Raw genomic sequence first — 109,697 nt, 5'->3', positions numbered from 1 at the left:
GTACAAATGCCCGGCTAACTTCTTCAAGTTGCAGAGGGGTGTCTTTAGTGAATTGCTTTACCCATTCAGTGGCTTTTTCGCCACCTTCGATACTGCCCATTAAGGCATTAAACTGGACGGTTAATTTTTCTCTATCGCTGCCGGTATTAAAAATGTCTCTAATAGCGCTGGTGATCTTGTTCAGGCCCAGGTAAGTACCGGCCAGTGCAACAAAGCGTGAGGTTAAATCTTTTGCGCCTTCTGATAGCGAGCGCTGCTGACCATTGGCGCGCAGGTAATCGTTACCCAGCTTTCTAACGTCGTTTGATGCGCGTTTAAACTCGGTTTGAACACGGCGTTTTTCGTTAGATAATTTGCTGGTGTCTAAGCCGGTTTCTTTTAACTCGCGCTGCAGGCGGTCATGGTTCGCAGCCTGGTTGCCCAGCTCTTTGCGCATTTCCTCCAGTTGCTGTTCGGCAACGTCGATGTTTTTTGCCAACTCAACAAAGGGTTTGCCGCTGTCTTTGGCCTCTTCGCGCAGCTTGTCCAGCTGCACGGCAGTAGCATAGGCCGCCATGGTGTTGGCATCTAATGCCTGGCTGGCTTGCTCAAATTCTTTAATTAATTTGCTTTGGTTACTCAGCTTGTCCAGCTCTTTGGCCAACGCTTCGGTTTTTGGATCTGCCTCGGCTGCACTGTCGCCAACATCGCGCACAGAGTCCGCCATCCGTAAGACGTCTTTGTCTCCGGTTACTGATGCGGCTATGCGTAACGCTAGTTCTAGGTTCTTGCTCATGCTGGTACCGGCTCCGGGGCTTGGAAAAAGTGAGGCCGGGCGGCCTCACTTGTGTGGTCGCGCTTTACTTACAGTTCGTGGTATTCAAACGGGGCGTCTTTGCCATCCAGCAGTTTGATTTTGCCGGCCAGCGTGGTGGTAACAAACTCAGATGCCATAAAGTCGACTGCGTTTGTTGGTGCCAGTGACGCTTCGGGGATATCGAGCTTGGCATTTTTACCCGTTGCCAGGTTCTTCATGTCGCCCAGGATACGGGCACGGATCTGCGGGCGCAGGCCGCCTTTGACTGAAATGCCGCTGATAGCGTTGTACTGGTACGTTAAGGTAATAGCGCCGCCAGCTTCCATCGCTCCGCCTTTTTTAGCGCGCACTAAACCGGCTGCGTAGTTAATTTCTAAATCTACGGCAATATCAAGCGGGCCAGCCGGCGTAACAATGGCACCGGTAATGCCTACTTCAGCCAGATTACTGTGGGCCAGTTTTGCCCAGCGCCCGTTAGCGGGCAGAATTACGGCTTCATCAGTAGCGGTACCGCTGCCCTGGTTAATTTCCGCAGTGTCACCCAGCAGCGCCATTGCTAACAGCTCTGCTGGCTGGTCGTCAAAAGCAATAGTTACTTCGGTAGGTTGTGCCGTTTTAACCACGTCCAGCGCCTGGCCATGGCTGGCTTTTCTCTTGCTGAGACGCACGGCTTCGTTGCTGGGCGTATTAATAGCCAGCTGTGTTACGTTGATCGGCCCGATTAAACCAGTGCTGGCACCAGTGTCGGTTAAACGATCAATAAAGATGTTGCCTGATAACATTAAACCGCTCATGGGCGATCTCCTTTTTATTTAACTCGGAATTTGACTTCAAAAGCCAGGGGGTAGTAACCAAAGCCGCCTTTTAATATCGGCCTGGCTGCTGCGTTTACTCTGTTTAGGGGGCCTATGCCTGGCACATAACTGCTGCTTTGCACGGCGCGTAGGGTGCGCGCCAATAGCTGGCCAGCTTCCTTGCTGCTGTCGCGGCTTAGCCTTACAGCAAGCACGACCATCCATGTTTGTGTTACGTGGGTTAAGCTGCCGGCTGCGACGCTCTCTGGCACCTTGTCGCCCAGGTAAATAACGTGGGCGCAAGGTGTAGCCTGGGTTTTGTCGGTTACTTCGGCCATGTCAGCGCTGCAGTACACCTTTTTTAAACCGGTCACACTGTCCAGCACGTTGTCCAGGTGCTGCTCTGTTGCCAGGTAGTCTTCTGCGATATCCAGCATTAAATAAACCCTTTGCTGTTTTTGCGGTTAAATACCTGGCCATCAGCCTGGATAAGGGCAATTGTGTCACTAGGTTCGGTTGGGCTGCCTTGCGACAAGCCCAAACTCAGATCGCCTTTGCCAACTTTCACCAGGTAGCTGATCACACTGTCGTAACGCTTTTGCACTGTTTCCGGTGTCCGGTCACCGCTCATCAGGTACCGGGCGATGTCGCAGCAATGCCGCACTAGCACATCCGGTACCTGGCTAAGGGGCAGCTCGTAACGCCCGCCGATATAACCGTTTATTTCAGCGGTGGCGTCGGCAATGGCTTGCTCGATAACCGTTTGGTTTATCTCGCCATCGGGAGCGCCTTCCCGCCAGCTCAGCAGGATCATGTCCTGCTGGCCGTAGCGGCTTATCATGTCGGCAACAGTGCAGTAAGGCATTACTCAGCGCCTTGCTGGTTGTCAGCGCTTTGCTGTGCAGCAAAAACTTTCCAGGCTTCGTCGCGCTCAGGCGCTTTTACCGGGCGGCCCAGCAACCGGCTTAGCGCATCCAGTTGCGGCACACCACCACCGGTAAAGTGGTTTTTATTGCTGGGGTCTAACAGGGCGAATGCCTGATCCAGCGTCTGTGCTGGCGGCGCGTCGTCTTCACCTTTTTTCGCCTGGCCTTTTTCATCCGCTTTACCTGTCGCTGCAATTGCCAGCAGTCGGGTGTCAACTGTTTCGGGCAGGTCGGCTTCGTCGATTTCACGCACAGACAAGCGCTTTTCTGCATGGATGGCGTCAAGCTGCTGTTTTGTGAAATGGTCTTGCGGGAAAGCGGTACCCTCAGTGGTAAAGGCGGTACCGGCCCGGCGAAACGTGCCGGCCAGAGCTGCCACCGCATAAATAACTAATACTTTTGACATGGGTTTCTCCTGCTCGCCCTGACTAACTGCTCCAGGGCGGCAAAGTTAGGGTTGAGCCGGCTTACAGGAAGTCAGCTACAAGGACATCGAACTTATTGCGCAGCTCGTTGCTCACCGTGGTGGTACCGTCGCTGATCTGCTCGCGTTCTTTTAGCTGCAGGGCCAGTTGTTCCATACTGGATGGCACTACAAGCAGAAGCTTGCCTTTACCCAAACCGAGTGGTCGACCACCATCAGCTTTAAAGCCTTTCATCATGCCGATAGCATCCCAAACGGTTTGGTAACCCAGCGTTTTCTTAACGCCTACCGCCATTTGCCAGAAGCCGTAACCGACGTTGCAGCGCATGTCAGTGCCATAACGAAATTGTTTGCGCATGAACACAGCTTCATCGTCCGGGTTATCCATAACGTTAAACTTTGCCTTAGTGCGCTCCTGGAAAATGATCGGCTTCAATGAGCGGCTGACATCCAGCAGGAACCACGGCTCGCCAACGTAGGCACCATCAATGATGACATTCGCTACTGAAGCATCGACACCACTACCATCGACTTCGGCATTAACCGGGTGGTCAGTGTCGAAGAAGTTCTGGCCGTCATAACATAGGTTGGTAAAACCGGCTTTTAACAACGGGAATGCCAGTTCATCAGGGAATACGGCAGCGGCGTAACCCATTTCATCCATCATGGGAGCGTATACACCGATGTTGTCATCTTCGATGTCGTCACGATCCACAGCCACCGTGCTTTCAAAACTCTTATTGGTAACCGAGTAGGCATGTTCTTTCATGGATTTCAGCACACGGTCGCCGATCCATTCGCGGAATTTAGGGAACTGGCCTAACCAGCCATAGGTGTTACTGGCTGAAGAGCTTTGTACCACGGTTGCAATGGCGGTTAGTTGAGGCTGAGCACGGGCTACACCCTCCTGGAACTTTTTGCTAAAAGACACCCGCAGGGCGTTTAGCGTTGCACTGTTGACAATGGCCATTAGCGTTTAACTCCTAAGTCTTTCGCCATATCTTCGTAGCTGATACCCAGCTGGTCGGCGACGATTTTCTGGTCGGCAGTTAGCGCTGCCACGTTGGTATTAGCCGCTTCTTCGGGGGCTTTTCCGTTTGTCTGTTTCCCCGTTAAGGCGGCTACGACAGGGCGCGCATCGACAGCGGCTTTTAGTGCCGCCAAACTTTGCTTGCCTAAGCTTTTCAGGTAGTCCAGTTCGGCAGGAATAATAAGCTTGCCTTCGGCCTGGGCCTGTTCGATTACCTGGTCAACCGTAAGCACATCGTTATTGGCTTTTAGTGCGGCCAGCTCAACATGCAGCGCCTGATAGGTTGCAACAGGCACATACTTGGTTAAGTCGATATTGCCGGTGTCGGCTTTTAAGGCGGCAATTTCTGCGGTTAATGCAGCAACCTTTTCTTTGCCGGTATCCATTGCGGTTAGCGCCGCTATGGCGTCATTAATGTTCTGCTCAGTGGGTTCGGCACCGTCTGCAATGACAATACCCAGCCGACTAAGCAGCTTTTTAAGCAGCTCACTCATGGCTTTCTCTCTTGGGTTGGGGTTGGTGGAGTCGTTACCAGGCACGGTAAAATTCGCCGCCAGACTGGCCAGCGCCTCCATACCGTCAACACCTGGGTAATTGGTTAGCGCAGCCATGTTTATAGCAAGCGGCTCGCCGGTGGCTTTGTCGTAGGGAAATACCGCAGACAGGTAGCGGTATTCGCGGTTGATAATGCGCTCTTTTGCAGCAGCTACCCAGGTAGGTTTTACAAACAAACCTTTACCAGGGCGGTACTGCATTTCTTTAAACCAGCCTGCAGCAGGTGCGGCCTTGCCATTTTCGGCGGCGCGTAAGGTCTGGTGTTCGTAGTCAATGGGCAATTCATTGGCACGCAGCTGCACCTGGCTGATTAAACGCTCAGCTATTTCGGCGTTCATTTTCCACTTGCCACCAGGTACATCATGCGGGCGACCATCAACGCTGCTGAACTCGCCATCTGGTAACAGCTGCACCCAGTCGTCCGTGTTGTTGATCTGCTCGCTCAATACGGCAATACCCAAAGCCTGGCCGGCCTGAGCTATGGCAGTAAGTACAGCAAGTGAGGTGGTGGAAGTTTTAAACATGTCAGCCCAGGTAAGTAATTAGCCTGGGCTGATTGTGGGGGATTAGATTGCGGGTTGTAGATTAAAGCGTTTTGCTAAACTATGTCTGGCATGGTTTTAATCTCGTACAGCTCATTTTTGTAACGGTCAATGTCATCTTTAACTTGTTGCAAGTTCCCTTCATTTAACCTTATCTGGTGATTTAAACCATGCTTTTTAATGAGGTATATAATTGCCAATAAAGCCCTAATGTAAAGCAGTAACATAGCTCTAATGTTTACATGCTCAATTGCAGGCCTCTTTTCCTTTCTAGCTGATAGAAAATAATCTAAGTTGATGTTGTAGTAATCAATGTTATACAGCACGTTTCTCAGGTTTATTCTCTCGTTCTTGGTGATGACGTGGCTTATTTCCTTAAAGTACTCGTTGGTTATTGGCAATGCGAGATTGGCTGGACGTTTTACCAGAGCGGCGTATTCGTTCCTGGCGTACATCTCAAACTCTTGAACAACAGCATTATCTGCGTTTTGTAGTGCATCATATAAATCTTCTAACTCAAGCAGTATGGATGCTTTCTTCGCGTCGAACTTGTACTTATTCCTAATCCACTCGGTTAAAGATGTTAGGCCCCAACCGATAACTACACCTGACAGCGTACCTACCACACCTACTATTGCAACGAATTCGTTTTCGGACAAAGCCACTGTTAAATTCCTTTTCAAATTACTTTAAACACCCTTTAAATCGCTTCAAAATCGTTTAACGGGTTTACCTGTGAATGCTGGTAGCTTAAAACCCCTTTGGATACCTTACAAGCGATTACAGCGCGTTTTAGCGATTTGGCAGATCCTGACTAAAGTAGTCGTACAAAATATCCATTATTGCCTCTTCATCATTCCAGGGGCCGGTGGTCAGGCCCAGCCATTCGCGAGCCGGTATGCCATCGTCTTCGCGGCCAAACTGATGCGTAGCCGCGTATTCCATGTTAGAGCCTACCAGCAACTGATCGTCACTGGCATCGTACAGGATGGTGTCATACAGCGTACTACTCTGGCGTAGTATGCGCGTGTCGCCGTTTTTACGCCGTATTGTCTGCGGTGCCAGTGGCTCCCACAACGAGCCATCTGGTGCCAACTCTAACTGAAAGCGCTCCTGTGTTGCCTCTACCATGTATTCGCCGATTTGAGATAGCGCGGGTTTAAGGTTCTGGCTTTGCTGTACCATTTTGTTGATAACATCGGCAATGGCAATAGCACCACTGGCATCAATGCTGATATTGCTGCCGGCCATTACAGCAGCCCCTCGTCATATGCCTGGCGTAATACCTCTTCACTGGCGGCAGCATAGATACCTTCAAACAGTTCAGCGATATAATCCTGCTCTTGGCCGCTGGCCTCGTTATTCAGCTTGTCCAGCTGGCGGATAGTATCCAGCGTTATTTCACCGGCCAGTAACGTCTGGGCTTTTTGCAGTAACATCATCGGGTTTTACTCCTTGCCTTAGTAGCCTTTTCTATTTGCTGTTCCAGGTAGTTATAAAGCTCAGGTTGCCATTGCTTTAAGGCGTCTGGTGCCAGCATCCAGGCGGTGAAGGCCTCGGCAAAGCTCTCGTACTTATTGGTGGCGGCATAGTAAGTTACCCAGCTGGCGTTAGCTGGGTAGTCTGGCGCACCGGCATAGTAATGTACCTGGTGGCCAAGTTCATGCAACCACACTGAGATAAATCTAGCATTGTCACCTAACCTCTGCTCGATCAATGAGCCCACTGTCCAATGCCGCTTGTAGGGGTTGTCAGCTAAGCCAAAGATATGCGGCCCTTTGTTTGCTGCCGCATCCTGGATAACTTCACTGGCCACTTGCTTGACCTTCGCCATGTCTACACTGCTTAGCTTATCGTTAGCTTTGGCTTTAACCACGATATGCTCCCAGCTCATCGCGGTAAAGCCGCCGACGCGGGCAGGGGATCGGCTGGTAAATTTCAGCTGCGCATAGTATTCGTCGACGGCAAGGTACTCAGCTATGGGCTTAGCCAGTGCAGCAGACTTCTTGCCACGGCTCATTTCGGTTTGTTTAACCACTATGGTTTTGGTGGCTTTGGCCTGCATAAAGCCGTTTAGCGCTTCCAGCTGTGGCGCTTCAAGCTTGGTTAGTAGCGCATCTATGCTGTCTGCAGAAACGCCCTTAACCGTACTGAAAGCGCTGGGTACGATACGCTCTGGTAAGCGCTCTGCCAGTTTAGGCTTGGCGGCTACCTGGGCTTTTACCCGCACTACCGGCGAGCTGGTACCCGGTGCATAGTCAAAGCCTGGATCAATGCCTACTGGTACCTGCTGCACTTCACCGGTTTTTTTGTCTACCCAGTCGCGGTATTTAACTTCTGGCTCAGCGCTTACGGTTAAGCCCTTCCGCTTAACACTGGCAGAGGTTTCGCCGAACACTTTGCACTTACAGCCCCAGCCATTTTGCGGGAACCACACTTGCCAGAACGGGCTGCTTTTGGGCAGCACCAGGCCGTCATGCTTTAAGTGGTCTAGCCGTGGGTAAAGACTGTCGCCATGCTTGTAGCGCCAGAACTCAAACTGCTGCAGCTGCTGGTACCGGCCAGCATTGTATGCCTGGCGCATATTGGTACCGTAAATAACATTGGCACGCCAGGCAGCGTCGCCGGTGTGCTCCCAGCCATAGCGTTTTACAATGTCTTTAAACTGGCTTTTAAACCAGGTTAAGCTTTTGCCATTGGCTATTGCCGCATCCACAGCAGATCGCATGTCAGCCAGTAGGTCGGCTTTCATTGCGCCGGCTACCGTAAAGGCGACATCGTTTTGCTGGCGCCAGATGTCTGTCCAGCGCTCACTGGGCAGGTTTATCTTTTTGCGAAAGTACGCAATAGCCGCATCAAAGGGCAAAGAACCATACTCAGCTGTGGCCATTAGTCGCCTTGCTCCACGTCAAAGCGGCCCGCAAGCTCTGCAGCTGCAAAGGCTTGCTGCATGACTTTTGCTAACTCCGTTTCGTCCAGAGAACTTTCCAACGTTAACAGCTCGTCCAGCAACTCTTGCAAGCTGCCGGCCTTGTCTACCATGTCCTGTATGGGCTTTATCAATTTATCAACTGCCGGTTTGGCTTTGCTTTGTAGCTGTTCTAGCAGCTTGTCTGCAGTGTCTGGCTTGTCTTCCGTTACCGCTTTTAGTGCGGCAAAGCCGGTAAGCTGTGCCTGTGGCTGCGGCACGTTCTCCAGCAATTGCAGCACGGGCTCGCCTTCTTTTGGCTGCGGGATCTTGGTTTTTTCATGCAGCCAGCTGGTACCAATTTTCATACCCATGCCAACAAAAGCGCGCAGTGGGTAAGCCAGATCGCGCAGGTCTTCCGGCTCGGTAGTATCAAACACCAGGCGCGGTTTGCGCTTCACGTCACCCGTGTAGCTTTTGCCATTTAGCAGGTACATCGGCAGGATAAGATCACGGTTTAAGGTGCCGGCCAACTGCCGTAAGTCGTGGTCGCGGATTTCCTGGCGAATGCCATCATGCACCTTACCCAGTGCCTGGCTGCCGCTGTTGCCTACTTCTGCGCTGAGTGTCTGCCCTAAAATAACCTTGCTTTGGATACGCTCGCACCAGGCGATCATGGTCATAAAGGGCTCGCCGCCACCTTTGGCCGCTTCGTGAAAATCCAGCTCCATGCCTTTGGGCATTATGCCAGCCCCGTTATGGCCAACGCTGAGCACAGCATTCATCAGGCTGTTTTTCTCTGGACCTGTTGCACCGCTGGGGTATTTACCTACCCGGATAGGAATGCCGTATATCTCCAGAAATTCGGCCAGATCTCGTACTGAATAATTCTTGAAGATAAACGGCCAGGCTAACTGCCGAACCAAGCCCATACGGGCGACATAGCCCGACTTTGCCGGGTGGCGGTGCTGCAGCCAGTTAAGCGGGCGCAGCTCTTCGCCCAGGGCTCCATCGCGCAGTAGCAGCTTGTTCTGGTCGTGTTGATCCAGCGTGAACCAGGACGCCGGCCGATGCTCAAAGCCCATTGGTACCTGATAGCCAGCGTGGCGCTGCCACTCAAATTCAATATTGCTAAAACCTTTATGCACGCCATCAGCCAGGCTAAAAATCACGTCTTCCCAGTCTTCAATATCGCGCAGCATGTCGGCAATATTTGCCGCGTCGGCTTTCTCGGCGGCGCTGGCGTTACGTGGCGGCTCAATGCTGTACGGTACAGTGCTCATTGCCATTTTGCGCTTAAACAGCTCAGCCGCGATATGGCCGTCTTTCTCTTCAATATCTTCGGCCAACCAGCACTGATGCAGCAGGTTGCCTTGTTCGGCTTCGCGCAGGATATTTGCTAGCTTTGCCGGGGTTAAACCACTGCTGGGGTGGTCGGCAAATTCACGCCGCAGCTGCGCTGCATAGGCGTTTTCGTCCTTGGTTTGTTTGGTATTTAGCTGCTTTTCGCGGATACGAAAGCGAACGCCGTTATGCTCGTAAATCATCAGAAACAGCCTCTGTCAAAGGTGGGGTTGTCGTTATCCTGGTAGCGTTCGTCGAACTGGCTAACGGGGATAACCGGGGTAAATGATATTTCGCTGCCATCCATCCAGCTGGCACGAATAGCCATTGCCAACGCAACAGCAAAGTCGCCGTGGCGCTGCTGGCCGTCGCTGCCTTTGCCGCTGCCTTTCTCAATTTGGGGTATGCCGTTGCGGATCTGGATTTTGGTTAAGTCGTCCAGGATATCCATGTGCCTAGGGATTTCGATGTTGCCATCGTCAAACTCGGCTTTTAGCTTTGGCATCCACTCTCGGTACCAGGCGGCGCTTAGCATGACGGTATCAACCATCTGGCTGCCATAGCGTAGCTGTGCAGCCTCGGCCAGGTAACCACCGTTACCCGTAGCGTCAAACGCTGCAGCGGTAAAGCGTGGCAGGCCAGACAGCAGGTAAAACAGGATTTGGCGCTGGGCGTCGTAAGTCGCGTTTACCAGCTCCAGCACAAAGGGCGTGCGCTTGCTTAAGTCGGGCTTTATTTCCAGCGGCACAAAAACCGACAGGTCACCTTTACGGGCAAAGTCTTCGCCAAATACATGGCGGTGCTGCGGGTTTAAACCGACTAAAAGCGGTTTTAAAACGTCGTTACACCATTCATCAACCTGGCGTTTACGGGCATATTCTGGAAGTAACTCAAAGTCTTTTGGGCTGGTAAAACGCACAACCGGAATGCTTTTGTCAGCGACCATAGCGCGCTCTATAAGCACGCGCTTAAGGTAAACACCACTGCCAGCCTTGGGCACACAGAAGTATTCTTCCAGGGCATCTTCTTCTGTGGCGGTGGCTTTGAGTAGGTTTTCCTTCCATTCGTCTTCGGCTTGCTGGCTCCAATCCACTTTACGGATTTGGCAAATGCGGCGGTACAAGCCTTCGCGGCAGGCATCGTCCAGAGTAATAGTGTGAACACTGTATTGTTTTTTACCGGCGCGGCTGTCCTGTATCAACTGATAAAAAAGATTATCAATACCGTTGTGAGTGCTGATTAAGCGCAACTTGCCGCCCCACATGGTTAGAGCATTTGCTGACTTTAGAACTTCCGCCAGACGTTCATGGAAGGCCGCCTCGTCTATGGTAACGTTACCCTGCATACCGCGCAGGTTAGCCGGGTTAGAACTTAGCGCCTGTATCTTAAAGCCACTGGCAAAGTGAATAACAAAGGTCAGGATCTCTTTGCCGTCTTTGCCATCGTCGACAAAGATTTCTTCCTGAATTTCTGAACCGGCTTTATTGAATACCCGCGCCCACATAGCAGCAGCTTCGATAAACTCGCGGGCCATTTCCTTGTTGCTGCCAACATAGAAGTGGTTACAGCCGCCATTGTCACGGCGCAGGCTGGCGCACAGAACCGCGTCGGCAGCCTCTGCCCAGGTTAAGCCGGTACGGCGTGATTTTTCGGCAATCTTAAGCGGGCGATCATCTGCTACCCAGCGCTTTTGGTAGCCCAGTAGCACCTCGACGGGATTAAACTGGGTAACCTGAGCCACATAGGCATCAACGTTATGGCCAACAGCCTGGGCGATAGCGGTTTGCTTCATCAGGCAATACCCAGTATTTCGCGTTTAAGCGCGGCAACGCCTTCAATTGTAAGGCCCTGTTGAGTAGCAACCTTTTCGGCGGCTTCTGCGGCTTCTTCAGCAAACAGTTGGCGGATCTCTTTTTCCCGCTTGTGGCTGTGCATAGCGGCGGCTTCCAGGCGCTGGGCGGCGAGCATGGCGTCTTTGATCATGCCTATGTCCATTTCCTCCGCGCTGGATTGCTGCATCATGGCTTTAAACAGCTGGGTGCGGCCTATCTCCAGAATCATCCGGCTTACGTCACCGGTTGGCTTGTCGCCCAGCTGCGCCACCAAAGCGTTAGAAACCTCGCGTAATTCGCGCAGGTCTTTACCTATGGTTTCCATTTGGGTGCTGTAGCGGTTAAGGCCGGAGCGGCTGATTTTAAGCTGTTCTTTGTCTTGCTCCGGCAGCTGGCTTTGCTCGATCAGGTCGTTAATGTAATCGAGCACTTCTTGCTGGGTTAAGCGGCCATCGCGCAGTTTGGCATCCAGCTCGCGCCGGATCTCTTCTGGCAAGAGGTCTATTTTGCTGCGGCGGCCACGGGTAATTTTATCGTTCATAGCGGGGCTGGCTCCTAAAGTGAAGGGCGTTTGATACCCGGCACCTTTGCGCGGCCATTGGCTACGTCCAGCCCGCGTTCTGTTAGTTTGGCAATACGAATTGAGCCAACCATAGACAGCTTGATAAGGCCTTGTTCCTCCAGCCATGCCAGCTGAGTGCGCAGGCTGTCGCGGCTAATATCCAGCCCAACCATGTTTATGCCGTCGTGTAAAATCGACTCGTTCAGGTCGTAGCCTGCATCCTCTGACAGCAGCCGCAGGACAACCAGGCGCTGGTGTTCTTTCTGTAAATCATCGAGCATGGTTACCCCTTAGTTCATTCTCTATCAGCAGATCTAACTTGTTCTCTATTGCCTTCATGCGCCCGACTGAGCTGTTCAGCGTTGATGACAACCCGCTTAACTCTTTTCCCATCTGGTGCAGTTCCTCCTTGGTAGGCAGGTACTCCAGCCGTACTTGCAGTTTTTCCTGCTCGGCCTCGCTTTTTTTCAGCCTTGCTTCAAGTTCGGCTATGGCCAGTTTGTTTTCACGCGGTGCGCGGCTGATATATACCCACAGGGCTAAACCGCAGGTAAACAGCAGCTGCAGCAGGTCAAACCAAAACCGCAATCCGGTGTAGTTCCAATCAGCCATGTATTTGCTTTTCCTTATGCTCGGTTAGTGTTTGGCAATCAATGCAACGCACGGCGTAGGGCACTTTAGCCAGACGCAGGGCTGGAATTTGGATACTGCAGTCGACGCAATACCTGCCTTGCCCGTCTTGGCACGGCTTTTCTGTCGGGCGTTTAAGCGCTGCTTTAATCGCCTGATCGCGTTGGCGCTGCTCTAACTCGGCAGCTCTGTCTAAAATGTCAGGCATGTACTACTTCCGTTTAATGATTGCGGATAGCGCCCCGGCGGTTTTATCGCCGGACGCTTTGGAATAGGGAGCAAAGCCGTCGATTGTGCGCACGCCCATGTAAGTCAGTGCCGGTGCAAACAACCACAGCAGCACATCAAAGCTGGCACCGTTGCCTGTGCCAACGGCGGCTAAGGCTTCAAAGCCAAAGGCATACAAAACGCTGGCGTACATAGACAGCCTGGCTAGTAAGGGGCGGGTTTGCCTGACGTATTGGTCTTTGGCGTTGTCACCGTTTTGGATGGTGTCTTGCGTTGCCTGGTGGCGTTTGCTGGCTTCTTGCTCCAGTACGGTTCGCATTTCCAGCAGTTCGTCTAGTTCACTAGGGTTAAGCTGGCGCAGGCTTTGCTCCAGCGCGGCCTGTTTGGCTTCGGGGTTTATGTAGTTGTTGCCCACAACGCTAACCACGTCGGCTGCTAAGTCGGCCACTTTGCTTTTGCCAAATTTGTTGCCGATAAACTTAATGGCGTCAGGCCCCAGGGTTAGCAGCGCGCTGGCTAATAGCGATAAGCTCATGGGTTAATCCTTAGTAAGTCGCGTAGGCGTTTGTTGTCACGCAATGCCTGACCAATGTTTTGTGGTGGGTTAATAGCGCGTTGAATATCAACTGCAGTAACGCTGTGCCAGCCGTCAACAAACCTGGCTTGCATCGTAGGGTCGTTGCTGTGCAATGGCGGTGGGCTGCACTGCGTGCCAGCTTTATCGGCCAGTACTTCTGCTTCAAGCCGGCGCTGTTTGCCCTGGTTAAATGACCAATCCCAGTTGCTGCCCATCAGGCGGCTCCCGCGCCGGCGTAGCCAATTTGCCAGCAGGCGTTGGTAAGGTCGCGCAGACGATTAAACCAGCCTTCAATAAACACGCCTTGCCCTGGATTTTTAGCCTGAATGCGTGCATACAGCCTGGCCCGGCGCAAAACGTAACGGGCAACAAGCCATTCTGTGTCGGCTTGTCTGGCGGCCATAAGCGTTTTAGGGCCGACAACTCCGTCTGCAACAAGGCCAAGTATTTCCTGCAGTAACCTGGCTGCGGTGGCGGGGCCGTGCTGCACAGCGCTATCGAACACGGCAACCCCGATACTTCCGGGTAATTCGTGGCAACGGGTAGGCCGCCAATAGTCGCGGTGGTAAAGGAAAGCAGCGCGCTGCTCAGTAAGGTTAAGAATATCTTCACGCGGGTAAGCCCTCTTCGATATACCGAAATTGGTTTCACCGCCCGGATCATCGACGTGGCAAACGTAGCCGCCTTCCTTCGCCAGGACAAAGGCAACAGCATGCTGAAAATCTATGGTGTAAGTGTTAAGTGCGGGTGTTTGCATGGGCGCGATACAGACAGCTAAGGTGTGCTGTCAGTATCGCGTGGGGTATGGGGTTGGCTGGATTAAAGCGTTTTGCTAATTCATTGGATAGTCGACTACTCGCAGTTCGTTAACCAAGTGGGCGTTGTTAATCTCAATTTGTTGAGATAGCGCCGACGCTTTTGCTGGCACCTGTTGCAACCAGATATACTGCTCTTCGTGCCCGATCACTTTTCGGCTGCCTTTGGAAAACATTATAACGTCTGTAAAGCGGCCCTGGCTAAACTCAAAGCCGCCGTTTTTGTCAGTATACAGCATAGCCACGGGCCGGAACGCCGGGTTGCTCCATATCAGAGAATCGAAGCTGCAGGCGTTGTAAATGGTATCCATTTCTTTCCACTGCGGCACCTTATCTGGGCCTTCGCGCATTCTACGTAAATCGAGCTGTGATTTTTCGAGTTCTGTCGGTCCCTGATTACAGTTGCTGTTTAAGCGATTAACGCTTTGCTCATCCCAGGCTTTTAAAAACTGTTTTTTGTCGTACACGCGTACTTCTGTCAAAGGCATGTTTACGGTTTCTTTGCCATTGGTTACCACATAAACCGAGCCGGTAACGGCTACCGGAAGAAATAGCGCGGCTGAAATAGCAGCAATGGCAAGCATGATTATCCATTTCATAGAAGATCCTTTTTATTGAACAAACACAAAGGGTACTGCTATTCGGTAAAAATAAAAAGCCCCGAATTAACGGGGCTTACAACAGCTACAAGTGCTACAACCGGCTTAATGCGTGGGGCTTGTAACGCTGGTAGCAATTGGATCTGGCAGCAGGTGGTAAGTGTAAACGCCTTTAGTTTTGCTGCTTTGCCAGTGTTTTCCTTCGCCGGCATCCAGCTTATTGCGGGCGGTTTTGTCGTCTTGCTCATAACCCAGCACTTCCAGCAAGGCTTTTTTATTGATGCCTGGTTGTTCGGCTATAGCGGCTTTAGCCTGGCTGATAAAATCCAGTTCGTCGGCGCTCATGCGGGCAGCTTCTACGTCTATGCCTTGCAGGGTTAAATCGGCGGTACGTACGCTAAAGGCGCATTCGTTAATGGCGGCGCGCTCTTTGGTTGGGCTAAGTACAAAGGCGATATCGCCAGGGGCTGCGTCTACTTTTTTCAGCCGGTACATATTGTCTACTGAGTTACGAATGTTGTTGCTGCCCTGATAGTTTTTGCCGTCTTTATTGGCATGCGACAAAATCAGGATAGTGGCGCCGGCTTCGCGTAGGTTCATAAACTTATCCATGATGGCCATGGCGCGGGCGTCGTGCATTACATCGCCCATGTTGCGCAGGCTGTCTACCAGGATAAGGGTGTCGGCGTATGCATTGCCGATGGCTTTCTCGTTTAAAGCGTCTAGCATTTCAGCGCCTGACATAGTGGTTTTACTGCGCTGCACGTAGTAAATATTGCGCAGGCCGATCAGCTTTTCTTGTACGCCACGGTCTTTCAATACGTTTAACGGGTTGTCAAAATCGAGGTAGATCACCTTTTGCAAGCTGCTGCATGCCTTGGCCACAGCAAAGGCCAGCCAGCTTTTACCCATACCGCCATCGGCGTATACCAGGGTAATCATATTTTTAGCCAAAAACCCCGGAATAAGAAATTCCGTTTGTTGCTCAAAATCGCTGTGCCGCAGGGTTTGGCTTAGTAAAAAATCGAACATGGTTTGTCCTTAAAATAAGTTGAATTGGCGGCGGGCGCGCTCGGCCTGCGTTTGTTCTTTGATGATGGCGTAAATTTGCACGTCAGTTAGGCGGTGTTCTACCCGCAGCTTTTCGATGGACGCGCCACGGTTATGGGCGTTGTAAATGGCAATATTGCGCAGCATGGTTTTAAGCTTATCGTTGCGCGGTATGTAGGTTTGTATACCGCCCAAGTAATTGGCCAGCTCTACCACCAGGCGCTGCGCGTGCTGCTCAGGGTGTTTTACTGCGCCTTTTAACTCGGCTTCAAACAGGGCCACCAGGCTTTGCAGCATGGCCGGTAAGCGATTAAACACATCTGCCCGTAGCTCTGGCGGCAGATTGTCTATGTCGGTTAATAGCTGCTGCAGGTCTTCGCTATCAGCAAAGGCGTCTAATTGCTGTTCAATCATTTGGTACCTCGTACACTTTGCCACCCAACTTGCGCATGCGTTCTTGAAACAGGCGGCGGTCTTCATCGGCGTTGGTTGCCGTTTGCGCTTTGTATTCAATGGTGCTGCCTGCCGGTGTTTCAGCGGCTATTTGGCCCAGGCGGGCAGTAAGTACTTTGCGCAGGTAGTTGTGGTTGGTTAACTGTTTGCCGGTGCCGTTAATGCGGCTTTGCTGCAGGCTGGCAACAGTTTGCTCCAGCGCGTCTGCAAGGGCGTTGTGGTTATTGGTTAATGCCAGTGTTTCCTGCACCAGGGTCAGCGCTTTAGTGTTGCTTAAGTCTTGCTTAGCTGGCCGAAACAACGCCAGATACGCCACCATATTGCCGCCCAGTTTGTAATTCATACGGGCAAACTGGCCCAGCAACTGGCGGCCAGCATCGTCGGCCACCAGTTGATCCAGATGGATATTTGCATGGCAAACAGGGCAACGGCTTAACTTCATAGCATCGCCCCGTTGATGCGCTCCCAGCGTTCCAGCAACTGTTTGTAACTGTCTTTGGGTTCTGGTTGGTAACCGCGCTTTTTCAGGTCTTCAAACAGACAACGTCGCGCCCAGCGCTTAAGGCTATTAAGCGTTTTGGCGGCGTCTTCGCCCTGCAGCCATTGCACTTCGGCAATACCGGCACCGCCGTTAGCTTGGGCTGTCATGCGCTGCACCCAGCTGTTAAGGGCGGTTTCGCTGCCATCCTTAATAAACTCAGCGCGGTGCATAAAAATCCACAGCGCGCGTATAGCGCTGCGCTCGTCCTTCGGGCCTTTGGCAGTGCTAGGGCTTAAACGGCCTTTAACTGCTTTTTTAACCGGTTTAAAACCGAGTTTTACAAAGGCTTCCAGTACGGTTTCCAGCTCCGGTACCGACATATCGCTGCAGCTTTTTTTGCCGTTGCCGTAGTGCGCCAGATTAGCGCGGTAGCTGTCTTCGTCCATACCCAGCTGAGTGCGGGCGATGTGGATCATTGGCACCAGCTGGCGGCGCGGGTTGTGTTTAGTTGCTGTCATTTGGCACCTGCCTGCAGCCTAACGTCTGCAAACACACGCTGTACCCGAGCGACTAATTGCGCTTGGAATTGCTCTTGTGTTGTAGGTTCGCCCGGTTGGCATAAGCTTGCTGTAAAGTCGCCAACTTCACTGATAATCAAGCGTTCGGTAAGGTCTAATGTGCCCTGAATATTTTTGATGTATGTCTTAATTGCTGGCACTACGGAATCACCAATCCCGCCAATACCCTGTTGCTGGCAAAATTCGTTAAGCTCTACGGTTAGAGCAGTGTTACGTTTATGGGCGTCAGCTGAATTTAGGTTTTTAGCTGCAAGTTCATATTGCTCCTTAAAGCAAACAAACTCACTTACCTTGGGATAATCGCTTTGGGCAAAGTAGTAACCCTCGGTTTTATTCCAGTACAGCGCGTCAAACACGCTGCCCCATGCAGGGCCGCGCTCTGCAATTGCTTCTCGTATTGTTTTCATTGTGTCTCCGGCTGCTCATCAGTACCGGTGAACCACCACCGGCAGACGTAACCGCTTGCGCGGTACGTTTCGCTTAGGTGGTTAATTCCTTTAGCTCTACGGCGTCGTAGTCTGCTACTTCAACTGATGCAGCAATAACTCTGATACCAGTGTTTTCCGGCCATCCTTCCTCCTTGAATAAATCTCTTGTCCAAATCTTTCCCGAATCTTCGTTTGATTCGTGAAACGTGGCCCCATAACTATTGAGCATTAAGTTAATAAACATGGTTCCAGCAAAACGGATAACCGCCTTTACGTGAGAGCCATTTTCTTGATCCGCTCTATCTTCCGAACCACTCCAGAAGGTGTTTATCTCGTTTGCTAACTCTGGTGTCAGCACATCGTGGTCAACCTCAAGTGTTACCTCCCAGTCGTACCATTCACCTGCTACTTTGTACTTTTTGATATTGCTCATAATTTTTCCTTATTAGCTGCTCATCAGTGCCTGGCCACCGCGCCAGGCAGACGCCCCAAACTGCTGGGCGTTTCGCTATGGGTTTAAGGCGTCTTTAAGTTGTTGCGATGGTTTAAACACCGGCTTAACGCAGGCTGGTTGGTGCGTTGGCTGGCCGCTTACCGGATGCTTGCCGGTGCGCGCGGCTGCCTGGCGTGCGCTAAAGGTGCCAAAGCCCTGAATGGCCACGCTGTTGTTAACCTGCAGCTGCAGGGTGATGATGTTCAGCAGGCTGTTTACGGCGCGTTCTGCGCCGGCTTTGGTTAAGCCGGCCTCAATGGCCAGCTGCTGGATCAGTTGTGATTTGTTCATCGCTTAGTCCTCGTCCATGGTGTGGTTTGGGTGCTGGGTAACTATCAGCTGCACCTGGGTTTTAGGGCGTTCTGATACAAAGCTGCCCAGCCAGGTCGGTAGGTGGTTGTCTTCGCTGGAATCCAAGTAATGCAATGACGAACGCACCAGGTTGGCGAAGGTTGGCGATTCACGGCAGATTTGCATTAGCAAATCGTTTTCGTATTCGTCGTCCACCAGTGGTACTTCGCGCCAGTGGTCGTAAACCTTTTCGGCTTTAACTTTGCCGGCTACCCATTGCTGTAAAACGTTCTCGTCTTGTGTGTTCAAATCCATCTGATTGTCCTCAACTGTTTGCGGCTCTGGCCCGCCAAGCGCCCACATAAGCGCATCGGCTACGCCGTCTTCATAAGTTTTGCCAGGCTGGTTAGTGCCGTACTGTTCGATGATGCTGAGCGCTACAGCAATTTCCTGCTGCATGCGCTCCTGTGTTGGGAATACCCGCTGGGCTTGTGGCTGTGGCTGGCTCATAACGACACCGCCGCTAAATCTAAAGGGATTTGCTGATACTGGTCGGTATCGCCAACACGCTTGTACACGCGCACATAGGCTTTACTGCCCACCACTTGAATGGCTTCGCCGATGGCTGTCATGGCTTTTAGCCAGCGTGCGTCGGTGATGTCTAAACGGCGAAGGCCCAGCACGCGGGTGGTGCTGATATTGCCTTGCTTATCGGCATCAAAAGCGCCGTTAACAATGGCTTTTAGCTCTGAGCTTGCGTTGGTTGTCCAGTCTTTTAAACACTCGTCAATTAAGGCTTTGGCAGCCTGCAGGCGCTCGTCAAAGCTGATGGTTTCGTTAATGGCGCGCACTATCTTGTACTGGCCGTCGAAGCTGTACAGCGTAACGTTGCCTTTTTTGCCGCCGATGTTTGCGTCGTACTGCTCTGCCGATAGCTGCACAAAGGCGGCGATATCAGCAAAAGCGGTTTGTTTAAATGCCCCCAGTGCGGTGCTAAGTGCTTCTGACTTAGCCACCAATTCTTTCACCAATGCGTCACGCGCCTGGTCAACGGGCTTTACTTTATCTTCCGGAATTAATGAGCCTTTGGCGTCTTTCCAGTAACCGGCTGGGATAGTGTTTTGTTGGTTCATGGTGGTTTCCTTAATTTGCCTGGTGCCAGTGAACAAGGCACTCGCCAACACGGGCGGAATAGCCGAAGTAACGCTGGCCGTTTTTGTTTTGAATGAGTTGGATTGCGGTGCGCTGCAGCAGCGGGCAAGCCACGTCGATGGTTATGATCGGGCGCTTCTTCGCCTGGTGTACGTCAAGCACCTTGCAGCCCTGTTGCGCCAACCAGTGGCGGGCACGCTCTACCTGAAAACTGATAAGTTCGCTCATGGTTTATTAGCCTTGTTTAATGGGCAGGTTTGGCAGGCTTTCCACAGCTTTACCCGCTGTGGATTAGTTGCCGCGAAGGGTTTGCTTTGCTCAGTGGCGCAGCGCTGTACTGTGATGCTGCCAAGCACGGGGCACAGCACTTTGTCGCTGCTGTAAGCCTCGGTAACTTTGGTGGCAATGTTGCCTAGGTTGCCGGGGTACTTCTCATTAAGTACCTGGCTGAGCGTGGTTTTGCTGATGCCTAAATCCGCTTCCACTCTGCGGCGGCCCAGCTCTTCACATTTCTGCTGTAGCAGTTCAAACCATTGCATGGTTCAGATCCTTCTGTGGTTTTGCGGTGCGTTTTTCGGGCATTGGCACCAACTTTTTCAGGTTTTGGTCGTACAGGCCCGTGGGGCGTATAACCGGATATTTGTGACCGGTGTTCTTAAGTAACCGGTACCGCACTGCAAAGCCTTTGCGCTGCGACATACTGGCTTTGCGGCGTTGTGGGCGGGTGATAAACACGTATTCGTAGCGCACTAAATCTGACAGAAAGCGCTCTACACTTGACCGGCTGCACTCGGCATTGGCCTGTAAATCTGCAACGGTGAAGTCGGTTAAAAAACGCATGGCTTGCCACAGCTTTTGCCGGATGCTTTTAGGGCGCTCTGCCGTTTGGTTTTTGCCTGGCAAGTGTGGTGCTGCATCTTTTACCGCCTGGTACACCACGGGCTTTACGCCTGTGCTGATTGTTGTAATTGCTTTTAAATCCTGCAGATGGCTGATAACCATCTGCGCTGATTTCAAACTCACATCCATGTGCTCAGCCAGTTCGGCGCTGCCGAAGTCTGGCTGTTGTTTTATCCACTCCCAGCTACGCTGGCTGAGTGTTTTATTATTCATTGCGCACGGTTCCGCTATTAGTTCACGCTTGGGAAAAACGGCTGGTTGCCCCACTGGCTGGCGTTAATGCTTTCCAGGCCATTTGAGCGGGCAAAGGCTTCAATGGTGTTTAAGCCAGTGTGGATGCGGCGAAAATTGCCTTTTGATTCCTGCAGAAGTTCAGCCAGTAAGCAGGGCGCAATGCTGGTATCAGTTACCAGTTCGCTGGCCATAGTGGTGATGTCGTCCATATCGGCTGGCTGAAACTCGATATGCTGGGAAATGCGGCTGTACAGCTGCTCTAAACGCTTTACCTTTTTAGGCAGTTGGTTGTAGCCGATTAGGATGATTGGCACGTTAGCCAGGTCATAAATATCACGGATGGTTTCAAGCACATCCTGGCGATCGGCGATGTAGTCGCACTCGTCAATGAATAGCGGCTTACCGGTTATTGCCAGCTCATGCACGATAAAATTGAGCATGTCGGCTTTACGTTGGCGTTTTTCCAGCCCCAGCTCCTGTGCCAGGCGCTCCAGAAATGTGCTCAGGGAGTCAGATTTTAAACACCGCACCAGGATGCCATCTGCCTGAACAAACAGATAACTACCCGCTGTGGTTTTACCTAAGCCCGCCTGGCCGGTAAACATGGCAATTGATGGCGTGTTGTGAAGCGCAGCCTCGATAAGATGCTGGTACGCATCGAATGCGGCCAGTACGTTTTTGGTTTTTGCTACTGCTGTTTTCATTGGTGTATCTCCGTTACTTAATGGCTTTTTTGCTGGTTAATATTTCGTCGAGAACGCGAGCGGCCACTTTGCTGCGGCTGCGGTAGGCGTGTAGCCAGGCTTTTTCGACGGCGGGTAATTCGGTGTTTATGCTGAGTTCTGTCAGATAACGAGCTTTGTGAGAATCGCTGGTAAATACCGGCGCATTGTCTTTGCGTTCCAACGCTTCCAGTTCCTGGCGGCGTTGTTCAAAAACGTTTAACTGTTGTTCTGAATAGCCGGTTGCCGGTGCTTTGCTGGCGTCAATGGCAGCTTGCGCGGCTTGGGTAAGGTTGGTTGATACCTGTTCGCTGCGCTTTGGCATGGCTGCCAGATTGCCGTTTTGTTCGGTTTTAGCGTTCAGGATGCGCTGCGCAATATCGCCAACCTGATGCTGTTTAATGGCCTTTTTAAACTCGGCGCGGCGTTCACGCTGTTGCTGGCGCTGGATGGCGCGGGCCTGCAGGGCTATGTCTTGCAGTTCAAGGCCATTGCCTGCTATTTCAGGGTTAACCGCTTCACATATAAAGTGGTGTTTAAGGGCGTGGAATACATAAATTTTGCCGATGTCTTTCGGGTTCCAGCGGCAGTAAACACGCTCGCCAATGTACGCGCCCAGCTCGGGATGCACATAGCTGCCCCCTTCAACACTAATGCCATCAGATTTGGTAACTGTGCGGTAGCCTTTGTTGCCTGGCACCGGAGCCAGCAGAATGTCCAGAATGTGTTTATCGTCCAGCCGCTTAACCTGTTGCTGGTGGCTTACAAACTGCTCAAACGGACTGCAGCCTAAAGTGCTGTGCTTGGCGTGGTGGTAATGGTCGTTTACCCACTGATTAATAAAGGCTTCAAATTGCTCAGCAGTTAGGTCCACATTCAAGGCAATTTTGTCTTCGCCTTTTTTGCGGCGCTCTAGCAGCCTTTGCTCAAAGGTTAAGCGGGCATTTATCTTTTGCCTGTCGGCAACGCAGTGGCCAACATAGCCTTGGCATAACTCAGCTATGCCGTGGCTGAAAGTGCGGAAAAAACGTTCTATAAACGGCTTCTCCCAGCCGCTATAAGGGTTTGTTATGTCGTGCTCAATGCCAAGAGCATCCCAAACGCTGCTGATGTGATTACTGGTGTAGTCTGAACCGTTGTCGGTGCGGGCTATTTCTGGCAGGCCCCAGTCCAGAATGGTTTCGCGGATCAGTAATGATATAGCTGCTGCGTTTGATGTTGGGCGCAAGATGCACTTAACGCGGCGGGTAAATACGTCGATAACGCCAACGATACTGTAGCGGCCATCTTTTAGCATGACGTCTGCCGGCGTGCTGTCGAATTCCCACAATTGGTTGATGCGTGACACGGCAAAGGCTTTATTGCCAAAGGCCACCATGCGTTTGTTTTGCCAGCCGCTGGGGTCAACCAGTGACATAAACAATTCTTGGTTTTCATCTTTCCAACGTTTTAACCAAACGCGGCAGGTAGCGGCTGCCGGCACGGTGTACTCGCCGCCGAACTCGGTTTGCAGAGCTTCGTGCAGAGCTTCGCCTTTGATGTGCGGGTATTCGTGGATCAGCGCCAGGCAGAAAGTTTTAATTTCCGGCGTGGAATCTATCAGGCCGGTTCCTTTGTTCTGGCCGTAGTTACCAGCCAGTGCTGTTAAGCCGTTCTTTTCGTAGTCAGCTTCCCAACGGGTTAGGGTGCTAAAACCAATGCTGGGCTTTAACGCATAAACGTGCGCCGGTACCGGCGTTAAACCGTTGTTGTATTGGGTGCAAAACAGTCGCCAGGCTTTAACCTTGGCTAAGCCCGTTTCTTTCTGGAACAGTCGCGCAGCAGTCAGGATGGCAAACGCTGCCTCGGCCCGCTCTTTAGCCGCGCCGGTAAGGCCGGCAATGTTTCTCAGGGCTGTTTGCTTGCGTTCCTGATTAACTGATTGGGTAAGCTCGCTGCGGTTAATGATGTTAGCTGCGGCTGCTTTGGCTTTATGTTCAGCTGTAACAGTGTTGGTAACTGCAGCGGCTGGCTTAGCAATAAGCGCTACACGTACATCATCAGGCAAACCGTTCATCAGATAGTGCGGGATTTGGCCGCCACGGCCTGAACGCAATTCGTGGGCCCATTGTTCTTTGTTTGCCCGAATACGAATTGTTCTGTCAGCGACACCCAGGGCCGCTGCAATTTGCTTTGCAGTGTAAGCCTGAGTCATTTTTTGCCGCCTGTGTATTCTATTGCTATATCAATAGGATGTTTTTTTGTTATGCTTCGTTTGCCTTTACGACGCGAGCTTTTACCTTCGCTGTTGTATCGTGATGGCCAGATAACTTGAGGATCAACACCAATAGCTGCAGCGATAATGCGCTCAGCATTGGGGTAGGGACGTTGTAAAGCTTGCCCCAGAGTGTTTGGAGATAGATTGTGCTCTTCGGATAATTGCCGAAGCGATTTGTTAGCACGTATCTTTAGCTCTGCGATAATTTTTGCATTGTGCCAGTCCATATCGGCCATTTTTTTGTCCTTTAAAATGTCGTCATGCATACATTTTAAAGACAAAAAATTGTCTCATGCAAGGTGTGCAGGACAAATAATTGTCCTGTTTTTAATATGGTATTGATAATAAAGGACAAATAATTGTCCTGTTTTGGTGTTCACATGGATGCAATTGAGTTTGGCAACTACATAAAGCTAATCAGAGACAATGTTTTGTCCCGTCCTGCAATGGCGAAAAAGTCGGGCTTGCATGTGAACACGATCAAAGGCTATGAAATGGAAGGGCGGCTGGCAGACATTGATTACCTGGCCGCGCTGGCGGTTGAAACAGGCCATTGCTTTGCTGACTTAATCAACAAGCGTTTAATGGCTGGCAAGTTAGGTGGTGTTGCTGAAGAACAGCATTTATTAGTGAGCGACATTCGTGCTGACTATAAGGTGACTAAGAAATCACAGACCCTTGCCATCCCTGTTTATGGCTCAAACTCAAAGTTACATATAGACAATAGATTGCTGCCCAATGGCATTGAACACGCGGCCTTGGCGTTATTTGATGCTAGGCAGTTGGTAGAGTTTAATTCTCAGGTATTAATGTTTAATACAGCAGAAAAAACCATTCAAGATGGCCAGCTTTATATTGTTGATATTGGAAACGGTGCTGTTGTGAGGCAAGTGCAGAATGGCCTGGGCGGCGCGATTATACTGTCCAGTGATAAATCAGGTATTACTCCGCTTACTGTTCCCAGGGAACAAATCGACCACATTACTGTGCTGGGCAGAGTTGTTTGTTTGCTCAGCTATACGTAATTCACACCACACCAATGGAAAGCCATTAAACAGCGGTACTGATACCGTATCGTTCTTACTCCGGTAATAACCAAGCGCCACAGCATTATGGCCAACGTATTGCACATCAAAGTGGCCGTCAGTTTGGCTAAAGCCGTAAACACTATTTATTTTAACCTTTTGCACTCCGGCATAAATCGACCATACCAGCGATTCTGATCCCTGAACAAAGCCACCAAACCTCGCATAGTGCTGCTCGTTATTCTTCCTTGCTATTGGTACCTTTTCGATAAGCTGTTCGCTAATAAGCCTGGTGCCATAGGCATGCCTGATTAAAAGTGTTGGCATACTTACCACTGATTTAATATACAGTAGTTAATTGTAGAAAGTCGGATCACGATAGGCAAGTTTATGATCCGGCTTTCAAGTTGGGGTTGAGCAGTAAATTTTACTCGTATGCCGTTATTTCACTGAGATGTATCGAAGTCGGATCGGATTTGGCGAAAGCCGGATCAGTGATCCGACTTAGCAGCCGGAAGTCGGATCACCATAAGGATAGTTACGGGCGGTATTACACTGTTTAAGCATTGCTGCAAACGGCATTTAAACAGGCTTTGAGGGGGATTTAGTTATAGTGATGGGTGTAGCTCAGTTTGTTCTCGTGGGAATGCTGCTGGCGCTGCTAACTAGCGGTAGTTTCTCAAACTAGCTGATTTTTGCTATTTTTTGACTTTTTCCTTCTAACCCTTATTATTACTGGCGTTCCCGTTTATTCCCGCCAAATTTTGGTTATTCCCGGTTTCTCACTCTAGTAGATCACTTACATTTATTTTCTCTAATTCAGCTACTGCTCAGCTTTAAGCTCATATGCTTAGCCTGTATTTGCGGTTGTCGCACTGTCAGTAAGTGCCCCGCTGCCATTTTTACTGCAGGAGAGTGTTATGAGTGCCGTTAAGCAAAGCCATGTACAACAGCAACGTTTTTTCTTTCAACAACAAAAAACTGCCGACCTAAGCCAGCAAGAGCGGCAGGCACTGAGTTTTGTTTGGGCAGAAAGCAGTGCCAACCGGCAAAGTTCAACCAACCGTGATGCAGATACAGCGCATTGTGCGGTGCTGGGTTACAACTAAGCTTATTCTGCGAACAGCTGTGACTGTATAAACGGGATCATTGCCAGGATAATCGCTTGCTGATAAACGCCGGAGCGTGTCAGCAGATGATTGGTTAGCATGGCAATGGCACCGCCTTGTTGCTTTACGTTGTGCTGCGCAAACATGCGGTCCATCACATCGCCCAGTTCTTCACCGTGTTCAATGGCCCGTAATGCGGCTGGCGGCAGTGGTAAACTGGCAGAGCGGGTTTTACTGATCCGGCCCTGATGTGAAATGGTAACCCAGGCGAAGCTGCAATCGCCGTCCAGGCCGGCTTCCAGCGCAACATAATAATCTGCCCCGGCTACGTTGGCTGCAATTGCCTGCAGCCGGTTAAGTGCGCCTTGTAAGGTTTCTTGACTGCTCATCGGCTGCGCTGATACCCCGGACTCGGTGCTTTGGCCACTGCACGTCAGGGTTTGGCCGGTAAATACTTGTGTTAATGCATCCTGCACGGCGCGGATCTTAGCCGGGTTAGCCGAGGCGACAACAACTTTCATCTGTAATCTCTTGTTTTATTTGCTGCTGCCAAGCTTAACCTGAATTGACCATTGGCTAAAGCGAGCACTTGCCCCAATGCGGTTAGCTGATTAGAATCTGCGCCACTAAGTGTAGGTTTTATCAATATGGGGCTGGCATGAATAAAAATGTTGTGACTAATGGCGTTGCGGCCACGATTACGCTGGCAGGCTGGTATTTACAGCAGCCGCTGTTATTAAGTGTCGGTTTGTTTGCCTTGTCTGGCGCCTTAACCAATTGGCTGGCAGTGCATATGCTGTTTGAAAAAGTGCCCTTGCTGTATGGCTCTGGTGTAATACCGGCGCGGTTTGAACAGTTTAAAAGCGGCATTTACCAGTTGGTGATGACGCAGTTTTTCAGCAGTGACAATATCGACCGCTTCTTAACCAATAAACAGCAACACCATAGCCAAACTTTTGATTTTGCTCCTGTGATTGAACAAAGCGATTTGTCGCCAGCGTTTGACTCGCTGGTAAAAGTGGTAGAGCAATCGTCTTTTGGTGGCATGCTGGGCATGTTTGGTGGCACAGCTGCACTGACGCCGTTAAAAGAGCCGTTTATAGCCAAGTTGAAGCAAGCGCTGACAGAGGTTTCGGAAACAGAGGAATTTAACCAATTAGTGTTGGCGCAATTGGATAAACCTGAACAGCTGGAGGGGATCCGCACCCAGGTTGATACTATAGTGCAGCAGCGTTTAAATGAACTGACACCTGAACTGGTAAAAGACATTATTCAGCAGATGATCCGCCAGCATTTAGGCTGGCTGGTAGTGTGGGGTGGTGTATTTGGTGGCCTTATTGGCCTGCTGGCCGCCTTTGTTCAGTAAACTGCCAATATGTAAAGCGCGGCTTGCGCCGCGCTGTTATTGCGTTAGCTTTTATTACCCTGCAGCATGTTGCGCCGCGTATTGCTCTACTTCACGCCAGACACGTAGTAAGTTACCGGACAGGATTTTTACGATATCGGCCTCGCTGTAGCCTCGCTGCAACAAGCCTTCAATTAAATTCGGATAGCTGGCAACGTCCTTTAAGCCTACCGGCAGTGAATCACCCACGCCGTCGTAGTCTGAGCCGATACCTACGTAGTCAATACCCACCAGTTTTACCACATGATCAATATGGTCCAGTACGGTGTCTAAGGTTGCAAAGGGGTAGGGGTTTTTCTTGCGAAACTCCAGTTCAAATGCGGCGTCATCCGCTACGCCAGCTTGTTTTGCTGCGGCTTTACGCAGGGCGCCGTATTGGTTGGCCATCATGGTAACAAAAGATGAACCAAAGTTAATTTGCACCACACCGCCGTTTTTCGCCAGCGCTTTAATCATGTCGTCATCCATATTGCGCTCAAAACCGGGGGTGTAGCTGCGCAGTGATGAATGTGAGGCAATAACCGGTACCTTACTCAGCGCAACCGTTTGATAAAAAGCGGCATCTGACACATGTGAGATATCAATCATCATGCCGATATTGTTCATCGCCACCACCAGCTCTTTGCCGAATGGGCTTAAGCCATTCCAGCGCCGACGCAAGTCGTAGCTTGAGTCTGCAATATGGTTGCTTTCAGAGTGCGACAAGGTAATGTAGCGGATACCGCGCTGGTAAAAGTGTTGCAGATTTTCCAGTTTACCCTCTATTGGTGTGCCGTTTTCCATGCCCAGCGCCAGTGACACTTTGCCGCTGCCAAACTGGTCGAGCACATCTTGGGTGCTGTAGGCCATGGCAAATTTATCCGTTGCCCGGCCAACCAGAGCTTCCATACTATCAATTAGCTGATTTGCTAACTGGTAACCACCGCCGGTACGCTCGTGCGATGCCGGAATATAAATAGACATAAAAGGCGCATTTAAGCCGCCGCTTTGGGCACGTGGATAATCAAATTCGCCACGCTTGGTCGCCACTGTTACGTCTTCCCAGTCTTTATGTAGCCGGTATGGCACATCTATATGGGTATCGATAATAACGTGTTGTTGCGCCAGTTGTTGTGCCTGCTGTGCGCTGCTAAGTGGTGTCGTATTGCTGCTGCAGGCGCTTAAAGTAGCGGCGCAAAGCAGGCTAAGTGCAAGCGCGGATTGTTTATGCATGTTAGCTTCTCTTGTCAGGTCAGGACCTTATATAACCAGCTTCAGCTGTTTACAGCAAGAGCTGTCAGACCAGTTGGTTAATATATGCGCTTGGTTGAGGCAACGGCTACACTTAGTCCGGCAGGCAGCCGCCTGTCAGGTAGCCGCCTGTCAGGTAGCCGGGCTGTAATGTTGAGCAAACGGTACCGGCTGTAGCGTGTTACTTAGAGGCGAGGAGTAATCGCATGAGCTACAAATACTACGAAGGCAACTGGGGCGAAATGCGCGCCAGAGCCAAACTGCAGTGGGATAAAATTAGCTACGACGAGCTGGAGCAAACCCGGGGTAACTTTGATGAGTTAGCCGATATTATTCAGGAACGTTATGGCCTGGACCGGGAAGACGCTATGTCGCAGGTAGAGGATTTTTTCAGCCGCTACTGACAGCTGCGACGATTGGATATTATTTTGCCGGCCGGGCAGCTCTTTGCTGCCTGCCTGGCAATTTTCCGCTACACTGCCCGCCTTATTTTTGCAGAGTTGTTTATATGCGTAATTTTGTTTTAAGCCTGTGCTTATTTTGCACTGTGGCGGTTAATGCTGCGGTAGATCTGGAACAAACCATGAAGAATATGGGGTTTCAGTTTAAACAAGCGATTGAAATGTCGAACAGTAGCCAGTTATTACCCGTGCTGGACGAGCTGATAATACTGACGCTGCAAGCGCAACAGGGGCCGTTTGCGGACGATAAAGCTGAGCAGTTTCGCCAGGGCTTGGTGAAAGTTCACACTGAATTGGTCGCGGCTAAAGCGGCAGCGCAGCGAGATGATGTGGCGACAGCGCAACAGCATTTACGCCAGGTAGAGGCACTGCGTAAAGAGTACCATAAACAACGCAAAGTGAGCTTCTGGCAGTTGTTATTTGGTTAACAGACTAATAAAAAAGCCATCCGGCGGATGGCTTTTAGCAGCTAATTGAGAGCAGAGCTTAGCCGGCTAAACCAACGTAAACGTTTTGTACGTCGTCGTCGGCATCAATGGCATCTAAAAAAGCTTCTACTTCAGCGCGTTGCGTTTCGTCCAGTGCTACCGGGTTATTCGCTCGGTACACCAGCTTAGCGGTTAGTACTTTATAACCAAACTCCGGCAGCGCTTTGGCAACCAGGTCTAAATCGGTTGCTTCAGTTAAAAACACCACTTCGTTATCGTCACCGGCTTCGAAATCCTGCGCGCCGGCTTCAATTGCTGCCAGTTCCATATCGGCGTCTGCACTTTCCGGTTCTGCTTCAATCTGGCCCAGATGTTTAAAATCCCAGGAAACGGCGCCAGATGTTGCCAGCTGGCCTTTACGAAACAGCTGGCGGATACTCATGGCGCTACGGTTTTTATTGTCGGTTAAGCATTCCACTATTACCGGCACCTGGTGTGGTGCAAAGCCTTCGTATACTACGGTTTCGTAGTTGGCCGGGCCGTCCAGTAAACCGGCGCCTTTTTTAATAGCGCGTTCCAGCGTGTCTTTTGGCATAGAGGCTTTTTTAGCTGCATCAATTGCCGAGCGTAATTTAGCGTTCATATCCGGGTCTGCGCCATTGCGGGCGGCGACGGCTATCTCTTTTGCCAGCTTGGTGAAAATACGACCTTTGGCGTTGGCCGCATCCATTTTATGTTTGGCTTTCCATTGTGCGCCCATAGTTGCGCTCCTGTATTTTTGGCTATCAAAACGAACAGGGCGGTAGTCTAGCCAATTGCAGGCTTTTAACGCAACTAAAGCCGGTAGAAATTAGCGTTGAATAGGCAGATGAACTGGCTTCTGCTGGTATGCACTTGCAGCAATAAACCGTCAGTTTTCCAGCGCTAATTCTGTAATATGTTGGCACAGATCTGGATACAGCTGCAAAAAGCCTTGTTCCAGCACAGTATAATGCAGCTGTATTTCACCTAGTATGCCACTGAACTGATTGGTAAAACGGATACGGCTGGCAATTCGATCTAACGCCATGCCTAATTGTGGCAAGTGTTGATAGCGACCAAACCAATCATCGCTGCGCACACTAAGCATTGTGGCTGCCATGGGCGCTGGCATCAGATGCTGCGCTTCAGCCAGTTGCTGGTAAAGCTGTTTTTTGTAGTCAGCAAACGGCTGCTGATAAAACTGCGGCCAATGGGCAATTAAAAAGTGATCAAACAATACATCTAAAGCAATACCGGCAAAACGGCGGCGCTGGTCTGAAAACAGTTGCTTAGCGCAGCGCACTGCAGGGTGTTGATCAGTAAAACGGTCAACCGCGCGATGATTCATTAAACCGGCATGTATTTTGGGGTGCAAAGTGTCAACGGCAATACCGTTACAAAAGTCGCCGAGTAAATTTCCGGTAACAGAGTGCAGATTAGGTTGTGCCAAAGCGGCATGGGCTAAATAGTTCACGCTGTCCTTTTTACTGCGGGTTCAGGGTGTCAGGTTGCTGGTTTGCAAAAAATATCAAATATTTGTCAGCTTATTTAGGGCTGATACACTGGAATTTGCCAGGTAGTCTGCCTAGTATGAAACAAGATTAAAACCAAGCACAAGAGGTAGATGATGTCTGTAGGTACTATAAACAATAATACTGCTCAGCTGTATACTCAGGAAAGGCCGGTTACAGCATCATTGAAACAGCAAAATAATCAAGCAGCAACGGCACCTGTGCCGGCAGGTGATTCTGTACAGATCAGTGAGCGTGCGCGAGCGTTATTGCAACAAGAGAATCTAAGCGAAGCTGACGCTACTTCTTTGAGCAGTACACAGGCAGAAACGCCTGGCAACGGAGCTGGCATTGAGCCTCCAAAATAGTTGCAAAGAGAGCCGCTTATGAATTGGTCGGAAATTGATGCTGTATTATTCTCATTAGATAAAATAATATTTATCGCGTACTTTGTTTTGCTGGTTTTGGTAATGTTGTTTCAGCGAAAAGTGTCGTCTTTTGTGATAACATTGGTCGTTCTTAGTGTCGCCAATGGGACTATGACATCCCTATCTCCAATGCTATATCAACTTTCAAGTCAGCCGGGCATAGTTTCTAAGTTCACATGGTATGCAAGTTTTGCGCTTATCGATATGGTTGCAGTGTTTTTGCTCTATAAATTTCATTATTTACTTAAACAGAATGTAAGCTTTGTCGCTAATTTGACAGGTATGTTTTTTCTGACATTTGCTACCTTACAGACTGCAAGATTTATTGACCGTTTTATTTTCGATACTGAAGTCTTTCTACAAATATACCGTTACGGTATTCCATCACTTAATATCGCTCAAGTTTGTGTAGTAGTAATTGGCTTGATATATCAGATTAAGCTCAGTCAACGCTATGTAAACGCAAGTTCTGCTTTATGAGTATTATTCTATTATTTACAATAGTTCTGATTAATTTTCTTGCTTTTATAGCCTACAGGAAGCTCAGTATTTTAAGGTCTATCAGCCAGATCCAGGCTGAAGTTGAATTGGAAATGCACAGCCGCGCGCATCAGTTGTTGGTACGCCGCGACCAACTGGAAGTTGGCTTGGTTAAAGATGCATCTGAGCAGGCTGACGAACAATGGAAAGGTGACCTGGCAGAATATATGGAAGAGTTTGAGCAGGAAGCCTTGTTAAGGGCTAAGCGCCGTTTAACACGGGTTTAATATTGCAGTTTAAACAGCAGCTCTGCCAGGTTTGGCTGCCAAAGTGCCGCATTGTCCACTCTGTTTTTCTTCAGTACTACGCCTTCTGCCAGTAATAATTGCCGTTGCTGCAACGCCACAGTGCTGCCAGCCGGAAACGCCAGGCTGCGGTCACTGCGCAGCACTCTGTGCCATGGCACGGCCAACTCTGCTGGCGCGTATCCCAGCGCTTTGCCGACTAACCTTGCTCTGCCCGGCAAGCCGGCTAAATCGGCAATCTGGCCGTAACTGGCTACTTTGCCACTGGGGATAAGTAGCACAGTTTGCCATATACGTTGGTAATTATCTGCAGCCAAAACGAACTCCGGGTTTAGTGATTATAGTGTGTCAGCTTAAATAGCATGGCGACCAACAACCGTTTTACCAACCGGCGCCAGGCTGAGTAATGCCAGTTTAAGATGTTGTATGCCAAACGGAATGCCGATAATACTGATAAAACACACTATTGCATGGCCCAGATGTCCCAGTGCCAGCCAAATACCGAACAGTAAAAACCAAACAATATTACCAAGGGTACCTAAAGTGCCGGTACCGATATCATCATAACGGTTAATGTAACGCCGGTTTACTGCATCCTGACCGAAGGGCCAAAACGCCATTTCACCAATAACAAAACAACTGCGGCCAAACGGAATACCCACAATGCTAATAAAGCATAACAGGCCAACCAGCCACCAAAGTAAACCCATGACAAAACCACCCAGAACAAACCACAGTATATTAAATATTAATCTGAACACACTCATTTTTAGTCCTCATTTTCAATGCTAGCCGTTACCAAGCAGGAATTAAGCCATATAAATGGTGTTTAAAATCAATTGGTTAAGATTGTGGTGTGGTTGGCTAATGATTATAACGCTAATTTATGGCAAAAATGACTAACAAATACAGGAGTTTTACCTTGCAGCTACAACATATTAAGGCCGTAATATTTGATATGGACGGCACTCTGGTCGATTCAGCTCTGGATTTTACGGCGATCTGCCGCGACATAGGCTGGCCGGCCGGTACGCCGTTGTTAGAGCAGTTGGCGCTACTGGATGACCCACTGCAGTTTAGCAGGGCTGACAATATTATCCGCCAACACGAGTTAAATGGCGCAGCGAAAGCAACCTGGATGCCAGGGGCAGAGCAGTGTTTGCAAACTCTGCGCGCCGCTGATATGCCGCTGGCATTGCTAACCCGCAATATGCGTGAAGCCACCAGCCTGACTATGCAACGATTAAATATGCCGATAGAGCATGTGCTAACCAGAGAAGACTGTGCGGCCAAGCCAGACCCTGCCGGCTTGCTGTTATTGGCGGATAAATTGCAATTACCGGTAGAACAGATGATTTATGTCGGTGACTATATCTATGATATTGAAACGGCTGCAAATGCCGGCATGGTGTCTTGCTTATATCTTAATGAGCATAACCGGCATTTTGCGCCGCAGGCTGACTGGGTATTCAACCATTTTGATGAATTGGCAGAAGCTTTGCGGCGATAAAAAACAGTTGTCGTGTCCATTAGTTATTCAATAAGCTTGCCTCTGTAGTTCTTGTTGTGGTGCTGTAGCGGGCTAAACATCTGGGCCGCAATAAAGTGGTTGCCGGTTAGTTGCAACCGGCGGATGAGTGCTCAATATACGGCAGTAATATAGGCGCCATGCTGTTTAGTACCTGTAACGGTAGTGCAGAGGTAAAGCTGAATTGGTCTGCTGTGTCATCTGCCACATAGGCTGTTAGTACGCCAAAATGAGCCGCACCCAAATAAAACACATAGGTAGCAGTGCGGTTAAGTGCTTTAGAGCTTACTTGCTGACCGCGGGCATTGAGTTGTACCAGCCTGTTATCGCCGGTGCCTGTTTTACCCCCTTGCGCCATGGTGTAGCTAAAGCCTTGCTGTAAACGGCGTGCTGTGCCATCGTTTACCACTTGCTGTAGAAGTTGTCGTACTGTCTTTGCCACCTCAGTGTCTATGCGCTGTACTGCCCGGGCTTGCGGTCTGGTAAAGCGGCTTTCATAGGGGGTATCAACAGCAAAATCTAAGCCTTCAACACGCATGGTTGGCTGCTGCTTACCGTTATTCAGAATAATGCCCACCAGTTCAGCCAACGCCGCAGGTCTGTCACCTGAACTACCAAGTGCTGTTGCCAAAGACGGCACCAGATACTCAAATGGATAGCCGAGGCGTTGCCAACGCTGATGCAGATCCCAAAAAGCTTCTATTTCCAGCATGGTACGAATGCGGTTATCCCGCGCACTACGAAAGCGGGTTTTAAACAGCCATTGATAAATTTCCTGCCGTTGTTGCGCACTAGCTGCTATAGCATCGGCCAATGTGGCTTCAGGTTGCTGTTGTAAGTAGGCCAGCAACCATAGCTCGAGCGGATGACTGCGTGATAAATAGGCGAGGTCCGGCAAGTTGAACGCGTCCGGCTGGTACTTACTATACAAGTTCTGCCAGTCGTTATTACTGCCAAACTGTTCCTGCATAAAGTCACCAAATTGTGGCAAAGTACTGTCGGGGTGAATATACAGGTATGCTGCAGCTAGTCGGTCTGGCGTTTGACGGCTACTTTGGATAAAAATATCCAGTTGCTGCTGTGCTGTTTTTGTCTGATATTTTTGCCAAAAACGGCGTAAATAGGTGGTGCCTTCGCGGTCAGCAAAGCGACGTAAATATTGCTCCCGTTGCGGGTTATCATCATCTTTCAGTAATTGATAACTGCTGTTTTCGCCGTGATAAATACTGTAATTCACCATATCCTGCAACAGGCGTACAAATGGCAGATTAATGGAAAGCTGCAGCGCTTCTGCTATGGTCGGATTCAGCTTGTCTTCGTCTTTATTAAAATTACTGAAGGTGTGTAAACCACCGCCGGTAAAAAAACTTTCTTTCGGGTTGGCACTGTAACGTCGTTGCACTGCGGCCAGTAGCATAGCACTCAGATCACTGCCGGGCTGGTCCGTCAAATATTGCACCGCCCAGGCTGTCAAATGGTCTTGCGGTGCTATGTCCAGAAACTGCAGGCTATCAGCAGGTTCTGCGGCATACAGGCGATGCAGCTCAGCAATAATTTCCAGGTAGCTTACCAATACGCGCAATTTGGCGGTGGAGCCTAGCTCTAGTTTACTGGCGTCATTGAAGTCAAACGGCAAGTCGGAGTTGTCAGTTTGTAACCGCACTTTATTGCCCAGCACAGTGCTCTGGTACAAAGTAAAGCTGTAACGCACCTGGTCTTGTTGGCCGGGTTTAAGTAAACGTTCAGCAAACAAGCCGGCAGCGGCGGCTGTGTCATAGTCAGCAAGCTGTTGCAAGTGTTGGCTGACAGCGCGCTGTAACTTTGAATCAATAGTGGTGTGAGCGGTTAAATCCAGCCGGTCTAGTTGATATAAGCTTTGTTGCAACAGGGCTGCAAGCCGGCTGCGTGCCATGGTACTGGCTTTAAAATCATAGTCAGTGACATTGGTGATAACGGCTTGGGTGTTAAATTGCAGCTGTTGCTGCAGTGCCAACGTTGCCAGTTGTTTATCAAGAATGCCTTGTTGTTGCATCAAAGCCAGATAAGACGAGGTTAACTGTTCCAGCTCCCGTCTCCCTTGCACTAAATAATAGGACGGCCGGCGCTGGGCTATAATCAGCGCGATCACCTGACGCAGCGCTAATGCTTGCTGGTTGGTATATGGCGGCCCTTGCCATAACAGACTATTAACTACGCTGGGGTCGGCACCAAACCAAGCCTGCAGGCCATCTCCCAACCCATGTACCTCGCCATGGCCTGCAGTCGCCGCCAGTGGCACCGAATTCAGGTAATCGAGCACTATACGCTGTCTGCTTGCTAAGGTGTTTGTCGACTCAGCATAAGTACGAACACTGGCGGATACCAGTTGATGGAACTTATCTCTGGTATCGAAGGTAAAGCCATGCGAAGTATGGCGGTATTTTTCCAGCTGAGTTGCCAAAGTACTGCCACCTGCTGCGGCTGCAGGAATGCCTGCTGCACGCTGCAGCTGTGACCATACCGCAGCTCCTAATCTGGGCAGGTTTAATACCGGGTTGGCGTTTGGGTGCACTGGCGTAAGCAGGCTGCGATCTTCTACAAAAAGTAATGCAGCAACAATAGCTGGCGCCACCTGTTGTGTCGCGGCAAATTGATATCCGGGAAAGCGTGCATGATATAGTGTGTCTTGTTGGCAGCCCAGCACGGTTAAACCCGGTTGATTTTTTTCCTGATAAGGTGGATAGAAACCGTAACGGCTATAGCGCTGTAGCTCGGAAGAAAAGCGGCTCTGTGCACTTAGCACAAAGCCTTGTTGTTGCAGATTGTTGCCCCATTGCGGCAATGAGCTGTAACCAAAACGCTTGTCAAACGGGCCTTCGCCCGGAAAGGTGATCTCAGTCGAGGCACCTGGTTTTACCGAATAAGTGAGTTTGCCGGCATACCAATGCCAAAATGCCGACTGATAAAAGTGGTTGCGGCTTTCCTGATAAAGAGCAACAGCCAGCAGTATTGCCAGCAATAACAATAACCAGCGCAGATATCGCACCGGGGGCTGTGACGGTGCAACATAGGGAGCTTCGCGCACATTATCAAACCGCATCCTTTGCAGTAGTGGTTTGGCATTTAATGTCGGCTCAGTTCTGTGGGTGCTGCCGCGCTCTGCATTCATACAAACGCATTAGTCTCCGTATTTTGCGCTGTTAAGTTCGTCGGCGCGCTGTCCGCGCAGGCTATCTTTAGCAACAGACCAGCCGTGTAAGTTATCTTTAATCAGTTGACACAGAGCATCGATATGTTGCGGTTCGGCATTTAATGCGCTGATGTATTCATAGCGTTTGCCACCCGCGTGCAAAAAGTACTCTTTGTTTTCTTCGCCAATTTCTTCAATGGTTTCCAGGCAATCCGCAGAAAAACCCGGGCAGAAAATTTGCACACTGCTAACACCCTGCTTTGGCAGTGCTTTTAATGTTTCGTCTGTGTAAGGCTTTAACCATTCTTCGCGGCCAAAACGGGATTGAAAGGTGGTCATATACTGGTCTTTATTCAGCCCCAACTGCTCAGCGATTAAACGCGAGGTTTTATAACACTCGCAGTGATAAGGGTCGCCGTTAAGTAAATAACGTTTGGGAATACCGTGATAGGACAAAATCAGTTTGTCGGCCTGACCATGCTGTTGCCAGTGACTGCGGATTTTGTCGGCGGCAGCGCTAATAAAGGGGGCGTAATCGGGATAATGCGACACAAAGCGCAAATCCGGCAACCAGCGCCGGCGCATAAAGTTACGTGCCAGCTCATCAAAAGTTGATGCAGACGTTGACGCGGAATACTGCGGGTACAGCGGTAATACCACCAATTTGCGTACGCCCTGGGCAAACATTTTATCCAGTACGCTATCAAAGCTGGGGTTGCCGTAGCGCATAGCAAACTCAACCACCACATCGTTCAGGCCATCTTGCTGCAATTTTGCCGCAACGGCATCACGTTGCGCTTGTGTGTGAAATAATAACGGTGAACCCTGTTCAGTAAACACCGTGGCATAAGCCTTAGCAGAGCGACGTGGCCGAAACTGCAAAATAACGCCGTTTAAGATAAGCCACCATAGCAAACGCGGCACTTCTACCACCCTGGGATCGGATAAAAACTGCTTTAAATAACGCTTCAGCGCCTTGGGGGTGGGTTCATCCGGTGTGCCAAGATTGGTTAACAGGATGCCGATTTTGTCGCTTTGCTGATGGTCGAAGTTGGAGGTATTGATATAACGCATAACGGAATGGCTGCTCTTCTTGCTGGAGGAAATGACATTACGCTTTTGCAGCGTAGTCAGTTTACCTGATTTAAAGCCTGAGCCGATCTTAGCAGTTTCTGCAGCGTATAAGTTAGCCGGCAGCAAAATTAATCTTGTTGTACCTGTCTGCAGGCGTTAGCCTGATGCCAGGATTGAAAGGAGTAACACAATGGCAGTGACATTCAGCAACCGGTTGTCGGCGTTGTTGCCGGCGCTGGTATTAACAACGGTGCTGGCGTGCATCACACAAAGCGCGTTTAATCTCTCAGCAATTGCGCCACTTAGTGGTGGCATTAGCCCCAGCGCTATATTGGCAACAATCTGGTTTGATTTACGCCATTTTAGTTTGACCTATGCCCCAATAGCGCTGATTAATCTGTCAGCAGTGGCGCTGGTATTGTATGTATTGCCGGTAATGCAGCGCTACTGGCTATCAGCAATGATTGGCGCTGCGTTGCTATACCTGATGTTGCAGCTGATAAATGCTATAGCCCCGATGCCAACCTTAATTGCAGCCACCCGCAGCACTGCTGGCCTTATCAGTATGTTACTGTGCAGCAGTGCCGGCGCGTTATGTTATGTCGTGTTAGTTCAAAGGAGAGACATGCATGGTTAAGCAAATGTTGTTGCTGTTGGTCGTGTTAAGCCTGCCATCTGAGGTGCTGGCAGATAAAGCGCAACCCTATCAGTTCACTGTACTGCACAATCAACTGCAATACCCCTGGGCACTGGTGTTTTTACCTGATGGCGATATGCTGCTGACCGAGCGCGGCGGCAGCTTAAGGCGTCTGTCAGGTGATGGCGGTGAGCGTTTCAATATCAAACCTGCATTGCCGGGATTAATGCAGGCGTCGCAAGCGGGCTTACAGGATATTGCGTTGATGCCGGATTTTGCGCAAAACGCCGGTGTGGTGCTTAGTTATGCTTGCGGTACGCTGGCGGCCAACAACACCTGTCTTGCCAGCGCCGTGCTTACTGACATTGGCCTGAGTGATATAAAGCGTATCTTTCAGGCGAAGCCTTTGAAAAGCGGTGCAGCACACTTTGGTGGCCGTATTGCGTTTTTACCGGACAACAGCCTGGTATTAACCCTGGGTGATGGTTTTGACTACCGTGAGCAGGCACAAAACCCAGCCAATCATTTGGGCAAAATTGTGCGTTTAAATGCCGATGGTTCAGCACCGCAGGACAATCCCTTTGTCGGCAAAGCCGGCTACGCCGCTGAAATATTCAGCCTGGGCCATCGCAACGTGCAGGGTATTTTTTATGATGCGCCAAGCCAAACGCTGTATAGCCACGAGCATGGCCCGCGCGGTGGCGATGAGTTAAATATTATTACTGCGGGAAACAATTATGGTTGGCCGGTAGCAACTTACGGCATTGATTATACCGGTGCACGTATTTCTCCTTTTACCACTTTTAGTAACATGCAGGATGCGGTTTGGGGTTGGACGCCATCTATCGCTCCGGCCGGCATGACGCTATACCGCGGTCAGCTGTTTCCGGATTGGCAAGGCAATATGTTTGTTGCGGCACTGGCTGCGAAAAGTGTGCGCCGGCTGCAAATAGAAAACCATAAGGTAGTAAGTGAACAGGTGCTGTTTAGTGAGCTGGAGCAACGTATTCGTGATGTGCGTAGCGGGCCGGACGGCGCTTTATATTTGCTTACCGACAGTGATAATGGCCAGTTGATTAAGGTGACGCCGGCAAACTAAGCGACAAGCTTGGCCCGCAAGCTTAGTTGCCAAAGCGTCGCAGGGTAGCTTAGTGGTGGTGACCGCCTTCACCGTGGGCGTGGCCATGGGCAATTTCTTCGCCGGTAGCTTCACGTACTGACACTATTTCAACGGCGAATTTCAGCGTTTTACCTGCCAGCGGGTGGTTGGTATCCACGTCGGCTTTAAACATGCCTACCTTAACAATAGTCACCTGGCGCTGGCCGTGTTCGGTTTGTACTACGGCTGTCATACCAGGTTGCCATTTCTTTGCACCCATCAGGTGTTTTACCTGCATGCTTTGAATAGCGTTTTCATCACGCTCGCCATACGCCTCGGTTGGTGTCAGCGTTACTTCCAGCTTATCGCCGGCCGCTTTGCCGCTTAATGCTTGCTCCAACGCCGGCAGCATTTGCTCATGGCCGTGCAGATACAGCAACGGATGACTGCCGTTTGAGCTTTCAAGTTCAACGCTGGCGCCGTTGCTAACGTCGGTTAGGGTGTAATGAAACTGTACTACGCTGTTGTCGCTAATTTGCATAAAAATGGGTCCGTTAGGCGTAAAAGCGTTATTATCCTGCGCCGCGACAGAAAAATCGACTGATTTGGTAAAAAACTACGCCACAGGCTGCTGTGGCGTAGTTTTTGTCATAGATATGGAAGTATCAGGTAGCGGCTTTCATACTGCTGACAAACTGCTTAAGCTGCGCCAGCAAGGTTGTCGGCTCGTGTTGGTGTTGCTCAATCAATTTAACAATTGCTGAGCCGGATATAGCGCCGGCCGCACCACTTTGAATGGCATCTTTGACATGTGCCGGCGTCGAGATACCAAAACCCAGCAGCGGTGGCGCCGGGTTGTAGCTACGAATACGGGCTATCAGTTCGCTGGTTGGCATAGCGGCGACCGTTTCGGTACCGGTAACCCCGGCGCGGCTTAACAGATAAGTGTAACCGCGGCCATAAGAAGCAATTTCGCGCAGGTCATCATCATCAACATTAGGCGGCACGACAAAAATCGGTGCGATATCATGTTTTATCGCACTTTGGCGAAACAGCTTGCTCTCGTGCAGCGGCACATCGGCAATTAGCACCGAATCGACCCCGGCGACTGCCGCTTTAGCGTAAAAGTCGTCAATACCGCGCGCCATCACCAGGTTGGAGTACAACAATAAGCCAATAGGGATAGTGGGGTGGTAAGCGCGGATTTTACTGATCACATCAAAGCTGATGGCTGGCGTTACGCCGGCCGCTAAGGCGCGGATGTTAGCGCCCTGGATCGTCGGGCCATCGGCTATCGGATCTGAAAAGGCAATACCCAGCTCCAGCGCATCGGCACCGGCGTCAATCAGGGTTTTAATAATCTCAAATGACAACTCTGCTGTTGGGTCGCCAATGGTGACAAAGGGCACAAAAGCGCCGCGGCTTTCGCGGTTTAGGCGGTCAAACATCTGCTGGTAACGCTTCATAATTGGCCTCCTGCTAATACGCTGTGCACATGGGCTAAGTCTTTATCGCCACGGCCGGATAAATTCACCAGTAACACGGTTGGCTCTGTTGCTTTCGCGGCCAGTTTTAAGGCATAAGCCAGTGCATGCGAGCTTTCCAGTGCCGGAATAATGCCTTCGCTTTTTGCCAATTGCTGAAAGGCGGCTAAGGCTTCATCGTCGTTTATCGCCACATATTCGGCGCGGCCGGTTTGCTGCAAATGGGTATGCTGCGGGCCTACAGCCGGGTAGTCGAGGCCAGCTGAAATAGAGTACGATTCTTCAATCTGGCCATCGCCAGTTTGCATAATAGCGGTGTAAGCACCGTGCAAAATACCGTAGCTGCCAGTAGAAAGCGCTGCACCATGCTGATGGGTATTTATGCCCATACCACCAGGCTCAACACCAATCAATTTTACACCCTCTTCAGCGATAAAATCGGCAAACATGCCAATCGCATTTGAGCCGCCGCCGACACAGGCAATTACGGCGTCCGGCAGTTTACCTTCCGCTTTTAAGATCTGTTGTTTGGCTTCTTCGCCAATCATCTTTTGAAAATCACGTACTATGGTGGGGAAAGGGTGCGGGCCGGCCGCAGTGCCCAGCATATAATGCGTCGTGTCATAAGTGGCTGACCAGTCGCGCATGGCTTCGTTTACCGCATCTTTTAAAGTACCGCTGCCACTGGTCACCGGAATAACGGTAGCGCCCATCAGCTTCATGCGAAACACGTTTGGCTGCTGGCGCTCAATATCTTTGGCGCCCATATAAATGCGGCACTTTAGCCCCAGCAACGCACAGGCTAACGCGGTTGCCACGCCATGCTGGCCGGCACCGGTTTCGGCAATCACTTCTTTTTTGCCCATGCGTTTGGTTAGCAGCGCCTGGCCCAGTACCTGGTTGGTTTTGTGCGCGCCGCCGTGCAGTAAGTCTTCACGTTTTAAGTAAATTTTAACCAGCGGGTTGGGTGAAATATTACGACACAGCGTTAACGGTGTTGGCCGGCCGGCATATTCGGTTAACAGCTGTTGAAACTCGGCATGAAAGGCCGGGTCTTCTAACGCATCGACATAGGCTTGCTCCAGCTGTTTTAAGGCCGGTACCAGCAGCTGCGGCACAAACATGCCGCCATACTGGCCAAAATAAGGGTTAAGTTTTAGCTCACTCATGGTGAAACTCCCGCAATAGTGTAAAAGCTGACCGGATCTTCGCTGCATCTTTGATGCCAGGCGCAGTTTCCAGCCCTGAATTGAAATCGAGCCCGGCAACGGGCAGTTTAGCTGCTGCTAAGCAGTTATCCGGTGTTAAGCCACCGGCCAGCATAATTGGCTGGCTACTGTTGTGTTGTGTCAGCAAGGCCCAGTTAAAGCTGGTGCCGCTGCCGCCATGCTGCTGTGGATGATAGGCGTCCAGCAAGATGCGGTCGGCAAGCGCGCTAAACTCAGGTAGTACATCTTTTACCCGATAGGCTTTCCAGATCTGGCACTGTGGCGGTAATAGCGGCTTGAGCGTACTGATATAGCCATCATCTTCTTCGCCGTGCAGCTGCACTGCACTTAACGCTAAGCTTTTCGCCAACTGTGCGACTTCGGCCTGGTCAGCATTAACAAACACACCTACATAGTGCAGTGGTGCGTCTTGCTGCACCTGCTTTGCCTGTTCCGGGGTAACGAAACGAGGCGATGGCGGATAAAAAATCAGCCCGCCGTAATACGCGCCGGCAGCATAAGCGGCAGCGGCATCTTCCGGCCGGGTTAGGCCGCATACTTTGTGCCCGCCCAGCACTAATTTACGGGTGGCTGCAGCTAAGTCGGTTTGTGCCATTAACGAGCTGCCGACTAAAAACGCATCGGCAACCTGTGCTAAATGGCGCACTTGTTGGTTAGTGTAAATACCGGACTCTGATACTACCGTTCTGCCCTCGGGGATCAGTTTAGCCAGTGCAAAACTGGTAGCTAAATTGGTGCTTAAATCGCGCAGGTCACGGTTATTAATGCCGATAAGCTGCGCATTCAGTGCCACTGCGCGCAGCGTTTCTGCCTCATTGCTGACTTCGGTCAGCACTGTCATATTCAGCTCGTTGGCGGTGGCGGCAAGGCTTTGGTACTCGTCATCACTCAGTACCGACAACATCAGTAAAACAGCGTCAGCACCGCAGTGGCGGCCTAAATAAATCTGGTAACTGTCGATAATAAAATCTTTATGCAGTAGCGGTTTATCGACTAATTCACGCATGGTGCGCAAGTATTCATACTTGCCCTGAAAGAAGGTTTCATCGGTTAGTACCGAAATACAATCAGCGTATTGGCCGTACACCTGTGCTAACTCGGCAAGATTAAAATCACTGCGGATCAGCCCTTTTGAAGGCGAGGCTTTTTTACATTCCAGAATAAAACGCGGGCCCGGTTGTTTTAGCGCCGCCAGAAAGTCACGCTCAGTCGGTTTTACCTCTGCCACAAAGGTTGTCAGGGGTTGCGTAGTTTTAAGCGCGGCGACCTCATCGCGCTTATGCGCAACAATTTTTGCCAGCACATTCGGCATTTGTTCAGTCATTTGCTGGCTCCTTGCTTTGGCTAAGGTGTTTAAACTGCGACAGGGTCGTAAAAGCTTTATTGCTGCTTAACAGCTCCAGTACCGCCTGGGTATTCACTTTTAAATCATCACCCATGCCGGCAATTTTCAGCATCGCTGCCACATTTATTGCCACGGCCGCTTTATGGGCATCTTGGCCTTCGCCTTGTAAAATGGCCAGCGTAGCCGCAGCATTGTCTGCCGGCTCACCACCTGCCAAAGCACTTAGCGGTGTAAGTGCAACACCAAAATCGTCCGGGGTCAGGCTAAACTCAGTCAGCTCGCCGTCTTTTAATTCACAGACATAGGTGGTGCCGTGCAGCGCTACCTCATCACAGCCACTGCCGTGTACTACCCAGGCGCGTTTTACACCCAGTTGCTGCAGCGCCTGTGCCATTACGCGGCATAATTTGGGATCATACACGCCAAGCAACTGAAAATCCGGTGCCGCCGGGTTAACCAGCGGGCCCAGTAAGTTAAACAGCGTGCGGCTTTTCAGTGCATTGCGTACCGGCATGGCGTGTTTAATGCCGGCATGGTACAGCGGTGCAAATAAAAAGCTGCAATTAGTCTGTGCAAGTGTGTTGGCCGCCTGCTGTGGTGTCATTTGAATATTGATGCCCAGCTGCTCGAGTAAATCGGCCGAGCCAGAGCGCGATGACACGCTGCGGTTGCCGTGTTTTATTACCTTTAAGCCCATGGCCGCGCCGACAATGGCGGCGGTGCTGGAGATATTAATGGTATTGCTGCCGTCACCGCCGGTGCCACAGCAATCGATACCGCCGCTGATCTGGCGCGGAAATGCCGTAGCAGCAGCGCGTAAGGCGCTGGCGGCACCGGCAATTTCATCGGCAGTTTCACCGCGTATTTTAAGTGCGACCAAAAGCGCAGTCAGGTGCACCGGCTCGACGTCACCTTGCACCACTGCGCTAAAAAATTGCTGCGCTTGCGAGAAACTCAACGGTTTACCACTCAGGCTGTGTTGCACGGTGGATAGAATGTTATCTGTCATGTTCTGCCCCGTAATAAATAATTAATGCTTTGTTTTAATAAAGGTTTACCAAGGGTTGTCAGAATAGACTCGGGATGAAACTGAAAGCCCAGCATACGTTTATCCTCGTTTATCACCGCCATTGGAATGTGTCTGTCGTTGGCCAGCAAGGTTAACGCATTGGGCATTTCGGTTGCCATCAGCGAGTGGTACCGCGCCACTAAAAACGGCTGGGGTAAGCCGGCAAATAACGGATGATCCTGCAGCGTAATTGCCGCGGTTTTACCATGTACGGTTTCACCGGCGCGACCGACCACGCCACCAAAGTGTTCAACGATGGCTTGATGACCAAGGCAAATGCCCAGTACCGGAAAGGTGGCGTCACATAGCTTTAACAGCGCCGGCATAGAGCCGGCCTGGCCGGGGCTGCCGGGGCCAGGGGACAGCACCAGCAGCACCGCTTCAGTTTCGCTTTGCATCTGCTGGTATATGTAGTCAGCCGGCACCGTATTGCGATACAGCTTTACGCTGTAGCCTAATTGAGCAAATTCATCGACCAGGTTGTAGGTAAAGGAGTCGATATTGTCGAGTAAATAAATAACGGCCATCGGTTACTCCTTAACGGCTTTATGGGCGGAGACAATGGCGTTAATCACCGCCTGCGCTTTGCTGCGGGTTTCGTCAGCTTCGGCCTGGGCGACAGAGTCAAACACCACACCGGCACCGGCCTGAATATAGGCGGTATCGTTGGCAACATAGGCCGAACGGATCACAATGCAGCTGTCAAAATCGCCATTGCCGGACAAATAACCGACTGCACCGCCGTAGCTGCCGCGACGTTTACCTTCTACACCACGAATAAGTTCGGCGGCTTTCACTTTAGGCGCGCCAACCAGGGTGCCCATGTTCATACACGCCTGATAGGCATGCAGGGCATCCAGTTCCGGCTTTAAGGTGCCCACCACGCGCGAAACCAAATGCATCACATAAGAGTAACGGTCTACTTTTAACAGCTCTTTGACGTAGCGGCTGCCGGGTACGCTGATGCGCGCGACATCGTTACGCGCTAAATCAACCAGCATTAAATGCTCGGCTTTTTCTTTTTCATCCTGGCGAAGTTCCAGCTCAATACGGCTGTCCAGATCGCGGTCGATGCTGCCGTCGCTTTTAAAGCCGCGGCGGCGGGTGCCGGCGATAGGGTAAATTTCTACCTGACGGCTTTGGGCATCAAATTTCAGTGCCGACTCCGGCGAGGCGCCAAACAGGCTAAAGGCGCTGTCTTTTAAATAAAACATATAAGGGCTGGGGTTTTGCTGCTTTAAGCGGGCATAGGCTGCCAGCGGCGCCGGGCATGGCAGGCGGAAGCAGCGGGATGGCACCACCTGAAAAATATCACCGGCGACAATATGCTGTTTCAGCTTTTCTACCTGATGCATAAAGTCAGCATCGCTGATATCAACCTGTACTGCAGCGTCAATCGTTGCATTGGTTGTCGTTTCTGCCGGTGCGCTGTGCAGCAGCTGTTTTAACTGCTCCAGCCGCTTGCCGATAACAAAGCAGTTGGCCGGGGCGTGTTCGCCACAAAATACATTACCGACCAAACGGCTCTGGCCGCTTTGATGATCCAGTACCAACAGTGTTTCTGCCAGATAAAACACATAGTCCGGACACTGATTTTCGGCCGTTGGCACGTTAGGCAACTGCTCTACTGCGGCCACCATGTCATAACCGATAACGCCGCCTAAAAATATCGCGAACTGCTCATCACTTTGGCACTTTAGCTCTCGCTGCAAGGTGCGCAGCACGCTAAAGGGGTTAGGTGCTTGCAGGCGGGCATTTTCCTCCAGTAACAGCGCCGGGCGCTGATAGGTAATGCTTAGCCGGTCTGTGTTTTGCTCTACTAAGGCGTCGCTACTTAGCTTAGCGGCCAGATAGGGCAGCAACACCGCGCCATTAGCGCTAACGGCGTTAATCACCACGTTTTGGTCATTGCATTCGATGCGCAGCGCCGCATCAATCAGCAACAGGCTTTTTAAATTGTCTTTGCTATCAATTTCGGCGGATTCCAGCAGCAACGAGTAGGGGCTTTGTGCCGTCAGCGCCTGATAGCAGGCCAGTGCATCACTGTGGTACGGTAGTGGCATGGCGATGCTGGCCACTTCGCCTGGCGTGTCGGTGATATGACTAAATATCATGTTTCACTTTTTCCTTATGATTCATAAATATAGCTCAACAATTTTAGTTTTGGCCGCTTCGCACAGTTTTGCAGGCACATAAAAAAAGCCCGCTTCTTGTGGAAACGGGCTTCGGTAATTACAGCTAATACAACGCCTACACACGCCCGTCGGGAATGTGCCACCACCAGTTAGTCAGGTTAAGGGTTGTGATAAATTGCATTAGCTTTAAGTACCTCGTTTGTTATGCCACACATAAAACCGCAAAAGGGTGGCAGGCGTCAAGTGCTTATTTGTTATAACCCGGAATTAAAAACGTATAAGCGGCCGGATGGCTGCAGGCTTTTGCGCTTTATACTTCAGCATTCAGCATTCAGCATTCAGCATTCAGCATTCAGCTTTGGGCTGCGGTTTTTTCCAGTTGTTGAATTTTCTGCCATATTTCTTCGCTTTCTGCGGTTAAATCGGCAAACAGACGCATATCACCGTTGCGCTGGGCATGCATCGCCTGCTCCAGTTTTTGGTCGTAAGCTTTACGTAGTTTTTTTACGGGATCGGATTTTAACCAGCCAAACATAGTTTTCGTCGCTCTAAATAAGGTGTAACAAGGTTACGCAGCGCAGTGGCAAAGAGTTCAGTTTATTTTGCTATAAGCCTCTGCTGTGCGACAATAGCCAGCTTATTTTGAGGTGCTGATGAAAATTGATTTACACAGCCATACACAATGCTCAGACGGCGTGTTATCGCCTGAAGGCCTTGTCGCCCGTGCGATAGAAAAGGGTGTGGATGTATTGGCTATTACCGACCATGATACGGTAGCCGGTTTAGCGCCGGCCCTGCAGGCAATAAACGCTCAACAACTGCCGCTGCAGCTGATTAACGGCGTGGAAATTTCTACCAGTTGGCAGCAACTGGAGATTCATGTAGTCGGTTTAAATATTAACCCGCAGTGCCCGCAGTTTTTACAGCGCCTTGCCAGCCAGCAACAGGCAAGATTAGTGCGTGCTGAGGAAATGGCGCGCCGACTGGAAAAAAGCCAGATCCCCGATGTGTTGCCGGCGGTGTTAGCGCTGGCCAATGGCGCCGCCTTAACCCGCACCCATTTTGCCCGGCATCTGGTCAGCATTGGCAAAGCCAGTTCAATGGATGGCGTATTTAAAAAGTATTTAGGTCGCGGCAAAATTGGCTATGTGCCGAATAATTGGGTAGAGATGGCCGATGCCATTGCCTGGATCCACGATGCCGGCGGTGTGGCTGTGTTGGCGCATCCGTTAAAATATAAGTTGACTACCAAGTGGGTAAAACGGCTGGCAGAGCAGTTTGCCGCGGCCGGTGGCGATGCTATAGAGGTGATTTCGCCGCAGCAAACGCCGGTGCAAAAACGCGAGTTGTGGGCCCTGTGTCAGTTGCACGGGTTAACGGCGTCGGTGGGTTCCGATTTTCATCAGGCAACAACTTGGAATGATATCGGAAAAAATCTATATTTAACCGACGATGTGATACCGGTATGGGCGAACTGGCCGTTACAGGGTAGTGCAGTAACGCTGGCATAAGACATTAATTTTATTTAAGAAGAATAACAATGAGCCAATTTTTTCATATTCACCCTGACACCCCGCAGCAGCGTTTACTCAAACAAGCGGTGCAAATTATTCAGCAGGGCGGTGTGGTTATTTATCCGACCGACAGCGGTTATGCATTAGGCTGTCATGTTGGTGATAAAAACGCTATGGCGCGTATTTTACAAATCCGTCAGGTAAGTGGCGATCACCATTTTACGCTGATGTGCCGCGATTTATCTGAGCTGTCGGTGTATGCCAAGGTAGAAAACAGCGCCTTTCGGCTGATTAAAAACAACACCCCGGGTGCTTACACCTTTATTTTGCGCGGCACCAAAGAAGTACCAAAGCGCCTGCTGAACGAGAAAAAGAAGACTATCGGCCTGCGGATCCCGGAAAATAAAATTGCGCTGGCACTGCTGGCTGAGCTTGGTGAGCCACTGCTTAGTACCAGTTTAATTTTACCCGGCGAAGAGTTTGCCGAGAGCGACCCGGAAGATATGCGCGCCCGGTTGGAAAAGCAAGTTGACTTGATTATGCACGGCGGTGTGATTGGTGAAGCGCCAACCACGGTGATTGATTATTCCGACGATGAGCCTGTGGTACTGCGCGAAGGTCGCGGCGACCCGACGCCGTTTCAGTAAGCCAGATACTCGCCGTCATGACAGAGCAGGCTTTGCCCGACAGTTTAACCATACAGCAACCGCTGCCGCTGGCCTTTGTGCGTGGCGAAGCTGTGCTGGACAGGCCGGAAGATTTATATATTCCGCCCGATGCACTGGAGATTTTGCTCGATGCGTTTGAAGGCCCGCTGGACTTTTTACTGTATTTAATCCGCAAGCATAAGTTCGATATTGTCGATTTACCGGTAAACGAAATTACTTTGCAATATATCGAATACATTGACCTGATGCAGGGGCTAAATTTTGAACTGGCGGCCGAGTATCTGGTAATGGCGGCGATGTTGGCCGAGATTAAATCGCGTTTATTGTTACCACGGCACAGCGAAGTAGCAGACGAAGAGGCTGACCCGCGCGCCGAACTTATTCGCCGCTTGCAGGAATACGAAGTGTTTAAGCAGGCCGCGACTGAGCTGGACAGCCTGCCACGCGACGAGCGCGATCACTTTAACGCTAACGCCATGCTGGCCGACAACTTTGCGCCGCTATTGATATTGCCCGATGTCGATTTAGCTGAGCTGACGCTGGCGTTAAAAGATATTGTTAAACGGGCGAAGGATTTTCAGCACCATCATATAAAGCGCGAGCATTTATCTACCCGTGAACGTATGAGCCGTATATTGGATTTACTCAGCCAACATCAAGGCTATTTGGCATTTACTGCCTGTTTTGACGCCACAGAAGGTCGCGAAGGTGTAGTAGTAACCTTTTTAGCGATACTGGAGCTAACCAAAGAAAAACTGGTAGAGATGATTCAGGTAGAAGCCTACGGCCAAATTCATGTCAAACTGAAAGCTGGTGAGGCATAATGGCGGACAAAATTAATGATGTGCAGCTAATGCAGTTAGTTGAAGCGGCGATTTTTGCTGCCGATAAGCCACTGACTAGCGACGATTTACAAAGCACAGTGCTCGATGGCTTTAATGTCAGCAAAAAACGTCTGAACGATACACTAGCCCGGCTGATGCAAGATTACGCCGGCCGCGGTGTTACGCTAACGGAAACGGCCTCAGGCTATCGCTTTATTACCAAACCGGAGCTAAGTGACTACTTAGCCAGGTTGTGGCCGGAGCGCTCGCCGCGTTATTCGAGGGCGGTATTGGAGACGCTTGCACTAATAGCTTACCGCCAGCCCATTACCCGCGGCGAGATAGAAGATATCCGTGGTGTATCTGTAAGTAGCCAGATCATGCGTACCTTGCTGGATCGCAACTGGGTTAAGGTGGTAGGGCATAAAGAAGTGCCCGGCCGGCCCGGTTTATACGCCACTACAAAAGAGTTTTTAGATTACTTTGGTTTAAAACATTTAAACCAGTTACCCCCTTTGCCGGAATTTCAGGCCATTAGCCTGGATCTGGCTGACACCGTCGTGACGACAGGAGAATTGCACTAATGAGTGAAAAAGCCGCAAGTGAAAAGTTACAAAAAGTATTAGCCCGCGCAGGCGTAGGTTCGCGCCGTGAAATGGAAGAATGGATAAGCTCAGGTCGTGTCACCGTTGACGGCAAACCGGCTACCCTGGGCGATCGTATCAGCCCAAGTCAACAAGTGCGGGTAGATGGCCATCCGGTACAAATTGCCAGCGAAGAGCAGCAAATTTGCCGGGTACTGGCGTACCACAAGCCGGAAGGTGAAATATGCTCGCGTACTGATCCGGAAGGCCGGCCTACCGTGTTTTCACGGCTGCCAAACATTAAAGGCGCGCGTTGGATAGCCATTGGCCGGCTGGATATTAATACTTCAGGTTTATTGTTGTTTACCACCGACGGCGAGCTGGCAAACCGCCTGATGCACCCCAAATTTGAAGTAGAGCGTGAATACGCGGTACGGGTATTTGGCGAGATTAACGATGCGATGATCCAGCGCCTGCGCACCGGCGTTGAGCTGGAAGACGGTAAAGCTAACTTTAAAAAAATCAAAGCACTGCCGGGCGAAGGTATCAACCGCTGGTTCCATGTTGTATTAACTGAAGGCCGTAACCGTGAAGTACGCCGGATGTGGGAATCGCAGGGCGCGGTAGTCAGCCGGCTTATTCGCGTGCGCTACGGTGATTTACTGCTGCCAAAACACTTACCTGCTGGTGGCTATGCCGAGTATCCGCTGGACGAAGTAAACTACCTGCGTAAGTTAGTTAGCTTAGCGCCGGAAGTAGCAACCTTAGTAAAACCGGAAGACCGCGACGAGCGCCGCCGCCGTATGGCCAGTATGAAGCGCGCTGTGCGCAAGCACGATATCGCCGCTAAAACACCAGAGCGTACACCAAAAGAGCGCAAGCCAAGTGAAGCCAGGCCGGCCAAACCAGATGCCGCTAAGCCGGCAGGGCGCAGAGGCCCGGGCAAGCCCAAAGGTAAGCCTACAAGGCAGCCTAACGGTAAGAAGCCCAGCCGCGAAGGCAGAGGTTAAGCACTAAAGACAAAGGCGCGTAAAGCGCCTTTGTTGTGTCTGGGAAATACTTCAGTAGCGGTTAAGTGCCGGTATAAACCACTCTGGGCACAGCAAATAGTGTAGCAACCGCAATTAAACCGCCGATGACTGCAATCAGTGGACCGGTGATAATGCCGCCAAGCTGAAAATAACCTATCATTGAGCCGGTTATCATTAGCATTAAACCAAGGTTTTTTACCACTGCCGCTTTGCGGTTTTCATGGCTCCATTGCTTACAATTAGAGCATTGCAGCATAAAGATACCGTTAACTTTCTTTGTTGCGGTAGCCTGCTTTAAATTCACTTTGTGGTTGCAGGTAGGACATTCCACCATTTTCATCAATAAATTTCCCTTACCAACCTGAAGCCGACTGAAGGGTACTTAGCGTCTATAGATACAGCATCCCGGGCGGATAATCGTGTGTTGTGAGCCCGGTCTGAGTAACTGCCACCTTTAACAATGCGGTTTTCACAATCACCGGTTTTTACCGGAGTTGTATCATTTGACCGGGTTTTATCATCATTACAATCCAGTACCCATTCGGCCAGGTTAGATGATACGTCATACAGGCCATAAGGGTTGGCGTTATAGCGGCCGGATATCCAGGGCTGGGCGGCTTCAGTGCCGGGTCTGCAATTGTCAAGATCACGGTCGCAGTGTTCTTTACTCTGAATATACTCGTTGCCCCACCAATACACTGTTTTTGTGCCTGCTCTGGCGGCATATTCCCATTCTGTTTCAGAGGGTAAACGGTAATGCTGGTTAGTTTGTTCGGTTAACCATTTAGCGTAGGCTGTAGCGTCCATCCAACTGACATTAATTACCGGCATATCGCCACGACCCCAGCCTCTGTCATCCGGTAAGGCGCGATTAGTGGCGTTAGCAAATTTGTCGTACTGGGCAAAAGTAACTTCAGTGCGACTGATAGCGAAAGCTGTGCTGTTATTTATCGTGCGTTGTGGGCCAAAGTAACTGATTGGTGCCGTATATTCTTCACCGGCAATGCCTTTTCCCGCTGGAATAACACTTAGCTGTGGGCCACTAGTACCGTCGCTGAGTTTATCGCTAAAAAACTCAGCGGTATAAGAGGTGCTTTCGCTACATGAAACGATCGATAAAGGCAGTATTAACACTGCGAATGCTTTTGCAGACAACGACATATTCTTCCTATTCATTAACGCTGTAACCTTGAATAAAACTATGTAACGATAACCTGGTTTAAGGTTCCCACGGATATGCTCGTTATTTCCAGAGTGTGTTTGTAATTGAAAACACTTACTAAAACAAGGCTGGATAGTGCCTGATATCGATATACCCACCTTGCTGGTTATCGCTGTAGCGGTAGTGCTAACCGGGATTTCCAAATCCGGTTTTGCCGGTGCAATTGGCGGTATTACCGTGCCTTTGATGTCGCTGGTAATAAGTCCGGCGCTGGCGGCGGCGTTATTGCTGCCGATTTTAATCATTGCCGATGTACTAAGTCTGCGCCAGTGGTGGGGGCAGCACAGTATGTCGCATTTAAAGTTGTTACTACCGGCGGCACTGCTGGGTATAGTTGTTGGCTATGCCAGCTTTGGCTGGTTAGATGAGGCCGGTTTACGCTTGCTATTAGGCGTTATTACGCTACTATTTGCGCTGAATATGCTGTTAAAGCTGGTGAACCAGTCGCGGTTAACCTCGCCCTGGGCTGGCCGTGTACTCGGCGCGCTAAGTGGCTTTACCAGCTTTGTTGCCCATGCCGGCGGGCCGCCGCTGAATATGTATTTATTACCGCAACACTTAGCGAAATCGCAATACCTGGCCACGGCAGTAGTATTTTTTGCGGTGGTTAATCTGCTGAAATTGCCGCCGTACTTATTGCTTGGGCAGCTTAATACAGCACTGTTTGGTTATGCCTTACTCAGCCTGCCACTGGTGTGGCTTGGGGTAAAGCTTGGCATAGTGTTACAACATAAATTCAGCGAAAAAGCGTTTTATCATTTGATCAGTATCAGCATGTTGCTGTTGGGTTTACGGCTGATTTATCAGGCAGTGGTCAGTTAACGCACTTTGCTTTTACGTATCATTTTATACAGCAGCTCCGGCGATAAGCGCGATACCAATGCGCCTAAGCGCTCTTTTAACCCACCGATAACAATATAGTTTTTACCCTTTAGCAGCGCTTTTACCGCTTTTTCGGCAAAATCGTCTGCGCTCATGGCATTGGCCTGAGCATGGTCCATCGTACCGAGCGCGCTGCCATCGCCTGTGAGGGCATTGAGTGATACATTGGTTTTAACAAAACCCGGGAAAATCGTCGCGACAGTTAAGCCCTGCTCAAATAATTCAGCGCGTAAACTATTGGCCCATAAATGCAGTGCTGCTTTGGCGGCAGAGTAACTGCCGCGATATTGGGTGCCAACTAAACCGGCGACAGAAGAAACAAATACCACCTTGCCACCACCGTCGGCTAATAGCAGCGGCAGCGCCTGACGGGTTAAATTTATCTGGGCAAAATAATCCACTTCAAACAGCTGGCGGTCTGTGTTTAGCGTGGTATCGATGATAAGGGCGCGCTGGCTGATACCGGCATTATTAATCAACCAGTCCAGCCCGCCGATCTGTCGTTGTATAGTGTCAACGGCATTGTTAACTGCGCTAGCGTCGGTAATATCCAGTGGCAGCAACAAGTGCTGCGCGCTGTTTGCCAAGCTGCTGCGTACCCGTTCCAGCTCACTTTGCCGCCGTGCACTTAACACCAGCCTGGCGCCATCAGCCGCCAGTTCGCGGGCCAATGCCTCGCCAATACCGCCAGAGGCGCCGGTTATCCATATGAGTTTATTTTTTACAGCCATCATAAGACATTATGCTCAGTTTTACTTTTGCACGACCTTAAAAAATAACCGCCGTGTTGTAAAGCTGAAACTGCTCAATGCTAATGCTGAGTTACCAATTGATTTGCTCGAAGTGGCTGGGTAGTTGCTGCCAGTATTCTGGCTTGTCCAGCGGTGTGGCAGTAGGCAAAAGTGGGTTATGCAACTTGAGCACGTTACGCTTTTGCTGCGCCAGTTGCTTGAGGATGGCGCCATATTGCTGTTCAAACAACGAATTGAAACTGCCGTCTTTATACATTTCCGTCAGGCCATACTCTATGGCTGCAGCTAATTTTGTATCGTTATTGGATACAAAAAAGTATTCTGCCGTCGGGTAATACAGTATCAGGTCAGGCGCAATAAACAGTTTTGCCGCGATGTTTTTGTGCTCCTCAGCAATCTCAATCACCGAACGTGGCAAAGCGTTAACACGGCCCTTTTTAACCATAGTAAACATGGCGTGATAATCATTAGTGGTATGAATTTTAAAGCCATTTGCTTTTAAAATCTGGCTATCCGGCCAATCATGGCCTTGTACGAAAAGAGTGTTTTGTTTACTTCGCTGCACAGATAAAAATGGCACATTCTCGTTTACAAATAACAGGCGCCAGCCTAGCAAACCTCTACTCAGGGGCACACGAACAGGCTTTAGCAGTTTTTCCCGCTCAATGCTGGTCATGCTCCAATACACGTCGACAATGCCGGTTTGCTGGCTTATTTCTCGCAGTACACGGCTTTGCGCCATGGTTTCTTTTGCCGGCTTTAAGGTGTAGGGCGTGGAGGAGTAGCTCAGTGCTTTTTGCAGCAACTGCACGTGATAAGCTTGCATCACGTCTCTGTTGTCATACGGCAGAGCAAAAATTACAGTTCGTGCATTTACTGCTGCTGATGGCTGAATGACCAATAGCAACAGTGCTAAACCAGTAAAAAAGACACATCGCACAATAGAAACCTACAAATGTTTTTAAGCTGTATTTAATGTAGGTAATCTATTGCATTTAGGAAATATTTATTTAATGGATTTGGCTTTTATTTGGTGAGATTTTCACTTTGAATTTGCGCTGAAAATAGCTTTTAAACAAGATGATAGAGCCAATGCCTATTACTGGTGCTGCCAGCCATGTCAGCATCATCCATTGCTCCGGCAATAACTCGCTAACCAATCGACGGCCACCAGCGGCAAAGAATGCTGTGTAAACCGCAATGCCGGTACCTACCATTGATGTGAAGTGTTCAATAATCCATTGCCGTGGTTTGATTTCTGCTTTAAATACATACACACAAATACTTGCTGCGGTATAAAAACTCACGCCGGCAAAAATCATTAGTAATGTCTGGTTAAATTTGTGACCCTGCCAGGCGACAAACAGCGATAACGGCAGCATAAGCAATACTGGCCCAAGAAAACTAAGGCGTTTTAACAGGCTACGATTGGCTTTAGCTAACAGTACACCAATAGCGTGGCGCACGGACACCCAGGTAAGCAGGCTTAACAGTAATAAAAATTGTGAAAATACAACGCGCCAACCCAAAAAGCGCTGCAGCTCAATGCCGCTTAAATTGGGCATAGGGTAGATGGCAAGCGGATCGTAGATGGTTAAGCCGCTCATCACCATGCCAGAGCCGGATACCAGCAGCATGATGTAATAAAATACTTGCCCGGCGTTGTTATGTAACTTGCTACCTTTTTTAACGATAACCGGTAGCCAAAAAAGCAGTAATGCAATGCTGCCAAGTGCGATGTGTGTGTATAACAAGATGCTGTGTAAAGCGGACATAATCAGTCTCCTTAGTGGTTGGACTAAGTGTATTGCGACTGCTTGTTGCGCACAGGTGCCAAAAGTCAGGATTTTACACTATGACTTTTGGCCTATTGCGGATATTTTTTTGTTGCTCATAATGCGCTGATGAAAACAAAATTTGATTTCGCCACGCTGGCCGGTGCACTGACCTGGCTCATGGTGTATGGCATTAGCATCTTTCTGCTGCAAAAAGGCCCCGCTAGCCAAAGCCTGTGGCTGATGCATCTGCTATTTTTGTTGTTCGGCGGCTTGTTTGTCGTGCTGACTCGGGATAATTGCGATTTTGGCCTACGAGGCCGTTTTGGCCCGCGATTATTGTGCCTGCAATTGCTTGTTGCCTTTGCGCTACTTTGGCTATTACCTGCACGGCAGTTCGAGTTTCTCGCTATCCTGATTATTATCTGGGCGGCGATGCTTCCTTTTGTAATGCGTACCACTTTGGCAGTGCTTGTGGTGGCGTTGGTTGTGGCAAGCTGGTATTGCATAGTGGCGTGGCAAACGGGTAAAACAGTGTGGATCACCGCGCTGCTTTACGGCAGCTTTAATCTTTTTGCTGTGCTGGTGCAAAGCGCCAGCCGTGATGCGGAAAAGGCCAGAGATGAGCTGGAGCAAAAGCATCAGCAATTACAGGCAACCCAGCAATTGCTGCAAGCGGCGTCACGCCAAAGCGAGCGCACCCGTATTGCCCGCAATTTACATGATCTGGTTGGACATCATTTAACGGCGCTGACGATACAGTTGCAGGTTGCTGGTCATATAACCGAAGGTGAAGCCAAGTTGCAGGTGGATAAATGCCATCAATTGGCCAAGTTGCTATTGGCCGATGTACGTGAAGCGGTAAGCACTATGCGCCAGTATGCTGATGTCTCCTTGCTTGATGCGATAACCTCGTTAATACAATTACTGCCTCAGCAATTTGAGGTAAAACTGCAAATCCCGGATGACATTATGCTTAACGACTTGCAACAGGCGCAGCACTTGCTGTGTATTGTGCAGGAAGCGTTTAGCAATAGCCTGAAACACAGTGGCGCCACCGAGGTCAGCATTGAAGCTAACGTGGCTGCAGGGCAGCTGCAGCTGACGATTTATGATAACGGCAGGGTTTCATCGCATTGGCAAGCGGGCAATGGTATCAAAGGTATGCAGGAAAGGTTAGCAGAGTGCGGCGGCAGCTTGACGCTGAGCACGCAGCAACAAGCGATGCAACTTAGCATAATGTTACCGTATAAAGGGAATGAAAATGCATAAGGTATTGCTGGTAGACGATCAGAAATTGATCCGTGACGGTATTAAAAGTTTGCTTGGCTTGTCGGGCAAAGTGGATGTAGTTGCCGAGTGTAGCGATGGCACGACGGTGTTAGATGCCTGCAAAGTTTATAAACCGGATATTATTTTGCTGGATCTCTCCATGCCGGTAATGAATGGCGTGCAAACTTTGGATGCGCTAAAACAGGCTGGCAGTGACATTCCGGTGCTTATTTTAACCACCTTCGACGAACATGAAATGGTGTTAAAAAGTATTACATTAGGCGCGCGTGGCTTTTTGCTGAAAGATGTGTCGCTGGAAACTCTGGTAGAGGCGATTGCAACCCTCGCCGGCGGTGGAAGTTGTTTTGCGCCCAACATTACCGAGCGTTTGCTGGGGGCAATACGCAGTAACGACGCTGGTGAAAAAAGCGACTTTGTTATGCCGGCGCAATTGGATGCGCTAAGTGACAAAGAATTGGAAATTCTGCAATTGATGGCCGCGGGTTACAGCAACAAAGAAATTGCGGCAGCGCTGTTTAAATCTGAAGGCACGGTGAAAAACCAATGCTCAGCAATATTATCGAAGCTTGGGGTGCGCGATCGCACCCGTGCCGTATTGCTGGCATTGGAGTTGGGGATAATTAGCTAGCTGTTGTAGCCATTAGGGTTAGCCGACTGCCAGCGCCAGCTGTCACGCACCATATCATCCAGCGTTTTCTCAGCCTGCCAGCCCAGCAATGCTTTGGCTTTTGAGGGCTGGGCATAACAGGTAGCAATATCGCCAGCGCGTCTTGCTGCTATCTGGTAGGGCACATCGACAGCATTTACGCGGCTAAAAGCATTGACCATATCCAGTACGCTATAGCCGGTACCGGTGCCCAAATTAATGGCTTCAATACCGCAGTGCTTATCAAGATATTGCAGTGCTTTAACATGGCCGCGGGCTAAATCCACTACGTGAATATAATCACGCACCCCGGTGCCGTCGTGAGTCGGGTAGTCGTTGCCAAATACGCTCAGTTTATCGCGTTTACCTACCGCAACTTGCGAGATAAACGGCATTAGGTTGTTTGGTATACCGTTGGGGTCTTCACCTATTTGGCCACTGTCATGCGCGCCCACCGGGTTAAAGTACCGCAGCAAAGTGATGCCCCAGTCAGGTTCAGCGCGCAGCAGATCTTCCAGGATATGTTCGATCATCAATTTGCTCTGGCCATAAGGGTTGGTGGCTGAGCGGGGGGCCGTTTCCGGGATTGGCACCTGTTTAGCGTCACCGTACACCGTAGCCGACGAGCTAAAGACCAGCTGTTTTACACCAAAGTCGCGCATTACCCGGCACAGGGTAACAGTGCCGGCTACATTGTTATCGTAGTAGTGCAGTGGTATTTGTGTCGATTCACCCACCGCTTTTAAACCGGCAAAATGCACTACAGCACTGATGGTATAGTTGCTAAACAACTGGCGCAGCGCCGCTTCGTCACGGATATCGCCTTGAACGCTGATCAGTTGTTTACCTGTTAGTTGCTGCACCCGTTTAAGTGCATCATCTGAGCTATTGCTAAAGTTGTCGAAGCTCAGCACCTGATAACCGGCGTTTAGCAGCTCCAGCGCAGTATGGCTGCCGATATAACCAGCGCCGCCGGTAAGTAAAACGTAACTCATGCTACTGTCCTTGTGGCTGCTCATTTTAAGGTAATACTTTTTTAAACGGCTTTACTGTTGAGCGGGCATAGACCCCAGCGGCCAGGTAAGGGTCGGCATCAGCCCAGCTTTGCGCTTCGGTTAAGCTGGCAAACTCTGCCACCACTAAAGAGCCGGTAAAACCGGCGACGCCCGGATCTATACTATCAATGGCTGGCGTAGGGCCGGCCAGTAGTAAGCGACCTTCATTTTTTAACTGTTCCAGCCGCGCTATATGTGCCGGTCGCGTGGCCAGGCGGTTTTCTAAACTGTTAGCAACATCTTCGGAGTAAATCATATAGAACATAGTGGGCTGTCCTTTTGCAGAGCCGGTTTTTACTGGCGCACGATAGCAGATCCTTAGCGTGGTTCCAACGACATTGAACGCATTGGAGCAGTACAGACTAGGATTTCCGGCAACAGCCTGTTAGCATGCAGGGCGCTTACAAAAAAATGAGCCTAGCTCAAACATTCTAATAAGAAAGATTCAGGGAGTCCGCGTAGCAATGAAACGTGAACAATTTAGTTCAAGCCTAGGCTTTGTGCTGGCAGCTGCCGGTTCAGCTGTGGGTATCGGTAATCTGGTCGCCTTTCCGGTAATGGCCAGTAAAAATGGCGGTGCCGCCTTTTTAATTATGTATGCCTTTTTCGTATTTTTTATCTGTTTACCTGTAATGTTGGCAGAGATGAGTTTAGGCCGCCATACCCGGCAAAATCCGCTGGGGGCTTATACCGAGATAGGCCAGAACCGCGCCTGGCGCACGGTTGGCTGGATGTCGGTGATCACGCCTTTTATGATTGGTGTGTTTTATCTGGTGATCACCGTATGGATATTCGGTTATTTGGGTAAATCGGTAATGGGCCAGCTAACCGAACTGGCTGCACCTGACAGTTTCGATAACTTTATTAATAGCAACGAGCTGTTTGTCTACATGGCGATTGTTATTGGCCTGACGTTTGCAATTTTACAGGGCGGGGTTAAGCAAGGCATCGAAAAAGCGGCGCGGGTATTAATGCCGATGCTGTTTGTCATGTTAATTGCGTTGGTTATCTATGTATTTACGCTGGATAACGCTATGTTAGGCGTTAAATTTTTCCTTATTCCGGAATTTGATAAGCTAACCGGTAAGGTATTAAACGGCGCGCTGGCACAGGCATTTTTCTCGTTATCACTGGCCATGGGTATTTTAATTACTTACGGCTCGTACATTCAGAAAAACAACAATATCGTGCACGCCGGTAAAATGGTGGCGGGCTTGTCGGTATTGGTGGCGTGTTGTTCAGGCTTGTTGATCCTGCCAGCGGTATTCTCGTTTAACCCGGATATTCAGCTTAGCGAATTATCTGAGTCCAGCATTGGTATGATTTTTATGTTCCTGCCAAAAATCTTTCTGGCGTTGCAGGCGGATATTGGCTATTTCGGCGCGTCTTTTGTTGCCAGCTTTTTCTTCCTGCTAGTGTTTTTTGCGGCGTTAACTTCATTGGTATCGATTATTGAAGTGCCGGTATGCAGTTTAATGGATGGGAAAGGTGTCAGCCGTCGTACTGCATTATTTTCCCTTGGCACTGCGATGATTGCGCTGGCGGTGATCTGCGCTCTGTCATTTGGCCGGGTTGATGTATTCAGTAACCTGCTAAGCTATGGTGGTATTAATAAATCGTTTTTTGACCTGGTGTATGACATCTTCTATGAAACCATATTGCCTTTAAACGGTTTATTGCTGTGTTTGTTTGTAATTTATCGCTGGAAAAAGCATAACTTTGATGCCGAAATTAGTCAGGGCAATGCGACATTTGCCGGCTCCTTACTGCAAAAATACGTTAACTTTTCACTGGGTACCTTTATCCCCTTTATTCTGGCGTTGATCTTCGTTAATACCGTATCGACCATTTTCTTCGGTAACAACCTGTTGTTTTAACTGAGATATAAAAAGAAAAAGGCAGCGAACTCGCTGCCTTTTTATGTTTGTTGCTAGTTTACTTTGCCAGCTTTTGCGCCATAGCGGCTACAGCACCGGCAATATCCAGCATTTCTTTTTCGCCTGTGCGCCGGTTCTTGTATTCTACCTGTTGGTTATCCAGGTTACGCTCGCCAACGACGATGCTGTGCGGAATGCCCATCAGTTCCATATCGGCAAACATTACGCCAGGGCGCTCTTTACGATCGTCGAACAGCACTTCAAAACCGGCGGCAGTCAGCTCGTTATATAAACGCACTGTGGCTTCTTCAATCCGCACTGATTTATGCATGTTCATCGGAATTAAGGCGATTTGAAACGGTGCTATCGCATCCGGCCAGATAATGCCGTAATCATCGTGGTTTTGCTCGATAGCGGCGGCAATAATGCGCGATACGCCAATACCATAGCAGCCCATGGTCATGATCTGGTGTTTGCCTTCTTCGTTTAATACGCCGGCTTTTAAGGCCTGAGAGTAGCGATCGCCTAATTGGAAGATATGGCCGACTTCTATACCGCGCTTAATCACCAGTGTACCTTTGCCGCAAGGGCTGGCGTCACCTTCAACGATATTACGTAAGTCAGCAACGCTGTAGTCTTTGATATCACGGTCCCAGTTAACACCGGTTAAGTGGTAGCCGTCTTTATTGGCACCACAGATAAAGTCGGCTAAATGCGCCGCGCTGCGATCAACAATAACCGGCAGTGGCATGCCCACTGGCCCCAGTGAACCCGGGCCCGCGCCGATAGCCGCACGAATTTCTTCTTCGCTGGCAAACACCAGCGGGCTTTGTACCTGCGGCAGTTTTTCGGCTTTAATTTCGTTCAGTTCGTGGTCGCCACGCAATACCAGGGCGACCAAGGTTTGCGGCGCTTTGTCATCGGCTTTGGCGGCATAAACAATCAGGGTTTTGCTTACCAGCGCCATATCCTGTTGCAGCAGCGTTGCAACATCCGCCACGGTTTTGGCATTGGGGGTAGCAACTTCTGCCAACGTTTGTGTTGCGCCGGCGCGCTCACCTTTAGGTGCTAAGGCTTCGGCCATTTCAATATTGGCGGCGTAATCACTTTCGTCGGAAAATGCGATAGCATCTTCGCCGGACGCGGCCAGTACATGGAATTCGTGCGACATACTGCCGCCGATAGCGCCGGTGTCGGCCAGCACCGGCCGGAAATCCAGGCCTAAACGGTTAAAAATATTGCAGTACGCCTGGTACATGGCGTCATAGGTTTGCTGCAGGCTGTCCTGGCTTAAATGAAACGAGTAGGCGTCTTTCATTAAAAATTCGCGCGCGCGCATTACGCCAAAGCGTGGCCGGCGTTCGTCACGGAACTTAGTCTGAATTTGATACAGGTTTAGTGGCAGTTGCTTATAGCTGGTGATTTCGCGCCGCACTAAATCGGTGATCACTTCTTCGTGAGTTGGTCCCAATACAAAATCACGCGTATGGCGGTCTTTAAAGCGCAGCAACTCCGCGTCCATTTTGTCCCAGCGGCCAGACTCCTGCCACAGCTCAGCCGGTTGCACCATTGGCATTAATACTTCAATAGCGCCGGCTTTGTTCATTTCTTCGCGCACAATTTGCTCAACTTTGCGCAATACCCGCACACCGGTAGGCAGGTAAGTGTACATACCTGAAGCAACACGACGCACCATACCGGCACGCAGCATAAGTTTGTGGCTGATAACTTCGGCATCGGCCGGGATTTCTTTCATGGTAGATAGTAAGTACTGACTGCTGCGCATCGTATTCTCGTATGTCGTGCTAAAAAATTGCCGCCATTCTAGCAAGGCGGCAGGGGCAATTCTATTGGAGTTTTATCTGGTGTTTAATCAGTTTAGGGCTGACTTGCTGGTTATCTTGCATACCGCCAACGGAGTAGATATCGCCGTCTATGTCGACAAGGCCGCGCAGGTCCATTACCGCTGTGGTATCGGCCGCTTTAAGCCAGCGCTGCTCTGCTAACGAAAACAGCCACACCTTGCTGTCCGGCTCTGACGGCGTGCCATTATAGCCAATACCATTGTAGTTATACGGGTTAGTGGTTCCGCCGATAAACACCAGCATATCTTTGCCATCAATTTTAGTGTTAATGCCAGCCATACGGTAGCGTGCGGTACCGGTAGGGTGCGTTACGATACGCCAGTCGATTTGGTTAGCGTTATCGCCCACGGTGCCAAGGTAACAAGCCGGTTCACTTTTATATTCGCGCTTTTTATCGGCGTAGTATTGTAATGCCACACCATCACAGATCAGCATCTGGTTATCTGCCATGGCACCGGCTAAGCCAAATACCGGTTTACCAGGAAACGGAGTGGCCTGTGACCAGCGTTGGGTAAAGTTATCAAACACCTGTACCAGATTAACATTGCCATGGTCGCTCCAGCCGCTAACCAGATAGATATAGCGATTTTGATAGGTTAATGCGACAGCATCATCTACTGGCACCGGTATATCATTTAGCTTAGTGTATCTGCGGGTAACCGGGTCCAGCCGGTAGCTGTCAGCTGCTGTTTGTTCAGTGCCGTCGGCATTAACACTAAAACCACCAAACACAAAAAAATTGTTGTTTAGTGCTACCGCACTGGCAGCAATACGCCCATTTAAACGTTGCTGGCTTGGCACCGGTGGCAGTGTTTGCCAGCCAAATTCACCCAGCGTATGCATAAACACTTTATTGTGAATATCGCTATGTTGCTTAGCCGGGCCTATCCCCATAAAACTGGCAATATAGGTTTTGCCGCGTACCGACGTTGTCGCAACCGCATTATTGCTCACCGGTTCGGGTAAGTCAGGTAGCGTGCTGGCGGATAGAGCAACGCAGGTTGCTGCAGCTGCCAAACTACTCAGGTAGCTGATGGATTTCAGTAACATGGTTATGTTCTCCGTTTACGGTCCATTTAATATTGTAGTTATACAGTGTCATGCCGTAACTTTGTTCACCTTCGCGTTGTTTTTTATACGAAGGCCTGGGATCCTGTTTTAGCACCTTAGTTATAAATACTTGTAAATCAGGATATTGGCTTTGCTGTAGGCAAAAAATACTGGCTTGCTCAGAAAAGCTTACTGTCATCGCAGTATGCGGAGCCGCATCGGCAAAACCGCCGGCTGCGTCTGGCAAAGCATCAGAATAAGGCAGGTAGGGTTTTATATCGATAATCGGCGTACCATCAAGTAAATCAATACCACTGATTTTCAGCATCAGCCTGCCGCTTTTGCGCACGACGCCCTCTAGTTTAACTACAGATAACCCTACCGGATTCGGCCGGAAGGTAGCGCGGGTAGCAAACACGCCCTTACGGGCATTGCCACCCAAACGCGGCGGGCGCACCATCGGTGACCAGCCTTTATCCGCAGTCTCGTGAAATACAAACAGTAGCCACAAATGGCTGAAGCTGTCTATACCGCGCAAAATAGCCTCATCGCTGTAATCATTTTCCAGCACCAGATAGCCTGTGGCTTCAGGAATAAGCCCGGGCTGGCGAGGAATAGCAAATTTTTGCTTGTAGGGCGACTTAATATAGCCCACCACATTAAACTGATACGACGGCATAAACTCCCATGCTGACACTGAAAAAGGTAATGTGCGGTATTATGCTGCTTTTTGTCGAAACAACAAGTTAAGCAGGACGTCTAAATGTCTTTGACGCTTTGGCTTCAGATGCGGTAAAACATAGGCTGGTATGAATAAGGTATACACAACATTATGGAACGTAAGATCTTACTAACAGAATGCCCTGACTCTAAAGGGCTTATCGCGCAAATTACCAATATTTGCTACAAACACCAGCTTAATATTATCCGTAATACAGAGTATGTCGACCCGGTAAGCGGACGTTTTTATATGCGTACTGAACTTGAAGGAGTATTTAACGACGCTACCTTATTATTTGATCTGGACCGTGCTTTGCCGACAGGCTCAGAGCGCAGTTTAGTCAGTCAGCGCGCGAAACGGGTAGTGGTAATGGTAACCAAAGAAGCACATTGCCTGGGTGATATTTTAATTAAAGTGTTCGACGGCTCGCTGGCGCTGGATATTGCTGCTGTAGTGGGTAATTACCCTGATCTGGAGCAACTAGCGGCGCGGTTTGGCTTACCTTACCATTGTATCAGCCATCAGGGTTTAAGCCGCACCGAACACGAAGCGGCGCTGCTAGAGGTGATTAAACCTTACCAGCCAGAATATCTGGTACTGGCTAAATTTATGCGAATTTTGACACCGGCTTTTGTGGCACAGTTTCCAGAGAAAATTATTAATATTCACCATAGTTTTTTGCCAGCCTTCATCGGCGCCAACCCTTATCAGCAGGCGTTTGAACGTGGCGTAAAAATTATTGGCGCTACGGCGCACTTTGTGAACGATGATTTAGATGAAGGGCCTATTATTCAACAAATGGTGGCGCCGGTAGACCATAACTTTAGTGCAGAGGATATGGCCCGCGCTGGGCGTGATGTTGAAAAGTCAGCCCTGAGTAAAGCACTGCAACTGGTGGTTGAAGACAGGGTGTTTGTGCATGGTAATAAAACCGTGATCCTGTAATGGGTGATGTTACATTGCGGTGCTGTTCTTTGATATTTTGGCTGAACAAGCCCCAAGGATAATACTATGAGCCTGACAATACTTAGTGTGATACTGTTTTTTGAGTGCGTTAATGGTATTGGCATAACGCAGCAGATTATTTTTAAATAGTTATTTTTCGCTAAGGCCGGCGTCAGCCAGATCTAAGGTGTAGATATCGTCAATTTTATCGGCACAGGAGTGACTGACGCGTAAATCTTTTACCCGGCCATTGCGTAAACTGTACACCCAGCCATGAATAGTGAGTGGTTGACCGCGCTCCCAGGCTTCCTGCACAAAACTGGTATGGCACAAGTTGCGCACCTGCTCCATGACGTTTAACTCAATCAGCCGGTTTAAGCGTTCGCTGCCATCTGCAACCTTTTCCAGCTCGTCGCGGTGCATAGAATAAACATCTTTGACATTGCGCAACCAGTTATCAACAAAGCCGACGCGCTGCTTTGTCATAGCAGCTTTTACGCCACCACAGCCATAGTGTCCTACAACCAGAATATGCTTAACTTTTAGAATATCAATAGCATACTGCAAAACAGATAAGCAGTTCATATCAGAGTGCAATACCAGGTTAGCGACATTGCGATGCACAAACAACTCCCCTGGTAATAAGCCAACTATTTCGTTGGCCGGCACACGACTGTCGGAGCAGCCAATCCACAGATACTCTGGCGCTTGTTGCTCGGACAATTGCTTAAAGAAACCCGGTTGCTCTTTTTCAAGCCGGTCTGCCCAACTCTTATTGTTGAGGAACAGTTGTTTAAAATCTGACATACACTTAACCTGAAAAGAAAATCGCGCCACGATAGCCGATTTTAACTGCCTTTAGAGCGCTGACCAGCTAAAAATATTACTAAACCAGTAAATTACAGTTTACAGATAAAGTCGGATCCTACTGCTGACGACAGCCACTGACTGTGGCTATACTGTGCGCTATATTGTGGTTAAATGGAAATTTCTTGAAAGGAGTCAGCATGATACCCGTTATTCTGTCCGGCGGTTCTGGAACCCGCTTGTGGCCTTTATCTCGCGCCAAAAAACCAAAGCAATTTTTACCGCTGCTTAACGATAAAAGCATGCTACAAAATACCCTTTTGCGTTTGAAAGGTTTGCCAGACTTGGCTTCGCCCATAGTAATTTGCAACGAAGATCACCGTTTTATGGTGGCAGAACAGCTACGTGAAGTGTCAATGCAACAAGCCGATATTATTTTGGAGCCGGTTGGGCGTAATACTGCACCCGCTATTGCTGTTGCAGCACTAAAAGCATTGGTGGACAAACAAGACCCCCTATTATTGGTGCTGGCCGCTGACCATGCTATTCGTGACATTCCGGCTTTTCATCGTGCTATTGAATTAGCTACGCCGGCGGCACAACAAGGTAAATTAGTGACTTTTGGTATAGTGCCAAGCTGTGCACATACCGGATATGGCTATATTAGAAAGGCTGACCATGCTGAGGCAACAACAGCTGCAGAGGTGTTTACAGTGGCTGAATTTTGTGAAAAACCTGATTTAGCCACCGCCACAGGCTTTGTCAACTCTGGTCAGTATTATTGGAACAGCGGCATGTTTCTGTTCAAGGCCAGTAGTTTATTAGCTGAATTACAACAGTTCGCCCCTGAGATTGTGCATTGCGCAGAGCAAGCCTTACAGCAAGCCAGTAGCGATCTGGATTTTATTCGTCTAAATAAAGACGCTTTTGCCAACAGCCCGTCAGACTCCATAGACTATGCGGTGATGGAGAAGTCAGTTAATACCGTTATGGTAGCATTGGACGCAGGTTGGAGTGATGTTGGTAGTTGGGATGCACTGTGGGAGGTTATGGTTAAAGACGAGCGGGGCAATGCATGTCGTGGTGATGTAATGCTGGAGCAGTGCAACAACAGTTATATAAATGCTGAGGAACGCTTGGTTACGGTAATAGGCTTAACTGATATCGTGGTGGTGGAGACCAAAGATGCGGTACTGGTTGCCAGCAAAGCGCATTTACAAGGCGTAAAAAATATCGTTGCCAAGCTGCAAAGTTATGGCCGTATAGAAGTGGATTTGCACCGTGAAGTGTTTCGCCCCTGGGGTAAATATGACTCCGTTGATAATGGTACCCGCTATCAGGTGAAACATATTACGGTAAAACCAGGTGCCAAGCTCTCGGTGCAAATGCATCATCATCGTGCAGAGCATTGGGTGGTGGTAAGCGGCTCTGCTCTGGTCCGTAATGGTGATAAAGAGTTTTTAGTAACTGAAAACGAATCAACTTTCATTCCTGTTGGCACTGTTCATTCACTGGAAAACCCCGGCAAGATACCGTTGGAGCTGATAGAGGTGCAATCTGGCAGCTATTTGGGCGAAGATGACATTATCAGGTTTGAGGATAAGTATGGCCGCAATTGATAACGCACTGCGCTGTTTTAAAGCCTATGATATTCGCGGAAAGTTAGGCGAAGAGCTAACTGAGCATCTGGCCTGGTGTATCGGGCGCGCCTACGCCAGAGTCTTCCAGCCCGTTACAGTGGCATTGGGCTCAGATGTGCGTGCTACCTCTGAGTCACTGAAGCGCGCTTTGGCACTTGGCCTGTTAAATGAAGGTGTAAACGTTATCGATCTGGGTATGACCGGTACTGAGGAAGTCTATTTTGCTGCTCAACATCTTTCTATTGACGGTGCGATAGAAGTCACCGCCAGCCATAACCCTATTGACTACAACGGTATGAAACTTGTGCGGCAAGACGCAAGGCCGATAAGTGGTGATACCGGCCTGAATGACATTAAGCGGGATGCTATAGTTTTAATGGCAGAACCTTTTCCGCTGACCCAGTTTAACCGGCTTTGTCAGCAGGCAGACAGTACAGCCAGCTTCAATTGGCAGCAGTCAAGCTGGCGCCAACAGTCGATATTAGACGCTTATATCAATTGCATGTTGGGTTTTATTACCCCTGTATTACTTAAACCAATGAAGCTGGTGGTAAACGCCGGCAATGGTGCAGCTGGCCATGTGATTGACGCCATAGAGACGGTATTTTTGCAGACAGGGGTGCCGGTAGAATTTATCAAACTGCATCATATACCTGACGCCAGTTTCCCGAATGGTATTCCAAATCCATTATTGCCCGAGAACCGCGCGGCGACATCAGCGGCGGTTGTTGCCCATCAGGCTGATTTTGGTATTGCCTGGGATGGCGACTTTGATCGCTGTTTTTTGTTTGATGAACATGGTCAGTTTATAGAAGGATATTATATCGTCGGTTTGTTAGCGGCAGCTTTTTTGCAGAAACACCCTGGGCAAAAAATTATTCATGACCCACGTTTATACTGGAATACAGAGCATATTGTTACACGACATGCAGGTATCAGCATAATGAGCAAAACTGGCCATGCTTTTATCAAAGAAAGAATGCGCTTGGAAGATGCCATATACGGTGGTGAAATGAGTGCACATCACTATTTTCGTGATTTTAGTTATTGTGACAGTGGCATGGTGCCATGGTTATTAGTAGCGGAACTGATTTCAGTAACAGAGATACCGCTGTCGAAGCTGGTTGCAGATATGATTACTGCTTTTCCATCATCAGGTGAATTGAATTTTCATATTGCGCAACCGCAACTAGCGGTGCAAAGAGTTAAGTTACATTATATGGCGCAAGCCAGAAAGACTGACTTCACCGATGGTTTAAGCATAGACTTTGATGACTGGCGTTTTAATCTGCGTAGTTCAAATACTGAAAATGTTTTGCGATTAAATGTAGAATCGAGAGGGTGTAGGCTGTTAATGGAGCAAAAGACCGCAGAAATCATATCAATATTAACCGAGGCTGAATAGATTAAAGTGTTTAAGCTAAAACTATCTAATAGTTAACTTTATTTTGTGTGGTTAATTGATTATGCTTATGCGATGCAATATTAACGGAGAAAATAATGTCGATTTTATTAGATAAGCGTGAACTTAAAAAAGCGGCGAAAGAGCTTACCCTTGCTAAACTGACCGATGTGATTGAAATATTAAACAGCGTGTTGGCTGAACGGCAAAAAGAAGTTGAATTAATTGCCCAATTAGAGCAGTTAGCTAAGTCTCAGGGCTTTACGCTGGAACAGCTAGGTTACAAGCTGAACAATGATGTATTAGTGATTGAGGGCACAGAGCAGCAACCTAAAGCTGATAGACGCCCGACGAAGCCAAAGTTCAAAACGATAAATAAAGAAAGTCAGTATTTTTATGTTGAAGACGGCAAGCTGCAGTTATTGCGCACTCATACAATGAAAAAAGGCTTGCAGGAGCGAGGCATCGACGTAGTGCCTGTATCTAAGGTAGACAAGAAATACGCCAAACAAATTGATAGTCTTATTGTTGAGGCGACGGCTCAGGCTGTAGAAAATTTCAATGCGAAAGTTGGTGCCTGGAACGAGTGGGCTGCTGCTAATGCTGAAGAGATCCTGGCTAAGAAATAATTACCAGTTAGTAAATAATAGAACCCGGCAACGCCGGGTTTTTTTAATTAACTGCGCGATTATTTGCGCTGTGCATCAATTGATTGCCCATTCACCACAACGCTGCTATCACTCATCAGGTACAGATACAACCACATCAGATCGGCCGGAGTTTTAAGTTGGTTAATATCTTCGCCCGGGTAGGCGCGGGCACGCATACTTGTGCGGGTAGCTCCAGGGTTAATACAGTTTATTCGTATTGTGCTACTGGCATATTCATCTGCCATAACCTGCATCAAGCCCTCAGTTGCAAACTTAGACACGGCATAGGGGCCCCAGTATGCGCGGCCGGTGCGGCCGACCCCTGACGATGTAAATATAACTGAAGCATGTGCGGCATTTTTCATTACCGGCATTAATGCCTGAGTCATTAACATTGCTGCGGTCACATTGACCTGCATAATGTCTTGCCAGCTAGGTAAGTCAATATGCTCAAAAGGACTGAGGACGCCTAATATTCCTGCATTGTGGAGTACGCCATCTAGCCGGCCAAACTCGGCCTGTATCGTTGCTGCCATATCTTTATAATGCTTAGCGCTGGCGCCTTTTAAATCAAGTGGCACTATAGCTGGCTCGGCACCACCTTCGGCCACGATAGCATCGTACACTGCGGTTAGCTTTTTTACTGTTTTACCCAGCAAAATAACCGTCGCGCCATGCCGGGCGTAAGTGAGCGCGGCTTCTTTACCAATACCATCACCTGCCCCTGTCACTAAAATAACTTTGTTTTTTAACTCGTCTTTTGCTGGCTGAAAATTGTGCATAGATCCTCACCTGTTAGCGCAAAAACGGCGCAAGCATACGCGCAATTGCTAAACTTTGCATCTTTCTTAGTGGATTATGTATATTTGAGCTAGCGCTTTCTTTTGGTTTGGGTTAACTTTAACTGGTCGTAGCTGTTGCAGGCTATATGAACAACAGATTTCAAAAAAAGCAAGGTAAGCGATTGCTTTGCATATAAAAAATAAGAGTCAGGATAGGGGAGAAACTATGAACAAGCTTGCACTAAGTGTGGCTGTTGCACTGGCATTAGGTTTGGCCGGCTGCGGTGGTGAGTCGTTAGATGATATTAAGCAAGAAACGGGTGACAATACTGTAAAACCTTATTCCCGCGTGGTGTTTGACCCGGGTGCCGCGGTTCCTCGCTTATCTGTGCCGAACGATTTATTATTTCAAGGCACAACAGATGGTACCTTAACAACTGACGGCGGCAACACCCCAGATTACACTAATCCTCAGGTAGCACTTGGTGCGCTCGATGGCTGGTCGACACAAAATCCGTTTACACTGGCGGTTGATTTAGCGCCTGGTGCAGCACTGGTGCCAAGCTCTGTGCAGCAACCTGGTGCTGTTCGTTTGTTTGAAATGGTAATGCAGGATCCGCGTTCAACAGATAGTGAATGTGCAACTGCAGACCGTGGTTTTGCCTGTAAAGTAGTGTCTGAGCTGACATTTGGCCAGGATTTTATTGCTTCAGTCAGCGGCAACAGTATAGCAGTAGTGCCACTGCGACCGTTAAAAGCTGCTACTACTTATATGACAGTGCTGACGTCGCTAATTGAAGATGACAATGGTAATTCGTTGGCACCATCAACAACCTACGAGCTGGTAAAACAAGATGATGAAACCCGTCCTCTGGCGCTACCATCGCAAATTGCTCTACAAAGGCTAATTAATAGTTTTGAAGATGCCATTGCTGCCGACGGTGTAGACCGCGATTCTATTATTTATACTGCAGCTATGACGACGCAGTCGGTTGGCGTAGTGCTGTCGACTTTGAAGAACCTGATGGCATCACCTACACCTACTGGTTATGCCCCGGCAAATTTTGTGGTGCAAGACACCGGTATGACGGTATCTCAGCTGGGTGAGAATTTTACTAATCCTTTATTCGGCTTGGCGCGTTTGTATCAGGGTACAGTTAGACTGCCATACTACCTTGGTGCTGCTACTGCAGAAAACCCTACAGCCCCCCTGGTTGGCCGCTGGACAGCTCGTTGTGACAGCGGCGCTATTATCGCGGCTTTACCTGGCAGTATGAAACCAGAAACGCCGGTGTCGGAAAATGACGCTTTCTGTCAGGCCATGCCTGGCGGTTTACTACGAGACCTTGGCGTCGATGCCGCCCGTCATTTAACGAAGTTTAACCCTGTTCCTAAGATAGATAGCTATCAGCAGGTAGCGGTGCAAATGACAGTACCTGACGCCAATGTTGTGCCTATGCCAGCTGCAGGTTGGCCGGTAGTGATGCTGCAACACGGTATTACTTCTTGCAAAGAAAACATGCTAGCGTTAACCGGTGCTTTGTCTGCGCGCGGCTTCGCTACTGTAGCTATTGATCATCCATTACACGGCGCTCGTGGTTTTGGGCCTATTAATGCTTCGGGTGCAAGTTGTGGTAAGGCGGGCACGGCAACGGCCTATATGAACCTGCAGAATCTGCTGGTCACCCGCGATAACCTGCGCCAGAGCATTGCTGATATGCTGGCACTGCGCTTAGGCCTGAATTTTGTCCAAGGGGTGCAGTTAGATACATCTAACGTGCAGTTATTGGGCCATTCTCTGGGTGCTATTACGGCAACGTCGATGGCTGCTTTGGCAAATACCACATCGGGCAGTGCTCAGTTAGATGCGCTGTATCGTATTAACAGCACCGTACTGGCAATGCCAGGTGGTGCGGTAGCTAATTTCCTGTTTGATTCAGGCTCCTTTGGCCCGCTAGTAAAAGCCAGTATTTTACTCGGCGCAGGTGGTAGCACAGCTGAAAACTACATCAATTTTGCGACCCAAAGTCAGGGTTGTGGTGGTCCGATGGCTGCACCTTTCGCAGCCTGTTTTACGCCATTTACCGAGTTTTTGGCGCAATCGGGTAATACCGCGGCGCTTACAGCATTGAGTTCTGCGTTTTCGCAGTTTGCATTTGCAGCGCAGACGGTAACTGATTCGGGCGATCCAAATAACTATGCTCAGAGTCTGGTGGTGAGTGAAACCCCGGCCTATGTTATTGGAGTTGTTGGCAATGCCGATAACCTGCCAGATCAGGTGATACCAAATGGTTTTGCAAACCCACAACAGGCATTAGCTGCTGGCAAAATGCCACTGGCAGGCACAGAACCTTTGGTGCGTTTATTAGGTGCAGCCGCGGTTAATGCGACAGCGGGGCAATTTGCGTTGCCTGGCAATGCAGTTGCAAGATTTACTGAAGGCGACCATAGTTCTATCCTTAGCCCCGCCAGCAGTGGCGCAGCTACCACAGAAATGCAGATGCAGGCGGTGAGTGTCTTTATGACAAAAGGCGCTGGCGTCGTGGTAACTAACCCTGCTGTTTTACAACCGGCAAACTAGCACTATTGTGACAAATAACCAGCCCGGCTTGCCGGGCTTTTTCTTTTTTGAATTGTAGTTACAATGTGCAAAACAATGTTAAAGGAACATCATATTGGCTTTTTTATACGAATATGGCTTGTTTTTGGCCAAGGTAGTCACTTTTGTTGTCGCCGTGGCTGTTATTATTGGCCTGATTGCCGGCGCTGCTATCAGCCGTGCCAAACCGAAAAAAGGTCAGCTGCAGTTTACTGATCTTAGCGATGATTATCAGCAACAAACAGTAGAATTACAGCAACATCTGTTAGATAAGAAGGCCTTTAAGCAGTGGCATAAAGCAGAGAAAAGCAAGCAGCATCACAACAAGCCCAGGCTTTTTGTCATCGAGTTTAACGGTAGTATGGATGCACGTGAGGCTGATTCGTTACGGGAAGAAATTACGGCGGTACTAGCGGTAGCGACATCAGAGGATGAAGTAATGCTACGTTTAGAGAGTGGCGGCGGTGTGGTGCATGGCTATGGCCTGGCGGCATCTCAGCTGGATCGGTTACGTAAACATAGTATTGCACTGACCGTTGCGATAGACAAAGTGGCAGCCAGTGGTGGCTATATGATGGCGTGTATTGGCAGCAAAATAATTGCCGCTCCTTTCGCTATTGTCGGTTCAATCGGTGTTATAGCTCAGTTGCCTAACTTCAACCGCTTGTTGAAACAGCATAATGTTGATTTTGAGCAGTTTACCGCCGGTGAATACAAACGCACTGTCACCCTATTTGGCGAAAACACTGACAAGGGAAGGCAGAAGTTTCAGCAAGAGCTGGAGCAGACACATCAGTTGTTCAAACGTTTTGTGACCGAGCACAGGCCACAGCTGGATATAGATAAGGTTGCCAGCGGCGAGCATTGGTTTGGTTACCAGGCATTGGAATTGCAACTGATTGACAGTATTCAAACCAGTGATGATTACATTGTGGCCAGCTTACTACAGCGCCGTGTGGTGCAAGTGAAGTATCAGTTACGTAAAGGCATTGCTGAAAAAGTTGGCATGGGCTCGGCAAGCATTGTTAGCCAGTGGTGGCAAAAGCTGATGCAGCAATACTGGCTGCGCTGATGGATACCCGATTCTGGCATTACCGTTGGCAAAATAATGAATTGGGCTTTCAACTGGAACAGCCGCACCCATTGTTACGTCATTGTCTGCCAATGTTGTTGCGTGACCAACAGCAGGTGTTGGTACCGCTATGTGGAAAGTCACCGGATTTGGTGTATCTTGCAAAGCATCTGGCAGTGGTTGGCGCTGAGCTGTCTGACATTGCCTGCAATGCCTTTTTTGCCGAGCAGCAACTAGGCTATCAGCGGCAGCAGCAGGCGGACTTTGTTTGTTATCGCAGCGAGCGTATTAAAATATGGCAGGGTGATTTCTTTCAGTTAAACACAGCTCAGGTTGCTGGTTGCACACTGGTGTATGACAGAGCAGCATTAATTGCCCTGCCCACACCGATGCGGCAGTGCTATGTTGCTAAATTAAAAGCGTTATTGCCATCAGGCACGGAATTACTGCTGATTAGTGTCGAGTATCCGCTACATGAAAAAGCCGGACCGCCTTTTAGCGTTGACTATGCCGAAGTCCATCGGTTATTTGCCGGCGACAGTATCGAGCTTTTGGCAGAACTTGACCAAACCGGTAAGGGCTTTGCCCGGCGTCGTTTTGCCACCGGGTATTTACTGGAGCGGGCTTACCATATCACTCTAGACTAATGTATGAAGCGTCTTCGCTTAACGCAGGTGATGAAAATCAACGGTTTCATCTTTTGTACCTGCGTCTGCATCGTTAAACACATTTACATCAAACTCTTTTTCGCTTTTAGCGACAATGCAAGATACCATGGCATCACCGGTAACATTTACTGCCGTGCGTGTCATATCCAGCAAACGATCGACACCTATGATTAAGGCAATACCCTCAACCGGTAAACCAACTTGCTGTAGTACCATTGCCAACATGATCAAACCTACACCAGGCACGCCAGCAGTGCCAACCGATGCCAGGGTTGCAGTAAGAATAACCATCAGATAGTCGGATATTGTCAAATCAACGGCAAACACCTGTGCGATAAATACCGTGGCGACACCCTGCATAATAGCCGTGCCGTCCATATTAATCGTGGCACCAAGTGGCACAGTAAAAGAGGCAATACTGTTTTTTACACCCAGCTTTTTGGTAACGGCTTCCATTGTTACCGGCATAGTGGCATTACTACTGGAGGTGCTAAAACCGAACAAGGCCGCATCGCGCATTTTTCTGAAGAACATAAACGGACTTAAGCCGGTAAGAAGTTTCAATATGGTGCCGTAGCTTAGCAAACCGTGTAGTATTAACACCGTCAATACAACGGCAAAGTACTTCGCCAGACTGGCAATGGTTTCAAACCCGAGGGTAGTGAATAGTTTTGCCATTAGAAAGAAAACACCATATGGCGCCAGGTTCATCAGCAGTGTTACCAGGCGCATAATAACTTCACTAAGGTCGTTAAATACCTGCGACAAACGCTCGCCTGCTTTACCGCTTACAGCCATTGCCAAACCAAATAGCACAGCAAAAACAATGATTTGAAGCATGTTGCCTTTAGCCATTGACTCTATCGGATTGCTGGGGAAAATATTAATAAACACTTGCGATAAAGCCGGTGCTTCAGTTGGGTTAAAGCTGGCGTCAGATTGCATTTGCACGCCTTCGCCGGGGCCAACTAGTAAAGCGGCAAAAATAGCCAGACTAATCGCCAAAGCTGTGGTAATCAGGTACAAGCCGATGGTTTTTCCGCCCAGCCTGCCAAGGCTGCTGGTGTCAGATAGCGAACAGGTACCACAGACCAGAGAAACAAATACTAGTGGCACTACCAGCATTTTCAAGCTGGCAATAAAAACTTCGCCGCCTATATGCAGCAGGCCGTCAACGAAGAAAGCTTTAAGTGGGATTTCTAAGGAAAGGAAGTGCAGTATACGTTCTTCCTGGCCAGCCAGCAGCCATTTGAAGAAAAAACCGACCAAAATGCCGGCTACCATACCAATAACAATGCGTGCTGTTAAACCCAGCTTTTTATCTTGCGTCATAATAACTATAAGCGTTACAGGATTAAGAATATTGAGTAGCGTATCAGTTTAGGCTTTGGAAAGGCAGATTAGGTGGTTTTTTTTTTTCAAAATAGCTGTGACGTTTGCCAGTTTAATGGTTTAAGATACAGAATTAACAAAAACTATATAAAAATCAGCTTGGGAGAGTTTTCATGAGAAACATCCAGCAACTTTTTGTTGCGCTAATCGTTACTGTGCTGGCAGCCTGTGGCGGCGGCGGAACACTTGACACTGGTGGTACTGATGGTGGTGGCAATACAACGCCGGTATATTCGCTTGCACTAACGCTAACCGATACTGCGGGTCAGGCGTCTACGGCCTTATCTCAGGCTACTCCTCTTACCGTAACGGCAAGGTTAACTGCTACCAATAACGGCAATATTGCTAACCAGGTCATAGAGTTAAGCCTGAGTAACGACAGTTTGGCCAGTTTTAGTAATACCACAGCTACAGCGCTAACCAATGCCAGCGGCGTTGCTACGCTAACGTTACTGGTTGGGGGCCAAAGTGGTGCGGGCCAATTAACCGCAAGCTATGGTACGGTCAGTGCTTCTACTGGTTTTAACTCTGCTGGTGATGGCGGTGGCCAGGTAGATGTCACGGTTGGCTCAGTGTCACTGATTGCCGATACTTTATTGCTGGGTTCTGGCGCCGGTGCCAAAGTTGAATTAAGTGCCCTGGTACGTGATAGTAATAACGTGGTGTTGGCTGATATTCCGGTAAGCTTTTCCAGTGATTCCGGCGAGCTGATACAAATTGATGCGGCAACCGGCACCAATGGCGTTGCCAAAGCATCGTTAACGACACAAACTGACAAGAATGTTCGTGATATTGCGGTGACCGCCCGGGTGCAACAGCAAAGTTCAGTGCTGACCGTGGCTGTTGTTGGTACAACTTTAGAGCTAGCGGCACCTGCCTCAGTAGTGCTGGGCGATACCGCAACGATAGACGTATTTTTAACTGATTCGAACGATGCAGGCATTCAGGGTGTTGAGGTTGAAGTTAGCTCGGCGCTGGGCAACACCATCAGTGATACTTCACCACAAACTGCAGGCTCTGCCGGTAAAGCGTCATTTACTTATACCGCAGTCAATAGTGGTGCCGATGTTATTAGTGTTACAGCCTTGGGTGTAACCAATACCGCCAGTGTGTCTATTAGTGCTGATGCGTTTGCTTTTGTGCAAGCCGCTAGCGAGGCAGATCAGGTTTTAGAAGTTCACCTGAACACGCCTCAGCAATTAGGCGTAGAATGGTTGGTAAACAATACGCCAAACGTCGGTGAAATGGTTACCTTTAATACGACCCGCGGCGAAATTGCCGCTACTGCAGCTGGCTTAAACGGTGGTGTAACCTCACAGGGCACAACCGACGCGGATGGCAAAGCGGTTGCAGTAGTTCGTTCGCAATTTGCCGGCTTGTCTACCATTGGTGCCACCGGCGGTACTGGTGTTAATGCGGTCAGTGCGAAAAAGGTAATTGAGTTTGTTGCGGTGAACCCTACCAAGGTTGAGACCCAGGCCTTTCCAGCCCAGGTTGGCGCCGGTGAGTCTAGTGCAATTCGTGCCATAGTACGTGATGCCAATAACAACCCGGTAAAAAACCAGACTATAGTGTTTAGCCTGGATAATTCTGCTGGTGGTGTTATTAGTACCGGTACCGCCGTAACTAACTCGCAGGGTGTTGCCTCTACGGTGTTTACTGCCGATGCCAATACCGGTGCTGGTGTAGAAGGTGAAAACCTTATTGTAAGAGCCGCGCTGCAAAGCAATAACAGTATTTTTGATGAAACCGATATCGCTGTCGGCAAGAGAACGCTGTTTTTCCGCTTTGGTACCGGCAATACACTTACCGTACCGTCAATTAGTACTTTTGCTAAAGAATTCTCGATTATAGTTACCGACAGCTCGGGTAACCCGGTAGCGAACCAGCAACTTAATGTAGCGGTAGTGTCTGTGAGCTACCGTAAAGGGTATTGGGTTCCCTTCCCTCCGGCACCAGAAACCTTTAAACAGTGGGTTACTTCAGGAAGCAGGCCTCCGGCAGTGCGTATTGCCCCAGAGGAATGTGTCAGTGAAGATGCCAACTTTAATGGTATTTTAGATGGCGGTGAAGATATTAACGGCGATGGCCAGCTTACCCCAGGCAATATTGCTGTTGTTGAGCGTACGGTAACTTCAGATGATGCCGGTATAGCGGTATTCAATGTCACTTACCCGCAGGACGCAGGTGCTTGGTTGACAGTACGGCTGCAGGTCTCCGGCCTGGCTGCCGGTACTGAAAACGTCGCGTACCGTGAATACGACCTGCCGATGTCTGCTGCAATTCTAACCAACGAGAATGCTGATCCGCCGGCTAATCCGTTTGGTGTTCGTCAGAATTGTAGTGAAAAGGGCTAAGCAGCTGAGTGATAAAAAGGGGAGCCGTTGGCTCCCTTTGTTTTTAGTGGGTTTGATTAACCTTGTTGGAACGGATACACCGAACCCAGTTGCAGAATTTGCGTTAACTCATCCAGCGCTGTGCGCGACTCTTGCAATAATTGCGGATCGGCAAGATCGGCTTCGCTAATCTCATCGCGGTAGTGCTTATCTACCCAGTTATTTAACGTAGTAAACAGCGTATCGTTCATCAGTACATTCGGGTTTACTGCCTGCCTTTCCTGCTCACTCATTGCCACACGTAAACGCAAACAGGCCGGGCCACCGCCGTTACGCATACTTTGTTTAACGTCGTAGTAATGAATTTGCTTAATTGGCGTATTACGCTCTGTAAGACTGGCCAGGTACGCCGACACAGAGGGGCTGTCCTGGCACTCGGTTGGGGCAATAATGGCCATGTTGCCATCTGGCAGCGCGACCAGCTGGGTGTTGAACAGATAGGTTTTAACGGCTTCGGCCACGCTTACTTCGCTGTCTTTCACTTCAATCAGATGCAGTTGTGTTTCACGGCCGAATTTGTGTTGTAGTTCAGCCAGCTTTGTTTGGGTGTCAACAAAAGCCTGTTGGTGATAAAACAGCACATTCTGGTTGCCTACTGCGATAACATCGTTATGAAATACACCCTGATCAATTACATCCGGGTTTTGTTGCATATACACCACATGGTTGTCGTCTAAGCCATGCAAACGCGCTACGGCTTCACAGGCCTCTAAGGTATGGCGGGCAGGATAACGCTTGGGTACCGGTTTGCTGTTGTCAAAGGCATAACGGCCAAATACAAACAGTTCAACACCGCGTTTACCATAAGCACTGCAAAGTCTGGTATGATTCGCCGCGCCTTCATCACCGAAGTGATCATTATCGGGTAAATGTGTATGATGCGCGAAATATTCCGGGTTGCGAAACATCGCCTGCAAAATTTTTCCCGTAGTAATGGGCTCCAGCGAGCGGTGAAACTTATTGGTTAGATTAGCCGGGGTAAAGTGTATTTTACCGTCGGCGGTATCGGCACTGGGTGAGATAGTCGCCGCGTTAGCTGTCCACATGCTGGAAGCAGAACACACTGCGCGAAATACCGCAGGTGCCTGTTTGGCAGCGTTGGCAATAACCTGGGCATCAGAACCGGTAAAGCCTAGGCGGCGTAAAGTATACACATCAGGGCGTTCTTGCGGGGCTAATACACCCTGCACCAGACCAAGATCGTGTAAGGCTTTCATCTTACTCAGGCCTTGCTTGGCAGCCTGACGCGGGCTGGAACTGTTTTTAGCGTTAGATAGTGAGGCAACATTGCCGACAGACAAGCCGGCATAGTTATGGGTTGGTCCTACCAGACCATCAAAGTTTGCTTCAAAGAATTTCATTTTTGCTTTATATCCTTTAATTTGGATTGGGCACTGTTTTTATTATTTTTACGGCCACTGAGGATGCTTCATTTGATCTGGTGAAGGTTTCACCAGCTAGCTCTTAAAATGAGCTGATTGGCATAATAATGAAGTTATTCACTTGTCACAACTGCGGTTTGCGGATATACGTTAAAAAAGCAGCGCTTGGTACAGGCCTAAAAAATTAGTTATCTCAGGATTTAAGATGGCAAAATCACTGGTAATCGTCGAATCACCGGCAAAAGCAAAAACGATAAACAAGTATCTTGGCAACGATTTTGTCGTCAAGTCCAGCGTGGGGCATATTCGCGATTTGCCCACCAGCAGCAGCAAAGAAAAAAGCAGCAGTAAAACAACGCTGAGTAAAGAGCAGAAAGAGTATCAGGCGCTGGTTGATCGCATGGGTATAGACCCTGCCAATGGCTGGAAAGCCCGCTATGAAATTTTGCCTGGCAAAGAGAAAGTTGTTAAAGAGCTGAAAATGCTGGCAGATAAAGCGGATACGGTTTATCTGGCAACGGACTTAGACCGTGAAGGAGAGGCTATTGCCTGGCATTTACAGCAAATTATCGGTGGTGAAGCGCACAAGTTTAAGCGTGTGGTGTTTAACGAAATCACTAAAAATGCCATTCAGGCAGCTTTTGAACAACCTGGTGAGGTGAATCAGGACAGGGTTGATGCACAGCAAGCGCGGCGTTTTCTTGACCGTGTGGTTGGCTTTATGGTTTCACCTTTACTATGGAAAAAAGTAGCCCGAGGCCTTTCTGCCGGCAGGGTTCAGTCAGTCGCTGTAAGGCTTGTGGTCGAGCGCGAACGCGAAATTAAAGCCTTTGTGCCGGAAGAATACTGGACCGTTGACGCAGATACGCAAACGACTGCAGCGCAGGCGTTGCAACTGGAGGTAGTCCGCCAACAGGGTAAAGCGTTCAGGCCGGATAATAAATCTCAGGCTGACGTTGCAGTAGCCCAGCTACAAAATGCAACTTTTACCGTGACAGAGCGAGAGGATAAACCCAGCAGCAGTAAGGCGCAGGCGCCGTTTATTACGTCTACTTTGCAACAGGCAGCCAGCACCAGAATGGGCTACGGCGTAAAGAAAACCATGATGCTGGCACAGCGTTTATATGAGGCTGGCCATATTACCTATATGCGTACTGACTCAACCAACCTCAGTGCAGATGCCGTTGCAGCGTGTCGTGATTATATTGTTAAGCAGTTTGGTAAACAGTATCTGCCAGAGCAGCCAGTGAGTTTCGGCAGCAAAGCCAATGCGCAGGAAGCGCATGAGGCAATCAGGCCATCAGATGTTAATGTGCTGGCCAGCAGCCTGGCAGATATGGAAGTTGATGCACGCAAGCTGTATGAGCTAATCTGGCGTCAGTTTGTTGCCTGCCAGATGCCAGCAGCGCAGTATGATGTGACCAATATTACCGTGCAGGCCGCTGACTTTGAGTTAAAAGCCAAAGGACGCATTTTACGCTTTGATGGCTGGACCAAAGTACAGCCCGCGGTTAAGCGTAAAGATGATGAAGACAGCGTATTGCCGAACGTAAAGCAAGGCGATGTATTACAGTTGGAACAACTGCACAGCGCGCAGCATTTTACCAAACCGGCAGCCCGTTTTAGCGAAGCCAGTCTGGTAAAAGAGTTGGAGAAGCGCGGTATTGGCCGACCGTCTACCTATGCCGCTATTATCTCGACCATTCAGGACCGCGGCTACGTGCGGGTTGACAATAAGCGTTTTTACGCAGAAAAAATGGGCGAAATTGTAACCGACAGGCTGGTTGAGAACTTCAATGACCTGATGAATTATGATTTTACGGCCAATATGGAATTAAAACTGGATGATATAGCCAGCGGTAGCGCTAAGTGGCGTTCGGCGTTGGACCAGTTTTATGGTGATTTCTCTGCCAAACTAAAAACAGCTGAGCTTGAACCTGAGCTGGGCGGTATGCGGGTGAATCAATTTGTCTTAACCGATATCAGCTGCCCCACCTGTGGCCGGCCTATGGGTATCAGAACGGCTTCAACTGGTGTTTTTCTGGGCTGTTCAGGATATAACCTGCCACCAAAAGAGCGTTGCACCACAACGATGAACCTGGTTTCTGGTGATGAAGCGGTAAACGTTAGTGACGAAGAGCTGGAAACAGAAGCGCTGCGACAAAAGAAGCGTTGTGCTAAATGTGGTACTGCGATGGACAGCTATCTGATTGACGAACAGCGCAAATTGCACGTTTGTGGTAATAACCCAGCGTGTGATGGTTATCAGATAGAACAGGGCAGTTTTAAAATTAAAGGCTATGAAGGTCCGCTTATTGAGTGTGATAAATGTGGCAGTGATATGCAGCTGAAATCGGGCCGGTTTGGTAAGTACTTTGGTTGCACCAACAGCGAGTGTAAAAATACCCGCAAACTGCTACGTAGTGGTGAGGCTGCGCCGCCAAAAGAAGATCCAGTGCACTTGCCTGAGTTAAAATGCGAAAAATCAGATGCCTACTTTGTGCTGCGTGATGGGGCTGCAGGCTTATTTATGGCTGCCTCTACCTTTCCTAAATCACGGGAAACCAGAGCACCGCTGGTGGCAGAGTTGGCCAAATACCGCGCGCAATTATCGCCGAAGTTTTACTATCTGGCTGATGCACCAGCAACAGATCCTGAAGGTAACCCGGCAGTCGTGCGCTGGAGCAGAAAAACCAAGCAGCAGTACGTGATGTCAGAGCGTGACGGCAAAGCTACCGGTTGGTCTGTCTGGTATGAAAACGGCAAATGGGTTAAAGCAAAAGATTAACCTGAGTACATAACAAAACGGGTCGCTATAGCGGCCCGTTTTGTTTTAAGGTGTTTGTGTCACCACTTACGTTTTGGCGCAAAAAGTTCATCTAAGTCTTTGTTTTCTTTCTCTTCTTTCTTCTCGCGATCACGCACGTTGCCCTCTTTAAGTTGCGTGGCAACGTCCTCAAGCGCTTGAATAACTTCTGATTTGCGCGTCATAACGTAGTCGTCTTGGTGCGGCGAGCTGCTCAGTGATGTCAGTGCTTTTTCAAAATATTGCCGTGCTGAGCCAAGCATATTATTGCTACGGGCCTGATTACCGCGTTTTATCTGACTTTCGACATTTATTCTTAGTTGCAATATTTCAAGTCTTTTGTCTTCCTGTATCACTACCTGCGTATCGACATTACCTCTGGCATGCTCAGCTCTGAGTACTGTTCTGAGCTTTTTAATACCTTTAATCATGCCAATAAGCTGTTGATCATTGTCAGGCAAGGTTACGTTTTCTGCTGGCGACGCTTCAGTTTCACTGCTGTCATTGAGGCGTTTTTCTGTTTCTTGCAAACGTTGCTTAATATCTTTAGCGCCCGGTTCCAGTTCGACCATAGCGCCCAAGGTGTAGGCTATGCGTTTTAACAGCATTTTGCTGGTTGCAACAGACATGGGCACATTTGCCGAATTAACAATTAGCTCTTCGGTATCTTCCAATATAGCGCGCAGTTTACTGAATTCTGCCCGCTTTAATGTTGCTAATCGCTCTTTATGTTGTTGAATAGCATTCACAATCACGGCGATAACAATCAGTGCAATGACCAGTGTTATGATCAAGGTTAACAGCATTGAAACCTCATCAGGGTTAGACCTCAGTCCGCATATTAATCACAAAATTACTGAAATAACAGTAATCTGTCGCTATTAAGGCAGCGTTAGCCGAAACACGCCACCACCAAAGTGCCCGCCATTACTTAAAACTACCTTGCCAGATTGGCCTTTATTGCTGTGGGCGCTGGCTATTAGTTTAGCAAAAAATATTCCAAGTCCGGTGTGGTTGTTCGCCAGATCGGGGCTATTCATATCCATTGCGTCATGTCGCAGCATAAAATCAGGAAAGCCCTGGCCATCGTCATGCACTTCTATTACTAAGCTGTTGTGTTCCTGACTCACTCGTAGCAACACCTGTTGTTTACAATAACGCAGAGCGTTGGCTACAGCATCATTCAGCAGATTGATAATCAAATCGTAATCAAAAAACCAACACAAGTTAGTTTGCTGCTCGACGCTCACGCTTACTTTTCGTTGCTGGCTAAAGTATTCATTTTTTAATAGCACTTCCTCTATCACATCTGACAGGTAGTGCTCATCTATCTGCACAGGCAGCTGATTACGCTCCAGACGATATAATGACAGCAGCTGCAATAAATTTGAGTTAAGCCGGTTTGCTTCATAACTTAGTCTGGCCAGCTCATCCTTGGCTTGTTCTGATAATTGGCTACCTTCCTGCTGGATCAACTCTGCAGATTGGATCAGCATACACAGCGAGTTTTTCATATCGTGCACTGTAGAGGCCAGCACAGAGGCAAAATCTATGGCACGCGGCAGTTGGCTCATAATATCTCCTGAAAAAATAGCTGCGCTGGCAACAGTATCTAGCGCTGGCAACCCGTCTGTTTTTAGCTACTATTTGTTATAGCATTTTCCAAATTAAAAATAAGTTGGAATATCCCGCCAGACAGGTATATTGAGCAATGATATGCCATAAACGGAACTGTGACACATGAAATTGCAGCAGCTGCGTTACATAGTTGAAGTGCTGAACCACAATCTGAATGTTTCTTCCACAGCAGAGAGCTTGTATACCTCGCAGCCGGGGATTAGTAAACAGGTAAGAATGCTGGAAGACGAGCTGGGTATTCAGGTGTTTGGCCGTAGTGGTAAACATCTTACCCATGTCACCCCGGCCGGGCGTGATGTAATTGATATAGCCAGGCAGATCCTTGCCAAGGTTGAGAGCATAAAAGCGGTAGCAAAAGAGCATACGCTACCGGACCAAGGTAAGCTGAATATAGCCACCACTCATACGCAGGCACGATATGCCTTGCCTGCCGTAATAAGCGGTTTTATGCAAAAGTACCCGAAAGTATCGCTACACATGCATCAGGGGACACCTCAGCAAATATCGGAAGCGGCTTCACGTGGTGATGCGGATTTCGCCATTGCTACCGAAGCACTGCATTTATATAACGATCTGGTGATGTTGCCTTGTTATCACTGGAACCGCAGTGTCATAGTGCGGCACGATCATCCGTTACTGCAACTTGGCCATAAAATTAGCGTTGAAGATGTTGCCCAACATCCAATCGTTACCTATGTATTTGGTTTTACTGGTCGGTCCGAGTTGGATAGAGCTTTTGCCGCTAAAGGACTTGAGCCAAAAATAGTGTTTACCGCAACCGATGCCGATGTGATTAAAACCTATGTGCGTCTTGGCCTTGGTGTCGGTGTTATTGCGTCGATGGCAATGGATAAGCAGCTGGATAAAGATTTGGTAGCAATTGATGCCAGTCATTTATTTGACGCTTCAACTACTAAAATTGGTTTTCGCAAAGGTGCATTCTTACGTACCTATATGTATGATTTTATTGAACGTTTTGCACCTCATTTGACAAAAGATGTGGTTGAGAAAGCCAATATGCTGCGCAATCAGGAAGAGATAGACCGAATGTTTGCCAGTTTTGACCTGCCAGTTCGGTAATATTTAGCCGTTGTTTGTTAAGTGCCCTTAGTGGGCACTTTTATATTGCAAATAAGAATTGTTATCAGTATCATAATCAGTAATTGATGTGTCTGAAACCATTGTTATGAACCAGCCTTCGCGATCCCTGCAGTTATCTAAATTCATGCGTTTATTACATAGCTACAGTTCTATGCTGGTGCTGGTGTTGTTGTTATTTTTTGCGATAACCGGTATTACACTTAATCACCCAGACCTGATTTACAGCTCAGTAGGCAAGCAGAGTGTGCAGCGTAGCCTTGAGCTACCCGCTGCATTGCAATATGCAGAGTTACCACACAATGCCGGGCAGCAGGCAGAGATAGCAGAGCAATTTCGTAACTGGTTAAGTGACGAGTATCAGGTTAAGGCGTCGGTGTTCAGTTATCTGTTTGAACCGGACGACCTGCTGCTGGAGCTGGATTTTAAACGCCCTGCTGGTTATGCCACTGCCATTGTTGATTTTTCTAACCACACAGCCGAATTGGAACTGGAATTTAACGGTTATCTGGCACTGCTCAATGATTTACATAAAGGCCGCAACGCCGGCACCAGTTGGATAGTGCTGATTGATATTACCGCGCTGGCCTGCATTATTTTCTCCCTTACTGGTTTTTGGTTGATTTTAAAGCAGCCATCACGGCGCAGTATTGGTAACAGCCTGGCCATGCTGGGTATTTTTATCAGTTTATTTGCTTATATTTTGTCATTGCATTAGCGCCGGGCAGGGCGCGTCAACAGAGGAAGTACTATGAAGTTACCCGGGGCCTGTTTATTAGTGTGTATTGCGGCGCTTTTTTGTCATAACACGGCTGCAGCTGCGTCAAGTGATATCGCACTGGAATTGCCGGTAATAGAAACCAGCCAGTATCACCGGCCTTATGTTGCGGTATGGGTAGAAGATGCACAACAACAGCCGGTAAAGCTGATTGCGCTGTGGGTAGAAAAGCCGGACTGGTTAAAAGATCTACGCCGTTTCTGGCGAAAAATCGGCCGCAGTAATACTGCCCTGGTTGATGCAGTAAGTGGTGCCACGCAAAAGCCTGGTAGTTATACCCTGAATTGGGACGGTAAAGATGACAATGGCGCAGCATTAGCAGCAGGGCAGTACACACTTTTTGTTGAGGCGGCACGCGAGCAAGGCGGGCGCAGCCTGGTCAAACATGAATTTAGCCGGCCGTCACAAGGTGCCGTAATTGATATTGCAGCAGAGGGTGAATTAGGCGCGGTTAAAGCCACTATCCGTTAATCGCGGCGCCGCCGCATTCAGAGTTAAAAAAGGACGTTTTGTTATGTTTAAAAAAGCAGCAGTTTTACTAACCAGCCTGGTTGCCAGCGGCAGTATCAGTGCCCACACGTTGTGGCTGGTACCAAGCCATTATGTATTGTCGAAGCAGGACAGCTGGGTAAGCGTGGATGCGTCTGCCGCTAATATGACCTTTGTACCTGACAAAGGCATTGGTTTGCAAAGCCTGAAATTGCATTTGCCGGATGGCAAAGTACAGGATGTCAGCTCAGTGCATCAGGGTAAGCGTAAATCAATGGCTGATGTACAACTGGCCGGCGACGGTACTTACCGGCTGGAAATGGCCAACCCACTGCGCTTTTTTACCAGTTATGAGTTAAACGGAGATCGTAAACGGCTGCAGGCCAATAAGCAGGAACGCACGGCGCAATTGCCAAAAGGTGCCACTAAGGTGGAAACCACACAAATGCGTAGCCGCAATTTTACCTATATAACGGTAAACAGCCCCAGCTATAGCGTAGTGAAACTGCAGGGCGTCGGGCTTGAGATCAGCAGTGATGTGCATCCGGCTGATGTAGTAGCAGAAGAAAACCTGCAGTTGGTGTTTAACCTCGATGGCAAACCGCAAGCTGGGGTAAAAGGCGTGCTGTCCTATGAAGGCGAGCTTTATCGCAACGACGCAGGGCGGATTGAATTTGAAACCAATGCCGACGGCCGGTTCAGCTTTACGCCCGCCACAGCAGGGCGTTATCTGATTGAAGCCTCTTATTCAGCCGACAGCAATTCCGCGCTGGCTGACAAGGTGCGCGAATCTGTTACTTATACCTTTGAGGTCGCCCTGCCGTAGCCGCTGTGGCGTTAACGATACAAAGCCAGCCAAATTCAATAGGCTGGCTTTGTGCTATTTGGTACACTGCGCTTCGCCTTTTTAGCTTTAGCAGGACCCGTTAATGCGCATTTTTGCCGATGAAAATATGCCGTTGGTGCAGCAGTTTTTTCGCCAGTTTGGCGAGGTTAGCTTGTTTGATGGCCGCAATGTCAGCGCCGCACAGTTGCAGGATGCTGATATTCTGTTGGTGCGCTCGGTTAGCAATGTCAATGCACAGTTGTTGCAACGTAACAGCAAACTGCGCTTTGTCGGCACCGCTACCATTGGTATGGATCATATTGACCAGGCGTATCTGGCCCAGCGGCAGGTGGTGTTTTCCAGTGCCCCGGGTTGCAACGCCCAGTCGGTAGTGGAGTATGTGCTTAGCAGCTTATGGTGTTTAGCAGATAAATATCAGTGGCAGCTGGCAGACAAAACCGTCGGTATCGTTGGCGTGGGTAATATTGGTAGCCGGCTGGCTAAGGCGCTGCAGGCGCTGAATATTAAGGTGCTGCTGTGCGATCCGCTGCGGGCCCGCAACGAGCCAGGCTTTGAGCATACCGACTTTACCCGGTTGTGTGCCAAGGCCGATATTATCAGCTTTCACACCCCGCTGATAAATAGCGGCAGTGATGCCACTAAGCATTTACTTAATGCCCAGACCTTAGCGCAGTTAAAGCCTGACTGTGCGCTGATTAACGCCTCACGCGGTGCGGTGATTGATAACCAGGCTTTGCTGCAGGATTTAAGCCGTGCGGCCACACGCCGTGCTGTGGTGTTAGACGTCTGGGAGCAAGAGCCGGATATTCTTACTGCATTGCTGCCTTATGTGGATATTGCTACCGCGCATATTGCCGGCCACAGTATTGAAGGCAAAGCCCGCGGCACAGAAATGCTGTATCAGCGCTGTGCGGCGTTGCTGCAACAGCCGCTGCAACAGCAACTACAAAAGTTGTTGCCGGTACCAGCAATGGAAAAACTGCAAATTAGTGCAAATTTTGGGCTTCCGGATGTCCAAAACTTGGCAAGACTGTTATATGATGTACGCCGTGACGATGCCATGCTTCGGCATTACTTGCAAAGTAAGGGTTTTGACTGGCTCAGAAAGTCATACCCGCCGCGGCGAGAATTCAGCTCGTTACAACTGTGTGGCAACGTCATCCCTGACTTTTTGCCGCAATTAGGTTTTAGCCTCGCACAATAACAAGAGGAACTGTCATGGCTTCGCAATACAATGTTGCCGTTTTGGGCGCAACAGGTTTGGTAGGACAACATTTAATTGAAATTCTGGAACAGCGTGATTTCCCGGTAGGGCAGTTGTTTCCGTTAGCAAGCAGCCGTTCTGCCGGTGGCACCGTGACATTTAAAGGCAAGAAGATTAAGGTTATCGATGCAGAAACGTTCGACTGGTCGCAGGCGCAAATTGGCTTGTTTTCTGCCGGTGGCAATGTATCTGCTATGTATGCCCCCAAAGCAGCTGATGCCGGTTGTGTGGTGATTGATAACACCTCACACTACCGCTACGAGCCGGATATTCCGCTGGTTGTACCGGAAGTGAACGCGCATGCCATTGCTGATTATCGCAACCGCAATATTATCGCTAACCCGAACTGCTCGACTATTCAGATGCTGGTGGCGTTAAAGCCTATTCATGATGCCGTTGGCATCAGCCGGATTAATGTCGCCACTTATCAGTCGGTCAGTGGGGCCGGACAAGACGCGGTAGAGGCGTTAGCTCATGAAGCGGCGCAGCTGATGAATGGCCGGCCGATTGAAAACGAAGGCCAGTTTGCCCGCCAGATCGCGTTTAACGTTATTCCGCAAATTGATGTGTTTATGGATAACGGCTACACCAAAGAAGAAATGAAAATGCACTGGGAGACACAAAAAATCTTCGGTGATGACAGTATTTCAGTTAACGCCACCGCAGTGCGGGTACCGGTGTTTTTCGGCCATGCTGAAGCAGTACATATTGAAACACGGATGCCGATCAGCGTTGAGCAGGTAAAAGCCTTGCTGGCGAATGCACCTGGTGTGGTGTTGCTGGAAAACAATGCTGATTTCCCAACCCAGGTATGCAGTGCGGCCGGTAAAGATGAGGTATTTGTCGGCCGTATCAGGCAAGACTTATCGCACGAAAACGGCATTAACCTTTGGGTGGTGGCAGATAATATCCGCAAAGGCGCAGCCACCAACAGTATTCAGATTGCTGAACATTTAATCCGCGATTTTCTGTAATAAAACGGGCCCGAAAGGGCCTGTTTATTTTTATCTTTTAGTCTATTAATTTCAATGCGTTGCTTTAAGTGCTGGTGATAATTGCCCGGGTGCTTTATATTTTGATTACACTGACATCTAAGAAAACTGGAATATAGTTTGCACAGCGGCTAAAGACAGGCTGCTTTGCCGCCGACATCTTGATGTATTTGTGCCTGGATCTGGGTAGGAACCTTTAATGCCTTTGCTATTCGTTGTTATTATTATGGTGTTTGTCAATTTTTCGTCATCTGTTCTGGCGCAGGAAACGACAATCAAACTTCGCGGCCCGCGCAGCACCGATACGTTGCCTGCTCCACCGACTATTGGTCCTTTAGCGCCCTCTGACACGCTGTGGCGGGTAGCCGACCGTATCAGACCACAAGCAGATATCAGCCTGTATCAGGTGATGTATGCGCTTTACCAGAAAAACCCTGATGCTTTTATCGACAACAACCTGAATCATCTGCGTCCTGGATCTGTGCTGTTATTACCGACTGCCAGTGAGATGCGACAAGTTGACGTTAATCTGGCACGGCAAAAGTCGGAACTAGACGACGAGCGCTGGGCAAGGCGGCAAAAAGTTGCCACTGAGCCGCAAGCTTCAGCAGTTGACGTGCCAGGCCAACAGCCTAAAGTAACACCTGCAACGCAATGGCGTGCTGAGTTGGAGCAACTAAGCCAGCAGCAGCGCCAGGATCTGGATGCATTACGCGGTCAGTTTGCCGATTCAATGCAGCTGGTTGAAACCATTGTGGGTGAGAATCTGCAATTAAAAACCAACCTGGCCAAAGTACAGCATGATCTCGAGTTGCTAAAAGCACAGCTAGGTGAAGACAGTGAGATTCAACAACAGTTAAAGCAGCTATTACAGCAGCAACAACAATCATTGCAAGAAAAGGCTGAGCAGGAAGCAAAGCTAGCTGAATCAGACTGGTCTGACTGGTTAACCCATCCTTTGATGTGGATTTTAGCAGCCTGTATTCCAGCACTACTGGTGTTGTTGGGCGTGTTGTTCTGGGTAAAAAAGCGTGGTAAGCATACAGAGCAAGTGGTAAATGCGGCGACAAACGAAGCGACGGCTAATCCTGCTTATCAATCACCCTTACCGCCGCTTGATGATAATGCCGATGTAGACGAAAGCCTGTTTGAAATCGATGACGCCTTACTTGAAGATGCCTTTAATGAACCACCGGCACAAGAAGAGCAAAAGTTACATGACGATTTGCTTGAGTTTGACGATGCTCTGTCGTTTGATGATGATGATAGCCTGCTGCCGGCAGATTCGGCACCGTTGCATAATGACGACGACGTTATAGCCGATGAGTTTGACCCCGAGAATATATTATCAGATGACGATTTGTCGGCATTGCTGGCTGCTGCAGATGATGACGATGATGTAATTGAGCTGGCAGACGACAGCCAGGCGCAAGACGAGCTTAATAATTTGGCCGGGCAAGATGATGACCTTCTGTCTGAGCTAAGCAGCCAGGAGAGCGAGATTGATTTAGAACAGCCGGCCCGGGTAACGGATGATGACACGTCGTTGGCCAGCGCAGCAGATGATGATATCGGCTTTGATATTGATGAGCTGATAGAAGAAATTGATTTAGACGAGCCGGACAGGCTGGTGCCTGATGAACCTTCGCAGGCTGAACAACTATCAGCGGCATTAAGTCAGGTTGAGGTTGCACAAGAGGAGTCCCTAACCGAGCCGGTCGACGACATTGCTGAAGATATTATCACCCAAACTGAAGCTACTGTGCCTGACGCTGAGCAGTATAGCCCTGATCGAACCGAACTGGATGACTTTGCCGAGAGTCTGGCGGTTGAAGGTTCTGATGGCCAGCGGTCTCCAGATATTGATGAAGGTAGTGAAATCCTCGACATTGAATTAACAGATGACGAGAACCTGCTCAGTGCAGAATTATCTGAGCTGTTAGACCAAGCCAGCGAACTGATGCCTGTCGCAGAGCCAGATGCGGTAACTGAAGATTTGAATTTCGCTGATAGCAATACCGCGTTGCTGCCTGACGATGACATTTTATTGCTGGACGATATTGCCCCCGAATCAGATGACGATAAAACGCTGGTTGCATTGGATTTAAGCAGCTCTGAAGATGATTCGGTGCAAAAGCTCACAGATGCCGCGTTATCCGTTGAAAATCCAAGTAAGATGCTGGAGCAGTACCCTGAGTTGGAGCTAACAGATGATGACTTGTTGTCAGAGCTAACAACGGATATGTTGCTCGATGAACTAGATGACGTATCTGTTATTGAGAATGACTCAGATAGCATACCTGAGCTGGAATTAGACCCTGTGCCAGAGGCACAGTTTGATACGCTGATGTCTGAACTAGAGGCGATGGCCGATAATTTAGACCAAGCCGAACAGGACAACAGTACCGAGCAGGCCAATGATGATTTACTGGCTGAATTGGAGCAACAGGCCGAGCCGGGGCACAACTTTGTTGACGACGACTTCGTCGAGATTGATAGCTTGTTGGCCAGTGCAGGCTCGTCACAAGATGATAGTCAGCGATTTAATAACCTGAATGTTGATGTTGGTTTGGAAGACTACGCAGATATCATTGGCGTACACGAGCAGCGGGATGTAGACACTGAAGACAACGGTTACTCGGCCAAGCTCGATCTGGTTAGGGCTTATATTGAGATTGAAGATACAGAAAGTGCCGAGCTTATCTTGGATGAAATTCTAACCTCTGATGCTCCTGAGCATGTCAAAGCCGAAGCTGAACGACTAAAAAGCTGACCAGTGCTAAAAGGTGTTGGCTTAAGGTATAATTGCTGCCGTTTAGCAAGAGGGTAAGGCATGCGCATCGCATTAGGTATTGAATATGACGGCACAGCGTTTTATGGTTGGCAACGTCAGCGTGAGGTAAACAGCGTCCAGCAGGAACTGGAAGTCGCGCTGTCTAAAGTGGCTAATCACAGTGTCGAGTTATCCTGTGCCGGGCGCACTGACGCCGGTGTACATGCTACGGGTCAGGTGGTGCATTTCGATAGCACAGCGGTGCGTGATGATAAAGCTTGGATAATGGGTACAAATGCCCAGCTGCCTGATGCCATAGCGGTGCGCTGGGCAAAGCAGGTACCTGACGACTTTCATGCCCGTTTTAGTGCTACGGCACGCCGTTACCGCTATATTATTTACAATAGTAAGTACCGGCCGGCCATTTTGCGCAGTGGTTTAAGCCACTATCATCAGCAGCTTAATGTAGATCTTATGCAACAGGCCGCGGGCTATTTACTGGGTGAGCAGGATTTTACGTCGTTTCGAGCTGTGCAATGTCAGTCGCATAGTCCTAATCGCAACATTCATCATTTACATATCACGCGGCAGGGCGATTACATTGTGCTGGATATTAAAGCCAATGCGTTCCTGCATCATATGGTGCGCAATATCACGGGTAGCCTGCTGGAAGTCGGCATGCAAAACCGCCCACCAGTATGGATAGCGCAGCTATTGGCGGCAAAAAATCGCAATCTGGCCGCCGCAACTGCTAAAGCTGGCGGCTTGTATCTGGTGGAGGTTGACTATCCTGCGCACTTTGACTTGCCCGGAGTTGCCTCCGGCCCACTGTTCATTGCAAGCTAAAGCAGAACTACTAAGACCAGTTTTCAGTATTCGACACCGCGTGTTTTATGCTTTAATAGCGCCGGTTTACTGAATTTCGGCGTTTTTTAACGTTTTTTCGCCATAACCCATGTTGTTATGGCGTAGCAATAGGACATATTTATGAGTTGGTTAGAAAAGATCCTGCCCAGAACATCCTCTTCTTCCTCGCGTCGAAATATCCCGGAAGGTGTCTGGACTAAGTGTACCTCTTGTGACGCGGTATTATATAAGGCCGATTTAGATCGTAATTTAGGCGTCTGCCCAAAGTGCGATCATCACATGCGCGTTTCTGCCCGCGCCCGCCTGCACAGTTTTCTTGATACTAGCTCAGGTAAAGAACTGGCAGCAGATTTAGAACCGCAAGATTTATTGAAGTTTAAAGACAGCAAGCGCTACAAAGACCGTATCATTGCGGCGCAAAAAGCCACAAATGAAAAAGATGCTATGGTGGTAATGCACGGCACTTTAAAAGGTATGCCGATTGTTGCAGCGTCATTTGAATTTGAATTTATGGGCGGCTCTATGGCATCTGTAGTTGGCGCTAAGTTCGTTGCCGGCGTAGAGCATGCCTTAAAACACAAAGTACCCTTTGTATGCTTTTCTGCCAGCGGCGGTGCGCGGATGCAAGAGGCTCTGTTTTCATTGATGCAGATGGCTAAAACCAGTGCTGCATTGGCAAAAATGAGCGAAGCGGGTCTGCCATACATTTCTGTGCTAACTGATCCGACCATGGGGGGGGTGTCTGCCAGTTTAGCCATGTTGGGTGATGTTAATATTGGTGAGCCTAAAGCCTTAATCGGTTTTGCCGGTCCTCGCGTCATTGAACAAACGGTACGGGAAAAATTGCCTGAAGGTTTCCAGCGCAGTGAATTCTTATTGGAACACGGCGCTATTGATATGATTGTTGACCGGCGTAAAATGCGCGATACAATTGCGCGTCTTGTTGCTAAATTTATGCAGTTGCCCGCTCCGGAATCGGAGCACAGCGCCGCTTAAGGGTTAAATGTCAACACCAACTCCTGATAGCCAATCGTGTCAAACGCTGACCGATTGGCTTTGTTATATAGAACAAAGTCATCCTATACATCAAATAGAGCTTGGGCTTGAGCGGGTGCAACGCGTGGCACAGCGTGCCAGTTTGCAGCAATTGCCAGGGCGCAGCATCTTAATTGGTGGCACTAATGGTAAAGGTACAACCGCGCGTTGTCTGGAGCAGCTGTTGCTGGCTCAGGGTTATACAGTCGGCGTGTACAGCTCGCCACATCTATTAAATTTTAATGAGCGCTTGCGCATAAACGGTGCCGATGTTGCTGATGAGCAATGGGCAGCCGGTTTTGCTTTCGTTGAACAGTTACGCGGTGATATAGCACTGACGTATTTTGAGTTCACCACGTTGGTAGCGTTTTATCTGCTGCGTCAATTGCAATGCGACTTTTGTTTGATTGAAGTTGGGTTGGGTGGCAGGCTGGATGCAACGAATATTATCTCGCCGGAAATCAGTGTTATTACCACAGTGGATTTAGACCATCAAGATTGGTTAGGGGATACCCGCGAGGCTATTGGCTTTGAAAAGGCGGGCATTTTCCGCAGTGGTAAGGTCGCCGTTATTGGTGAGCTGTCTCCGCCAGCAAGGGTGCTGGCACACGCCGCGCAACAAGGTTGCCAGGTTGTGTTGGTGAACCAGCAATACCATTATCAGCAAGACAGGACACATTGGCATTGGCGCGGGCAGTACAATCAACTTAATGCACTGCCTTACCCGGCTATGCCGGTACAAAACGCTGCCTGTGCGTTGGCGGTGCTTGAGCAGTTGCAGTGTCTACCGACAACAACACAGACTGCGGCTGTATTGGCCGCTCTGACGCTGCCGGGGCGTATGCAGTGGCTGCAACAAAACCCTGCAGTAATAATTGATGTTGCGCATAATCCGCAATCTGCACGTTATCTGGCAGAGCAGCTGCAAAAATTAAAACCCGGTTTTAGCCGGGTAAAGGCGCTGGTAGGCATGTTAAAAGACAAAGACATTGCTAAGACGCTTGCGCCCTTGACGTCGCTGTTTGATCAATGGCATCTTGTGTCTTTAACTGGTGCACGCGGTGCAACCGCACAGCATTTAGTCAAATACCTGCCAGATACTGTCAGTGATATTACACTGCATAATGATGTGTTAACGGCGTTTGGCCATGTTCACGCAACATTAAAAACAGATGAGCTGTTGGTGGTGTTTGGTTCGTTTTACACCGTGTCTGCCGTGTTGGCAGACCATCAGGAGGCAAGGTGACAGCCGCATTTAAACATCGTTTACTGGGCACTGCGATACTGCTGATGGCTGGCATCATATTTTTGCCAGACTTGCTTGATGGTGAAAAGCAAGTAGTGAAAGATGATTTTAAAGTGATCCCGGACCGGCCAGAGTTTAAAGGTGTACAGCAACAACAAGCTGTGGATAGTAAAAAACTTACTGAGCTTCAGCAGCAAGTAAACCCGCAAATAGTTGACGAACAGCCGTTGGATGAAACTACGCCAGAGCAAGCACCAGAACCTGCATTGCCGTCACAACAATTGGCTCAGGTAACGGTGGAACACGGTGCAGCGGCAAATCAGGGTAATCCGGCACTGGCACAGGCAGGCTGGGTAGTGCGCGTGGGCAGTTTCAGTAAGGCGCAAAACGCCAACGCGCTGGTGGCCAAGCTGCGCCAGTCTGGCTTTGTCACCTTTACCCGCAATATTACCAACACGCAAGGACTACAACTGACCAGTGTATTGGTAGGGCCTGAGCTGCGTAAAGAAAAGTTAGAACAACAGCTGCCTAAACTGCAACAATTAACTGGTCTGGAGCGTTTAACCGTAATGAGTTATCAGCCGGTAGAAAATAATTAGCCAAGCAGAGGCTGTGTTTGGTAGAATGCGCGCCGTCATCAAACAACCTTTGGTAGCAAATGGTCTGGGTTGATTTTGCCATATTGGCAATCATAGCGTTATCTGCCGTTATCAGTTTGGTACGCGGCTTTGTTAAAGAAGCAATCTCACTTGCAGTTTGGGTTCTGGCGTTTTTTATTGCCAGCCAATACTATCCGCATTTAGCCGGGCTTTTTACTTCTATGCAGGATCAAACCCTGCGCAATGCGTCAGCTATCGCCATTCTGTTTATTAGCAGCCTGGTCCTTGGCGCGTTGATTAACTTTGTTATTGGAAAACTAGTGCATTCTACTGGCTTATCCGGTACCGACCGGGTGTTGGGGCTGGTATTCGGTGCGCTACGTGGCGTGCTGGTTGTCAGTGCTGTGTTATTTTTTCTGGATGCCTTTACGCCTGTTGCCAGTGCTGACTGGTGGCAGAGTTCTACATTGATCCCTGAATTTGGTTTTATCATCGAATGGTTCTTCGAATATTTGCAGCACCATTCCAGTTTTATGCAAAAGCCCTAGCGTTGGCGAGGAAAAAAATCCATGTGTGGTATTGTTGGTATTGTTGGAAAGTATCCGGTTAATCAGGCTCTGTATGACGGTTTAACAGTGTTACAACACCGGGGACAGGACGCTGCAGGCATTGTAACCGTAGACCACAACACGCTGCGCCTGCGCAAAGCGAATGGCTTGGTTAAAGACGTGTTTGAGACCCGCCATATGCAACGCCTGGCTGGAAATATTGGCCTTGGTCATGTCCGTTATCCAACGGCCGGTTCATCCAGCACGGCTGAAGCACAGCCATTCTACGTGAATAGCCCTTTTGGTATTGCGCTGGCACACAATGGCAACCTGACCAATTCACATCAACTGAAAGAAGAAATCTTTCGGGTTGCCCGCCGCCATGTTAATACGACCTCAGATTCTGAAGTGTTGTTAAATGTGTTGGCGCATGAGCTGCATAACAGTGGGGTAATGGAGCTGCAACCCGAGCATATTTTCCGCGCAGTGGCTAATGTGCATCGTAAGGTAAAAGGCGGTTATGCTGTAGTGGCACTGATTATCGGCCATGGTTTGCTGGCTTTTCGCGACCCTAACGGTATACGCCCGCTGGTTATGGGCAAACGTGAAACCAAGCTGGGCACTGAGTACATGGTAGCCTCAGAAAGCGTAGCTTTGGACGCAGATGGTTTTACGGTGCTGCGTGATGTCTCGCCTGGCGAAGCGGTATACATTACAGAACAAGGTGAGCTACATAGCTTTCAATGTGCAGAAAACCCAAGTTACACGCCCTGCATTTTTGAGTATGTTTATTTTGCCCGGCCAGATTCAACTATCGATAATATCTCGGTATATGCCTCGCGTGTAGCAATGGGTACGATGCTGGGGCAAAAGATTAAGCGTGAATGGGCGCACCTCGATATTGATGTGGTTATTCCGATCCCGGAAACCAGCAATGATGCGGCCCTGCAAATAGCCACGGTATTAGGTTTACCTTATCGTCAGGGCTATGTAAAGAACCGCTATATTGGTCGCACCTTTATCATGCCAGGGCAGGAAGCGCGGAAAAAATCAGTTAAGCGTAAGCTCAACGCCATCAAACAAGAATTTAAAGGCAAAAACGTGTTGTTGGTTGATGACTCTATCGTTCGTGGTACGACGTCACAACAAATTATTGATATGGCTCGTGAAGCGGGCGCGAAGAAAGTCTATTTTGCCTCAGCCGCACCGGAAATTCGTTTTCCTAATGTGTACGGTATTGACATGCCGTCAGCTAACGAACTTATCGCACATGGCCATGATGTTGACAGTATTTGCGATATTATTGGCGCTGATGGTTTGATTTTCCAATCGCTGCCTGACTTGATTGAAGCGGTGCGCTCTGAAAATCCGGAAATAAGGCGTTTTGAAACCTCGGTATTTGATGGCAATTATGTTACCAATGATATCGATCAGGATTATCTGAACCGCTTGGATCAGATGCGTAATGACGACAGTAAAGCGAAGTCTCAGGCGGCTATGGCCACTAATCTGGAAACCTATAACGAAGGTTAACCTATATTGGGTAACCGCGGACGAAAAAGGGAGCTTATGCTCCCTTTTGTATTTGTCTTGCACAGTTAAGTGGTATATTGGTTAATGGGTAAACATTGGGCCGAAACCAGAACTCCATAAAATGGCCGTAGCAGTCATAATACATACCAGTAAAATTAAGCCGCATGTAACTACCGAGCTGGCGTAAATAAAACCGCGCTCTTCCGGAATATGCATCAATATCGGCACGCCAACATACAAAAGGTATACTGAATACGCTAACCCAGCCAATCCAACTGTCATTACCACCCATAGTTCGGGATATAAGCCGGCAAAGCCAACCATAAACAATGGCGTAGAGGTATAGGCTGCCAGCTCTAAGGTTTGAGTGTAAGTAGGTTCTGCGCCAAAGGTGTGTGCCATCCAATGTGCCAGCAACGCCAGAGCAAATACGCCGCCAATTAACGCTATATACATTGCGATAGAAAGCATTAATGCGCTTTCATGCGTTAGCATAATGCGATCACCGACACCTATACTCCAGCCTAAATGTACGGCGGAATAATAAGCGCATACTGATGGGATAAGCGCTACCAGCAAAATGTGTATCAGGCTATAACGAAAACTTTCATGTCGAGCATCTATTGTATGCCACTCTTCTTTCGGGTGTGCATACAGTCCCCATAAGTGATTCAATATCATAATTATTATCCTTGTCACTACGTCTGAACAACCAGGCCGAAATGCTAGCCGTTACATCAGTTATGGCCAATATAATGCGCTTCGTCAAGCATATTGTCTGAAAATTAACCTAAGCCCGATTGTGTCGACACCGTTACTTGGTGTCAGCCTGGCAATTGGCTATAATGCGCCCCTGTTTTATAGCGTAGAATTTTGTCATGCTAAGCACTGAAATTACTCAACTGTTACAGCCGGTACAGCAGTTTTTGCAATGTGATACACCCGATGCTTGGCTTAGTGTGGCCGCGCGACCAGACAGTTTGCCAGTATTGCTGCAAGACCATTTAATTTGTGAATTAAAAGCAGCTCAGTCTGCAATGTATCTGATCCGCCGTTATGCTGTGGACGAGTCAAGTGGTGAGGCGCTGTTGCAGTGGCTAAAGCCGTTTGAAGATTTTACCTATCGCCAACAAGGTCACTGGCGTGAGCTGGCCGGTTTAAGTTTAAAAAAATCCATGATACCTGCAGCCAGCTCTACTTATGGACAGAGCTTAATTGAGAAGATGGTGCTATTGATTAAAGAAGAGCTGCATCATTTTTATCAAGTGCTTGAGGTAATGGCCGACAATGGCATTCAGTACAACAAGATCACGTCCAGTCGTTATGCCAGAGGCTTGCTGCGACACGTACGTACCTACGAGCCAGAAGCGATGGTCGATAAACTGATTTGCGGTGCTTTTATTGAAGCGCGCTCATGTGAGCGATTTGCCAAATTAGCGCCACTTTTGCCACCGCAGATTGCGAACTTTTACATTTCACTTTTACGATCAGAAGCCCGGCACTATCAGGACTACCTTGCGCTGGCTTGCGAAGTAGCTCAGGGCGCTATCCATGATCGTATAGCTTTCTTCGCAGAGCAGGAAGCTGAACTAATCTTGTCAGCTGATAACGACTTTAAATTTCACAGCGGTGTACCGCAATAAAATTATAAGACTACACAGTACGAAGCCACTAACTCACTTGTGCCTGCCATGTTTTGCTTAAAAGGTCACATCTGCTTAGCTTGACAATGCGTTAAAATGTAGTTGCCACTGGCTGGCGCTGACTGCTAAATAACTGCTTTGGCTGTACCAATCGCCCAATACATAACGCTCAGCCGCTTTGCCATTAACCTCCAGCTGATGTACCGCAGGGCGGTGAGTATGGCCGTGGATCAGCTTTAGCACGCCGGCTTCTGCCATTACTCTGGGTACTTCATCCGGGGTAACATCCATAATTTGCGGCTGTTGCTGAGAAGCGCAGCGGGCCTTGTGCGCGGCACTTTTGCGCCGTGCCTTAGCGGCGATACCCTGGCGAAAGCTAACCGGCGTTTTTAGCAGTAACCATTGCCACCACGGCTGGTTCCACCATTTCCGAAATTTCTGGTAGGCAATATCCAGTGTACACAGGCTGTCGCCGTGCATAATCAGCGCAGGCGTGCCGTACAAGTCGATAACCTGCTGCTGTGGTAGCAACTGCATACCGGCACGATTGGCATAGCCCTGGCGTAACACAAAATCACGATTACCGTGAATAAAATAAACCGGTACCTGGGCACTAAGGGTGGCTAATGCCGTTGCTACGGTATTCAGCAGTGGCTCGGGGTTATCATCACCAATCCAGACTTCAAATAAATCGCCCAGAATATACAGCGCATCCGCCTTTACGGCGTGCTCGCGCAAAAAGCGCAAAAAGGCGGCAGTAATATCTGGCCGATCTGCAGCTAAGTGCAGATCGGCGATAAACAGTGTATGCGGTTCAGACATCAACAGTGCTTAGGCGTGTAATTCGGCTTTTTCAACAATTACCGGTTTTACCGGCACATCAGCGTGCATACCGCTGCGGCCAGTGGCTACTTTCTTAATTTCGTCAATTACGTCCATACCTTCAACTACTTCACCAAACACACAGTAACCCCAGCCAGAGCCGGTCTCTGAGCTGAAGTTTAAGAAGTCGTTATCTGCTACGTTGATAAAAAACTGGCAGGTGGCAGAGTGCGGGTCATTGGTGCGCGCCATAGCAATAGTGCCTTTTTTATTCTGCACTTTGTTGTTGGCTTCGTTTTTTATCTGGCCCTTGGTGTCCTTTTGCTCCATATCGACAGTAAAACCGCCGCCCTGGATCATAAAACCATTAATAACACGGTGGAAAATGGTGTTGTCGTAAAAGCCGTCTTTTACGTAGCTGATAAAATTTTCTACTGTAGCAGGGGCTTTGTCGGCAAACAGGTTTAATTTAATTACGCCGTAATTGGTGTGTAAGCTAATCATAATAAGGAGTCCTTAGTTCAAAGTGCTGTCATTCTACAGCAGCTGAGCCAAATCATAAAGCAAGGATAGCCGCGTTACGGTGCTGGTGATACACTAGCGCGCTGGTGCTACAGCAGCACTGGTTTAGCGTTTTTAGTCAAAGGACTTCGGGGAAGACATGTTACATATTTATAATACCTTAAGCAGAAAAAAAGAACTTTTCACACCAATTGAACCCGGTAAAGCAGGGCTCTATGTCTGCGGTATTACCATTTACGATTACTGCCATGTCGGCCACGCCCGTACCTATGTTGCCTTTGACGTAATAAACCGTTACCTGCGCTTTTTGGGTTACGACGTAACCTATGTGCGTAATATTACCGACGTAGACGACAAAATTATTAAGCGCGCCGCCGAGAACAACGAAAGCTGCGACGCCTTAACCGAACGCTTTACCAAAGCCATGCACGCCGATTTTGCGGCGCTGGGCTTAATGCCGGCCGATATCGAGCCGCGCGTTACTACCCATATGGCTGAAATTATCGCCCTGATTGAAACCCTGGTGGCCAAAGGTTATGCCTATGTCGCGGCCGATGGCGATGTATTGTTTGACGTTAGCAAATACCAAGCCTATGGCGAGCTTAGCCAGCAAAACCTGGAGATGCTGCAATCCGGCTCGCGGGTAGAAGTGGCCGACAATAAAGACGATCCGCTGGATTTCGTATTATGGAAAGGCGCCAAGCCGGGCGAACCGTTCTGGCAATCACCGTGGGGCAATGGCCGCCCGGGCTGGCATATTGAATGTTCCGCCATGAGCGCCAAACATTTAGGTGAGCATTTTGATATTCACGGCGGCGGCTCTGACTTACAGTTCCCGCACCATGAAAACGAAATTGCCCAGTCGACCTGTGCCCACGGCCACAAGTACGTAAATACCTGGATCCACACCGGTATGGTGCAGGTAGATAAAGAGAAAATGTCTAAATCCTTAGGCAATTTCTTTACGGTAAAAGACGTACTGGCAGAGTATAACGCCGAGGCAGTGCGCTACTTTTTATTATCCAGCCAATACCGCAGCCAGCTGAACTATTCGGCAGAGAACTTAACCCAGGCGCATGCTGCCTTAGGCCGCTTATACACCGCGCTGCGTAATGTAACGCCAAGCCACAGCATTGATTTAAACAGCCCGTACATTGTGCGCTTTAAAGCGGCAATGGATGATGATTTCAACACCCCGGAAGCCTTACCGGTGTTGTTTGAACTGGCGCGTGAAGTAAACCGCTTTAAAGAAACCGAACCGGCCAAGGCCGCCGAACTGGCTGGTGTATTAAACCTTTTAGCCGGTGTGCTGGGCTTGTTGCAAGGCGATGCTGAGCAGTTCTTACAATCAGGCGCGTCAGATGATGATGTAGCCGAAATAGAAGCGCTGATCGCTAAGCGTAACACCGCCCGCGCTAACAAAGACTGGACCGCAGCAGACGCCGCCCGCGATGCGTTAACGGCAAAAGGTATTATCGTAGAAGATAAAAACGGCGTAACCAGCTGGCGTAAAGGCTGATTTAACAACCGTTGATTAGAAGAACCGCCTGTTGGCGGTTTTTTTATGGCTTACTCGACCATCGCAACCAAGTCTGAGCGAATAAACTTAGATAACACAGCTTGATGTTGCTGGGCCCACAGGCTTATTGCCTGACTGTCGTCAGTGGTTATTTGTGCAATAAAAGCACTGGACAGCGCCTGGGTAGCGGCTTTGATCACCTGCTGCTGTGGCTTGGTATCTTTGCTGCCACGCCAGCCGGAAAAAATATTGTGGCTGCCCGAGCGAAACACCGCCAGCACTTTGTAGCTACTGGCCATGGCGTTATACAACTCATATCTGTCTTGTGGCGATGAATAAAAACCCGGTACCCGAATTTCATCTTCGGTGGTGGTGATATGCAAAGTAGGGATCTTCACCTCAGCCAGCACTTTATCCAGCGGTTGATCGTTATAAAAAGGCGGTGCTGAAATTAAAATAGCTGCTTTGATGCGATCATCTTTCAGGTTAACCGGGCTACCGTTTTGCTTAACCAGGGCGCCGCTTAATAACATGGCGGTATTGGCACCATAAGAATGGCCGGCCATCACAATCGTTTGGTTATCAAAAGCAGCGGCATGGGTTGACGCTAATATCTGGTCCAAAGCAAACTTAACATCCTGCACTCTGGCTAAGGCTTCGGTTGAATCTGCCGCGTCCATCAAACGAAAAGCTAGTGTTAGTCTACTGCCGCGCCAGACTTTTCTGTCGCTGCCGTCATGCTGTACATGCAAGCTGGCATAACCTTGACTGGCCCAATACTGGCCCAGGTAAGCGTAGCGCTCTTTCGAACCACCCAAACCATGAGAAAACACAACTAATGCTTTGGCTTTTAGCTGACGCGCAGGTTTAAACAGCAACGCCGGCACAACGCGGTCTCTGCTTTGGTCCAGCCAGTCAAAACTAATTTCTTCAATATTTAGCCACAAGCGCTCAGCGACTTCAGCTGAGTACTTTACCGAGGGCAAATTCAGTTGCTGTTGCCAGACAACAGTATCGGCTACCGGTTTTTGCGCGCATCCGGTTAAAGAGAACAGCAAAGCAACAATAAATGCGGTTGCGGCTGATGTTTTAACCATGATACGAGCTCGCATAAATAGTCCTCTTTGCTGAAACCAGTCACTTAATACGTGCAAAACGGCTTTAGGGTTTGGTTGCAGCGCAATACAAGCTAACAGTAGCCGGACTAACAGTAAAAACAAAAAGTAGTGAAAGTGTTATGAGGCTGGGTAATGGCAGATTTAAGTAGGAACAGGCAGATTTAAGGGGGCAAGGGCAGCGGCTACTGCAATTGAAACTGCCGCTGCCAGTCAGCTTTAATGCTTATCGTGATACAACTCGCATGCTTCCAGGGTGTTCTCTACTAAGCTGGCGACTGTCATCGGGCCTACACCACCCGGCACCGGCGTGATATAACGCGCATGTTTTACTGCTGTGCCGTATTCCACATCACCGACCAGCTTGCCACTGTCTAACCGGTTAATGCCGACATCAATGACCAAAGCGCCCGGTTTTACCCAGTCACCGGGGATAAACTCCGGCCGGCCTACGGCGACGACTAATAAATCGGCGCGGCGCACCTGTGCTTCCAGGTTGCGGGTAAATTTATGACACACCGTAGTTGTGCAGCCGGCCAGTAACAGCTCCAGCGCCATTGGCCGGCCAACGATGTTAGAGGCACCTACTACCACCGCATCCATACCTTTTACATTAACACCGGTGCTTTGCAGCAGTGTCATAATGCCTTTGGGGGTACAAGAGCGCAGGGCCGGCATCCGCTGGGCTAAGCGGCCGATATTGTAAGGGTGAAAGCCGTCGACGTCTTTGTGCGGGTTTATCCGCTCTAAAATAGCAGAAGAATCTAAGCCGGCCGGTAACGGCAGCTGTACAAGGATACCGTCGACTGTGTTGTCGTTGTTCAGCTTATCAATTAACTCAATCAGCTGTTGTTCAGAGGTATCAGAGGGCAGGTCGTACGACACTGAGTGAAAGCCTACTTCTTCACAGGCTTTGCGTTTACTGCCCACATAGACCTGTGACGCAGAGTCTGAACCTACCAGCACAACGGCCAGCCCCGGTGCTCTTTTACCTGCGGCAACCCGGGCGCGAACCTGGGCGGCAACTTTATCTTTTGTTGCCTGGGCAACGGCTTTGCCATCAATAATTTGTGCTGTCATTTGCTTACGTCTCTGCCATGATTTTACTGCGCTATATTTTCGCACAGCTACCCGCTGAACGCCATCCTGCAGTAGTCTTAGCACAATAGGTTCAAATAATAGGCAATCAGTTGATTTGTGCAAAAAAAGGTTTGACGCTATAGCCCCTCAGCTGTAATATTCCGCCCCGTTGCAGCAGTGCAGCAATGTCGGTGATTGGCGCAGCTTGGTAGCGCACTTGGTTTGGGTCCAAGGGGTCGCAGGTTCAAATCCTGCATCACCGACCATCTTTAAAATGGTTTGGCATACACGTGGTTTGGGTACTCTTAATCCACGGGTCGCAGGTTCAAATCCTGCATCACCGACCATTATATTTATAGCTTGGTAGGGCTTTCGATAGTGCGCCCGTAGCTCAGCTGGATAGAGCAACGCCCTTCTAAGGCGTGGGTCATAGGTTCGAATCCTATCGGGCGCGCCATAACAAGCGCAAAGCAGTTTCAGTGGTGGTTGTAGCTCAGTTGGTAGAGCCCCGGATTGTGATTCCGGTTGTCGTGGGTTCGAACCCCATCATCCACCCCATCTTCTACATAGTTTTACAGTCGGTGATTGGCGCAGCTTGGTAGCGCACTTGGTTTGGGTCCAAGGGGTCGCAGGTTCAAATCCTGCATCACCGACCATTCTCCCATCTTTAAAGCAAAACAGCGCACTTGGTTTGGGTACTTTTAATCCCACGGGTTGCAGGTTTAAATCCTGCATTAACGACCATTCTGCCTGATGTTTCTGAAATTTCTGCATAATTTACTTCATTAGATTTTTATCAGAATTTATTGTCATCTATTCATTCCCATTTTTATTTGCTCTGATATATGCTCGTTACAAAGCATATTTTTGGAGACTGCGCTTTGATTATTGCCGAAACTCCCCGGTTACGGATCCGGCATCTGGTGTCAGATGACGCCGCTTTTACCTGCCGTTTGCTGAATGAGCCTTCCTTTATCGCCAACATGGCCGATCGTGGTGTGCGCACTGAACTGGATGCGGTGCGCTATTTAGCTGATGGGCCAGTGCGAAGCTATCGGGAGCATGGCTACGGTTTATTCTTAGTAGAAAGCAGCACCGACGCAATTGCTTTGGGGTTTTGTGGTTTGTTGTTTCGTCAACATTTACAGGAAACGGATATAGGCTTTGCGTTTTTACCTGAATTCTGGGGCCGGGGCTATGCGTTTGAAGCGGCGTCGGCAGTAATGCATTTTGGCTACGGTCAGCTTAATTTACCCAGAATTGTTGGTTTGGTTAGCGCCGGCAACATTGCATCTATTAAAGTGCTGACCCGCCTTGGGCTACAATTTGAAAAAATGGTTGCCATGTTGCCATCAAACGAGTCGGTACAACTATACGCATGATGCACGACCAAGGTGGCCAGTTTGCATAGTTTTGTAATAAAATTACATAAATTCTCAATTTTGTTGCCTTGCGTACTTTGAATAGTAAATATTCACCTCCTTTATAGTTTAATTAAAACAAATGCTTGGGCTGTATTTGTGTGCAGCTTAAATTTATGAAACTGTAACCCGTGTGGAATCGGGTTACAGTTTTTGCTACTATAGCCGCCGGAACAACCATTGGAGGAGTTATGATTAACCCATCCTGGCGGCGGGTCGTACTTAAAGTCGGCAGTGCCCTGATAGCGCCAGACAACCAGGGGTGTAGCGAACAGTTTTTGCGTCCCATAGCCGAATTTATCCGGCAATGCCGACTACAGGGTCTTGAAGTTATCCTGGTCTCATCTGGCAGCGTAGCCGCTGGCCGCCATCATTTTAACTTTCAGCATCAACGCGTGCCTATCGCACTAAAAAGAGCGATGGCTGCTGTGGGCCAGAATCAACTGATGAATTTCTGGAGCAGATGCTTTGATTTTCCTTGTGCGCAAGTATTGTTGACGCATGGCGATTTAAGTGACCGTGTGCGCCACGTTAATATTAAGAATACCTTACGCCGTTTGCTTGACCATCAGGTATTGCCTATCGTCAATGAGAACGACACTATTGCGACAAAAGAGCTTAAGGTAGGCGATAACGATAATTTGGCCGCAATGGTTGCCACTGTAGCTAATGCAGATGCTTTGATTATTTGCTCAGATGTAGCCGGGCTTTACACCGCAGATCCTAATAAAGATCCCGCGGCAACTTTAATTGCCGAGGTGCGTCAGATTGATCAGTATATATATGGTTTAGCCGGTGGCGCTTCATCTAAAGTGGGCACCGGTGGTATGCTGACGAAAATTGAAGCAGCAGAAAAAGCCACAGCGCACGGCATTGATACGGTGATTATTGACGGCCATAAACCTGATGGGTTTCAGTGTATTTTAGCGGGTAAAAATCCGGGGACTATTTTCTTTGGCCAGGCCAAACCCTTACCGGCTAAAAAACATTGGGTGCGTCACACGTTAAGAGCTAAAGGTGAGATCTGGGTTGATGATGGCTGCATTGAAGCCTTGTGCCGTCAGGGCGCGTCGTTGCTGTGCAGTGGTATTGTCAGCATTAATGGCGAATTTGACTCAGGCGATGCAGTTTTGGTGCGCTGCGCCAATGGCAAGCGCAAAGTTGCCAAGGGTGTCACCCGTTTTAGTGCCAGTGAATTATTTAGCATAAAAGGTCAGCAAAGTCGTGATATTGCCGCTTGCCTTGGTTATTGTCCTACCGGCAGCGATGCGGTGATCCATCGCAGTGAAATGATGTTACTGGAGAGAATATGACTACCGAAGTTGCGGTGCAAATAGCCGCGAAAGCGTCACACGCTGCTAAAGCTGTGGCAAATTTAACCACCGAACAAAAGAATTTTGTGCTGCAAAGTATGGCGAATCATATTCGTGCCGCCAGCACTGCTATTTTGAATGCGAATAAAGATGAAGTGGCCACTGCCAGTGCCAATGGCACCAGTGCGGCGATGTTGGACCGCTTAACGCTGAATAATGACCGCATAGATGCGATGGCTAAAGCCATAGAGCAGATCATAGCTTTACCCGATCCTGTTGGCGCCAGCCGGCATATCGAGCAGCGACCAAACGGTATTAATATTGAAAAACGCCGCATTGCACTGGGTGTTATTTGTATGATTTATGAAGCCAGGCCCAATGTTACCGCTGATGCCGGCGCTTTATGCTTTAAAGCAGGCAATGCCGTTATCTTGCGCTGTGGCCGTGAAGCCATACAAACCAGTCTGGCGATAGCTGCTGCGATGCAGCTGGCGCTGCGTGAGCACAATTTACCGGCAGAAGTAATAAGCATAGTGCCTGATCCGGATCGTGATTTATTGCTGTCACTGTTAAAACAAGACCAGTTTATCGATTTAGTTATTCCGCGCGGCGGCGAAGGCTTAATCCGTTTTGTTACTGAGCACAGCCGCATTCCGGTGATACAACATTATAAAGGTGTATGTCATCTGTATGTTGACCAAAGCGCTGATTTAAACATGGCATTGGGGCTGCTACTAAACGGCAAAGTGCAGCGGCCGGGCGTATGTAATGCATTAGAAGGCTTGTTGGTAAATAAGCATATTGCTGCTGATTTTCTGCCACTGGTTGCCAATGCTTTATCAGAGCACGATGTGATTGTGCATGCCTGTAAAGACAGCCTTGGTTATTTTAAGCAAGCACAGCCAATTGCGGATGACGAATTTGGCCAGGAATATCTGGCGCCTGAAATTGCAGTTCGCATAGTTGATGACATTGATGCGGCCATGGCGCATATTGACCGGTTTGGTAGCCAGCATACTGAAGTGATCTGTACCGCAGATGTAGTCAATGCCAGCCGTTTTATCCGTATGGTCGATTCTGCAGTGGTAATGCATAATGCTTCTTCGCGTTTTTCAGATGGTGGCGAGCTGGGGTTGGGGGCCGAAATCGGTATTTCAACCAGTAAACTTCACGCTTATGGCCCAATGGGGCTCGAAGCGCTGACCACGGAAAAATATGTGGTAACCGGCAGCGGCCAAACCCGTACCTAACTGATAAAAAGCGGCTTAATAAACGAGCGCAGTATAGTTATCTCACTGACTGTGCTGCGTTTTTTTTAGCTGTTTGCAGTAGTAAAGTTAGGGGCTCGACGTCAGACATTTAGCCCGCTATAATGCCGCGTCCTATTTTATAACAGGTCTGGTTCAGTGCTGCGTTTTGATACCAGATCACACCAGTAAGGCGTCAATTACACGCCTGTTTTTGAATTTGAGGTAACAAGAT

At 49.2% G+C, this 109,697-nt stretch carries 121 protein-coding genes, 4 tRNA genes and 2 other RNA genes (2 of these 127 running past the window's edge); 51 read left to right on the top strand and 76 right to left on the bottom strand.

Features of this window, described 5'->3' with window-relative positions; translation table 11 throughout:
• The 38 genes from ACYVIC_RS18365 to ACYVIC_RS18180 all read right to left on the bottom strand — a co-directional run.
• Window positions 1-775, bottom strand: partial view of a tape measure protein gene (locus ACYVIC_RS18365; RefSeq protein ID WP_460862288.1) — the 5' portion only. Its footprint begins 2,912 nt before the window's first position; only the first 775 of its 3,687 coding nucleotides appear in the window; its start codon is at window positions 773-775; its stop codon lies beyond the left edge, outside the window.
• Window positions 776-843: 68 nt separating this feature from the next.
• Window positions 844-1,590 carry a phage tail tube protein gene (locus tag ACYVIC_RS18360; protein WP_460862286.1) on the bottom strand — a complete coding sequence of 249 codons (747 nt, stop codon included), beginning with the start codon at window positions 1,588-1,590 and terminating at the stop codon, window positions 844-846.
• A 14-nt stretch (window positions 1,591-1,604) separates the two neighbouring features.
• Window positions 1,605-2,027 carry a phage tail terminator protein gene (locus tag ACYVIC_RS18355; RefSeq protein ID WP_460862285.1) on the bottom strand — a complete coding sequence of 141 codons (423 nt, stop codon included), beginning with the start codon at window positions 2,025-2,027 and terminating at the stop codon, window positions 1,605-1,607.
• Entirely contained in the window at window positions 2,027-2,455 is a 429-nt protein-coding gene (locus ACYVIC_RS18350) for a gp436 family protein (protein ID WP_460862283.1), read from the bottom strand. Before ACYVIC_RS18350 ends, ACYVIC_RS18355 begins: the two co-directional genes overlap by 1 nt.
• Window positions 2,455-2,922 carry an HI1506-related protein gene (locus ACYVIC_RS18345; RefSeq protein ID WP_460862281.1) on the bottom strand — a complete coding sequence of 156 codons (468 nt, stop codon included), beginning with the start codon at window positions 2,920-2,922 and terminating at the stop codon, window positions 2,455-2,457. Before ACYVIC_RS18345 ends, ACYVIC_RS18350 begins: the two co-directional genes overlap by 1 nt.
• Before the next feature lie 61 nt (window positions 2,923-2,983).
• Window positions 2,984-3,910 carry a Mu-like prophage major head subunit gpT family protein gene (locus ACYVIC_RS18340; protein ID WP_460862280.1) on the bottom strand — a complete coding sequence of 309 codons (927 nt, stop codon included), beginning with the start codon at window positions 3,908-3,910 and terminating at the stop codon, window positions 2,984-2,986.
• Entirely contained in the window at window positions 3,910-5,049 is a 1,140-nt protein-coding gene (locus ACYVIC_RS18335; RefSeq protein WP_460862279.1) for a phage protease, read from the bottom strand. Before ACYVIC_RS18335 ends, ACYVIC_RS18340 begins: the two co-directional genes overlap by 1 nt.
• Before the next feature lie 74 nt (window positions 5,050-5,123).
• Window positions 5,124-5,732 carry a hypothetical protein gene (locus ACYVIC_RS18330; protein WP_460862277.1) on the bottom strand — a complete coding sequence of 203 codons (609 nt, stop codon included), beginning with the start codon at window positions 5,730-5,732 and terminating at the stop codon, window positions 5,124-5,126.
• Between the two features lie 127 nt (window positions 5,733-5,859).
• Window positions 5,860-6,318: a phage virion morphogenesis protein gene (locus ACYVIC_RS18325; protein WP_460862276.1), complete on the bottom strand. Its 459-nt coding sequence runs from the start codon at window positions 6,316-6,318 to the stop codon at window positions 5,860-5,862.
• Complete coding sequence (locus tag ACYVIC_RS18320; protein WP_460862274.1) at window positions 6,318-6,509, bottom strand: hypothetical protein; 192 nt, start codon at window positions 6,507-6,509, stop codon at window positions 6,318-6,320. Before ACYVIC_RS18320 ends, ACYVIC_RS18325 begins: the two co-directional genes overlap by 1 nt.
• Complete coding sequence (locus ACYVIC_RS18315; protein WP_460862273.1) at window positions 6,506-7,957, bottom strand: phage minor head protein; 1,452 nt, start codon at window positions 7,955-7,957, stop codon at window positions 6,506-6,508. Before ACYVIC_RS18315 ends, ACYVIC_RS18320 begins: the two co-directional genes overlap by 4 nt.
• On the bottom strand, window positions 7,957-9,522 hold the full coding sequence (locus ACYVIC_RS18310) for a DUF935 domain-containing protein (RefSeq protein ID WP_460862271.1): 1,566 nt from the start codon (window positions 9,520-9,522) through the stop codon (window positions 7,957-7,959). Before ACYVIC_RS18310 ends, ACYVIC_RS18315 begins: the two co-directional genes overlap by 1 nt.
• Window positions 9,522-11,111, bottom strand: coding sequence for a hypothetical protein (locus tag ACYVIC_RS18305; RefSeq protein ID WP_460862270.1), 1,590 nt, complete (start codon window positions 11,109-11,111; stop codon window positions 9,522-9,524). The genes ACYVIC_RS18310 and ACYVIC_RS18305 overlap by 1 nt, the downstream gene beginning before the upstream one ends.
• The gene (locus tag ACYVIC_RS18300; RefSeq protein WP_460862268.1) at window positions 11,111-11,692 is read right to left on the bottom strand and encodes a DUF3486 family protein; all 582 of its coding nucleotides are present in this window, start codon (window positions 11,690-11,692) and stop codon (window positions 11,111-11,113) included. The genes ACYVIC_RS18305 and ACYVIC_RS18300 overlap by 1 nt, the downstream gene beginning before the upstream one ends.
• Window positions 11,693-11,706: 14 nt before the next feature.
• Window positions 11,707-11,994 carry a VpaChn25_0724 family phage protein gene (locus ACYVIC_RS18295; RefSeq protein ID WP_460862266.1) on the bottom strand — a complete coding sequence of 96 codons (288 nt, stop codon included), beginning with the start codon at window positions 11,992-11,994 and terminating at the stop codon, window positions 11,707-11,709.
• Window positions 11,984-12,325 carry a DUF2730 family protein gene (locus ACYVIC_RS18290; protein ID WP_460862264.1) on the bottom strand — a complete coding sequence of 114 codons (342 nt, stop codon included), beginning with the start codon at window positions 12,323-12,325 and terminating at the stop codon, window positions 11,984-11,986. The genes ACYVIC_RS18295 and ACYVIC_RS18290 overlap by 11 nt, the downstream gene beginning before the upstream one ends.
• A complete protein-coding gene (locus tag ACYVIC_RS18285) occupies window positions 12,318-12,551 on the bottom strand; it encodes a TraR/DksA C4-type zinc finger protein (RefSeq protein WP_460862263.1) in 234 nt (77 codons plus the stop codon). The genes ACYVIC_RS18290 and ACYVIC_RS18285 overlap by 8 nt, the downstream gene beginning before the upstream one ends.
• Window positions 12,552-12,554: 3 nt before the next feature.
• On the bottom strand, window positions 12,555-13,106 hold the full coding sequence (locus tag ACYVIC_RS18280) for a hypothetical protein (RefSeq protein ID WP_460862262.1): 552 nt from the start codon (window positions 13,104-13,106) through the stop codon (window positions 12,555-12,557).
• Window positions 13,103-13,363: a hypothetical protein gene (locus tag ACYVIC_RS18275; RefSeq protein ID WP_460862260.1), complete on the bottom strand. Its 261-nt coding sequence runs from the start codon at window positions 13,361-13,363 to the stop codon at window positions 13,103-13,105. Before ACYVIC_RS18275 ends, ACYVIC_RS18280 begins: the two co-directional genes overlap by 4 nt.
• Window positions 13,363-13,905, bottom strand: coding sequence for a glycoside hydrolase family 108 protein (locus ACYVIC_RS18270; protein WP_460862259.1), 543 nt, complete (start codon window positions 13,903-13,905; stop codon window positions 13,363-13,365). The genes ACYVIC_RS18275 and ACYVIC_RS18270 overlap by 1 nt, the downstream gene beginning before the upstream one ends.
• A 75-nt stretch (window positions 13,906-13,980) precedes the next feature.
• Entirely contained in the window at window positions 13,981-14,562 is a 582-nt protein-coding gene (locus tag ACYVIC_RS18265) for a hypothetical protein (protein WP_460862257.1), read from the bottom strand.
• A gap of 105 nt (window positions 14,563-14,667) precedes the next feature.
• A complete protein-coding gene (locus tag ACYVIC_RS18260; RefSeq protein WP_460862255.1) occupies window positions 14,668-15,594 on the bottom strand; it encodes an AAA family ATPase in 927 nt (308 codons plus the stop codon).
• A gap of 9 nt (window positions 15,595-15,603) precedes the next feature.
• Entirely contained in the window at window positions 15,604-16,026 is a 423-nt protein-coding gene (locus tag ACYVIC_RS18255; protein WP_460862254.1) for a Mor transcription activator family protein, read from the bottom strand.
• Entirely contained in the window at window positions 16,019-16,507 is a 489-nt protein-coding gene (locus tag ACYVIC_RS18250) for a hypothetical protein (protein ID WP_460862252.1), read from the bottom strand. The genes ACYVIC_RS18255 and ACYVIC_RS18250 overlap by 8 nt, the downstream gene beginning before the upstream one ends.
• Window positions 16,504-17,064, bottom strand: a complete 561-nt coding sequence (locus tag ACYVIC_RS18245; protein ID WP_460862251.1) for a gp16 family protein — start codon at window positions 17,062-17,064, stop codon at window positions 16,504-16,506. Before ACYVIC_RS18245 ends, ACYVIC_RS18250 begins: the two co-directional genes overlap by 4 nt.
• Window positions 17,061-17,531: a hypothetical protein gene (locus tag ACYVIC_RS18240; protein ID WP_460862248.1), complete on the bottom strand. Its 471-nt coding sequence runs from the start codon at window positions 17,529-17,531 to the stop codon at window positions 17,061-17,063. The genes ACYVIC_RS18245 and ACYVIC_RS18240 overlap by 4 nt, the downstream gene beginning before the upstream one ends.
• 5 nt (window positions 17,532-17,536) lie before the next feature.
• Window positions 17,537-17,606: hammerhead ribozyme type II (locus tag ACYVIC_RS18235), an RNA gene on the bottom strand.
• Window positions 17,605-17,985 (bottom strand): DUF2528 family protein, encoded by a 381-nt coding sequence (locus tag ACYVIC_RS18230; protein ID WP_460862247.1) that lies wholly within the window; start codon window positions 17,983-17,985, stop codon window positions 17,605-17,607. The genes ACYVIC_RS18235 and ACYVIC_RS18230 overlap by 2 nt, the downstream gene beginning before the upstream one ends.
• Before the next feature lie 10 nt (window positions 17,986-17,995).
• Window positions 17,996-18,063, bottom strand: an RNA gene (locus ACYVIC_RS18225) — hammerhead ribozyme type II.
• Window positions 18,061-18,336 carry an HU family DNA-binding protein gene (locus ACYVIC_RS18220; protein WP_460862244.1) on the bottom strand — a complete coding sequence of 92 codons (276 nt, stop codon included), beginning with the start codon at window positions 18,334-18,336 and terminating at the stop codon, window positions 18,061-18,063. The genes ACYVIC_RS18225 and ACYVIC_RS18220 overlap by 3 nt, the downstream gene beginning before the upstream one ends.
• Before the next feature lie 3 nt (window positions 18,337-18,339).
• Window positions 18,340-18,846 (bottom strand): hypothetical protein, encoded by a 507-nt coding sequence (locus tag ACYVIC_RS18215; protein ID WP_460862241.1) that lies wholly within the window; start codon window positions 18,844-18,846, stop codon window positions 18,340-18,342.
• Window positions 18,843-19,469 (bottom strand): DUF3164 family protein, encoded by a 627-nt coding sequence (locus ACYVIC_RS18210; RefSeq protein ID WP_460862240.1) that lies wholly within the window; start codon window positions 19,467-19,469, stop codon window positions 18,843-18,845. The genes ACYVIC_RS18215 and ACYVIC_RS18210 overlap by 4 nt, the downstream gene beginning before the upstream one ends.
• A 10-nt stretch (window positions 19,470-19,479) precedes the next feature.
• The gene (locus ACYVIC_RS18205) at window positions 19,480-19,716 is read right to left on the bottom strand and encodes a hypothetical protein (RefSeq protein ID WP_460862238.1); all 237 of its coding nucleotides are present in this window, start codon (window positions 19,714-19,716) and stop codon (window positions 19,480-19,482) included.
• Complete coding sequence (locus ACYVIC_RS18200; RefSeq protein ID WP_460862237.1) at window positions 19,713-20,027, bottom strand: hypothetical protein; 315 nt, start codon at window positions 20,025-20,027, stop codon at window positions 19,713-19,715. Before ACYVIC_RS18200 ends, ACYVIC_RS18205 begins: the two co-directional genes overlap by 4 nt.
• Entirely contained in the window at window positions 20,014-20,601 is a 588-nt protein-coding gene (locus tag ACYVIC_RS18195; RefSeq protein ID WP_460862235.1) for a hypothetical protein, read from the bottom strand. The genes ACYVIC_RS18200 and ACYVIC_RS18195 overlap by 14 nt, the downstream gene beginning before the upstream one ends.
• Before the next feature lie 17 nt (window positions 20,602-20,618).
• A complete protein-coding gene (locus ACYVIC_RS18190; RefSeq protein WP_460862233.1) occupies window positions 20,619-21,326 on the bottom strand; it encodes an AAA family ATPase in 708 nt (235 codons plus the stop codon).
• Window positions 21,327-21,339: 13 nt separating this feature from the next.
• Window positions 21,340-23,538 (bottom strand): transposase, encoded by a 2,199-nt coding sequence (locus ACYVIC_RS18185; RefSeq protein ID WP_460862229.1) that lies wholly within the window; start codon window positions 23,536-23,538, stop codon window positions 21,340-21,342.
• Window positions 23,535-23,837 carry a helix-turn-helix domain-containing protein gene (locus ACYVIC_RS18180; RefSeq protein ID WP_460862227.1) on the bottom strand — a complete coding sequence of 101 codons (303 nt, stop codon included), beginning with the start codon at window positions 23,835-23,837 and terminating at the stop codon, window positions 23,535-23,537. The genes ACYVIC_RS18185 and ACYVIC_RS18180 overlap by 4 nt, the downstream gene beginning before the upstream one ends.
• A 144-nt stretch (window positions 23,838-23,981) precedes the next feature.
• Here ACYVIC_RS18180 and ACYVIC_RS18175 point away from each other — a divergent pair, with 144 nt between their 5' ends.
• Window positions 23,982-24,626: a S24 family peptidase gene (locus ACYVIC_RS18175; protein WP_460862226.1), complete on the top strand. Its 645-nt coding sequence runs from the start codon at window positions 23,982-23,984 to the stop codon at window positions 24,624-24,626.
• Here ACYVIC_RS18175 and ACYVIC_RS18170 read toward each other — a convergent pair.
• Window positions 24,537-24,953, bottom strand: a complete 417-nt coding sequence (locus ACYVIC_RS18170; protein ID WP_460862224.1) for a hypothetical protein — start codon at window positions 24,951-24,953, stop codon at window positions 24,537-24,539. The genes ACYVIC_RS18175 and ACYVIC_RS18170 overlap by 90 nt on opposite strands.
• A gap of 593 nt (window positions 24,954-25,546) precedes the next feature.
• Between ACYVIC_RS18170 and ACYVIC_RS18165 the strand changes: the two genes are divergently transcribed.
• Complete coding sequence (locus ACYVIC_RS18165) at window positions 25,547-25,735, top strand: hypothetical protein (protein WP_460862223.1); 189 nt, start codon at window positions 25,547-25,549, stop codon at window positions 25,733-25,735.
• A 2-nt stretch (window positions 25,736-25,737) separates the two neighbouring features.
• On the opposite strand, the gene yjjX is transcribed toward ACYVIC_RS18165, so the two are convergent.
• Window positions 25,738-26,256: an inosine/xanthosine triphosphatase gene (yjjX, locus tag ACYVIC_RS18160; RefSeq protein WP_460862222.1), complete on the bottom strand. Its 519-nt coding sequence runs from the start codon at window positions 26,254-26,256 to the stop codon at window positions 25,738-25,740.
• Between the two features lie 137 nt (window positions 26,257-26,393).
• On the opposite strand from yjjX, the gene ACYVIC_RS18155 reads away from it, so the two are divergent.
• Complete coding sequence (locus ACYVIC_RS18155) at window positions 26,394-27,101, top strand: DUF445 domain-containing protein (RefSeq protein WP_460862219.1); 708 nt, start codon at window positions 26,394-26,396, stop codon at window positions 27,099-27,101.
• Between the two features lie 54 nt (window positions 27,102-27,155).
• Here ACYVIC_RS18155 and ACYVIC_RS18150 read toward each other — a convergent pair whose 3' ends face one another.
• Window positions 27,156-28,352 carry a dipeptidase gene (locus ACYVIC_RS18150; RefSeq protein WP_460862216.1) on the bottom strand — a complete coding sequence of 399 codons (1,197 nt, stop codon included), beginning with the start codon at window positions 28,350-28,352 and terminating at the stop codon, window positions 27,156-27,158.
• Between the two features lie 224 nt (window positions 28,353-28,576).
• Between ACYVIC_RS18150 and ACYVIC_RS18145 the strand changes: the two genes are divergently transcribed.
• Both ACYVIC_RS18145 and ACYVIC_RS18140 read left to right on the top strand, forming a co-directional pair.
• Entirely contained in the window at window positions 28,577-28,774 is a 198-nt protein-coding gene (locus ACYVIC_RS18145; protein WP_335736568.1) for a CsbD family protein, read from the top strand.
• A gap of 104 nt (window positions 28,775-28,878) precedes the next feature.
• A complete protein-coding gene (locus tag ACYVIC_RS18140; RefSeq protein ID WP_460862213.1) occupies window positions 28,879-29,259 on the top strand; it encodes a cytochrome b562 in 381 nt (126 codons plus the stop codon).
• A gap of 58 nt (window positions 29,260-29,317) precedes the next feature.
• On the opposite strand, the gene ACYVIC_RS18135 is transcribed toward ACYVIC_RS18140, so the two are convergent.
• Both ACYVIC_RS18135 and ACYVIC_RS18130 read right to left on the bottom strand, forming a co-directional pair.
• Window positions 29,318-30,019, bottom strand: coding sequence for a YebC/PmpR family DNA-binding transcriptional regulator (locus ACYVIC_RS18135; RefSeq protein WP_460862212.1), 702 nt, complete (start codon window positions 30,017-30,019; stop codon window positions 29,318-29,320).
• Between the two features lie 150 nt (window positions 30,020-30,169).
• Window positions 30,170-30,754, bottom strand: coding sequence for an acyl carrier protein phosphodiesterase (locus ACYVIC_RS18130; RefSeq protein WP_460862209.1), 585 nt, complete (start codon window positions 30,752-30,754; stop codon window positions 30,170-30,172).
• A 423-nt stretch (window positions 30,755-31,177) separates the two neighbouring features.
• Between ACYVIC_RS18130 and ACYVIC_RS18125 the strand changes: the two genes are divergently transcribed.
• Window positions 31,178-31,699, top strand: a complete 522-nt coding sequence (locus tag ACYVIC_RS18125) for a hypothetical protein (protein ID WP_460862207.1) — start codon at window positions 31,178-31,180, stop codon at window positions 31,697-31,699.
• Window positions 31,696-31,986, top strand: coding sequence for a hypothetical protein (locus ACYVIC_RS18120; protein ID WP_460862205.1), 291 nt, complete (start codon window positions 31,696-31,698; stop codon window positions 31,984-31,986). The genes ACYVIC_RS18125 and ACYVIC_RS18120 overlap by 4 nt, the downstream gene beginning before the upstream one ends.
• Here the strand turns inward: ACYVIC_RS18120 and ACYVIC_RS18115 are convergent.
• The gene (locus ACYVIC_RS18115; RefSeq protein WP_460862204.1) at window positions 31,983-32,321 is read right to left on the bottom strand and encodes an MGMT family protein; all 339 of its coding nucleotides are present in this window, start codon (window positions 32,319-32,321) and stop codon (window positions 31,983-31,985) included. The genes ACYVIC_RS18120 and ACYVIC_RS18115 overlap by 4 nt on opposite strands.
• Before the next feature lie 36 nt (window positions 32,322-32,357).
• Window positions 32,358-32,771 carry a YccF domain-containing protein gene (locus ACYVIC_RS18110; RefSeq protein WP_460862202.1) on the bottom strand — a complete coding sequence of 138 codons (414 nt, stop codon included), beginning with the start codon at window positions 32,769-32,771 and terminating at the stop codon, window positions 32,358-32,360.
• Between the two features lie 155 nt (window positions 32,772-32,926).
• On the opposite strand from ACYVIC_RS18110, the gene ACYVIC_RS18105 reads away from it, so the two are divergent.
• Window positions 32,927-33,514 carry an HAD family hydrolase gene (locus ACYVIC_RS18105; protein ID WP_460862200.1) on the top strand — a complete coding sequence of 196 codons (588 nt, stop codon included), beginning with the start codon at window positions 32,927-32,929 and terminating at the stop codon, window positions 33,512-33,514.
• A 106-nt stretch (window positions 33,515-33,620) separates the two neighbouring features.
• On the opposite strand, the gene ACYVIC_RS18100 is transcribed toward ACYVIC_RS18105, so the two are convergent.
• Both ACYVIC_RS18100 and hemH read right to left on the bottom strand, forming a co-directional pair.
• Window positions 33,621-36,680 carry a transglycosylase domain-containing protein gene (locus ACYVIC_RS18100; RefSeq protein ID WP_460862198.1) on the bottom strand — a complete coding sequence of 1,020 codons (3,060 nt, stop codon included), beginning with the start codon at window positions 36,678-36,680 and terminating at the stop codon, window positions 33,621-33,623.
• A 9-nt stretch (window positions 36,681-36,689) separates the two neighbouring features.
• On the bottom strand, window positions 36,690-37,775 hold the full coding sequence (gene hemH, locus ACYVIC_RS18095; protein WP_460862656.1) for a ferrochelatase: 1,086 nt from the start codon (window positions 37,773-37,775) through the stop codon (window positions 36,690-36,692).
• Between the two features lie 190 nt (window positions 37,776-37,965).
• Here hemH and ACYVIC_RS18090 point away from each other — a divergent pair, with 190 nt between their 5' ends.
• Both ACYVIC_RS18090 and ACYVIC_RS18085 read left to right on the top strand, forming a co-directional pair.
• On the top strand, window positions 37,966-38,412 hold the full coding sequence (locus ACYVIC_RS18090) for a hypothetical protein (RefSeq protein ID WP_460862196.1): 447 nt from the start codon (window positions 37,966-37,968) through the stop codon (window positions 38,410-38,412).
• Entirely contained in the window at window positions 38,405-39,511 is a 1,107-nt protein-coding gene (locus ACYVIC_RS18085; RefSeq protein WP_460862195.1) for a PQQ-dependent sugar dehydrogenase, read from the top strand. Before ACYVIC_RS18090 ends, ACYVIC_RS18085 begins: the two co-directional genes overlap by 8 nt.
• A 49-nt stretch (window positions 39,512-39,560) precedes the next feature.
• On the opposite strand, the gene ACYVIC_RS18080 is transcribed toward ACYVIC_RS18085, so the two are convergent.
• From ACYVIC_RS18080 to ACYVIC_RS18045, 8 genes are all read right to left on the bottom strand, one after another.
• On the bottom strand, window positions 39,561-40,052 hold the full coding sequence (locus tag ACYVIC_RS18080; RefSeq protein ID WP_460862193.1) for an FKBP-type peptidyl-prolyl cis-trans isomerase: 492 nt from the start codon (window positions 40,050-40,052) through the stop codon (window positions 39,561-39,563).
• A 124-nt stretch (window positions 40,053-40,176) separates the two neighbouring features.
• The gene (trpA, locus tag ACYVIC_RS18075) at window positions 40,177-40,977 is read right to left on the bottom strand and encodes a tryptophan synthase subunit alpha (RefSeq protein ID WP_460862191.1); all 801 of its coding nucleotides are present in this window, start codon (window positions 40,975-40,977) and stop codon (window positions 40,177-40,179) included.
• Complete coding sequence (trpB, locus tag ACYVIC_RS18070) at window positions 40,974-42,164, bottom strand: tryptophan synthase subunit beta (protein WP_460862189.1); 1,191 nt, start codon at window positions 42,162-42,164, stop codon at window positions 40,974-40,976. The genes trpA and trpB overlap by 4 nt, the downstream gene beginning before the upstream one ends.
• Window positions 42,157-43,548 (bottom strand): bifunctional indole-3-glycerol-phosphate synthase TrpC/phosphoribosylanthranilate isomerase TrpF, encoded by a 1,392-nt coding sequence (gene trpCF, locus ACYVIC_RS18065; RefSeq protein ID WP_460862188.1) that lies wholly within the window; start codon window positions 43,546-43,548, stop codon window positions 42,157-42,159. Before trpCF ends, trpB begins: the two co-directional genes overlap by 8 nt.
• A complete protein-coding gene (gene trpD / locus ACYVIC_RS18060; protein WP_460862186.1) occupies window positions 43,541-44,578 on the bottom strand; it encodes an anthranilate phosphoribosyltransferase in 1,038 nt (345 codons plus the stop codon). The genes trpCF and trpD overlap by 8 nt, the downstream gene beginning before the upstream one ends.
• Window positions 44,575-45,165 carry an aminodeoxychorismate/anthranilate synthase component II gene (locus ACYVIC_RS18055; RefSeq protein WP_460862185.1) on the bottom strand — a complete coding sequence of 197 codons (591 nt, stop codon included), beginning with the start codon at window positions 45,163-45,165 and terminating at the stop codon, window positions 44,575-44,577. The genes trpD and ACYVIC_RS18055 overlap by 4 nt, the downstream gene beginning before the upstream one ends.
• Window positions 45,166-45,168: 3 nt before the next feature.
• Window positions 45,169-46,752, bottom strand: coding sequence for an anthranilate synthase component 1 (locus ACYVIC_RS18050; protein ID WP_460862183.1), 1,584 nt, complete (start codon window positions 46,750-46,752; stop codon window positions 45,169-45,171).
• 373 nt (window positions 46,753-47,125) lie between these two features.
• Entirely contained in the window at window positions 47,126-47,308 is a 183-nt protein-coding gene (locus ACYVIC_RS18045) for a DUF6435 family protein (RefSeq protein ID WP_460862182.1), read from the bottom strand.
• Window positions 47,309-47,426: 118 nt separating this feature from the next.
• Here ACYVIC_RS18045 and rnm point away from each other — a divergent pair, with 118 nt between their 5' ends.
• The 5 genes from rnm to rluB are packed head-to-tail and all read left to right on the top strand — an operon-like array spanning window position 47,427 to window position 51,373.
• Window positions 47,427-48,284: an RNase RNM gene (rnm, locus tag ACYVIC_RS18040; RefSeq protein WP_460862180.1), complete on the top strand. Its 858-nt coding sequence runs from the start codon at window positions 47,427-47,429 to the stop codon at window positions 48,282-48,284.
• 29 nt (window positions 48,285-48,313) lie between these two features.
• A complete protein-coding gene (locus ACYVIC_RS18035) occupies window positions 48,314-48,934 on the top strand; it encodes an L-threonylcarbamoyladenylate synthase (protein ID WP_460862179.1) in 621 nt (206 codons plus the stop codon).
• A 17-nt stretch (window positions 48,935-48,951) separates the two neighbouring features.
• The gene (locus ACYVIC_RS18030; RefSeq protein WP_460862177.1) at window positions 48,952-49,779 is read left to right on the top strand and encodes a segregation and condensation protein A; all 828 of its coding nucleotides are present in this window, start codon (window positions 48,952-48,954) and stop codon (window positions 49,777-49,779) included.
• On the top strand, window positions 49,779-50,363 hold the full coding sequence (gene scpB / locus ACYVIC_RS18025; protein ID WP_460862175.1) for an SMC-Scp complex subunit ScpB: 585 nt from the start codon (window positions 49,779-49,781) through the stop codon (window positions 50,361-50,363). The genes ACYVIC_RS18030 and scpB overlap by 1 nt, the downstream gene beginning before the upstream one ends.
• Window positions 50,363-51,373 carry a 23S rRNA pseudouridine(2605) synthase RluB gene (rluB, locus tag ACYVIC_RS18020; protein WP_460862173.1) on the top strand — a complete coding sequence of 337 codons (1,011 nt, stop codon included), beginning with the start codon at window positions 50,363-50,365 and terminating at the stop codon, window positions 51,371-51,373. The genes scpB and rluB overlap by 1 nt, the downstream gene beginning before the upstream one ends.
• A 61-nt stretch (window positions 51,374-51,434) precedes the next feature.
• Here the strand turns inward: rluB and ACYVIC_RS18015 are convergent, their stop codons facing one another.
• Together ACYVIC_RS18015 and ACYVIC_RS18010 are read right to left on the bottom strand one after the other, a co-directional pair.
• Window positions 51,435-51,734, bottom strand: coding sequence for a hypothetical protein (locus ACYVIC_RS18015; protein WP_460862172.1), 300 nt, complete (start codon window positions 51,732-51,734; stop codon window positions 51,435-51,437).
• A complete protein-coding gene (locus ACYVIC_RS18010; protein WP_460862169.1) occupies window positions 51,734-52,570 on the bottom strand; it encodes a formylglycine-generating enzyme family protein in 837 nt (278 codons plus the stop codon). The genes ACYVIC_RS18015 and ACYVIC_RS18010 overlap by 1 nt, the downstream gene beginning before the upstream one ends.
• Window positions 52,571-52,691: 121 nt before the next feature.
• Between ACYVIC_RS18010 and ACYVIC_RS18005 the strand changes: the two genes are divergently transcribed.
• A complete protein-coding gene (locus tag ACYVIC_RS18005) occupies window positions 52,692-53,438 on the top strand; it encodes a sulfite exporter TauE/SafE family protein (protein ID WP_460862168.1) in 747 nt (248 codons plus the stop codon).
• Here ACYVIC_RS18005 and ACYVIC_RS18000 read toward each other — a convergent pair.
• From ACYVIC_RS18000 to ACYVIC_RS17990, 3 genes are all read right to left on the bottom strand, one after another.
• Window positions 53,435-54,232 (bottom strand): SDR family oxidoreductase, encoded by a 798-nt coding sequence (locus tag ACYVIC_RS18000; RefSeq protein ID WP_460862167.1) that lies wholly within the window; start codon window positions 54,230-54,232, stop codon window positions 53,435-53,437. The genes ACYVIC_RS18005 and ACYVIC_RS18000 overlap by 4 nt on opposite strands.
• Window positions 54,233-54,320: 88 nt before the next feature.
• Window positions 54,321-55,076, bottom strand: a complete 756-nt coding sequence (locus ACYVIC_RS17995; RefSeq protein ID WP_460862165.1) for a hypothetical protein — start codon at window positions 55,074-55,076, stop codon at window positions 54,321-54,323.
• A gap of 184 nt (window positions 55,077-55,260) precedes the next feature.
• The gene (locus ACYVIC_RS17990; protein WP_460862164.1) at window positions 55,261-56,025 is read right to left on the bottom strand and encodes a hypothetical protein; all 765 of its coding nucleotides are present in this window, start codon (window positions 56,023-56,025) and stop codon (window positions 55,261-55,263) included.
• Between the two features lie 129 nt (window positions 56,026-56,154).
• Here ACYVIC_RS17990 and ACYVIC_RS17985 point away from each other — a divergent pair, with 129 nt between their 5' ends.
• Together ACYVIC_RS17985 and ACYVIC_RS17980 are read left to right on the top strand one after the other, a co-directional pair.
• Window positions 56,155-57,297, top strand: a complete 1,143-nt coding sequence (locus ACYVIC_RS17985; RefSeq protein ID WP_460862163.1) for a sensor histidine kinase — start codon at window positions 56,155-56,157, stop codon at window positions 57,295-57,297.
• Window positions 57,290-57,946: a response regulator gene (locus ACYVIC_RS17980; RefSeq protein WP_460862161.1), complete on the top strand. Its 657-nt coding sequence runs from the start codon at window positions 57,290-57,292 to the stop codon at window positions 57,944-57,946. The genes ACYVIC_RS17985 and ACYVIC_RS17980 overlap by 8 nt, the downstream gene beginning before the upstream one ends.
• Here the strand turns inward: ACYVIC_RS17980 and galE are convergent.
• Complete coding sequence (gene galE, locus ACYVIC_RS17975) at window positions 57,943-58,959, bottom strand: UDP-glucose 4-epimerase GalE (RefSeq protein WP_460862160.1); 1,017 nt, start codon at window positions 58,957-58,959, stop codon at window positions 57,943-57,945. The genes ACYVIC_RS17980 and galE overlap by 4 nt on opposite strands.
• A 25-nt stretch (window positions 58,960-58,984) precedes the next feature.
• Window positions 58,985-59,284, bottom strand: a complete 300-nt coding sequence (locus ACYVIC_RS17970; protein WP_460862158.1) for a YciI family protein — start codon at window positions 59,282-59,284, stop codon at window positions 58,985-58,987.
• A 199-nt stretch (window positions 59,285-59,483) separates the two neighbouring features.
• On the opposite strand from ACYVIC_RS17970, the gene ACYVIC_RS17965 reads away from it, so the two are divergent.
• Window positions 59,484-60,896 carry a sodium-dependent transporter gene (locus ACYVIC_RS17965; RefSeq protein WP_460862157.1) on the top strand — a complete coding sequence of 471 codons (1,413 nt, stop codon included), beginning with the start codon at window positions 59,484-59,486 and terminating at the stop codon, window positions 60,894-60,896.
• Between the two features lie 58 nt (window positions 60,897-60,954).
• Here ACYVIC_RS17965 and ACYVIC_RS17960 read toward each other — a convergent pair whose 3' ends face one another.
• From ACYVIC_RS17960 to tsaA, 3 genes are all read right to left on the bottom strand, one after another.
• On the bottom strand, window positions 60,955-62,682 hold the full coding sequence (locus ACYVIC_RS17960) for a proline--tRNA ligase (RefSeq protein WP_460862156.1): 1,728 nt from the start codon (window positions 62,680-62,682) through the stop codon (window positions 60,955-60,957).
• A 61-nt stretch (window positions 62,683-62,743) separates the two neighbouring features.
• On the bottom strand, window positions 62,744-63,811 hold the full coding sequence (locus ACYVIC_RS17955; RefSeq protein ID WP_460862154.1) for a Kelch repeat-containing protein: 1,068 nt from the start codon (window positions 63,809-63,811) through the stop codon (window positions 62,744-62,746).
• Window positions 63,780-64,490 (bottom strand): tRNA (N6-threonylcarbamoyladenosine(37)-N6)-methyltransferase TrmO, encoded by a 711-nt coding sequence (tsaA, locus tag ACYVIC_RS17950; protein ID WP_460862153.1) that lies wholly within the window; start codon window positions 64,488-64,490, stop codon window positions 63,780-63,782. The genes ACYVIC_RS17955 and tsaA overlap by 32 nt, the downstream gene beginning before the upstream one ends.
• A gap of 153 nt (window positions 64,491-64,643) precedes the next feature.
• Here tsaA and purU point away from each other — a divergent pair, with 153 nt between their 5' ends.
• Window positions 64,644-65,477, top strand: a complete 834-nt coding sequence (purU, locus tag ACYVIC_RS17945; protein WP_460862152.1) for a formyltetrahydrofolate deformylase — start codon at window positions 64,644-64,646, stop codon at window positions 65,475-65,477.
• Between the two features lie 150 nt (window positions 65,478-65,627).
• Here purU and can read toward each other — a convergent pair whose 3' ends face one another.
• Window positions 65,628-66,284: a carbonate dehydratase gene (can, locus tag ACYVIC_RS17940; RefSeq protein ID WP_460862150.1), complete on the bottom strand. Its 657-nt coding sequence runs from the start codon at window positions 66,282-66,284 to the stop codon at window positions 65,628-65,630.
• Window positions 66,285-66,484: 200 nt separating this feature from the next.
• Here can and ACYVIC_RS17935 point away from each other — a divergent pair, with 200 nt between their 5' ends.
• From ACYVIC_RS17935 to ACYVIC_RS17925, 3 genes are all read left to right on the top strand, one after another.
• Complete coding sequence (locus ACYVIC_RS17935; protein ID WP_460862149.1) at window positions 66,485-67,903, top strand: mannose-1-phosphate guanylyltransferase/mannose-6-phosphate isomerase; 1,419 nt, start codon at window positions 66,485-66,487, stop codon at window positions 67,901-67,903.
• The gene (locus ACYVIC_RS17930) at window positions 67,890-69,329 is read left to right on the top strand and encodes a phosphohexomutase domain-containing protein (protein ID WP_460862147.1); all 1,440 of its coding nucleotides are present in this window, start codon (window positions 67,890-67,892) and stop codon (window positions 69,327-69,329) included. The genes ACYVIC_RS17935 and ACYVIC_RS17930 overlap by 14 nt, the downstream gene beginning before the upstream one ends.
• Window positions 69,330-69,424: 95 nt before the next feature.
• Window positions 69,425-69,955 (top strand): H-NS family histone-like protein, encoded by a 531-nt coding sequence (locus tag ACYVIC_RS17925; protein WP_460862145.1) that lies wholly within the window; start codon window positions 69,425-69,427, stop codon window positions 69,953-69,955.
• A gap of 59 nt (window positions 69,956-70,014) precedes the next feature.
• Here the strand turns inward: ACYVIC_RS17925 and ACYVIC_RS17920 are convergent, their stop codons facing one another.
• Window positions 70,015-70,758, bottom strand: a complete 744-nt coding sequence (locus tag ACYVIC_RS17920; RefSeq protein WP_460862144.1) for a YciK family oxidoreductase — start codon at window positions 70,756-70,758, stop codon at window positions 70,015-70,017.
• A 226-nt stretch (window positions 70,759-70,984) separates the two neighbouring features.
• Between ACYVIC_RS17920 and ACYVIC_RS17915 the strand changes: the two genes are divergently transcribed.
• The 3 genes from ACYVIC_RS17915 to ACYVIC_RS17905 all read left to right on the top strand — a co-directional run bounded on the left by ACYVIC_RS17915 (window position 70,985) and on the right by ACYVIC_RS17905 (window position 75,076).
• The gene (locus ACYVIC_RS17915) at window positions 70,985-73,339 is read left to right on the top strand and encodes a VolA/Pla-1 family phospholipase (protein ID WP_460862143.1); all 2,355 of its coding nucleotides are present in this window, start codon (window positions 70,985-70,987) and stop codon (window positions 73,337-73,339) included.
• Between the two features lie 94 nt (window positions 73,340-73,433).
• On the top strand, window positions 73,434-74,429 hold the full coding sequence (gene sohB, locus ACYVIC_RS17910; protein ID WP_460862141.1) for a protease SohB: 996 nt from the start codon (window positions 73,434-73,436) through the stop codon (window positions 74,427-74,429).
• Window positions 74,390-75,076: a thiopurine S-methyltransferase gene (locus ACYVIC_RS17905; protein WP_460862140.1), complete on the top strand. Its 687-nt coding sequence runs from the start codon at window positions 74,390-74,392 to the stop codon at window positions 75,074-75,076. The genes sohB and ACYVIC_RS17905 overlap by 40 nt, the downstream gene beginning before the upstream one ends.
• An 18-nt stretch (window positions 75,077-75,094) precedes the next feature.
• Here ACYVIC_RS17905 and ACYVIC_RS17900 read toward each other — a convergent pair whose 3' ends face one another.
• The gene (locus ACYVIC_RS17900) at window positions 75,095-76,429 is read right to left on the bottom strand and encodes a dicarboxylate/amino acid:cation symporter (RefSeq protein ID WP_460862139.1); all 1,335 of its coding nucleotides are present in this window, start codon (window positions 76,427-76,429) and stop codon (window positions 75,095-75,097) included.
• 173 nt (window positions 76,430-76,602) lie between these two features.
• Here ACYVIC_RS17900 and ACYVIC_RS17895 point away from each other — a divergent pair, with 173 nt between their 5' ends.
• Window positions 76,603-78,846 carry a beta strand repeat-containing protein gene (locus tag ACYVIC_RS17895; RefSeq protein ID WP_460862137.1) on the top strand — a complete coding sequence of 748 codons (2,244 nt, stop codon included), beginning with the start codon at window positions 76,603-76,605 and terminating at the stop codon, window positions 78,844-78,846.
• 56 nt (window positions 78,847-78,902) lie between these two features.
• Here the strand turns inward: ACYVIC_RS17895 and astB are convergent, their stop codons facing one another.
• On the bottom strand, window positions 78,903-80,246 hold the full coding sequence (gene astB / locus ACYVIC_RS17890) for an N-succinylarginine dihydrolase (protein ID WP_460862136.1): 1,344 nt from the start codon (window positions 80,244-80,246) through the stop codon (window positions 78,903-78,905).
• 226 nt (window positions 80,247-80,472) lie between these two features.
• Between astB and topA the strand changes: the two genes are divergently transcribed.
• On the top strand, window positions 80,473-83,055 hold the full coding sequence (gene topA / locus ACYVIC_RS17885) for a type I DNA topoisomerase (protein ID WP_460862134.1): 2,583 nt from the start codon (window positions 80,473-80,475) through the stop codon (window positions 83,053-83,055).
• A 59-nt stretch (window positions 83,056-83,114) separates the two neighbouring features.
• Here topA and ACYVIC_RS17880 read toward each other — a convergent pair whose 3' ends face one another.
• Together ACYVIC_RS17880 and ACYVIC_RS17875 are read right to left on the bottom strand one after the other, a co-directional pair.
• Window positions 83,115-83,879: a hypothetical protein gene (locus ACYVIC_RS17880; protein WP_460862133.1), complete on the bottom strand. Its 765-nt coding sequence runs from the start codon at window positions 83,877-83,879 to the stop codon at window positions 83,115-83,117.
• 75 nt (window positions 83,880-83,954) lie between these two features.
• Complete coding sequence (locus ACYVIC_RS17875) at window positions 83,955-84,647, bottom strand: sensor histidine kinase (protein ID WP_460862131.1); 693 nt, start codon at window positions 84,645-84,647, stop codon at window positions 83,955-83,957.
• Window positions 84,648-84,813: 166 nt separating this feature from the next.
• On the opposite strand from ACYVIC_RS17875, the gene cysB reads away from it, so the two are divergent.
• The 13 genes from cysB (at window position 84,814) to purF (ending at window position 98,780) form a co-directional block, all read left to right on the top strand.
• Complete coding sequence (cysB, locus tag ACYVIC_RS17870) at window positions 84,814-85,791, top strand: HTH-type transcriptional regulator CysB (protein ID WP_460862130.1); 978 nt, start codon at window positions 84,814-84,816, stop codon at window positions 85,789-85,791.
• Window positions 85,792-85,936: 145 nt separating this feature from the next.
• The gene (locus tag ACYVIC_RS17865; RefSeq protein WP_460862129.1) at window positions 85,937-86,527 is read left to right on the top strand and encodes a PepSY-associated TM helix domain-containing protein; all 591 of its coding nucleotides are present in this window, start codon (window positions 85,937-85,939) and stop codon (window positions 86,525-86,527) included.
• A 33-nt stretch (window positions 86,528-86,560) separates the two neighbouring features.
• Window positions 86,561-87,058, top strand: coding sequence for a DUF2271 domain-containing protein (locus tag ACYVIC_RS17860; RefSeq protein ID WP_460862127.1), 498 nt, complete (start codon window positions 86,561-86,563; stop codon window positions 87,056-87,058).
• Window positions 87,059-87,101: 43 nt separating this feature from the next.
• Window positions 87,102-87,902, top strand: a complete 801-nt coding sequence (locus ACYVIC_RS17855; protein WP_460862126.1) for a DUF4198 domain-containing protein — start codon at window positions 87,102-87,104, stop codon at window positions 87,900-87,902.
• A 103-nt stretch (window positions 87,903-88,005) separates the two neighbouring features.
• On the top strand, window positions 88,006-89,127 hold the full coding sequence (locus ACYVIC_RS17850; protein ID WP_460862124.1) for a 4-phosphoerythronate dehydrogenase: 1,122 nt from the start codon (window positions 88,006-88,008) through the stop codon (window positions 89,125-89,127).
• A gap of 14 nt (window positions 89,128-89,141) precedes the next feature.
• Window positions 89,142-90,161, top strand: coding sequence for an aspartate-semialdehyde dehydrogenase (locus ACYVIC_RS17845; protein ID WP_460862122.1), 1,020 nt, complete (start codon window positions 89,142-89,144; stop codon window positions 90,159-90,161).
• Between the two features lie 217 nt (window positions 90,162-90,378).
• A complete protein-coding gene (locus ACYVIC_RS17840) occupies window positions 90,379-92,952 on the top strand; it encodes a FimV/HubP family polar landmark protein (RefSeq protein WP_460862121.1) in 2,574 nt (857 codons plus the stop codon).
• 60 nt (window positions 92,953-93,012) lie between these two features.
• Window positions 93,013-93,798, top strand: coding sequence for a tRNA pseudouridine(38-40) synthase TruA (truA, locus tag ACYVIC_RS17835; RefSeq protein WP_460862120.1), 786 nt, complete (start codon window positions 93,013-93,015; stop codon window positions 93,796-93,798).
• A gap of 141 nt (window positions 93,799-93,939) precedes the next feature.
• Window positions 93,940-94,815 (top strand): acetyl-CoA carboxylase, carboxyltransferase subunit beta, encoded by an 876-nt coding sequence (gene accD / locus ACYVIC_RS17830; protein ID WP_460862118.1) that lies wholly within the window; start codon window positions 93,940-93,942, stop codon window positions 94,813-94,815.
• 7 nt (window positions 94,816-94,822) lie between these two features.
• Window positions 94,823-96,100: a bifunctional tetrahydrofolate synthase/dihydrofolate synthase gene (gene folC / locus ACYVIC_RS17825; protein WP_460862117.1), complete on the top strand. Its 1,278-nt coding sequence runs from the start codon at window positions 94,823-94,825 to the stop codon at window positions 96,098-96,100.
• A complete protein-coding gene (locus ACYVIC_RS17820; protein ID WP_460862116.1) occupies window positions 96,097-96,699 on the top strand; it encodes an SPOR domain-containing protein in 603 nt (200 codons plus the stop codon). The genes folC and ACYVIC_RS17820 overlap by 4 nt, the downstream gene beginning before the upstream one ends.
• 59 nt (window positions 96,700-96,758) lie before the next feature.
• On the top strand, window positions 96,759-97,247 hold the full coding sequence (locus ACYVIC_RS17815; RefSeq protein ID WP_460862114.1) for a CvpA family protein: 489 nt from the start codon (window positions 96,759-96,761) through the stop codon (window positions 97,245-97,247).
• Window positions 97,248-97,268: 21 nt separating this feature from the next.
• Window positions 97,269-98,780: an amidophosphoribosyltransferase gene (purF, locus tag ACYVIC_RS17810; RefSeq protein ID WP_460862113.1), complete on the top strand. Its 1,512-nt coding sequence runs from the start codon at window positions 97,269-97,271 to the stop codon at window positions 98,778-98,780.
• A gap of 81 nt (window positions 98,781-98,861) precedes the next feature.
• Here purF and ACYVIC_RS17805 read toward each other — a convergent pair whose 3' ends face one another.
• Window positions 98,862-99,461, bottom strand: coding sequence for a Yip1 family protein (locus ACYVIC_RS17805; RefSeq protein ID WP_460862112.1), 600 nt, complete (start codon window positions 99,459-99,461; stop codon window positions 98,862-98,864).
• A 197-nt stretch (window positions 99,462-99,658) separates the two neighbouring features.
• Between ACYVIC_RS17805 and miaE the strand changes: the two genes are divergently transcribed.
• Entirely contained in the window at window positions 99,659-100,423 is a 765-nt protein-coding gene (miaE, locus tag ACYVIC_RS17800) for a tRNA isopentenyl-2-thiomethyl-A-37 hydroxylase MiaE (RefSeq protein WP_460862110.1), read from the top strand.
• 75 nt (window positions 100,424-100,498) lie between these two features.
• Here the strand turns inward: miaE and ACYVIC_RS17795 are convergent, their stop codons facing one another.
• Both ACYVIC_RS17795 and ACYVIC_RS17790 read right to left on the bottom strand, forming a co-directional pair.
• A complete protein-coding gene (locus ACYVIC_RS17795) occupies window positions 100,499-101,245 on the bottom strand; it encodes a UDP-2,3-diacylglucosamine diphosphatase (protein WP_460862108.1) in 747 nt (248 codons plus the stop codon).
• A 9-nt stretch (window positions 101,246-101,254) separates the two neighbouring features.
• Window positions 101,255-101,749, bottom strand: coding sequence for a peptidylprolyl isomerase (locus ACYVIC_RS17790; protein WP_460862107.1), 495 nt, complete (start codon window positions 101,747-101,749; stop codon window positions 101,255-101,257).
• A 157-nt stretch (window positions 101,750-101,906) separates the two neighbouring features.
• On the opposite strand from ACYVIC_RS17790, the gene cysS reads away from it, so the two are divergent.
• Entirely contained in the window at window positions 101,907-103,286 is a 1,380-nt protein-coding gene (gene cysS, locus ACYVIC_RS17785) for a cysteine--tRNA ligase (RefSeq protein ID WP_460862105.1), read from the top strand.
• Window positions 103,287-103,336: 50 nt separating this feature from the next.
• Here cysS and ACYVIC_RS17780 read toward each other — a convergent pair whose 3' ends face one another.
• Entirely contained in the window at window positions 103,337-104,398 is a 1,062-nt protein-coding gene (locus tag ACYVIC_RS17780; protein WP_460862103.1) for an alpha/beta hydrolase family protein, read from the bottom strand.
• A 222-nt stretch (window positions 104,399-104,620) separates the two neighbouring features.
• The gene (gene folD / locus ACYVIC_RS17775) at window positions 104,621-105,481 is read right to left on the bottom strand and encodes a bifunctional methylenetetrahydrofolate dehydrogenase/methenyltetrahydrofolate cyclohydrolase FolD (RefSeq protein WP_460862101.1); all 861 of its coding nucleotides are present in this window, start codon (window positions 105,479-105,481) and stop codon (window positions 104,621-104,623) included.
• A 189-nt stretch (window positions 105,482-105,670) separates the two neighbouring features.
• Here folD and ACYVIC_RS17770 point away from each other — a divergent pair.
• The 8 genes from ACYVIC_RS17770 to tig form a co-directional block, all read left to right on the top strand.
• Window positions 105,671-105,747, top strand: a tRNA-Pro gene (locus ACYVIC_RS17770).
• Window positions 105,748-105,861: 114 nt separating this feature from the next.
• Window positions 105,862-105,938, top strand: a tRNA-Arg gene (locus tag ACYVIC_RS17765).
• 25 nt (window positions 105,939-105,963) lie between these two features.
• Window positions 105,964-106,039 (top strand) — tRNA-His (locus tag ACYVIC_RS17760).
• Between the two features lie 21 nt (window positions 106,040-106,060).
• Window positions 106,061-106,137 (top strand) — tRNA-Pro (locus tag ACYVIC_RS17755).
• A 225-nt stretch (window positions 106,138-106,362) separates the two neighbouring features.
• Complete coding sequence (locus ACYVIC_RS17750; protein WP_460862099.1) at window positions 106,363-106,863, top strand: GNAT family N-acetyltransferase; 501 nt, start codon at window positions 106,363-106,365, stop codon at window positions 106,861-106,863.
• Window positions 106,864-107,093: 230 nt separating this feature from the next.
• Entirely contained in the window at window positions 107,094-108,215 is a 1,122-nt protein-coding gene (gene proB, locus ACYVIC_RS17745) for a glutamate 5-kinase (RefSeq protein ID WP_460862097.1), read from the top strand.
• Window positions 108,212-109,465: a glutamate-5-semialdehyde dehydrogenase gene (locus ACYVIC_RS17740; RefSeq protein WP_460862094.1), complete on the top strand. Its 1,254-nt coding sequence runs from the start codon at window positions 108,212-108,214 to the stop codon at window positions 109,463-109,465. The genes proB and ACYVIC_RS17740 overlap by 4 nt, the downstream gene beginning before the upstream one ends.
• A gap of 230 nt (window positions 109,466-109,695) precedes the next feature.
• A protein-coding gene (tig, locus tag ACYVIC_RS17735) for a trigger factor (protein ID WP_460862093.1) crosses the window boundary here: on the top strand, window positions 109,696-109,697 show a 2-nt sliver of it. 1,309 nt of this gene lie beyond the right edge of the window; a 2-nt sliver of its 1,311-nt coding sequence is all that appears in the window; the start codon is cut by the window's right edge — 2 of its three bases fall inside, at window positions 109,696-109,697; the stop codon falls past the right edge of the window.

The sequence above is a fragment of the Rheinheimera gaetbuli genome (assembly GCF_054781935.1).
Note: the sequence above shows the minus strand (reverse complement) of the source record. Positions and strands in the feature narration are given on the sequence as shown.

What these genes read in the sequence shown, in the direction of transcription:
- ACYVIC_RS18360 (WP_460862286.1), bottom strand. Translation starts at nt 1,590, where the DNA reads ATGAGCGGTTTAATGTTATCAGGCAACATCTTTATTGATCGTTTAACC.
- ACYVIC_RS18355 (WP_460862285.1), bottom strand. Translation starts at nt 2,027, where the DNA reads ATGCTGGATATCGCAGAAGACTACCTGGCAACAGAGCAGCACCTGGAC.
- ACYVIC_RS18350 (WP_460862283.1), bottom strand. Translation starts at nt 2,455, where the DNA reads ATGCCTTACTGCACTGTTGCCGACATGATAAGCCGCTACGGCCAGCAG.
- ACYVIC_RS18345 (WP_460862281.1), bottom strand. Translation starts at nt 2,922, where the DNA reads ATGTCAAAAGTATTAGTTATTTATGCGGTGGCAGCTCTGGCCGGCACG.
- ACYVIC_RS18340 (WP_460862280.1), bottom strand. Translation starts at nt 3,910, where the DNA reads ATGGCCATTGTCAACAGTGCAACGCTAAACGCCCTGCGGGTGTCTTTT.
- ACYVIC_RS18335 (WP_460862279.1), bottom strand. Translation starts at nt 5,049, where the DNA reads ATGTTTAAAACTTCCACCACCTCACTTGCTGTACTTACTGCCATAGCT.
- ACYVIC_RS18325 (WP_460862276.1), bottom strand. Translation starts at nt 6,318, where the DNA reads ATGGCCGGCAGCAATATCAGCATTGATGCCAGTGGTGCTATTGCCATT.
- ACYVIC_RS18320 (WP_460862274.1), bottom strand. Translation starts at nt 6,509, where the DNA reads ATGATGTTACTGCAAAAAGCCCAGACGTTACTGGCCGGTGAAATAACG.
- ACYVIC_RS18315 (WP_460862273.1), bottom strand. Translation starts at nt 7,957, where the DNA reads ATGGCCACAGCTGAGTATGGTTCTTTGCCCTTTGATGCGGCTATTGCG.
- ACYVIC_RS18310 (WP_460862271.1), bottom strand. Translation starts at nt 9,522, where the DNA reads ATGATTTACGAGCATAACGGCGTTCGCTTTCGTATCCGCGAAAAGCAG.
- ACYVIC_RS18305 (WP_460862270.1), bottom strand. Translation starts at nt 11,111, where the DNA reads ATGAAGCAAACCGCTATCGCCCAGGCTGTTGGCCATAACGTTGATGCC.
- ACYVIC_RS18300 (WP_460862268.1), bottom strand. Translation starts at nt 11,692, where the DNA reads ATGAACGATAAAATTACCCGTGGCCGCCGCAGCAAAATAGACCTCTTG.
- ACYVIC_RS18295 (WP_460862266.1), bottom strand. Translation starts at nt 11,994, where the DNA reads ATGCTCGATGATTTACAGAAAGAACACCAGCGCCTGGTTGTCCTGCGG.
- ACYVIC_RS18290 (WP_460862264.1), bottom strand. Translation starts at nt 12,325, where the DNA reads ATGGCTGATTGGAACTACACCGGATTGCGGTTTTGGTTTGACCTGCTG.
- ACYVIC_RS18285 (WP_460862263.1), bottom strand. Translation starts at nt 12,551, where the DNA reads ATGCCTGACATTTTAGACAGAGCTGCCGAGTTAGAGCAGCGCCAACGC.
- ACYVIC_RS18280 (WP_460862262.1), bottom strand. Translation starts at nt 13,106, where the DNA reads ATGAGCTTATCGCTATTAGCCAGCGCGCTGCTAACCCTGGGGCCTGAC.
- ACYVIC_RS18275 (WP_460862260.1), bottom strand. Translation starts at nt 13,363, where the DNA reads ATGGGCAGCAACTGGGATTGGTCATTTAACCAGGGCAAACAGCGCCGG.
- ACYVIC_RS18270 (WP_460862259.1), bottom strand. Translation starts at nt 13,905, where the DNA reads ATGCAAACACCCGCACTTAACACTTACACCATAGATTTTCAGCATGCT.
- ACYVIC_RS18265 (WP_460862257.1), bottom strand. Translation starts at nt 14,562, where the DNA reads ATGAAATGGATAATCATGCTTGCCATTGCTGCTATTTCAGCCGCGCTA.
- ACYVIC_RS18260 (WP_460862255.1), bottom strand. Translation starts at nt 15,594, where the DNA reads ATGTTCGATTTTTTACTAAGCCAAACCCTGCGGCACAGCGATTTTGAG.
- ACYVIC_RS18255 (WP_460862254.1), bottom strand. Translation starts at nt 16,026, where the DNA reads ATGATTGAACAGCAATTAGACGCCTTTGCTGATAGCGAAGACCTGCAG.
- ACYVIC_RS18250 (WP_460862252.1), bottom strand. Translation starts at nt 16,507, where the DNA reads ATGAAGTTAAGCCGTTGCCCTGTTTGCCATGCAAATATCCATCTGGAT.
- ACYVIC_RS18245 (WP_460862251.1), bottom strand. Translation starts at nt 17,064, where the DNA reads ATGACAGCAACTAAACACAACCCGCGCCGCCAGCTGGTGCCAATGATC.
- ACYVIC_RS18240 (WP_460862248.1), bottom strand. Translation starts at nt 17,531, where the DNA reads ATGAAAACAATACGAGAAGCAATTGCAGAGCGCGGCCCTGCATGGGGC.
- ACYVIC_RS18230 (WP_460862247.1), bottom strand. Translation starts at nt 17,985, where the DNA reads ATGAGCAATATCAAAAAGTACAAAGTAGCAGGTGAATGGTACGACTGG.
- ACYVIC_RS18220 (WP_460862244.1), bottom strand. Translation starts at nt 18,336, where the DNA reads ATGAACAAATCACAACTGATCCAGCAGCTGGCCATTGAGGCCGGCTTA.
- ACYVIC_RS18215 (WP_460862241.1), bottom strand. Translation starts at nt 18,846, where the DNA reads ATGAGCCAGCCACAGCCACAAGCCCAGCGGGTATTCCCAACACAGGAG.
- ACYVIC_RS18210 (WP_460862240.1), bottom strand. Translation starts at nt 19,469, where the DNA reads ATGAACCAACAAAACACTATCCCAGCCGGTTACTGGAAAGACGCCAAA.
- ACYVIC_RS18205 (WP_460862238.1), bottom strand. Translation starts at nt 19,716, where the DNA reads ATGAGCGAACTTATCAGTTTTCAGGTAGAGCGTGCCCGCCACTGGTTG.
- ACYVIC_RS18200 (WP_460862237.1), bottom strand. Translation starts at nt 20,027, where the DNA reads ATGCAATGGTTTGAACTGCTACAGCAGAAATGTGAAGAGCTGGGCCGC.
- ACYVIC_RS18195 (WP_460862235.1), bottom strand. Translation starts at nt 20,601, where the DNA reads ATGAATAATAAAACACTCAGCCAGCGTAGCTGGGAGTGGATAAAACAA.
- ACYVIC_RS18190 (WP_460862233.1), bottom strand. Translation starts at nt 21,326, where the DNA reads ATGAAAACAGCAGTAGCAAAAACCAAAAACGTACTGGCCGCATTCGAT.
- ACYVIC_RS18185 (WP_460862229.1), bottom strand. Translation starts at nt 23,538, where the DNA reads ATGACTCAGGCTTACACTGCAAAGCAAATTGCAGCGGCCCTGGGTGTC.
- ACYVIC_RS18180 (WP_460862227.1), bottom strand. Translation starts at nt 23,837, where the DNA reads ATGGCCGATATGGACTGGCACAATGCAAAAATTATCGCAGAGCTAAAG.
- ACYVIC_RS18175 (WP_460862226.1), top strand. Translation starts at nt 23,982, where the DNA reads ATGGATGCAATTGAGTTTGGCAACTACATAAAGCTAATCAGAGACAAT.
- ACYVIC_RS18170 (WP_460862224.1), bottom strand. Translation starts at nt 24,953, where the DNA reads ATGCCAACACTTTTAATCAGGCATGCCTATGGCACCAGGCTTATTAGC.
- ACYVIC_RS18165 (WP_460862223.1), top strand. Translation starts at nt 25,547, where the DNA reads ATGAGTGCCGTTAAGCAAAGCCATGTACAACAGCAACGTTTTTTCTTT.
- yjjX (WP_460862222.1), bottom strand. Translation starts at nt 26,256, where the DNA reads ATGAAAGTTGTTGTCGCCTCGGCTAACCCGGCTAAGATCCGCGCCGTG.
- ACYVIC_RS18155 (WP_460862219.1), top strand. Translation starts at nt 26,394, where the DNA reads ATGAATAAAAATGTTGTGACTAATGGCGTTGCGGCCACGATTACGCTG.
- ACYVIC_RS18150 (WP_460862216.1), bottom strand. Translation starts at nt 28,352, where the DNA reads ATGCATAAACAATCCGCGCTTGCACTTAGCCTGCTTTGCGCCGCTACT.
- ACYVIC_RS18145 (WP_335736568.1), top strand. Translation starts at nt 28,577, where the DNA reads ATGAGCTACAAATACTACGAAGGCAACTGGGGCGAAATGCGCGCCAGA.
- ACYVIC_RS18140 (WP_460862213.1), top strand. Translation starts at nt 28,879, where the DNA reads ATGCGTAATTTTGTTTTAAGCCTGTGCTTATTTTGCACTGTGGCGGTT.
- ACYVIC_RS18135 (WP_460862212.1), bottom strand. Translation starts at nt 30,019, where the DNA reads ATGGGCGCACAATGGAAAGCCAAACATAAAATGGATGCGGCCAACGCC.
- ACYVIC_RS18125 (WP_460862207.1), top strand. Translation starts at nt 31,178, where the DNA reads ATGAATTGGTCGGAAATTGATGCTGTATTATTCTCATTAGATAAAATA.
- ACYVIC_RS18120 (WP_460862205.1), top strand. Translation starts at nt 31,696, where the DNA reads ATGAGTATTATTCTATTATTTACAATAGTTCTGATTAATTTTCTTGCT.
- ACYVIC_RS18110 (WP_460862202.1), bottom strand. Translation starts at nt 32,771, where the DNA reads ATGAGTGTGTTCAGATTAATATTTAATATACTGTGGTTTGTTCTGGGT.
- ACYVIC_RS18100 (WP_460862198.1), bottom strand. Translation starts at nt 36,680, where the DNA reads ATGAATGCAGAGCGCGGCAGCACCCACAGAACTGAGCCGACATTAAAT.
- hemH (WP_460862656.1), bottom strand. Translation starts at nt 37,775, where the DNA reads ATGCGTTATATCAATACCTCCAACTTCGACCATCAGCAAAGCGACAAA.
- ACYVIC_RS18090 (WP_460862196.1), top strand. Translation starts at nt 37,966, where the DNA reads ATGGCAGTGACATTCAGCAACCGGTTGTCGGCGTTGTTGCCGGCGCTG.
- ACYVIC_RS18085 (WP_460862195.1), top strand. Translation starts at nt 38,405, where the DNA reads ATGGTTAAGCAAATGTTGTTGCTGTTGGTCGTGTTAAGCCTGCCATCT.
- ACYVIC_RS18080 (WP_460862193.1), bottom strand. Translation starts at nt 40,052, where the DNA reads ATGCAAATTAGCGACAACAGCGTAGTACAGTTTCATTACACCCTAACC.
- trpA (WP_460862191.1), bottom strand. Translation starts at nt 40,977, where the DNA reads ATGAAGCGTTACCAGCAGATGTTTGACCGCCTAAACCGCGAAAGCCGC.
- trpB (WP_460862189.1), bottom strand. Translation starts at nt 42,164, where the DNA reads ATGAGTGAGCTAAAACTTAACCCTTATTTTGGCCAGTATGGCGGCATG.
- trpCF (WP_460862188.1), bottom strand. Translation starts at nt 43,548, where the DNA reads ATGACTGAACAAATGCCGAATGTGCTGGCAAAAATTGTTGCGCATAAG.
- trpD (WP_460862186.1), bottom strand. Translation starts at nt 44,578, where the DNA reads ATGACAGATAACATTCTATCCACCGTGCAACACAGCCTGAGTGGTAAA.
- ACYVIC_RS18055 (WP_460862185.1), bottom strand. Translation starts at nt 45,165, where the DNA reads ATGGCCGTTATTTATTTACTCGACAATATCGACTCCTTTACCTACAAC.
- ACYVIC_RS18050 (WP_460862183.1), bottom strand. Translation starts at nt 46,752, where the DNA reads ATGATATTTAGTCATATCACCGACACGCCAGGCGAAGTGGCCAGCATC.
- ACYVIC_RS18045 (WP_460862182.1), bottom strand. Translation starts at nt 47,308, where the DNA reads ATGTTTGGCTGGTTAAAATCCGATCCCGTAAAAAAACTACGTAAAGCT.
- rnm (WP_460862180.1), top strand. Translation starts at nt 47,427, where the DNA reads ATGAAAATTGATTTACACAGCCATACACAATGCTCAGACGGCGTGTTA.
- ACYVIC_RS18035 (WP_460862179.1), top strand. Translation starts at nt 48,314, where the DNA reads ATGAGCCAATTTTTTCATATTCACCCTGACACCCCGCAGCAGCGTTTA.
- ACYVIC_RS18030 (WP_460862177.1), top strand. Translation starts at nt 48,952, where the DNA reads ATGACAGAGCAGGCTTTGCCCGACAGTTTAACCATACAGCAACCGCTG.
- scpB (WP_460862175.1), top strand. Translation starts at nt 49,779, where the DNA reads ATGGCGGACAAAATTAATGATGTGCAGCTAATGCAGTTAGTTGAAGCG.
- rluB (WP_460862173.1), top strand. Translation starts at nt 50,363, where the DNA reads ATGAGTGAAAAAGCCGCAAGTGAAAAGTTACAAAAAGTATTAGCCCGC.
- ACYVIC_RS18015 (WP_460862172.1), bottom strand. Translation starts at nt 51,734, where the DNA reads ATGAAAATGGTGGAATGTCCTACCTGCAACCACAAAGTGAATTTAAAG.
- ACYVIC_RS18010 (WP_460862169.1), bottom strand. Translation starts at nt 52,570, where the DNA reads ATGAATAGGAAGAATATGTCGTTGTCTGCAAAAGCATTCGCAGTGTTA.
- ACYVIC_RS18000 (WP_460862167.1), bottom strand. Translation starts at nt 54,232, where the DNA reads ATGATGGCTGTAAAAAATAAACTCATATGGATAACCGGCGCCTCTGGC.
- ACYVIC_RS17995 (WP_460862165.1), bottom strand. Translation starts at nt 55,076, where the DNA reads ATGCAAGCTTATCACGTGCAGTTGCTGCAAAAAGCACTGAGCTACTCC.
- ACYVIC_RS17990 (WP_460862164.1), bottom strand. Translation starts at nt 56,025, where the DNA reads ATGTCCGCTTTACACAGCATCTTGTTATACACACACATCGCACTTGGC.
- ACYVIC_RS17985 (WP_460862163.1), top strand. Translation starts at nt 56,155, where the DNA reads ATGAAAACAAAATTTGATTTCGCCACGCTGGCCGGTGCACTGACCTGG.
- ACYVIC_RS17980 (WP_460862161.1), top strand. Translation starts at nt 57,290, where the DNA reads ATGCATAAGGTATTGCTGGTAGACGATCAGAAATTGATCCGTGACGGT.
- galE (WP_460862160.1), bottom strand. Translation starts at nt 58,959, where the DNA reads ATGAGTTACGTTTTACTTACCGGCGGCGCTGGTTATATCGGCAGCCAT.
- ACYVIC_RS17970 (WP_460862158.1), bottom strand. Translation starts at nt 59,284, where the DNA reads ATGTTCTATATGATTTACTCCGAAGATGTTGCTAACAGTTTAGAAAAC.
- ACYVIC_RS17965 (WP_460862157.1), top strand. Translation starts at nt 59,484, where the DNA reads ATGAAACGTGAACAATTTAGTTCAAGCCTAGGCTTTGTGCTGGCAGCT.
- ACYVIC_RS17960 (WP_460862156.1), bottom strand. Translation starts at nt 62,682, where the DNA reads ATGCGCAGCAGTCAGTACTTACTATCTACCATGAAAGAAATCCCGGCC.
- ACYVIC_RS17955 (WP_460862154.1), bottom strand. Translation starts at nt 63,811, where the DNA reads ATGTTACTGAAATCCATCAGCTACCTGAGTAGTTTGGCAGCTGCAGCA.
- tsaA (WP_460862153.1), bottom strand. Translation starts at nt 64,490, where the DNA reads ATGCCGTCGTATCAGTTTAATGTGGTGGGCTATATTAAGTCGCCCTAC.
- purU (WP_460862152.1), top strand. Translation starts at nt 64,644, where the DNA reads ATGGAACGTAAGATCTTACTAACAGAATGCCCTGACTCTAAAGGGCTT.
- can (WP_460862150.1), bottom strand. Translation starts at nt 66,284, where the DNA reads ATGTCAGATTTTAAACAACTGTTCCTCAACAATAAGAGTTGGGCAGAC.
- ACYVIC_RS17935 (WP_460862149.1), top strand. Translation starts at nt 66,485, where the DNA reads ATGATACCCGTTATTCTGTCCGGCGGTTCTGGAACCCGCTTGTGGCCT.
- ACYVIC_RS17930 (WP_460862147.1), top strand. Translation starts at nt 67,890, where the DNA reads ATGGCCGCAATTGATAACGCACTGCGCTGTTTTAAAGCCTATGATATT.
- ACYVIC_RS17925 (WP_460862145.1), top strand. Translation starts at nt 69,425, where the DNA reads ATGTCGATTTTATTAGATAAGCGTGAACTTAAAAAAGCGGCGAAAGAG.
- ACYVIC_RS17920 (WP_460862144.1), bottom strand. Translation starts at nt 70,758, where the DNA reads ATGCACAATTTTCAGCCAGCAAAAGACGAGTTAAAAAACAAAGTTATT.
- ACYVIC_RS17915 (WP_460862143.1), top strand. Translation starts at nt 70,985, where the DNA reads ATGAACAAGCTTGCACTAAGTGTGGCTGTTGCACTGGCATTAGGTTTG.
- ACYVIC_RS17900 (WP_460862139.1), bottom strand. Translation starts at nt 76,429, where the DNA reads ATGACGCAAGATAAAAAGCTGGGTTTAACAGCACGCATTGTTATTGGT.
- ACYVIC_RS17895 (WP_460862137.1), top strand. Translation starts at nt 76,603, where the DNA reads ATGAGAAACATCCAGCAACTTTTTGTTGCGCTAATCGTTACTGTGCTG.
- astB (WP_460862136.1), bottom strand. Translation starts at nt 80,246, where the DNA reads ATGAAATTCTTTGAAGCAAACTTTGATGGTCTGGTAGGACCAACCCAT.
- topA (WP_460862134.1), top strand. Translation starts at nt 80,473, where the DNA reads ATGGCAAAATCACTGGTAATCGTCGAATCACCGGCAAAAGCAAAAACG.
- ACYVIC_RS17880 (WP_460862133.1), bottom strand. Translation starts at nt 83,879, where the DNA reads ATGCTGTTAACCTTGATCATAACACTGGTCATTGCACTGATTGTTATC.
- ACYVIC_RS17875 (WP_460862131.1), bottom strand. Translation starts at nt 84,647, where the DNA reads ATGAGCCAACTGCCGCGTGCCATAGATTTTGCCTCTGTGCTGGCCTCT.
- cysB (WP_460862130.1), top strand. Translation starts at nt 84,814, where the DNA reads ATGAAATTGCAGCAGCTGCGTTACATAGTTGAAGTGCTGAACCACAAT.
- ACYVIC_RS17865 (WP_460862129.1), top strand. Translation starts at nt 85,937, where the DNA reads ATGCGTTTATTACATAGCTACAGTTCTATGCTGGTGCTGGTGTTGTTG.
- ACYVIC_RS17860 (WP_460862127.1), top strand. Translation starts at nt 86,561, where the DNA reads ATGAAGTTACCCGGGGCCTGTTTATTAGTGTGTATTGCGGCGCTTTTT.
- ACYVIC_RS17855 (WP_460862126.1), top strand. Translation starts at nt 87,102, where the DNA reads ATGTTTAAAAAAGCAGCAGTTTTACTAACCAGCCTGGTTGCCAGCGGC.
- ACYVIC_RS17850 (WP_460862124.1), top strand. Translation starts at nt 88,006, where the DNA reads ATGCGCATTTTTGCCGATGAAAATATGCCGTTGGTGCAGCAGTTTTTT.
- ACYVIC_RS17845 (WP_460862122.1), top strand. Translation starts at nt 89,142, where the DNA reads ATGGCTTCGCAATACAATGTTGCCGTTTTGGGCGCAACAGGTTTGGTA.
- ACYVIC_RS17840 (WP_460862121.1), top strand. Translation starts at nt 90,379, where the DNA reads ATGCCTTTGCTATTCGTTGTTATTATTATGGTGTTTGTCAATTTTTCG.
- truA (WP_460862120.1), top strand. Translation starts at nt 93,013, where the DNA reads ATGCGCATCGCATTAGGTATTGAATATGACGGCACAGCGTTTTATGGT.
- accD (WP_460862118.1), top strand. Translation starts at nt 93,940, where the DNA reads ATGAGTTGGTTAGAAAAGATCCTGCCCAGAACATCCTCTTCTTCCTCG.
- folC (WP_460862117.1), top strand. Translation starts at nt 94,823, where the DNA reads ATGTCAACACCAACTCCTGATAGCCAATCGTGTCAAACGCTGACCGAT.
- ACYVIC_RS17815 (WP_460862114.1), top strand. Translation starts at nt 96,759, where the DNA reads ATGGTCTGGGTTGATTTTGCCATATTGGCAATCATAGCGTTATCTGCC.
- purF (WP_460862113.1), top strand. Translation starts at nt 97,269, where the DNA reads ATGTGTGGTATTGTTGGTATTGTTGGAAAGTATCCGGTTAATCAGGCT.
- ACYVIC_RS17805 (WP_460862112.1), bottom strand. Translation starts at nt 99,461, where the DNA reads ATGATATTGAATCACTTATGGGGACTGTATGCACACCCGAAAGAAGAG.
- miaE (WP_460862110.1), top strand. Translation starts at nt 99,659, where the DNA reads ATGCTAAGCACTGAAATTACTCAACTGTTACAGCCGGTACAGCAGTTT.
- ACYVIC_RS17795 (WP_460862108.1), bottom strand. Translation starts at nt 101,245, where the DNA reads ATGTCTGAACCGCATACACTGTTTATCGCCGATCTGCACTTAGCTGCA.
- ACYVIC_RS17790 (WP_460862107.1), bottom strand. Translation starts at nt 101,749, where the DNA reads ATGATTAGCTTACACACCAATTACGGCGTAATTAAATTAAACCTGTTT.
- cysS (WP_460862105.1), top strand. Translation starts at nt 101,907, where the DNA reads ATGTTACATATTTATAATACCTTAAGCAGAAAAAAAGAACTTTTCACA.
- ACYVIC_RS17780 (WP_460862103.1), bottom strand. Translation starts at nt 104,398, where the DNA reads ATGCGAGCTCGTATCATGGTTAAAACATCAGCCGCAACCGCATTTATT.
- folD (WP_460862101.1), bottom strand. Translation starts at nt 105,481, where the DNA reads ATGACAGCACAAATTATTGATGGCAAAGCCGTTGCCCAGGCAACAAAA.
- proB (WP_460862097.1), top strand. Translation starts at nt 107,094, where the DNA reads ATGATTAACCCATCCTGGCGGCGGGTCGTACTTAAAGTCGGCAGTGCC.
- ACYVIC_RS17740 (WP_460862094.1), top strand. Translation starts at nt 108,212, where the DNA reads ATGACTACCGAAGTTGCGGTGCAAATAGCCGCGAAAGCGTCACACGCT.